Source organism: Halobacteriovorax sp. ZH5_bin.2, assembly GCF_043196375.1.
In the GTDB taxonomy this organism is placed as follows: Bacteria; Bdellovibrionota; Bacteriovoracia; order Bacteriovoracales; family Bacteriovoracaceae; genus Halobacteriovorax_A.
Genome location: NZ_JBEBMJ010000002.1, coordinates 1 through 115,343, shown reverse-complemented (window position 1 = coordinate 115,343; position 115,343 = coordinate 1). Strand labels below are relative to the sequence as shown.

Here is a 115,343-nt window from a genome sequence, read left to right as displayed (position 1 = left end):
AAATGATAAAAAATGTGAATTTTTAGAAGATTATGCAATTGTTGCAAAGCGCACAACAAAAGGTGATTATAAAATCATCGATCGTATGCCTAAAGCACAGCTTTCAGCTTACTTATCACGTAAGAAGAATGTTGAGATTATTGATAAGAGTGGCCAATACGTAATTCCTGGCCTCTATGATACACACTTTCACTGGGTACAAGACGCCGTTTGTGAAATGCCAAAGGCGAATCTACTTCATTGGCTAGAAAATTACACTTGGCCATATGAAGCTAATTTCAAAAAACTTGCTTTTGCACGCAAAAAAGCAAAAGAATTCACGAATAAAATTGCAAATAACGGAACAATTGGGGGAGCTTGCTATGGCTCTATTCACTCTCATTCTGTTTCTGAAGCACTTAAGAATTTTAAAGGTGATTATGTACTTGGTAACGTGCAGATGACGATGAATTCGCCAGAGTATCTTACAATGGGCGTGGAAGAAACAATTGCGCAAACTGAAGCGTTAGCAAAACAGTATAAAGACAAGTATGCAGTAACTCCTCGCTTTGCCATTACAACAGATCCTGTGACAATGGCAGCAGGTGCAAAGACTGCAAAGAAACATCGCTCATTTATTCAAACCCATTTAAGTGAAACTGAGAATGAAATTGATTTCGTACTTAGTATCTATAAGGATATTAAAGGGTTTGAAAAAGTTAAAACATACACAGAGATCTATGACAAAGTTGGACTTTTAACTCCTAAAACAATTATGGGCCATGGGATTTATCTTTCACCAAAAGAATTAAAACTCTTAAGTGAAAAACAAACAATGATTGCTCACTGTCCGACAAGTAATGCTCCGATCAAAGAGCTGGGTCTCGGTTCGGGGCTTTTTGATTATAAAAGGGCCAATCGTTTCAAGGTTCATTGGGCACTAGCTAGTGATATAGGAGGAGGTCCATTCCTTTCTATGCTTGATGTAATTAATTCATTTGTTATGCAAAACCACAAAAGAGGTCATCGCGATACTTCTTATACCCAAGGTTTATATCGAGCTTCGCTTGCTGGTGCGACTTCGATGAAATTAGAACAGGAGAGTGGTAATTTTGAGCTAGGAAAAAAGCTACATTTTGTCAGCCTTGGTAGTAAAAAGATGAGTGCAAGTCTTACGACGGAAGAAAAACTTAAGAAATTAATTAAGAGGCCTAACAAAGACAGGGCCTTATACACAGATTTAATTGAAGCGACGTATTATAACGGTAATGTAATTTCAGGTAGATAGTTAAGCTAAATCGAACATATTGAACAATATCTGCTATCGACAATAAATTTACGCAAATATAGTAAAAAGTTTTCTTACAAATTTGTTAATATGTTTACAAAAATATTTTATTGCTTTAGAATATATTTAGATACGAATCGTAAGTGCTTGAATATAATACTTAGGAGAAATACATGAGAAGTTTTAGTCACATCGCGAAGCTAATTAAAGAAAAGAGAACAGCACATCCAAAAGGATACTCTCAATCAGAATTATCACACCTTCTTGGTTATAAGAATGGTCAGTTCATCTCTAACGTTGAACGTGCTCTTTGTAACATCCCACTAAAGATGCTACGTAGAGTTTGTGAAATCTTAGACATCAATGAAGCAGAATTAAAAGACGCTATCATTAAGGATCACGAAGAGACTTTAGATAATTATCTAAAGGATGGATCAGGTGTTGTTGGTGCAACAACTGGTGCAGAAGCCGCGGCAACAACTTCGAATTTTGTTTACTAATCTGATTACCTTTTCGAAGGTTGTTAGTTAGAAAATATTGATAAAAAGAAAGGGAGCGAAAGCTCCCTTTTGTTATTGATAAACTTTAATTTCTTTATTTAATTAAACCCCTTTATAGGCCTTGTAATCTTCCAGTGAACCAACTGACTCTTCAGTATCTTGCGTATAGTCGGCCTCAATCTGTGTTTGGAGGTAATGAGGGTCTTCGATTTCTTCTTCACTTACTTCTGGTTCAACTTCACCAACTGGTAGTTCATGATTAGTTGAATAAGTTAAATCCATCTTTAATGATTCAAACTTTTCTTCAAAAACTTTTAAGTCTTCTTCTTTTAATCGACTCTTAAAAGCAAGAAATGTTTTCTGAGTTTCAATATAGTTTCGCTCTAGCTTTTCTCTTTGTTTTTCACCAACACGATCAAAGTTATCAAAGTACTTGCGTCTGGCCATGATATGCTGCTCAAGTAAATTGAAGTATTTTACAATGATAAAGTCCTCTCCACTTAAATGTTGTGGGTTTGGACGGCGATTCTTATTTGGTCCACGGCGTCTACGATTGCGATTTGAAGACTTACCTTGAACCTTTTTACTTGGTTTAGATTGATTTGACTGCGGGCCTTTTCCACTAGGTTTATTGCTAGATTGAGTTGCCTGTTGCCCTTGTCCCTTTGGGTTACGACTTGCATTTGCTGGGCGTTTACGACGTCTGCGGTTATTTGAACGACTTCTATTTCCACGGCCTTGTGGTTTGTCTGAAGACGACGATGATGATGAATTAGAGGCGTTCTTGTTGCCTTGCTCCATTTGTAATCCCTTATTGATAATTCATAATTACGTTTAAATTTAATTATAGCCCCTAATATTGCTAAGTAAAGCTACAACTTGTCTAACACCTATGTTAAAATTGGCCAATTTCAATAGAACAACTCTCTAATTTTTTCAAAAGGGGAAATTACATGACTAAAAGAGTTAAGGTTGCAGTTACAGGTGCAGCAGGACAAATTGGTTACGCGATTCTTTTTAGAATTGCTTCAGGTCAAATGTTTGGACCAGATACAGAAGTTGAACTACAACTTCTTGAACTACCTCAGGCACTTGGTGCACTTGAGGGTGTAAAAATGGAATTAGATGACTGTGCTTTTCCATTGTTAAAAAATATTGTTTGCACAGACAAGATGGAAGTAGCATTTAAAGATGCAAACTGGATTCTTGCAATTGGTGCTGTTCCAAGAAAAGATGGAATGGAAAGAGCTGACCTTCTTAAGGTTAACGGTGGAATTTTTGGTCCACTTGGTAAAGCAATGGCCGCTCACTCGGCACCAGATTCAAAACTATTCGTAGTTGGTAACCCATGTAATACAAATTGTTATATCGCAATGGAAGCTTCAGGACTTGATAAGTCACGTTTCTTCGCAATGACAACTCTTGATGAGAAGAGAGCTAAGACTCAACTTGCTCAGAAAGCAGGAGTTGATGTAACTGAAGTTACTAATATGACAATCTGGGGTAACCACTCAGCAACTCAATACCCTGACTTCTACAATGCAAAGATCGGTGGAAAGTCTGCTGCAGAAGTTATCTCTGATGAAGAATACTTACAAGGTGAGTTTATTTCAACTGTTCAAAAAAGAGGTGCAGCAATTATTAAGGCACGTGGTGCTTCTTCTGCTGCTTCAGCTGCAAACGCATGTGTTGCAGGTGTATACGCTCTAACTCATGACACACCGGCCGGTGAGACATTCTCTATGTGTCTTGCTTCAAAAGGTGAGTATGGAGTGGACGAAGGTCTTATCTTCTCATTCCCATGTCGTGTTGAAAACGGTGAGCTAAAGGTTGTTGAAGGTCAAGAGCACAATGCTTTTGGACAAGAGAAGTTTAATACAACTCTTGAAGAACTTCGCACTGAAAGAAATACTGTAAAAGAACTAGGTCTAGTATAGGTGCCATGCTCCTTTGGTTTCGCACGCGCTAAATCAAAGGAGCACACCTTATATTCTAATTCCCAATTTAAGTTTCGTTAAAACTTGAATGATGATAAGCGGTGACAGGGATGCGTAGGCTACAATTTTCCAACTTTCTAGTTCGATAAGCCTTAAGCTGAGAATACTCCTAAGGCCTGGAATATAAATCGTAGCAACTAAGAGTAAAGTACACAGGCATATTGCTCCCCATATATGAATATTCTTAGTGATCTCATTTACAAATATATTTGAATTCTCAAGTCGCATATTAAAAACATGGAAAACTTGGCCAAAGGCAAGGCTTAAGAAAGAAACAGTTAATGCTTCTTGATCATCACTTGTTGTCTTGAGTGTATAGAGGAAGCCAGAAATTACGCAACTTGTAAGAATAATACCGTATAGAGATATCAGCGCCCATTTTCTCTTTGTGATAATTTGTTCGTCACGGGGACGGGGAGATGACTTTAAATAGCTAGGGCCTCCTTCTCCCATTCCTAGTGCTAATGCCGGGAATACGTCTGTGACGAGATTTAAAAATAAAATTTGTAATGGTAAAAGGGGTAGTGGCATGTTCATCAGTGAGGCAATTGAAACAATAAGAATTTCACTAATATTACAAGAAAGAAGATAGACCACGAAGCGCTGAATATTGCTGTAGATAATTCGTCCCTGTTTGATGGCCAAGATAATAGTGTTGAAGCGATCATCTTGTAGCACCATATCTGCTGCTTCTTTTGCAATTTGAGTTCCTCTTAGGCCCATGGCCACACCAATATCTGCATTCTTCAATGCTGGAGCATCGTTGACCCCGTCTCCTGTCATGGCAACGACAGCGTTCTTTGATTGAAAGTGTTTAATTAATTCAAGTTTTTGAACGGGACTTACACGACTAAAGACCTGGGTCTTGTCGATTTTTTCAATGAGCTCTTCACTCCAGTCTTGCTTTGGTCCTAAGTTTTTCCCATTTATAGCGTAGCAATTATCTGATTCAATAAGACCGATGTCTTTGGCGATCTTTAGGGCCGTGCCTTCTTGGTCTCCAGTGACCATAATTGTTTTAATGCCGGCTTCATTTGATTTAATGATTGCTTCTTTCACATCTGATCGAGGAGGATCAAGAAGGGCAACGAGTCCTAAAAAAGTAAGGTTGCTGAAAGGTTCATCATCGACGCGTTTTACTTTTTTCTCGGCCAAGGCGAGGATACGCAGGCCATCACTTGCTAGTGCATGATTTTCTTTTATCCATTCTCTTTTTAACTCTTCATTAAAGACGTTATCTTCAGTTCGATTTCGAATATATGTGCTATGACTTATTATGGCTTCTGGTGCTCCTTTTACAGCTACGAGTATTGTCTCCTCGTTCTTTTCTTTAAGCATATGGTAGGTTGCCATCATTAGGGTTGAGCTATCAAAAGGGACTTCTTTTACTTCAGGTTTTTGTTCAAGAAGCTTCGCTCTGACAAGTCCGAACTCTTCACCAATACTTAGTAAAGCAATTTCCATCGGATCACCAATATTATGACTCTTCTTTTCTTGACTCAGTTCTGAGTTGTTACAAAGAATTCCTATCTCAAGAAGTCTTCTTAGTTCTCCTTCTTCTTTTGCCTCTATATTATTCATGTGAAAAATAGAGTTCAGGCTTTTAAAAAGCTGAACCTTCATTTTGTTTTCAGTGAGGGTTCCTGTCTTATCTGTGAAGATTATTGAGGTTGCTCCAAGAGTTTCAACAGCTGCTAGTTTATTGATGAGCGCATTGTTATCGGCCATGCGCCACATTCCTTTGGCCAGAGCAAGGGTGGCCACAATAGGGAGACCTTCCGGAATAGTTGCAATAGCTAATGCAATGGCCGTCTCTAACATTAGCATAGGTGCTTTGCCGGCCATAATTCCTGAGACTGCTATGAGAGCGGCAATTGCTAAGGAGAACCAAACAATTTGTCCAGCAAGCTTGTTTAGTCGTTCTTCCAGAGGAGTTGTTTCATCCCTACTAGCTGCACCTATTTGCACCTCTTTGGCAATTACACCAACTTCAGTGTCCATGCCTGTTGCAATGACGATTCCTTTTCCTGAACCTCTTGTCATTGATGTTCCTTTAAAAAGAATATTACTTCGTTCTGCTAAGATGGTGTCTTCTTCTAATGCTTCACTGATTTTATCGACTGGAGCTGATTCACCAGTCAAAATTGATTCATTAACGTTTATATTATTGGCCTGAGCAATTCTAAGGTCGGCCCCTAAGATATCTCCGGCTTCAAAGATGACAATATCACCAGGAACCAGCTCTTTTGTATTTAGATGAAATATTTGTCCTTGGCGAATAACTCCACATTTTGTGACACCTATTTTTTTGAGCGCCTCCATGGATCTTACGGCCTTAAGTTCTGTGAAATAGCCTAGGGCAGTATTAACAACTAGTACTGCAATAACTGTAAAGCCTTCAACAATATGGCCAATGGAAAATGAAATGCCGGCCGCTATAAGCAGCAAGACTACAATGATACTCTTTAGTTGCCTTGTAAGAATCGTAATTTTAGATGTTCTTTGCCTTACTGAAAGTTCATTAAGGCCATAGATATTTTGTCTTTTTATGACTTCTTCTTGAGTCAGTCCGCTGTTAAGATCTGTTTCAAGCTTATCAGAGACATCACTTACACTACATTTTGAATAGAATAGGCCGTTGTACTTTTCCATATACTCGCCCTTCTTGAGTTTACTTTATAAGTTCAAGAATCTCTCGTTGTTCGTCAATACTTAAAGGCTTAACAGTGTCGGCCTTCTTTCTTTTGATACCACTTTTTGCGATAACCTTATCGAGGTGGTGAATACGATCAACTACATTCTTTGTCATTTTAAAGAGCCAATCAGGTAACTCTTCTTTTATTGTTACACTATCAATTTCCATTAGTGTTACTTTAGTTTTGGCCATGACATAGGCTGCGCGATGAGTGCCGGCGAAGAAAGCCATTTCACCAATCATCTCACCTGGCCCAACTGTAGCAACAGGGCTGACTTTATTTCCGTCGACAACAAATACAAGAAGTTCTCCCTCTTCAACAAGGTAGATTGTATCAGACTGATCTCCCTGTTTAATGATGATTGCATTTTCGTTATGAACAATTCTCATATGGCCTCTTATTTTAGTTGGGTAATTTGCTTGAGCTTAATAACTAGCTCACTGACAAGTTTAGGATAATAGATAGATTGTGGAACTTTATTAGAAATAAATAAAGGGTTTCTTGTATAATTTTGCTTAAGAACTTCGTTAAAATTTACTATATCAACATTTTGATGAGTAGAGATTTTTTCAAGCTGCTTAACGAAGAGTGGGTGCGAAGACTTAACCTCACATGCAAAGGCCACTTTTTGTAAGGCCTGATCATATGCCTTTGTTATTTCACCCTGTTTTTCAAAAAATTCTTGTTTTAATTGATGAAATTTCGTGTTGGCCAAAATATTCTTTTCAAGAGACTGAACAAGTACATGGGCCTCTTTAGTTTTAGATTCTGAAAGAAGTGTGTCGAGTTTTTTCAGGGCCTCTTCAAACTCTGGGCCGTTGGTATCTTCACAAACTCTAAGATCATTTATCTCCATATTGATTGGTGGAATAACTGTAAGGATATTAACTCCTTGGGCCTTTAGGGTACGAAAGAATTTTTCGAGACGAATCTCATAAAGAAGAAGTTCCTTTTCTAAGATACTTCTAAAACGCTCAGGAGTTAACTTATCGAATTGAATTGGTTCAATTTCTGAAGTTAACTGCTTAAGGTCTTCATTTAAGAAAATTAAACGTGACAGATTTGGATGAAGCTTAATCAAACTTTGGATATAAAGATTTTTAAAGAATTTAAAATTCTGATTATTTAGTTTAATGGCCTCTTTCTTCTTTGGATAAATATCTTCTTGTAGCTCTGAGTAACCAGTGGCCAAAATAAGAATTTTAGGTACTTTCTTTAATGCCGCTACTCTTTGTATAGTGCGATAAAGGGACTCGCCCTTAGAAGAAATATTGTAAATAGAAAGTGGTCTGGCCAATTTCTTTGAGAGTTGAGTTGTGATGTCATTGATAAATGGGCCGATTGAAACACCCATTTCATCACCGACAATTAGAACGTCGGCATTTGAGGCAACTTCATCTGGCCCAAAGGTTTCTGGTGCCATGACATATGGTGCTGGTGTCTCTCGTAAAGGAGCCTCGTGATAATGGTAACTTAGAAGTCCCAAAATTGTGATAATGAACGCACAGGCCAAATAAAATATAGTGTTAAATATTTTTTTCATAAAAACTAATCAAGATTTCCCTATGACTTTATTATATACGTAATTTCTGGTACATAGAAGACCTTATGAAAGATGCAAAAAACACCAGATGGGTACCTGAGCTTTTAGCTCCAGCAGGTAGCCTAGAAAAATTGAAAGTGGCCATTAGTTACGGTGCCAATGCCGTATATCTTGGTGGTCAAAAATATGGACTTCGCCAAGCGGCAGACAATTTCACTATTGATGAAATACGTGAAGGAGTTGAGTTTGCTCATGAGCGAGGTGCTCTCGTCTATGTCGTCTTAAATTCATTCTTTCACGATAAGGATTTTGATGGCCTCTTAGACTTCATTAAAGAGCTTGATGATGTTGGCATTGACGCTGTTATTGTTTCCGATCCAGGTGTGATCAATTATATTGCCGAGAATACAGGTTTAGAAATACATCTCTCAACTCAGGCAAGTTGTCTAAATGTTGAAAGTGCAAAGCTTTGGAAGAAGTTAGGTGTAACTCGTATTGTTCTTGGAAGAGAAGTTGCCATTGCTGATGCTAAGAAAATCAAAGAAGAAGCAGGTGTCGAAATCGAGATGTTTGTTCATGGTTCAATGTGTATGGCCTACTCTGGAAATTGTGTAATTTCCAACTATACGCAAGGACGTGACTCTAATCGCGGTGGGTGTGCTCACAGTTGTCGTTTTGAATATAAAATTGATGACGGCAAGAAGGAGCTAAATAGCTACTTTATGAGCTCTAAGGATCTTGAAGGTATTAGGCTTCTTCAAGACTTTATTGATGCTGGAATTGATTCTTTAAAAGTTGAGGGGCGTATGAAGTCTCCGATGTATGCTGGAACAATTTCAATGGTCTACTCTCAGGCCTTGGCCTATTATAAAGAACATGGAAATTTTCTAAGCGATGATCTCCTTAAGTGGGAAGAAGAGCTTACAAAAGTTACTCACCGTGCTTACACTCAGGCATCTCTTGTTGAGGAAGCCGATGAGACTTCGATATATAATGATCGTGAGCATGAAGATAAGACTTATCGTGCGATTGGAAAGGTCGCGCAAGTTGTGGACAATGAGTTCATCGTTGTCGATGTAAGAAGTGCATTTGAATTAGGAGAGTCTCTTGAGATTATGCCTTTTTCTAATACTCATGTGAATGTGAAGATTGATCATATCTCTAATCTTGCAGGAGAGAGCTTCGAACGCACCCGCCCTGGTGCACTTTTTAAGATTCCTTATGTTGCAGGTGTCGAGGTGAATAATCTTGTGCGTGCAAAGGTTGTAAGTTAATGAAAACGACAACTTACCTAAATAGTCTTAATGATCTTCCTGGTATAATTGCTAATAAATCTTCAGTAAGTGAAGTTATCTTAGCGACACGCTTATTTTCTCAAATTGGAAAATTGTCTGTTGATGATATGGCCCAGGCAATTTCGTCTTTAAAATCGGAAGGGATGGCATTCTCTTTAGAGTGGGATATTCTTATGACAGAGACTCGCTTTGGGATGTATAAGCAGCAATTTTTAAAATATGCTGACTTAGGTTTTAAAAGTATCCGCTTAAGAGATCCTGGTGCAGTTAATTTTTGCCTAAATGAATTCCCAAATCTAAAGATTGATCTTCTTTTAGATACTGGTGGACACCATAATCTTAATTCGATCAAGGTTTGGAAGAAACTTGTAGGTGATCGTCTAAGAAAGATTGTTCTTTCAATTGAACTCTCAAGTAGTGTGATTAGAGATTTTTGCCAAGAGATACACTCATGGGGTGTTGAAACCGAACTGCTTGTCTTTGGACGTATCTTACTTTTCTATACACCAAGAAACCTTGTCTCTCCATTGTACTCAGATGAAAGTTTAGAAGATAATTATCTTGAAGTTAGCGGCTCAAGTGAAGAGTCTCCTCATAAAGGCTTTCCGATTGTTGAAAATCAACACGGAACATTTATGTTTAATACAAAAGATCAATTTCTTTTAGAGTATATCGACGAATTAAAAGAGTGTGGTGTTAATGATTTAAGAGTTGATACTCGTCATCTCGAAAATAACAACCTTCTAAGTGATGTTGTCGCACTAATAAATGCCTTCGACAAAACAAAGGCCAAAGAAGTAAAAGATCAATTTGGTAATTCAACAACACGTGGGTTCTTTCACGTAAATAAATCTGATGTTCTATTTAAGAAGCTTAAGAACAAGCGTACCCAACGCCAAGATGAAGGCTTCTTAGGTGAAGTTGTCGATGTTGTGAAAAAATCTCATATGGCCATTCTTATTAAGGGAATGCGCGCAGAGGAATTTGCTCTTAAAGTAGGAGATGAACTTCGATTAAATACACCAGATGGTAAAGTGAAAACAACGAAAGTTCATAAAATCACACATACTAACGGTAGCGAGACAGACTCTGCAAAGACAGGTGAGTTAGTGCTAATTCCACATGTTAGTGGTGTTAGTGTTAAGACTATGGCCTACAAGAATTAGTTGTAGCTGACTTTTACAAATTGTACCCAGATTCCACCGTTGTTGATTCGCTGTGATCTCTTGACCTTATACTTCTTATCGATGATAAAGGTATCTGGCATCACAGCATATGCACTTTGGGCCCCGAGCTCTTGCGACTTTGCAAAGAAGTCATTTACAAATTCATGAATATTTTTCTGCGTTTTAATTCTTTTTCCATATGGAAGATTACAGGCTATAACTAAGTTATTTGCGGAAGTTTGTACCATTTTAAAAAAGTCACCTTGGGCAACTTCTAGATCATATCCGATAAGGTTTTCTTTGATGGCCCTAATATTGTCTTGATTAATATCATTTGCCAAGGCCTTGCGTTTTCTTTCATCTTTTGTAATATTTAGCTTCTGCGCAGGAAGCTTTCTAAAAAGAGGGAAGTTTTCAAAATTATAATTTCGCTTAGAATTTATTTGATCTTGTAATAGGTACTCACTGACAATCGTTCCCGAGCCGGCCATTGGGTCAAGTAGAGTGTAGTCTTTTTCTTCATTCCTATTAATGAATCGAATAAGAGCTGCTCCAAGTGACTCTCGCATTGGGGCCTTTGCCGTAAAAATCTTATGTCCTCTTTTATCAAGCCTCTCTCCTGAACAATCGATAGAGACCTGACACATATCTTCTTCAAAGCGAATAAAGATAATTGGTGCGTGACTCCATGTTAATTCATTATACTTTGCCTTAAAGGGTTGTGCCTTTTGATAATCGAAAATAGCATCCTTTGCGGCCTTGATGATTTTTCGATCATCAAATAAGCGTGAATTATGAGAGCTTACTTTAAATTCAAAGTCGGCCGTTGGGATATAATCATTCCAATTTATCTTTGATAGCTTTTTGTATAGCTTTGGAAGGTCTCTGGCCTTAAATTCTTCAACTCTTAGAAGTGCCCTTGTTGGGATCTTTAAAAACTTTATCAGTGTCAAAAGTGAGAAAAGGTCTTTAGACTTAAGAAGTAGTCCCTTTTCATTATCAGACTCTATTTCTATTGATGTGAAGAATTCGTAACGAATTAGCTCTTTTAGCTCATCTTTGGCGAACTCCTCGAGGCCTGGAGTTACAGAGAGAAATAATTCATAAATTTTTGAAGTTTTTTGCATATTATTTGTATACACGATCTTGAGTTTATAACCAATTGGTCATATATAAATGATATGGCCAAACAAGGTAAATACGGAACTCTCTATTTAATTGCAACTCCAATTGATGAGCAAAACCCTCTTGATACGACAGCTTTAAATTTATTAAAGTCTGCCATTGAAAAGCGAGAGCAAAGTCTCTTTCTTATTGAAGACTTAAAGCCTTGTCGCAGGCGTTGGATTCGTTTTGGACTTGATCGTGAGATTATTGAGGACTTTATTCTCTTTAATGAACACACTCAAGTTGAGATTGAAAATGAAATCATTACAAAGATTCAAAGTGGAAAGAATGCTTATCTGATGAGTGATGGCGGGCTTCCTGCATTTTGTGATCCTGGCCAAAAACTCGTCAAAAGATGTCATGAGTTGGGGATTCGCGTGACTTGTACTCCCCATAGTAATTCCATTTCACTTGCGGTTGCCCTTTCCGGTATTGATTGTGCTAATTTTACATTTGCTGGCTTTCCACCGCGCAGGCCCGAAGAGCGCAAGGAGTTTCTAAAGAATTTGGCCAAGGTAAATATGCCTAAGGTTCTGATGGATACACCATACCGCTTAACAAGACTTCTTGAGGAGTCTGTTGAGGTTTTTGGTGATCGTCTTGCCTTTGTCGGCATGGAGCTTAATGGAGAAGACGAGGAACTCAAATACGGTAAGTTGTCGAAATTACTTAAAGATGTTTCAGGTTTAAAGAAAGAGTTCATTCTTATTATTAAGTAATTGTTTAAAGGCCTTGCAAATCAGATAGATTTTTCCAAAGCATAAATGGAATGTTGTTGCTTCGAATAAAATCTGCTAAATTGCCTAAATCATTAGGTATGTACATGAAAAGAGACAATTTAGAGGCCCAAGCAACGAGCGATCGTAAGCTTGAGCATATCAAATTAACGGATGCTGCACAAACAGCACAAATCTTAGCTGATAAGCGCTTTTACTATGAACCACTTTTTAGTGGGAATAGAGAAGTGCCCGATCTCAGTCTTAACTTTGCTGGACATCATTTAAAGTTACCAATTTGGGTTTCATCAATGACAGGTGGAACTGGTGTGGCCGCAAAGATAAATGAAAACCTTGCACGAGCATGTGCAGATTTTGGCATTGGGATGGGCCTAGGCTCTTGTCGTAAACTTCTTTCTAATGAAGGTCGCAGTCAATACTTCAGCGACTTTGATATCTCAAAATATACAGGTCGTGCGCCTTTTTATGCCAATCTTGGAGTGGCCCAAATAGAGGAGCTAATTGAAGATGGTGAGCTTGATCGCGCCAAAGAGGTTGTTGATCTACTTGGTGCTAATGGCCTAATCATTCACATAAATCCGGCGCAGGAATGGTTTCAACCAGAAGGTGATATTATCAAACGATCTCCACTAGAGATTATAAAAATCTGTTTAGAAGAGTTTGATTTTCCAATCATCGTCAAAGAAGTTGGACAGGGAATGGGGCCAAAATCTTTGGCCGCTCTTATGCAGTTGGATCTGGCCGCAATAGAATTTGCTGCCTTTGGCGGAACTAATTTTTCTAAACTTGAATATATTAGAAATTCCAATGACTTATCTATTCATGAACCTCTGTGTCATGTTGGCCATACTGCCCTAGAAATGGTAAATATGAGCAATCAAATTATCGATCAATTAGGAGAGCAGGTAAGGTGTAAGAACTTTATCATCTCAGGTGGTATTAAATCATATCTTGATGGTTTCTACCTGTGCAGCCTTTCAAAAGGAAATGCCATCTTTGGTATGGCCAGTGAGTTCCTAAAGACGGCAATGATTGATTATGAAAGTGTGAGTCGACAGGTTACACAAATAAAAGCAGGTCTAGCATTTGCTAATTCATACCTTAGTGTAAGGAGTGAAAATTGAAATTGATTCAAGGTTTTTCAAAACTAACAAAAGAACAGAAAGTAGACTTTATCTCAAAAAATCTTGAGGCCGGTTCAAAAGAACAGATCCTCTCTTTCTGGCATCAGGATCAAAAATTACAAAATACACTTGATGAATTCTCTGAGAATACCATCTCAAATTTCTTCCTACCTTATGGTGTGGTTCCTAATTTTGTTTTAAATCAAAAAGTATATAACGTTCCAATGGTTATTGAAGAAAGCTCTGTTGTTGCGGCCCTATCTAAGGCAGCAAAGTTTTGGAGTTCTCGTGGTGGTTTTAAGGCCGAAATCATTGGCAGTGAGAAAATCGGACAAGTGCACTTTATTTATGAAGGTGACAAGGCCCAACTTAAAGAATTTTTTGAAAATGGAAAAATTGATATTTTAAACTCTCTAACTCCTTTAACTATCAATATGGATAAGAGAGGTGGTGGAATTCGTTCGATTGAGTTAGTTGATCTAACAGATAAAGAAGAAAACTACTATCAAATCAAGATGGCATTTGAAACTTGTGATGCGATGGGGGCCAACTTCATTAACTCTGTTTTAGAAGCTGTTGGGAAGTACTTAGAAGAAAAGTTAGGAGAGCACGTACAAGTTATTATGTGTATCCTTTCTAATTATACGCCGAATTGTAAGGCCCGTGCATGGGTTGAGTGTTCAATTGAAGACTTAAATGAAAATAGTCTTGGAATGGATGCAAAAACATTTGTACAAAAATTTGCTCGTGCAGTTCGCATTGCTCATATTGATCCTCATCGTGCAACAACTCACAATAAAGGTATCTTCAATGGTATCGATGGTGTTGTTATTGCAACAGGTAATGACTTTAGAGCAGTTGAAGCCTGTGGCCATACTTACGCTGCAAGAGATGGACAGTATCGCTCTCTTACTAATTGTAAAGTTGATGGTGATAAGTTCTTATTTGAAATTGAAATTCCACTAGCACTGGGAACTGTTGGTGGTTTAACAAAGCTGCATCCATTAGCGAAGATGTCTCTTGATATTTTAGAGCGTCCAAGTGCAAACGAGCTAATGATGATTACTGCAAGTGTGGGACTTGCTCAAAACTTTGCGGCCTTAAAGAGTTTAGTGACAAGTGGTATTCAAAAAGGTCATATGAAAATGCACTTAATGAATATCTTGGGACAGCTTGAAGCTAATAATGAAGAGAAAGAAAAAATTGCTGAATACTTTGCGGACAAAGTTGTTTCGTTCAGTGCAGTAAGAGAACAACTAGAGAGTTTAAGAAACTAAATTATGAACACAACACACACAAGCAACACGATTTTAAAATATTTGGAAGGAGAGCAATTTCTTGAACTTCCAAAAAATGGCCAACTTTACTTTGGTCATGGAAAATTACTTCTATCTGGAGAGTATTTTGTTCTAGACGGTGCTCAGGCACTAGGCCTACCAACAACTGTTGGGCAATCTCTTCGCGTTCAATATTCAGCATCTTTTGATCCAAAGCTATATTGGAAATCATATGATCCTGCTGGAAAATTATGGTTTGAAGTGATTTTTGAATTCTGGCACTTCAATATCTTAAATGAAAACCCAACGAAAGAGATGATGGTTCTACAACAAATGCTTAGACAAGCTAGAAAGCAGAATAAGCACTTTTTGAGAGATGGAGTTGATGTACACGTTGTTACTCAACTTGGATTTCCTCTAGAGTGGGGCCTAGGTTCATCTTCAACATTAATTCATAATATTGCTGACTGGGCGATGGTTTCACCATTTGAGTTAGCATTTAACACACTTGGCGGCTCTGGTTATGATATCGCTTGTGCTCAAAGTGATGATCCACTTATCTATCAAAAAAGTGGTGATGGACCAAAGTGGTCACCGGTTGAATTTAACCCGTCATTTAAAAATAATCTATACTTCATTTACTTAGGTCATAAGAAAAATTCACGCGATGCTATTGAGTATTATAATCAATTGCGTCCACACTCACCGGAAGTAATCAATACTATCAGTGAATTATCAAATCAGATTGCTTCTGCAAAAACGCAGGAGGAATTTAATTTCTTAATCCGTGCCCATGAAGAAATTATTGGAAAACAACTTAATCTTAAGCCAATTAAGCAAGAGGCCTTTAGTGACTTTGATGGAGAAATTAAGTCTCTTGGCGCATGGGGTGGAGATTTCATTCTTGCTTCAACAATGAATAATAAAAAGTACGTTGCCAACTACTTTGAGGAAAAAGGCCTAAAGGTCATCATTCCTTACCGTGATTTAATTGTCGATAATGAACCAAAAGTTGAAGCTAATAATGTCCACTAATTTCAAGTTAACAAGTTATAAAATAGAAAAAATAAGTGAAGGCCGCTCTTTCAATGTAAAGAGCCCTTCTAATATTGCATTGATTAAGTACTGGGGAAAGTATGGAGAGCAGCTGCCTTCAAATCCTTCCTTAAGTATTACACTTGATAATGCCCATACTTTGACTACTTATAAAGTTTCAAAATCTGATAAATTTGAGTTAGATTTTAAATTTGAATCGAAGACTAATGAGAAGTTTCAGGCCCGTGTCGAAAAGTTTTTTAACCGAGCAGTCGAGTACTTTCCATTTATCAATGAATGTCGAATTGAAATGGATTCAATGAACTCATTTCCTCATTCGTCTGGAATTGCTTCTTCTGCTGCATCGATGTCAAATTTTGCTAGTGCACTTTGTGAGATTGAAAAAATAGTGACTGATGAAGACCACGACCAAGAATACTACCTAAAGAAAGCTTCTTTTATGGCCCGTCTAGGTTCTGGTAGTGCTTCTCGATCTCTTTTTCCTAAAATGTCGATTTGGGGTAAGTCCGTTCAAGGAAGCTCTCAAGAGTATGCTGTCGGGCTTGATAGCTATGATAAGTCTTTTGAAGGAATTTGTGATTCTATTGCGATTGTAAGTGCAAGTGAGAAGGCCGTAAGCTCTACTGCTGGCCATGCTTTGATGAATACTCATCCATTTGCAAAAACACGCTTTTTAAATGCCTGCAATAATTTTAACTCACTTTGTTTTGCTCTAAGTAGTGGTGATTTTGATGGCTTTGCTGATATTGTTGAGGCCGAGGCATTGGAGCTTCATGGCCTAATGATGAATTCAAAACCGTCATTTATTCTGATGGAGCCAAATACATTAGCAATTATCGCTAAGATCAGAAATTTTAGAGTACAAACAGGTGCAAAGGTCTGTTTTACTCTTGATGCCGGGCCAAATGTACATATTCTTTATCTAAAAGAAGATGAAGCTAAAGTTCGCCAATTCATTGATGAGGAAGTTGCTAATCTTTGTCATAATAACGTTGTTATCCATGATCACATGGGCAACGGTGTTGAAGTGGAATTTTTAAATCGAGATTCATAATGGAAAGTGTCGGAAGTTTTAGCGCAAAAATTCTTCTTTTTGGTGAGTATTCTATTATTCGCTCATCAAAAGCGTTAGCGATGCCTTACTCACTTTTCGACGGAAAGTTAAACTTTCCTGAAAAGCAAAACACAGGAGTTGATTCTGAGTTGTCTGCTTTTTCACAATATTTAAAGAAGCAAAATGAGAAGGGAAACCTAAGCTTTAACTTTGATCACCAATCATTTTCTTTTGATATCTCTAGTGGCATTAGATTTAAATCAACTATCCCGCAGGGATATGGTGTTGGAAGTTCAGGGGCACTATGTGCGGCCGTTTTTGATCGTTATGCTCGTATTAGTGATGAACAAAAAAATGATATTGCATTCTTAAAAGATTGCTTCAAAGAAATGGAATCACACTTTCACGGATCTTCATCTGGTGTTGATCCTTTGATTAGTTACTTAAATGTTCCGCTTTTAATTGATAGCAAGAAGCAACTGACAGAGGTTGTCTTAAAAAATGATTCTAAAGGTCCAGGGCTTTTCCTTCTAAATACAGGGCGTGCTAGAAGAACAGAACCACTTGTAAACCTATTTATGGAAAAGTGTTCCTCTAAGGACTTTGCTTATCTTTGTGATCGTGTTTTAACGCCAATATCTGATGAGTGTATAAAATATTATATTAATGATGACCGTGAAAAACTTTGGAAGAAGTTTAAAGAGTTATCTTCGTTTCAATTTGAACATTTTAATCCGATGATTCCTGCTCTTTATCGAGATCTTTGGACAGAAGGTCTTGAATCGAATGACTTCTATTTGAAGTTATGTGGTGCCGGTGGTGGTGGCTTTCTTCTTGGACTCGCACGCGATATCTCAAAGTTACCACCACAGCTTTCTAGTTTTGAAATTAGGCCCGTTTAGATGGCCTCTGCAACAGTGGGAGTTTGTTTTAAAACACGAGCGAAGTCACGTGGATTAATGAAATCCTTCCCATTTGCGTAGTTTTTAAAGTCACCAGTTGCTAATGTTGAGTTGGCAAAAGTGATTTCCTCTAGAAGATCATCTTCCATTGCTTTAATAAGAGCGTTGTTAAATGATCTCTTTGTTTGAATTCTTGCAGTAGGTGACTGCTTAGAGATACGAGTTACAATATCTTCAAGTTCATTCTCACTGTAAAGGATTTTTCCAACGAGGCCTGCACTTATAAGAGCATCGGCGCTTACACTTTGAGAAGATAGTAGGTATTGCATAAGCTTTGCACTATTTGCTTTTTCGTTAGTAAGGGTATTCATTCCTGCCATTGGCGTGATTCCCTTATCTAGTTGATTAAATGTCACACTAAAAGAAGGAGCACAGTAGCGAATATCTCCACCCATTGCTAATTCAAGACTAAATGGGCAGGCTGTTTTTTGAAATGACCAAAGGATCGTCTGTGGTAACAGTAATTGTCCCCAGCTAAGTCTTGCTAGTTGTTGAAGCGTATTACCAAGGTTTACTTCATCGAAAAACCTAAGTTCTTCTTTTTTGAATAATTCGATATCATCACTAGCAAATTTAAAAACTACTGAATGAATTTCAATTTTATTAGTTAACCAGTCAAAGAAGTGTTCAAGTTCATTTAAGTACGTCGAAGTATTGAAAAACTGTTCATCGTTGGCGATGACAACGTTGCATGTACGAGTTTGTCTAGATAGTGAAATATTGAGTGTATTGTACTTAAAGAAATTACTCATTGATACCTTCCCTGGTCTTTTTAAAACTGCTATCCGATGCAGTTTCTAGTTACTAAATGTAAACTCTCAGATCGATCCGTGATCTGTTAATAAAATTATTTCAATTTTGCTTTGGGTCTGTCAAATCTAAGACGCTTTTTTTCTCATTAAATTTTCCACAAAAATACTTTCAGTATTCTTATAAGAAATAGACTTATCACATGAATTTAAGGTGTTAAGGATGTATTCCTGTAGTTGAGTGTTTTGGTTGCTGTTGAGGATTTTTCTTGAATCCCTTGCTTTGAGCTTGAGATGAAGTACTTGTTCGTTTGACTCAGATTTTAAAAGGGCCTTAACGATTATTGAGTGGAGGGTGCTATTATTGAAGTCCCAGTTAGCGGCCTCTAAATCATTTATTGATTCTTGTGAGAGTTTTTTCACACTCATGCCACGTTTAGTGCACTCGTATTTAATATAGTGTTTTGCGATTTCAACAATCTCTGCTCGACGTAGTCGCAGAGGTGGAATATTGAGTTTCACTGTTGTGATGAGATTGTAGAGGTCTGTTAAAATGATGTCGTTCTTCTCTAGCGCCTTTAGATCATTGGTAGCAATTGTTACGATTCTAATTTTTAGGGATCTAATAATATTGTAGAAAGTTGCTTGTTCATCGTAGCTTAGCATCTCAAGATTTTTAACGATTAAATCTTTTATACCCTTATTTGTTAGCTCACTTATTTGTTCGAGCTTTTTATGATTGGTAACTTCATCATCATTAAAATCAATGACAGTTTCTTCATTGTCACCACAAATATAGCGTGCATATGCTCTCTTTCCAAGGCCTGTTTCTCCGTGGATGTAGAGGTTTTCTCTAGTGTTTTTAATAGTGTTGAGTGTGTTAATTATCGATTGTCCTGTTTGTGATTTATCGCTGAAAATGAAGTGATCAGGTAGTTTGTTTTCTACCTTTTCACTGCTAATTGTATGCTTTTTATCTGCATAAAAATATGAGATAAGGCTAGCGATAATCTTTATATTTTCAATCATCGTAAAGTTAAATTTTCCACCTGATACGCTATTGGACATACAAATAATGCCAATACTTTCTCCATTATGGTTAACAATAGGGGACATAAGAATATTTTTTATGTCGAGATCGACACCTGTTGCTTTTTTCTCGTGAAAGCTTTTGTTAATGATAACTTTATTGAAATAGGCTTCTTTTAGAATACTGTTAAAGCTATGGTCTCTTGGTGTAACGTCGCTATTAGTTCTCTCGATTTCAAATTCACCTGTTTTGGCATCAAAGAGAAAGATATGGTAATTTTCACAACGAAAAATACTAGGAAGCTCGTTTAGAATATCGATAATCCTACCGCTATAGGTTTTTTGAATTAAGCTTTGAAAGAGTGAAAATAATTCAACTCCATCATCTCGGTTGATCTTTATCTTATTTTGGCAGATTTGAAAGAGTTTATCTTTAAGCTTGGCCGTACGGTAATGTGATAAAAAATCTTTTAAAAAATATTTTAAAACTGTTGTTTGAGAATTTGGCTCAATTGAAATTCCGTAAATAGTCTTTGTCACATCCTCACAATAGATGAATGATCGGATGATTATCCCCGTTAGTTCAAAGTCCCAGTTATTAAAAAGTCTTTTGGTTGCTATTTTAATTTTAATCTTCTCGCCAATTGAATATTTTTGCGAGCAAATGAAGTTTAGGCCAGAGAGATTTATTGAGTCAATGCGAACATTATTATGTTTTATATTTTCACGCTCCATTGTGATAACTTCAGCACTAACTCTATCTTCCTCGTGAATTGGAAAGCGATATGATTTGAAAAATTTGTAATTTTGAATATTAAATTTCAATTATTCCTCAATGATGGATCTGTTTTCAGATATCTCCTTATCGTCGATTTCTTTAGAATTTTTATATCTCTTAGAGTTAAAGTTAGTAATTTTACTAGACGATAAATATTCATATGAAGAAACTTAGAAATTATCGTATTAAACTAAAAGAGTCGGATAATATAGAGTGTATTCTCTATGAGATGATTGGAGACTCAACTTCAAACTCATTCAATGTGGCCGTCGACAATATATCAACAACAGGTATTGGTGTTCTCATTGGCGAGTATGTTGATAGTCAGATTTTTAAGATAGAAATTAAGTTTAAAAAAATACGATTATTCCAAACTGTTAAGTTAAGACGATATCGTCCTAATTTTAACAATGCCGGAGATAATTATCTTGGCCTTGAGTTTATTGACTACGAGGTTGAAAGCATTATGAACCTCATGACAGAACTCGTTTCTTCAATGGGCAAGAGACGTCTTCGAAACCTTATGTATGATATGGTTTTGAATGAAGCAGTTGCCGGAAATTATGACTCTGATAATACTTTTGATAAAGATATCGATGATAATGTTTCAGTTTCAATGATTCTCGATTTATTTCACATTTTTAAGAATTATCGCAATAAAGTTGAATTGATAAAATTATTCATTATTGAAGTCCAAAGAATTGTTAAGGCACGAGATGCTAGAGCATTTATTGTAGGACATGATGAACACACTTTTAGTGAGTTTGACTTTCACACTAATCAACTCAAAGAGATTGAGTATCCTATTGTTGGAATACTTGAGGAGCTTTATAACAATCCACGTGGTATTAAATCTAAGTTCTCTCAATCTCTATCAAGTGATGAGTTCTTTAATATGTACGAGGTAGTAAATAATACGACCATTTCAACATATATGATGTGTCCGATTTTCGATCATAATGAAAATATCTTTGGAATTTTAAATTTTTCAAATAAAGAGAAAAATGAACTTTTTACTGACAACGATTTAAAACAGGCCATGTTTTTAGCACGAGTTATTGGCCTTCTCTATTTTTATAAGAGTGATGAGATCGATGAGTATGAAGAATATAATAATGGTGACTATGGAGACGAGTTCGATACTGATGTTGCTTTTAATACATCGATGGGAGTTAGTGTTTTTGCTAAAGGTGCACAAGCGTTCTTAGATCAATATAGCGCACCTAATGAAAAAGGCCCTGTTTATATTTATGGCGGCGAGGGAAGTGGTAAGTATTATCTTTGTGAGAAAATTGCACGCCAGTCTAATACGGCCAATACTCATATCGAAGTTGTTAATTGCTATGCAAAGATGACAAAGAAGGATATTGATGAGGTTGTTGATAAGATTAGAGATCGTGTCATTAATGGCCATGTGATCTTTAAGGGCCTCGATAAGCTTTCACCTAGGGTTGCCAATTATATTATCGAGACTGTTGATAGTAGAGAATCGTTCAGAATTCTATTTACTGGTACTGTTTATTTGAATGATTTAACGATTCCAAGCTTTAAAACCATCTCACTTGTTGAGAGAAAAGAAGATATACTCTTCTTTGCAAATTATTTTATCTCACAATATAGCCTTAAAAATCATACCACTAAAAAACGTCTTTCTCATCGTGTTCAGAAAATGCTTCTTGATTATGACTGGCCTGGTAATATCTCAGAACTCAAGGCCTGTATTGCAAGGCTAATGATCTTTAACAAAGGTAGTGGAAATCTAACGATTAGAACAAGTGAGATCACTCCTTTATTTGAAAGGGATATACAACCACAAATTTCGATTGAGGCAAATGATTTAAAAATCAATGCCTTCGATGAACACGACTTAAATGAACAGGAGTGTGCTGACCTTTATCTTTACTTCTTTGTGGCCAAGCAATTAAAAGAAGGAGCTGTTGGGCTTAAGTCTGTGGCAAAGGGCTCTTTAATTGATTACGAGGATATGGTTGGCCGCCTTAAAAATGGTAGTAAGGTTGTAAAGCGTTTGTTTAATGAAACTGTTGAAAGAGTTGAGTTGTATATTTCAGATAATGTGGCCTAGTTTATCCCTAGGCCACGATATGAATTTTAATTATTCGTTTTCTTCTAAGAATCTTTCTGCTCTGATTGCTGCCTGACAACCTGAACCTGCCGCAGAAATCGCCTGACGGTAGTAAGAGTCTTGTACATCGCCACATGCAAAAATACCTGCAACGCTTGTATCTGGGTGTCTACCCTCAGTAATGATAAAGCCATGATCATCAAGATCTACTTTACCTTTTAGGAAGTCTGTATTTGGCTTATGTCCGATACCCATAAATAGGCCATCAGTTTTTCTCTCTGTAACTTCACCCGTTTTTAGGTTTTCTACTTTAATTGAAGTTACACCAGTTGCATCAGCGATGATTTCTGTTACAGCGCTATCCCATACGAATTCGATCTTTTCGTTATTGAAAGCACGCTCTTGCATTGGCTTAGAAGCACGAAGCTCATCTCTTCTGTGGACAACATATACTTTAGAAGCAAATTTTGTTAGGAAAGTTGCTTCCTCCATTGCCGTATCTCCCCCTCCAACTACGTGAACAACACGGTCGCGGTAGAAGAATCCATCACAAGTTGCACAAGCACTAACACCTTTACCAATTAATTCTTTTTCATTTGGTAAACCAAGGTATTTGGCCGAAGCACCTGTTGCAAGGATAACTGCATCTGCAGTGTAAGTTTTATCTTCATCAACTGTAAGAGTAAAAGGTCTCTTTGACGTATCAAGTCCAGTGACAAAACCACTCAAGTATTGCGTTCCAAATCTCTGAGTTTGTTTTTTCATATTGGCCATAAGTTCTGGCCCCATGATCCCTTCTGGGAATCCTGGAAAGTTATCAACATCAGTTGTCGTCGTTAATTGCCCACCTGGCTCATGTCCTTCAATAACAAGAGGTTCAAGGTTTGCACGTGATGCATATAGGGCCGCTGTATAACCAGCAGGACCTGATCCAATAATAATGACTTTGTGGTGTGCCATTCAAAAACTCCGTTTTTTTCTAAATTTTACTCAATTCCTAATTCTTTCTTAATTTCCTCAGGACGATCATCTTCCTCAGGATTCATTTCGTAGTATGCGTTTACACTAACAAGATCATCAGGATTAGTTGCTTTCTTAGTAGTTTTGTAAACTTCGCCAGTCATTTGGCATTCGTATCGAAAAATTTGAATATTCTTCTTTCTTTTGGCCATATCTTCCTCCGTTCACTCATGGTGCACCGTGGCATAATTTTGTAAAAATATACATACCTTACCATATTGTTTCAAATACTTCCATTCGTTATAATTAAATATATGGATAAATATAAACAATTCGTAATGATACTTTTGCTAAATTTATTGATGGCAAATACTTATGCAATGATGCAGGCAAAAATTGTGGCCCTTTCTCAGTCAGGACGCACAATTAAGCTTTCTGTCGGTAAGCTTACAGGACTTAAAACTGGTGATGTGGCAGACGTTTCAATACGTATTGGCGATTATCAAAAACCTAAATATCTCTACCTTGGAAGTATTGAGCTTCTTAAAGTATCAGACCGTGAATCTTACTGGTATTTCAAAGAAATTTCTGGAGATAAGCTAAACCGAGCTAATTTTGCTACAGATAAAACTATTGCGCTACAAATTCGATCACAAACCGCTAGTGGCCGTTATAAGAAAAAACCTGTTTACGAAATTAAGGCCTATGAATCAAAGAAAACAAAATTTAATAATCAACACGCCATTGATGGTGAAGTTCCAACAGACCTAGTTCAAGATAAAGAGACTCCTAGTGATAAGAATTATGATTCAAGTTTCGATGAGTCGACAATTTATAAGGTGACAAAGAAAACTCAGTTAAGAGATGGTGACGAGATTATCGTTAAAGATGGTAGGCTTCGTTATAAGTATGTCGATTCTCAGCTAGGGCCTGTTGATACAACAAAGCTTACGGCCAAAGAATTTGATGTACAAATGGCGCGCCAAAATCAAGAACAATTAAATAAGATCTCTGCTGCCCAAGATGGCTATAAGGAAATGCTCTATAGTGGAAGTCCTGATTTAACTGGCGCAAACTCAAACCTCTCAATACCCAATGTAATGGAAGAGAGTCTTGCAAGAGAAAGAGCTAAGAATCGAGTGACAAAATCGGCAAAAGCAGTTCTCGATAAAGAAGGACCACTGTGGTCTGCTGATATGGATAGTGAGCAGCTTAGCCGCTACTTAAAGTCATCAGGTATTGCTCGCGAAAAATTTAGAAGAGAAAATGTTCTTTCAATTGAAAGTGGTAATGAAGTTCAATTGAGCTTTATTTCAAACCTTATGCCTAATTACACGGAAAGTGATAGTAATCACCAGAACCTTGGTTATGGCCTGGCCGCTTCTTATGAATTTCATCTTATTAGAGCACATGACTCCCTTAGGAAGTGGAGCGTGGACTTTGGTCTCGACGTTTCAAACTTAAATGTTGATCTTGGTGGTATCAATGGCCGCATGACTTATATGAATTTTGGCGCACATGTTAATTACTACTTCTACAATGCCCCATATGTTCGAAATAAACTTCTTGCTTTTGTAGGTCTTGGAATGAAACGTGGTACGGGTGAGACGACTTCAGCCTCTTTTACAAATTACAGTTATGACTATGAGTCAGTCGCGCTACCTTCAATTACTCTTGGAATTAAAACGAGAATCTCTACATTTCGAGACTATGAAAAAGGTAATATGTTTGGCTACGGTATAGGTGCGAAGTTAAACTACGAGCTACTAAGTTTGTCTCCTATAAGTGAAGTTAATGTAGCGGATGCTAATAATTTTGCACTAAACCAAACAGTTAATAATTTAAAATTTATCGCTAGTTTAAGTATATTTTTTTAAGGATATGATATGACAGGACGTTTACTAAAAATTCTAACCTTCTCACTAATTGCTCTATTTAGCTCTAGTACTTTGGCACTGGATATTGATGAGAAGTTAACTTTCAGAATTCTTCAGACTTCAACTTCGAAGAAAACAATTCTTATGAATCGAGGTCTAGAAGATGGCCTTGTTATTGGGGATCATGCAAAGTTCTTTATTACGACAGGTGTTTTTGCAAGAGCAGTATGTATCAAGGCCACACCTTCGCGTTCTGTTTGGAGTATTTATCGAATTGTAAAACCTAATGAAATACAACGTGATAAAGTTGCAAATTTAAAGATTTCCTCTCCTGTGAAACTAACTAATGATCGTTCGAAGTCTCTACAGGCAACATATCCAGGTGGAAAGCAGATAGGGGAGCCTGTTGATATCAATCGTTCTGCCCCACAACAAAGAAGTGCCTATACTCAATCTCAAGCTTCAAGTAGCTATAAAGATAACTACGAAGAACAGAGTGAGCTTGAGGCCATTAAAACAACATCATTTTCAAGCAATCAGACAATGTCTAAGCCTACACCAAGTAAGATTCTAGACAAGAATATGGCCTTAAATGTTTCTGCAGGTTTTAATATGCTTAGCGGAACATATGATAATGTTGGTGTAAGTACTGATACAGAATTAAGCTCGCTTGGTTTTGCTGGAGAGTTTGAGCTATTTTTTCCAAAGTCTCAAAGTTTTTTACAAAAGTTTTCACTTAAAGCAAGTGTTGGTTACTACTCTGGAAGCAATGGGATCTCTGATTCAACTTCATCTTCAATTGATTTTGGCGGTGCCGTTAATTTTCATATTTTCAATCCTCTTGCAACGAACCGCTTTATTCCTTATGTTGAATTTGGATTTGGTTTATCGATGACTTCACTTAATGAAATCCCACAGTCTGCTGGCTCTTCAACAACAGAAAGCCTGTCAGGTTCGGGGACATATATGAATTTTGGTGGTGGTATCAAGTACACACTTGATTCAGGATTTGGTTTTTATGCTAAGGGGGACTACTTTAGTAGCTCTTCAACTTTCAGTATTGAAACTGGTGGATCGACAGTTGAAAACACGATCTCTTTAAGTGGATTTAGAGCAATTGCTGGAGCCTACTTACGCTTCTAGTTTCTCTTAACAGACGCTACATTATTCTCTAGTGGCGTCTGTTAAAATCTTCTTCACAACGTACAAACTCATACTTCCTAACTTCTACTTCCTGCTCAGCAGTGAAGCCTTTCTGCTCAAAGGGATTATAGCGCATCTTAAAGCGAAATTCTGCAAGGGTTTTGTCTTGAATATATGGTTTCTTATGTTTGTGAACTATTGCTCTTGCTACATCCTGGGCCATCGTTCTAAAGGTTGTATATTTCCCTCCAATGAGAACGTGACAGTTTTTCAATGGTTGAAAGTATTTGTGAACTCGCGCAGTCTTTCCTAGTGCGGCAGTGGAGTCATCTTTTACGAGAGGACGAATCCCTGCAAAGCTAGAGATTATGTCACTTTCTGCAATCTTGGCCTTTGGGAAGTATTGATTTAAATTAGCGAGTAAGTAATTGATCTCTTCTTGTGTTGCTTTTAAATCAAAATAATCTTCTTCTACTTTTGCTTCTGTTGTACCGACAAGAATTTTATCGGCCTGTGGAATGACAAAAATAACTCGGCCATCATTTGGTGTTAAAAGAATTGCAGTCTTTATTTTTAAACGTTCCTTTGAGATCCAAATATGACTACCACGTGATGGTAAAAGTTGTGGTTGCCAGTGGATTTGTTTTGATTTTTCGAGGATTTTATCTGTAAAAGGTCCTGTCGCAAAAACCAAATCATTGCAGTAGACTTCCTTTGTTATTCCTTCAATTTCATCATTTAGAACAACTCTGACTGTACCATCTTCTAGAAACTCATAATCTTCTAGGCCCACATGATTAAGAGCATGACAGCTAGGATTAAAGGCGCCATCTCTAAGGACTTCAATTGTTAATCGGCCATCGTGTACAACAGCATCATGATAAACACCGCTTCCTTTTAAGTCGTCCTCTTTTAAATCCGCATTAGTTTCAAGTGTTTCGATTTTACTCTTCATCTCATACGGAGAGTTTTGAAAGCTTGAAAGAAGATCATATAAGAAAAGGCCAATTCTAATCATCCATTTTGGACGAATTGAATCAGAATAGATTGGTAGATAGAATTTTTCTTCAAAGCATAGGTGAGGCGCAAGCTTTAGCCAAAGGTTCTTCTCATGTAAGGCTTCCCATACTAGGGGAAAGTCAAAATTTTCAAGATAGCGGATTCCACCGTGAAGCATTTTTGAGCTTTTAGAGCTCGTTTGGGAAGCAAAGTCCTTCTTATCCACAAGAAGAGTATCGACATCATGTAGGCTTAGGTCTCGGAAAACTCCGGCCCCTACAATGCCTCCTCCAATAATAATGGTGCTATAAAAAACTTTTGTATCGCTTAAATTGCTAATCATAATTGTCTAATCTCTATGCCTTGTTTTCTTCTAAAACGACATAGTCCCCATGGGCCATGATAATAATATCATTCGACGCTGAGTCTTTATTGTGGTGATTTACTGTAAAGTGGATCGAAATAATTGCATTCGCACCTTTTTTAAAAGCGCTTTCTTTAAATTGGTCAGAGAAGTATTCGATTAGGTTAATTGACTTAATATCATTAAACTCGTTACCATCGATGACTTCATTTATCTGCATTGGGCCCAAGCTGTGAGTGATAAGATATCCTGGGACGAAGTGAGAAGAGCTAAGTAGAACATCTTCTTGGTTAAATTCTTTATTATTTCTTACAAAATGCTTTGATTTATTCTGATTGATTGAGCGTGGCCCTGTTAAACCTCTTTGGTCACTGTGGTCATAATTTGGGCTAGCATGTATTTCATGGGCCAGTCCAACTTTGATCACGCGACAATAGCGACGTAATTTTCCTGCTAAGTAAATAGCACTGAACTCACCAATTTGTGCAATAAGGAGCTGTCCACTTTCAAGGCCTGTACGATAAAGGTCTTCATTATCTCCCAAGAGCCCATGTTCATTCAAAACGGCAAGAATACTCTCATCATATTGACCAGGAGTTATCCCTTGCATAAGGATGGAAAAAGCAGGATTACCACCAATTGCAACCTTGCCGTATGTTGAGTTGGCCGCAAAGTCTCTGACTTCACCAAAGTCTTGGGCCACTTTGATTTCAGGTGCTACCGTTTCAGGAGTTGCTGTAAGTTGAGTTTCCACCTGCTCATATGCTTGTATTTCTTGTTCAGTTAGCTCTTCTTGCTGAGGGGCTTCTTGATAGGAGCTGTTGTCTTCTTGAGTTTCTTCTTCAAAAGGTGAAAGTTCAATTTCAGCTTCTTCGCCCTCTTGGTCATCTAGCTGTCCATCTTCTCGCTGATCTTCTTCTAGTATTTCGTCTTCGTCGTTTTCAAAGTTTTCGAAATTATCAAAATTTGTCTCTTCTTGGCCTTCAGTGTTTTGGTCTTCAAAGCTTGCAAAGTCTTCGTTGAAGTCTGTTTGATCGTCTTCCTGAAAGTCGTTCTGAAAATCGACCTGATTGTCTTCTAGATCTTCTTCTAAAGCATCCTCTTGGTCGTTAAGGTCAGATTCATCAAAGGCGTATTCTGCCTCGTCATATGAGTCATCTTCATTGTTGTCATTATCAAATTCTTCTTCTGACTCTAAAGTGTCATCATCAAAATTTTCTTCTGAATTATTTGAATATTCAAATGGCGCTAACTCGATTTCAGCTTCGTCCGCTTCGTTCTCATTGTTTGAGTCCTCATTAGACTCATCGAGGTCAGCAAGAAGCTTGTCGAGCTCATCATCTCCCTGATGAAGAAACTCAGACAAGTCCTCAATGCGTGTTAAATCGTTCTTGTTATCGCCATCTGACATATTCGTTATGATCCGTGACAGTGTTTAAATTTCTTTCCTGAACCACACGGGCAAGCGTCGTTACGTCCAACCTTTACTTGTCCACGTGAGCGAGGAGCTTGTGCTTGCGCAGGCTCATCACGTCCTTCTTCTTCAGCAATTCTTTTTGCTTTTAAGATCTCAAGTTGCTTTTGTAGCTCCTCTTCCTGTTGACGTCTTAGTTCCTCAATCTCTTCTTGAGTATAAAGACGAACAGTAAACATATTGCGAACAACACTTGCTTTTACATCAACACGCATTTGCTCGAATAGGTTGAAAGCTTCTCTCTTATATTCAGTCAGAGGATCTTTTTGTGCGTAGGCCTTAAGGTTGATCCCTTCTTTTAGGTGATCCATATTTCTTAAGTGATCTTTCCAGTGCTGGTCAAAAGTAGAAAGTAGAATTTCTCTTAGAGCAAGTGTTACTTGTCTTTCATCATAACCAGCAAGCTTTGTTTCTAGAATTTCTTTTGCTCTTTCTTCAAAGTACTTACTTACATTACCTTCGAATTTCTCTGAACATTCAACCGCACTTACTTCGTATTCTGTGTTAAAAGTTGCACAGAATCCTGATTTCATGTCTTCCCAAGGAAGGTCCTCAAGAGGAACTTTCTTTTGCGGACGATATGTTTCGTAAAGGTTGTCAGCAACATCTTCAGTCATCTCTTTTACGAACCCTAGGTTGTCTTCATCTGAAAGAATATCACGACGGATACGGTAGATAACTCGACGTTGTTCATTCATGACATTGTCGAAGTCAAGAAGGTGCTTTCTTATTTCAAAGTTGTGCGTTTCTACTTTCTTTTGAGCTTTAGCGATGGCATTTGTGATCATCTTGTGCTCAATTGGCTCATCTTCTTCCATACCAAGAGTGTTCATCACTTTCGCAATACGATCACTACCAAAGATTCTCATAAGATCATCTTCTAGAGATAGGAAGAATTTTGAACGACCTGGGTCTCCCTGACGTCCTGAACGTCCACGAAGCTGGTTGTCAATACGACGAGATTCGTGTCTTTCTGTACAAAGGATATATAAACCACCAAGGGCCTTTACTTCATCATTAATTTTTATGTCGGTACCACGACCGGCCATATTTGTTGCAATTGTTACAGATCCCTTTCGACCAGCATTTTCAATAATACCGGCTTCTTTCCCATGTTGCTTGGCATTTAAAACATTGTGTTCAATTCCTGCCTTTTCTAGCTCTTGTGAAAGTAGGTTAGAAGAGTCAACTGTAATCGTCCCAACTAGAACCGGTTGGCCTTTTTCGTTTAGTTCTCTTAGAAGCTTAATAATTGCTCTATATTTTGCTTGCTTGTTCTTATAGATAACATCCGCTTCATCAACACGTGCAATTGGAAGATTTGTTGGGATAACAATTACGTCAAGATCATAGATCTTTTTAAATTCTTCAGCTTCTGTATCTGCCGTTCCTGTCATACCTGCAAGGTTTGCATACATTTTAAAGTAGTTCTGGAATGTAATTGAAGCAAGAGTTTGGTTTTCTTGCTTGATCTCAACACCTTCTTTTGCTTCGATTGCCTGGTGTAGGCCATCTGACCAACGAGAGCCTGTTTTTAGACGTCCAGTGAATTCATCAACGATAATTACTTCACCGTCTTTAATGATGTAGTTAGCGTCTCTTTTGAATAAGTGGTGAGCACGAAGTGCTTGGTTTAGGTGGTGAAGTAGAGCAGAGTTTTCGATATCATAAAGATTATCAACTTTCATAAGCTCTTGAACTTTTAAAATCCCTTCTTCTGTAAAAACAGCTGACATTGATTTTTCATCAATCGTGAAGTGTTTTTCAACTGTAAGTTGTGGGATAACTTTATTTGCAACTCCATAAAGAGTTGAATCACCTTCACTTGGTCCTGAGATTAGCAGGGGAGTTCTGGCCTCATCAATTAGAATCGAGTCAACCTCATCCACGATACAATAGTGAAAGTCTCTTTGAACATATTCCTCTAAAGAGAATTTCATATTATCTCTTAGGTAGTCGAAAGCAAATTCGTTATTTGTTCCGTATGTGATATCTGAAGCATATGCCTTCTGGCGATCTTCATCTTCCATATCTGCGATAATACAACCAGTCGTTAGACCTAGCCAATTATAAAGAACACCCATTTCCTGAGCATCACGACTAGCTAGGTAGTCGTTTACAGTTACAAGGTGAGCACCTTTTCCTTCGAGAGCTTTTAGGTAAAGAGGCAGAGTTGCAGTAAGAGTCTTACCTTCCCCTGTCTTCATCTCCGCAATAATTCCTTTGAAAAGAACAATTCCACCGATGATTTGAACATCATATGGTCGCATTCCAAGGACACGCTTAGCAGCTTCTCTAACCGTTGCAAATGCTTCTGGTAGAAGTTGGTCTAGAGTCGCTCCTTCACTTAGGCGTTGCTTAAACTTAGTTGTCTGCGCCTTAAGCTCGTCATCACTAAGTTTTTCCATTTGTGCTTCAAGTGAATTAATTTCATTAACGATTGGCATGAGCTTTTTGATATCGCGATCGTGTTTCGTGCCAAAAAAAGACTTAAGCGGATTAAACATTTAAATTTCTCCTAATTAATCCAGTACATAATAAAGTGGATCCACCGGTGTTCCATTAATGCGAATTTCGTAATGCAAATGGGGGCCTGTGGATAAACCGGAGTTACCAACTTTTGCAATTGGCTGCCCCCGTTTGACCCTTTGGCCTTTTACAACGATGTTTTCTGAATTATGTCCGTAAACTGTAGTTATACCGTATCCATGATCTATTTCAACGTGGTTTCCAAAACCGTAATTTTTCTTTGATGTTTTAACGATACCATCCGCAGGTGCAAGAATGACGGTACCAATAGGTGCACCAACATCTAGGCCCTCATGCATTTTTACTCGTTTTGAGTAGTGACTCATACGAGGCCCATAGTAGGAAGTAATCCAACCACGTGCAGGAAGAAGCGTCGGTGTTGATCTTAAAAAAGACTCGCGATCAAGTAAGAATTGATCGAGCTCATTTACACGAATCTCTAAATCACCTGAAATCTTGCGTAGGATTGAATATCGATAATCAAAAAACGCAAAGTTTTCAGCTAACTTAAAACTTTGTTTAATTAAGCTACTCCATTCTTTTGTAAAGCTATAACCAGAAGTTAACCCAAAGTTAGTTGCAATCTTTCTCTCGTAAAGATCATTGATGTCGCTAAATTCCTCGACACTCTTGAGGTCTATTAGCTCCGACTTAACTTTATCCATTAACTCCCGGTCTCGTTGGGGGATGAGAACAGACTGCGGATTACGAGAAGGGTTCGATGGGGCCGAGTGATTATGGCCGTGATCGCCTTCTTGGGCCTCATGCTCATCAGAGTTTTGCATCACAGGTTTTGTCAGATCAAAATCTTTAAAGCCAGAGATAACCCTTAATTTACTTTCAATTTTTTGAATACGTTCAATATCATCTGTTAATGTATTGAGTTTCATATTAAAAAGCTGAATTTGCTCTTTAAGTTGACGGTTCTCAATGCTTAGGTGACGGTTTTCGTAAACTTGTTTAAGAATTTTAATATAGTCAAAAGTAAGAATACCTATAACTGCTACGATGATAACGATGAAAAATAGGACTGAGTTAAAGATCACGCGTGGAATGCGAAATGACTTAACTCCCTTCTCCTTTTCAGGAATTACCATAATTGTGTAAAAACGACTCAAAATTACTTCCTTGAATTTTCAATAATTTCTGATGTTTATTGTAGGTTTCTTGATAACAGTTTGCAAGATATTAATCCATGACACGTTGAGACGTATAATCGGCCTCAATAGGAGAGGGTTAAGATTAATTAACTACCGCTAAAATAACAGATATATTGTCCTGTCCACCGTGTTCATTGGCCTGCCTCACAAGTGTTTGTGCGCAGTCGTGAATGAGCTGATGACTTAGTTCGTCGTTCTTTTTTATCATATCGCTAATGATAAAGAGGATATCTTCGTCACTTAGTTTTCCATGAAGCCCGTCTGAGCAAAGAAGAAAAATATCTCCCTTATTCGGTTTGTAATCATAAAGATCGACTTCAATTCCTGATTCAAACCCGACCGTTCGAGACAGGTAATTCTTATTTGGATCATTAGCAGCTTGTTCACGAGTATAGATTCCAAAATTGATTTTTTCTTGGATGACAGAGTGGTCTTTTGTTAATTGAAAGATTTGTCCTTGAGTGATGACATAGGCACGTGAGTCACCAACATTTGCAATACTTGCTTTATCTTCGCCAAAGAGAATTCCAACAACAGTTGTTCCCATTCCTTTTAAAGATGGCTCTTCATCAGCGTAATTTTTAATTTTTTCGTTAGCAAAGTGAACAGAGTCTTTAAGGACAGAAGAAGTATTGGTACTTGATGCTTTGAGCTCTTTCACTTTCTCTGCAATATATTTGATGGCCATTGTTGAGGCCAGTTCACCGCCAGAGTGTCCACCCATGCCATCTGCCACGACATAGAGTTTACTTGAATTCCCAACGTAAATTGAATCCTGGTTGGTCTCTCTCTTGCGTCCAATATCTGATACGCCGGCACAAATAATTTCCATATTCACCCTTGTAATCCCTCAACAATGCTAAATCTGTAATTCCTATATTTTCAATTGGATACAGATTTTAGTCAAATGCTTTTGTTGGGCATTCATTTTGCCAAATATTTGCCTAGTAATTTTAGTGAGTACCTGATTATTTTACGGTGTCAAAAAGTCACTACATATTTTTTTTATAGTTACCTTTGCTTCTACTTAGTTTTTCACGTTATAATATATTTAGGAATTTAGCTTGCATCGAATGCAACTCATGGATGGAGAAGATATGACTAAAATGAATATGAAAGACTTTATGAGTGAGAACTACAAAGTTGAAGACTTTGCTCACTTACACTGGACGGGGAGTTTTCAGGATTACGTAGATCTTGTAGCTGAAGACCCAAGAATTGGACGTAATTCATTCCAAAGAATTTTCGATATGATTATGACTTTTGGAACGAGTACTTATCTAGAATATAAAAAAGAAATCACTCGCTATCACTTTTTTGATGATCCAATTGGAAATGGTAAAGATGCCGTTTTTGGAATTGATGTACACCTAATGAAATTAGTTAACTTTTTTAAGGCCGCAGCTCTTGGTTACGGAACTGAAAAAAGGGTTCTACTACTTCATGGGCCTGTTGGTTCTGCTAAGTCATCAATTGCAAGAAATCTTAAAAAAGGTTTAGAACACTATTCACGCACAGATGAAGGTGCTCTTTATACTTTTGAATGGTATGACGAAGAAGAATCAGACATTCTTGGTGGACAAAAAGTTTTTCCATCTCCAATGCATGAAGATCCATTAAAGCTAATTCCACACGAAGTAAGAAAAGAGTTCTTAGAAAATATGAATAAGGGTAATAAGGACCACAAGATTAAAATCCGTGGTGAAGTTTGTCCTGCTGACCGTTATATCCTCAATGAATACATGATTAAGTATGATGGTGACTTCATGAAAGTTATGGAAAACCATATCCGTGTAAAGAGACTTATTCTTTCTGAAAAAGATCGTCTAGGTATTGGTACCTTCCAACCTAAAGATGAAAAGAACCAAGATTCAACAGAATTAACAGGTGATATCAACTATAGAAAGATTGCTCAATACGGGTCAGACTCAGATCCTCGTGCATTTAACTTTGATGGTGAATTCAATATCGCTAACCGTGGGATTATCGAATTTATCGAAATGTTAAAGCTTGATGTTGCTTTCTTATATGACCTACTTGGTGCTTCTCAAGAGCAATCAATTAAGCCAAAGAAGTTTGCTCAAACAGATATTGACCTTGTTATTCTAGGCCACACAAATGAGCCAGAATTTAGAAAGCTTCAAAATAATGAGTTTATGGAAGCTCTACGTGACCGTACTGTAAAAATTGATATTCCTTATATTACTCGTCTTGATAATGAGGTAAGAATCTATCAACGTGACTTCAACGCTGAAAAGATTCCTCATGTTCACATCGCCCCACACACTTTAGATATGGCAGCTATGTGGGCCGTTCTAACTAGAATGGAAGAGCCAAAGAAAGCCGATCTAACTCTTGTTCAAAAGCTTAAGCTTTATAACGGTAAGACGCTAACTGGTTATAATGAAGATAACGTAAAAGAACTTCGTAAAGAAGCTGTTAGAGAAGGTCTTGAAGGGATCTCTCCTCGTTATATTCAAGATAAAATTTCAAATGCACTTGTTAAGTATGGACACACTGGTTCTCTAAATCCATTCATGGTTTTCAACGAACTAGAGTCTGGACTTAAGCATTCAATGGCAAATAATCCAGATGCTGTAGAGAAGTATCGTGAGATGCTAGCAATTGTTCGCCAAGAGTATACTGACATCGTTAAAAATGATGTTCAAAAAGCAATCTCTCTTGATGAAACCGCAATTGAAACTCTATGTGCAAATTATATTGATAACGTTAAGGCCTACACTCAAAAAGAGAAGGTTCGCAACAAGTACACTGGTAAGCTTGAAGAAGCTGATGAGCGTTTCATGAGAAGCATCGAAGAGAAAATCGACATTGCTGAATCACGCAAGGATGACTTTAGACGTGAGATCATGAACTACATCGGTGCTCTTGCAATCGAAGGTAAGCAATTTGATTACAAGATGAATGAAAGACTACACCGTGCACTTGAACTTAAGCTTTTTGAAGATCAAAAAGATGCGATTAAGCTTACAACAATCATCTCAAATGTTGTTGATAAAGAAACACAAGAGAAGATTGATGTTATCAAGTCTCGTCTTATTAAGAATTACGGTTACTGTGAAATTTCAGCAACTGATGCTCTTAATTATGTCGCTAGTATTTTTGCAAAAGGAGACAGTGCTAAGTCTTAGGACTTAGCACCTCCACAACTGGAGAGTTAATGGATCACCCGATTAAAAGAGACCACGCACGTTTTCGTAAAATTATTAAAGGAAAGGTGCGTGATAATCTAAGAAAGTATATTGCCGGCGGTGAGATGCCTATTCCAAAAGGTAATGGCCAATTTAAAGTTCCAATGCCTTCTATCAACACTCCACAATTTCGTTTTGGCGACAAAAGCCAAGGTGGAACAGGACAGGGTGATGGCCAACCTGGAGATCCAGTCGATGGACAAGGTGAACCACAAGAAGGTCAAGGAGAGCCAGGAGAAGCTGGTGAAGGGGAAGGTGAGAAGGCCCTTGATGTTGAAATGAGTCTCGATGAGCTTGCTTCAATTCTTGGCAATGAGCTCGCGCTACCTAAGATTGAACCTAAGGGGAAGAAGAATATGCAGTCAACTGTGGATCGCTACACTAGTATCGGTACAGTTGGGCCAGATTCCCTAAAGCATTATAAGAGATCTTTTAAAGAGGCCTTAAAGCGTCAAATCGCAATGGGGACTTATGATCCAAAGAATCCTGTGGTTGTTCCAATTAAAAGTGATATGCGCTACCGCTCAAGTGATTCAAAGATTGAATTTGAAAACTCTGCGGTTGTTATTTATATGATGGACGTCTCAGGTTCAATGGGTGATGAGCAAAAAGAAATTGTTCGCACAGAATCTTTTTGGATTAACCTATGGCTTAAGTCTCAGTATAAAGACATTGAGATTCGCTATATCATCCACGATGCAACGGCAAAAGAAGTTGATGAAGAGACATTCTTTAGAACGCGTGAAAGTGGTGGAACTCTGATTTCGTCGGCACTTAAACTTTGCAAGGATATGATCGCTAGTGATTATAATTCAGATGAATGGAATATTTATCCTTTCCATTTTTCTGATGGTGATAACTGGTCGGCCGAAGACACAAAGGTTTGTCTTGATATTTTAAAGAATTCAATCATTCCAAATTCAAATGCATTCTTCTACGGACAAGTTGAGTCTCGTTATGGTTCAGGTCAATTTTATAAAGACCTTTCCAAAGAGTTCGGTGAAAAACATGAGGATGTCATTTTAAGTAAAATTAAAAATAAAGAAGCAATCTTAGATTCAATAAAAGATTTTCTAGGAAAAGGTAAGTAAGGCGTGACTCCAGTAATAAGTAGTATGGAAAGAACAAAACCACTAAGTGGTGAACTTGCAAGATTAAGAGATGAAGTACACGGCTATGCAGTCGAGTACGGACTTGATTTCTATCCTGTTGTATTCGAAGTTTGTGACTATGATACAGTTTGTATTCTTGCCGCAAATGGCGGATTTCCTTCACGCTATCCTCATTGGAGATTCGGTCTAGAGTATGACCGCCTTGCTAAAGGTAATAAATACGGTTTTCAAAAAATATACGAACTTGTGATTAACACAGACCCTTGTTATGCCTATCTTCTTAGCTCTAATCGTTATGTTGATCAAAAGCTCGTTATGGCCCACGTTTATGGCCATGCTGACTTCTTTAAAAATAACGCTTGGTTTAGAGGAACAGATCGTCGCATGATGGATGTTATGGCCAATCATGGGACAAAAGTACGTCGCTACATGGATAAGTATGGCCAAGATCGTGTGGAAGAATTCATTGATACAGTTCTTTCTTTTGAAAACTTACTGGATGTTAATGTTCTTTTCCAAAGTGAAGAAAAACAAAAAACATCGGCCGACGAGGATTTTGAATTCAAAGATGATCGCTCGCAAGTTCTGCGCTCTTTCATGAACTCTAAAATGGGACGAGTTGGACTTGAAGAAGGTAAGGACGAAGTTAAAAAGACGCCTCTAGAGCTATTAGATGAAGAAATTCGCGGCACACGTGATATCATGAAATTTCTTATCGATCATGCTCCAATTGAAGATTGGCAAGCGGATATCATAGGAATTCTTAGAGAGGAAGCATATTACTTTCTACCTCAAAGAATGACAAAGATTATGAATGAGGGATGGGCCTCTTATTGGCACTCTAAGATTCTAACGAAGAAGGCATTGAATAGTTCTGAGATTATTGATTTTGCAGATATTCACTCTGGTGTTATGGCCATGAGTAAGCAAAATATTAATCCATATAAAATCGGTATTGAGCTGATGCGCGATATTGAGTACCGTTGGGATACTGGAAAATTTGGTAAAGAATACCAAGACTGTACAGATCTACACAAGAAAGAGAATTGGCATATCGAAACGAATAAGGGACGCGAAAAGATTTTTGAAGTAAGACGTACTCATAACGATATTACTTTTATCGATGAGTTCTTCACTGAAGAATTTTGCAACCGTATGCAGCTTTTCACTTATAAGTATAACTCACGCACTGGCCGAAATGAGATCGAAACACGTGACTTCAAAGAAATTAAGGCAAAGCTACTAAATCAACTAACGAACTTTGGTTCTCCAATAATAGAGGTCGAATCTGCTAATCATAAGAACCGTGGAGAGTTACTTCTTCGCCATGTTCACCAGGGTGTCGATCTTGACCTAACTCAGGCCCAAGATACGATGGCAAATATCTATAAGATTTGGAAGAGACCTGTTTCAATCACAACTGTTGTGGAAGATAAGTCTATTGTTTATCAATTTGATGGTGTTGAGTTTAAAGAAGATAAGTAGTCGCTTTATTAATGAGTTGTCTATATTGCTTGTTGACCTAAAAATAGTTTCAAGTAAAATTGAAGTAACTTTCAATATTAGAAATTTTAGAATTTAAGTCAATTTAGGAATATACATGCTTTTAAAAAGTACTTTCTTTGTTTTATCACTTTGTGTTTCAATCCAAACATTAGCTGCAATAAAGCTTAATTCAGGACGTGGTGATATTTCATTGATAAGTAAGAATCAATCACGCCAAATAGATGCAACTAAAATCTCTAGTGATATAAATCTTTCTCAAGACACTCTTATTATTACTGAAGATAATTCTTATGCTCGACTTTCAAATGAACGTGGTGATTTACTTATCATTGGGCCAAATTCAAAGGTAACAATTGAGCTTATCAATGCACCAGAAGGTGACTTTATTTCACTTCACGCCGGGATCATAAGGCTTAAAGTTAAGAAACAAAGAAAGGTTAGGGACTCTCGCTTTGATCGTATTTTTGTAAGAACTAATAGCGCTCTTGTTGGCCTTGAAGACACTGATTCTCTTGTTCTCTACAATATCTATAATAACGTAACTGGAACACTGACTTTTACTGGCAAAGCAAATATGAAGCGAATTAACCGCTCTCATAAATTCAGTGCGGGGGAAAGACTTGTTTTTAGAAGAAGTCTTAATGAACAAAAAATTAAATTTAAATTTCGTACAAATAATGAAATCAGAAATTTTAGCAAAGAGATTAATGATGTTCTCTTTGGTGAAAAATTAAAGGACGTGGCAACAGTTGCACGTGGCCAATATAGTGCTACATTTCACGAGTCAAGGCCTGTTTCCATGCCTGTTAAGTTAAACCCGTTACAACTATCAAGGCTTTATTCGAATAATCGTTTAGATATGACAGTCTATTCAGAAGATACTGATAGTGAGGAAATTAACTTATCTCCGTATCCACTTACAGAAAATCTCTTCAAACCTGCTGAGCAGAGAAGCTCATATCGTGGCCAGTATTCAAGCTCACAAAAAAGGTATGCGCCAAAGGCCGGTGGATTAGTCGATTTGGTTTCTGGTATTTATATTCCACCTGAAAAGAATGCGACTTTCAATGAGAATTATCGTGTCTATGAAGCACGAGAAATTGGACGTATCAACAGCTCCAATGGGAATTTTATTTCCCCAAAGAATCTTACGCTTGATCCAAACCGTGGATTTCTTGTTGTTAATAACACTCATGAGTCAATTCAAAAACAAAGTGAATTAAATGACCTCTTAAAATCAAACTTACTTCTTGCAAGCTATAAGAGTGTTAGTGGCAAGAAAATGACGACGGCCGAAAGGTTCTCTTCAAATATTGTAGGGCTCTCTCTTGTGAATCAGGGCCATACATTCGGCTATGATAGTGGTGATTACGAATTAGGCAAGAGGGGGATTGAGCTTAGCTTGGCCCTTATGGGGAATGGACGCTTTCGTCCATTTGCCAAGTTTAGATTATTGAATGAAAATTTTGCGAGCTCAAGTCTATCAAATAATATTGAACGATTCTATCAAATGAATCTTGGTGTCGATTATCAATTTGGTTCGATCTTCTACGTTAGTGGACAGCTTTCAATTGATGAAGAGCCTATTGTTTTAAATGCTACTTCTAGTATTGTCAGTGCAACTCTTACCAATTTTATCGGAGAGTTTGGTGTTAAGGTTCTTAATTTGAAAAAGCTAGACCTCTTTGCTAAAGCTGGTGCTAAGTATAGCTTGGCCAATGCTGATGATGGCTTTGATATTCAAAGTGGTATGGGCCTTTATTTCGGTGGTAAGCTTGATTATTGGCTTAATCGTTATAGTTTCGTCTTCGCTGAGCTAGAGTATTTAACACACTCTTTCTCTATTTCTGGTGGTGGTAATGACAGCGATGTTGATATGAGTGGCGCGATGATTAACTTTGGCTACCGCTATTCTTTCTAGCTTTACTAGACTTTGAAAATCAGTGCCCTAGGTCTGGGTACTGTGCTAAGTCTAGCTCGTAAATATCTTTTTGATAAATAAGCACTGGCTCATCAAATTTCTTTTGTGCTGGCGCTGTAATCATGGACTCAAGTCGATCCTGTATCGTTTTTGATTCCATCTTTTGATCCTTTCGAATCACTTCTGTTGTAAAATTATCCCATAGTTTCGATTGCATATGCAGCCAGCAACTGATGATGTTCTTGTTAAGGCATGACTTATCACTAAGCTGAATCCAGTTTTGATCATTATTTAATAATTTTAAATATGTACTAAGAATCGCAGCCTCATAAGGTAGACGCTTGTTATAACGAATATCCAGATTATTCATTAGGTAAACGGCCTCTTTAAACTTTCCTTCTTTGATAAGAATATTGATTCTTAAAAGTTCTTTTTCACGAGAAAGTGAGTCTGATAATGGAATTTTTGAAAGTGCGATTCGCGCATTCTTAAAATTTCCACTAAGCCATGCTGTGGTAAGTATGAGTTTATTATTTACGATTGATTCAGGCTTTTGAATTAAGTTTGATATATAGTGAGAATAGGCCGTCTTGATATCTTCTTTATGAATCTCCATGTGGCCTTTAATTTTATTTGTATTTGTATTGTCAATTGATTGAGCAAGTTTTAATGCTTGATCATACTTTCCAGCGTTATAAAGATTAACTGAAACTAGTGTTCTAAGCATTGGGTCAGCATAGAATTCAACTGGTATTGTTCCATAGTGTTTTAAAACTCTTTCGTGTTCTTTAAAAAAGATACCATAACGAAGAACTGTTTTTATGATATCGATATTATTGCTGGCCATTAGGTCTCTGATTCGTGTTGATCTAACATAACCTTTAAGGCGCTTTTCTAAGACAAGGTTAAGCCAAGTATTGTCCTGATAAGGATTCTTGTTGTGGCTTCTGATAATGCAATTATTAAAGATTTCTTCAATTTTCTCATTCATTTCTTTTGGCATTGAAAGGGCACTCACCATTCTCATTGTACAATTTTGATAAAACCAAGAGGCATTATCTTGTAAGGAGGCCAGTGTCTCGCGTGTCTCCTTGGCCCGTGCATCGGAAAAGTATGCAAGTACAAGGAAGCGGTTAATGAGAAGTTGTTTCTTATAACTATTTGTTTTGGCCGAAAGTTTTTCTAGAACAAGGATGGCATCATTGGAATGGCCATCAATTAAAAGGGATTTAGCAACCCTCAATTGATCAAGAAAATCCTTGCGATCATCTAGTTGTAGCCCTTCATTGAAATAAGCGGCCTCAATTTCGTGATAGATATTATAAGGTGGGTCTAGTTCTCGTTTGGCCTGTCTTGAAATAATATGTGCATTAGATTGTGCACGAATGACTTCACTTAATAACGATAAGCTTATGAGTAAGAGAATGGCCTTAAGTGAAATTATTTTCATATTTATTTCTTTTAAATTTCCTATTAAACCTTTCGGGAATAATTCCGATAACTTAAGGGAAAGTTTAAATGGATTTTACATGGATGTTTTTGCAAAATTCTTAAAGTATGTGCGTTTGTTGGCCTGCCCATTGCTGGTAATCATATCGCTACAAGCTCTACCAGCGGATTCCCTTGTTCTTAACAAGCAAGGTGATAAGATATTTGATAATCTTGGTAAATCTATAGAGCAATCACGAGTTAAAAACTCTAAAGAGAATTTTGACCTTTTAAATAATTATCGAAAGTTCTATCTCGAGGACGAAAAGCTTGATTATTTTTGTCGTGAAAATAGTGCGAAACTATATTTCAACAATGGACTAGAAAGAGATGAGTTCTATCGTACAATTATGGCCACTCTTCAATATAAAATGATGAATTACTCGATGCAGGCCATTGCAACCTATGCTAAGAAGCTTCAGTTTGATAGTGAGCAATATGACAACCTCGTTAATTCTCTGGTTTCGAAATGTTCACAAAATATTACTTTGATGGGCCATCGCCTTATTAAATATCTTTTTCAAAACTACTTTAAAGATGAAGGTGAAATCTTTTTACCAATTGATCAAAGAAAGAAACTCTACACAGATAAGTTAAATAAACTACAAAGTGAAAATGAAATTCTAGTTAATGAGTTATATTACACAACAGGTGTTTTCTCATATGCCTGTTCTTGGGGTGGTCAAGTCAATTACCCAAGAAAACTTGCTGATTTCTTATCGTCTTCTGCTGTCATGAGCTACATCATTCGAGAGCTAAGTGGGCTTGATACTTATGCATTTAAGGATAAGCTTTCAGATAAAAAAGGGGGCCTTTGCCGTAATCAAATCTGTCGCCCAAAGAGTGTCTCTAAAATTCAACAAGATATTATTCGTCCCGTTGGTTCTGCTAATCTAAATTTTGATTTCAAGTTGGCCTATTGTGAAAAGTTCCGCTTTTCGTCACCTAAGTACTCGACAGAAGTTGATAGTAATTTCGTTAAAGCGCTTGATGAATTTAAGGATGAAAAACCTCGCCTTATTGGCCAATTCCTGGCCCTTGTAACACGAGTGCCAGACTTTAACGTTTGGACACATGATTCTAAAACGATCAAAGATTATATTTCTTTATCAAATGACGGCCTATGGGATTTTTGGGCCCTTGATTATCTTAAATCAAACGCTAAGAAACTTTCTTATGAAGAAGCGCTCGTCATGCAAGTTGATAAAGAAGTGAATGATTACTTTGTCTACCGTAAAAGCTTTCCCGAAATAAACTTCAATGTTCTTCATGGTGAGTTTGATAAGGCCAGTGATGTGACAAATATGATTAATTTGCACTTCGATATCAATATTCCACGCACTGATATTAAGTGGATTTATGAGCAATATAAAATCGCTCATGTTGGAAATGACGACAAGAAAGTTGAACAGCTAAAAAAGCGCCTAAGTCTCTATATTGAAAATGACTATAAAGGTATTAAAGACACCTTAATGCAGTTTTCTGTGAATGCTGATCTAACACAAGTGATGACGAACGAACTAATTAGACAATTCGATATAATTGACTATATCGAGCTGCCTAAAGGTGATGGTGCAAAACAATTAAAGATTGGTGTTAATATTCGCATTGCTCCGTTTGCCCTTGTTGCGATACGAAATAAGAGGATTGTCACCGATCTATCAACAAGGGACTTAAATGAAATTAAGTCTTTAGAAACCCTAAATAATATCGATTCTATGGCCGTCGAAGCTAAAAAATGATAAATAGCCTTAATGGCAAAAGTTAATAATAACAATAATAGCAAAGATAAATCAAAGTACGATGTTGAGGTGCTCCCATCGGTTGAAGAATCAGGTCTTATCGAATCTCCTCATACAATATCTGATGAGGAAGGTGACTATGTTGATATCGGCCCTAAAAAGCTGACAATTGATGAAGAAGTTCAGCTGATACAAGAGACCTTACCGGCCCTTGCTTCAAACCTGCCAGTTCCTTCAAAGCTCGATAATAAGCTCAATCAATATCTAAAAGAGATCTCTCGCTACGAACTCCTATCGCCTGAACAAGAAAAGTTACTCGTTAAGCAATTTCGTGAATCAGGGGATATTGATCTGGCAAAGAAGCTTGTTGTCTCAAATCTACGCCTTGTTGTTAAGATTGCCATGGAGTATCGCAGTGCTCATGCCAATGTGATGGACCTTATCCAAGAGGGAAATATCGGTCTAATGAAGGCCGTCTCACTCTTTGAGCCAGATAAAGGCGCCAAGCTCTCTTATTACGCTTCTTGGTGGATTAAGTCTTATATCTTGAAGTTCATCCTCGATAATTTTAAGTTAGTTAAGTTAGGTTCAACCAATGAACAGAAGAAGCTTTTTTATAACCTCATGCGTGAAAAAGAGCGCCTCGAGGCCCAAGGGATTAAGCCAGACCATAAGACCATTGCCCAAAACCTCGATGTGAGTGAGAAGGCCGTGGCCCTGATGGATATGCGCCTAGGTGAAGGGGGCTCTGAAGTTAGTATCGACACTCCTGTTGGAGAGTCATCGTCGACAATGGGTGATCTGCTCCCAGATTCTGGTGATTTTGCTGAGGACATCGAATTTCAGCAGTCCTTGAAATTATTACAAGATAACCTGGACCAATTCATTCAAGGCCTAAAGCCGAGAGATCAAGAAATCTTTCGCGAGAGGCTCCTAAATGATGCTCCGCGCTCGCTCCAGTCCATAGCAGACGATTATGGGGTGTCCAGAGAACGAATTCGCCAAATTGAGGCCCGACTTCTTGAGAATTTAAAGGTTTACATGAGTGAAATTATAAGATAATATGCTCAAAATTATAGCGCCCCTCACTTGGCCTGGAAAATAACTTCCTTGCTCGGTTTTGGGTAAGTACGGAGAAAATTATGATTACAAAAGCAGAAACTGCAGCAATCGTTGCTGAATTCGGAAAAGAATTTGGTGCAGGTGAAAAAGACAGCGGAAGTGCAGCGGTTCAAGTTGCTATTCTTACAACAAGAATCAACAACCTAAAAGCTCACTTTGGTTCACACATCCACGATTATTCATCTAACCGTGGTCTTCTTAAGATGATTGGACGTCGTCGTCGTCTTCTTAAGTATGTAGCTACTAACAGCGAAGAAAGCTACAAAGCACTTATTAAGAAACTTGGTCTAAGAAAGTAAGCCAAATAAAAAGAAAGGAAGCTTTATGCTTCCTTTTTTTTATTTATAAAGTTAAAATTAAGTAACGAATTTTTTTGATAAGTAGACAAGGACAGTCTAGGGATTTAAGGGATATTAAAATTTAAGAACTCACAAGTCGAATAAGGTTTTTAAGTTTTCATATTCTTTGGATTTCTCAAGATCATCCTCAATTCTTAAAGAAAAAATTCTTAATACATTCAAAAATATAAAATGGAGTTTTTATGTTAAACAACAAACGTGAGTTTACTTACAACTTCGGTGGTAAAGATATTACTATCGAAACTGGCCGTATGGCCAAGCAAGCAGATGCTTCAGTTATCGTAACTAGTGGTGGTACACAGGTTCTTGTTACTGCAACTTCTGCAACTCAAGTAAAAGATGGGCAAGACTTCTTCCCACTTCTAGTTGAGTACACTGAGAAATTTTATTCAGCAGGGAAATTCCTTGGTGGATTCCTAAAAAGAGAAGGCCGTCCTTCAGTAGGTGAGACTCTAAATGCTCGTCTAATTGATAGACCACTAAGACCACTATTCCCAGAAGGGTATATGTTTGACACTGTTATTTCTTGTACAGTTATCTCTTACTCACCAGAAGGTGACCCAGAGGTTCTTGCAGCAATCGGTGCTTCAGCAGCTCTTACAATTTCAGATATTCCATTTGCAGGACCTATTGGTACTTGTAAAGTTGGTCGTATTGACGGTGAATTCGTTATCAACCCAGATCAAGATAAGTGGGAAGAATCAGATATGGAAATCGTTGTTGCTGCAAGTGACAACGCAATTCTTATGGTTGAAGGGGAAGCGAAAGTTGCTCCTGAACAAGATGTACTTGATGCAATCTTTTACGGTCAAAAAGAGATCGAAGGATTTGTTTCATTCCTTAAAGACGTTCAAAAAGAAGTTGGTAGAGAAAAACGTGAGTTCGTATCTGCTGCTGCAAATAAAACAATGCTTGAAAAAATCAGAGCTGACTTCACTGCAACAGCACGTGAAGCACTTAAGATTACAGACAAGCTTCTTAGACAAAAAGCTGTTAAAGCTATCGAGACTCAGGTTAAAGATGCTATGGCAGCTGATCCAGCAGCTTTTGGTCTTACTGAAGACGATGCTTTTGGAAAAGAAGCATACAAAGGTGTTGATGAACTAATGTATGAAATGCTACGTGGTGATATTCTTAATGAAGACAAGCGTATCGCTGGTCGTGGTCTTGCTGAAGTTCGTACAATCGAAACTGAAACAGATATTCTAAAGGTTCCACACGGATCATCTCTATTTACTCGTGGTGAAACACAAGTTATGGCCGCTGTAACGTTAGGTGGTAGTAAAGGTGCCCAAATGAGTGACCGTATTATCGGTACAAAAGAAGACCAATTCTACCTACACTATAACTTCCCTCCATTCTCTGTAGGTGAGGCCCGTGGTGTACGTGGTGTAGGACGTCGTGAGCAAGGTCACGGTAACCTAGCTGAGCGTGCTCTTAAAGCAGTTATGCCAACTGACTTCCCTTATACAACTCGTCTTGTATGTGAGGTTCTAGAGTCTAATGGTTCTTCTTCAATGGGTTCTGTGTGTTCAGGTTCAATGGCCCTTATGGATGCTGGTGTTCCTTTAACTGCTCCTGTTGCAGGGATCGCTATGGGTCTAGTAACAGATGGTGAAAGATTTAAAATCCTAACAGATATTCTTGGTGATGAAGATCACCTAGGTGATATGGACTTTAAAGTTGCTGGTACGACTGAAGGTATCACTGCAATTCAAATGGATATTAAGATCACAGGTCTTACAAAAGAGATCGTTGAAAGTGCGATGGCACAAGCAAGAGAAGGTCGTCTTCACATCCTAGAAGAGATGGCAAAGACAATCTCTGTAGAGAGAAAGACTCTTAAGGACGGTGTTCCTGTAATGAAGACGATGCAGATCAAGCAAGATCAAATCGGTGGCCTTATTGGTCCTGGTGGAAAAAATATCAAGAAGCTTCAAGAAGATTTCGACCTTACTATTGAAATTGAAGAAGATGGAACAACTAAGTTCATCTCAACTAACCAAGAGATGATTGATGAATGTATGGCACTAGTTGCTCTACAAATGAATGGCCCTGAAGTTGGAAAAGTATATGAAGCGAAAGTTGCTTCTCTTAAAGACTATGGTGCATTCGTTGATATCGCTGCAGGTGTTGGTGGACTTGTTCACATCTCTGAAATCGCTGAAGAAAGAATCACTGATGCAGCTGACTACTTAGATGAAGGTCAAGACATCAAGATCAAGGTTCTTGAAATCGATAAAATGGGACGCGCGAAGCTTTCTATCAAAGCAGTTGAAGCTCTTAAGAGAAAAGACGGTAAGACTGAAGCTGAAGCACAAAAAGATGCTCCTAAGCGCGAACCACGTGAGTCAAGAGACGGTGACAGAGGTGATCGTAGGCCAAGAAGTGACAGAAAACCTCGCGGTGACAGAAAGCCACGTGGTGACAAAAAAGACTAATAGGCAGATTGAGACTTATGATCGATAGAGTAGTTGATTTAAAAGTTAAGAAGCTAGAGCATTACGACTCTAGCTTCGATCTTCCACAATATGAAACAACTGGAGCTGCTGGAGCAGATCTTCGTGCTCACCTTGAGAACAAAGATAGCCTAGTTATCACTCCAGGTGCTCGTGTTCTTGTTCCAACTGGTTTAAGCTTTGAGATCCCACATGGGTATGAAGTTCAAATCAGACCTCGTTCGGGACTTTCATTTAAGACAGACCTTCTTGTTGTTAACTCACCAGGGACAATCGATTGCGATTACCGTGGGGAAGTTAAGATCATTCTTGGAAATTTTGGTAAAGAAGACTTCATTATTAAGCATGGTGAGCGTATCGCTCAGATGGTTATGGCACCAGTTTGGCAGGCCAGAATCTCGGCCGTGGATGAGTTAACTGATACTCAAAGAGGGGCCGGAGGCTTTGGCTCAACAGGAACAAAGTAAAAAAATACAATAAGGATTATTACGATGAGTTTAAAGGTAAACTATAGTCAGGCCTCAAATCAAGAGGAAGCTTATAATCTAGGGAAGCAGGCCGTAACGCCTGAATACGTGGCAAAATTCAACGTAAAAGCTGATGTCACAACAAATGATGGTAATTTTTCCATGCAAGCTAAAGGAAAAGGCTTTGAATTGAAGTTAAAGTTTGAAGATTCTTACTGTCTAGTTGATCTTGACCTATCTTTTATGCTAAAGCCTCTTAAAGGAAAAATTTTAGAAACCATTGAGAATAAGATCAAGAAGACGGTTTAATCGAGTTATTCGTTCTCAATAAATTTAATGAAGGCTTAAAATGTTCAAAGTTAATCTTACTCCATCAAATGAGACAATTTACGTTGATGATGAGGTGTCTCTATTAGAGCATCTGAAAAAGAATGGAGTTTATGTTAACTCTAGCTGTGGAGGACATGGTACATGTACTGATTGTATTGTGAGAATCACTGCTGGAGCAGATAACCTAAATGAGCCGACGGAAGTTGAGCAAAAACTTTTAGGGAATGTATTCCACATCACTAAAGAACGTATGTCATGCCAGACAATCGTTAACGGTGAAGTTACAGTGGATATGTCAGGGCACACGAAAGCAGGTGTTGAGGCCAAGCGTGAAGCTAAGAATAAGAAAGTTGTAAATGAGAAACTTTCAAAGCTTAAGCAATCTGGAAACTTCAAAGTAAGAAAGAAAGACGAAGTTGAAAAGGTTATGACTGAGCGCCAGGCCAAGTGGGAAGAAAAGAACTCTAAAAAAGAGGATTGGAAGAACCACTGGGAGCGTGAAGGACGTGACAGCTCAAAAGAAAAGCGCCTAGGAGGCGGACGTCGCCCTAAAACAATTCGTCAAAATTATAAAGAAGACGACAAAGAATCTAATTAAAATTCCGATAGCAGGGCCTGAATCTTTTTCAGGTCTGCTTTTCTATTTGAACGATCCACAAAAATATACTTCCCATTTTCAAGCTTCGCAAAAAGTTGAAAGTAGCCTTTATTTTCAAATCCACGCATTGTCGGATCTTGCTTCATCTTTGCCACATTTGGAGAGTCCATAAAGTGGTCAATTGAAAAAGCATCCTTTGCTTCTAGCTTATAGACCTTCTTGTATATTGGGATGAAGAAAATTCTGTGCTTTAGAATAAGCTTATCACCTTGCTTTACAATGAATTTTTCATACATATAGAAACAAAGTGTAATAAATGGAATTAGAAATAGTGTGGCCGCTACAGCAATAACGAGTGCCTGGTTGATACTATCACCAGTGTTATATAGCTTAATCATCGGTCCCTTAACGCCAATAAACATGGCAATAACGACTGTTGCAGCTGCTAGAAGGTAGCCCCAAAAAACCATCGGTAGTCCGTAGGTCTTAAGAGTTAATCCCTCTTCGTTGATAGTGATACGATCTTTTTCTTCTTTTGATACTGGAAATATAAACATTAGGCCCATGTGGCGTATTTTAGTCACAGGTCTGCGATTAGTCTACCAGATAATTAGAAGATATTACTCAATATCTTCACAACTTTTGCAAGAGCTGGAGAGTCGCTAAAAAGACAATTGCGCCGATGGTGGAGATAACGATACTTCCTATAAGGCCATAACTTGCAAAGCCTACCAGGTGGAATGTGAAGCTTCCTACGAAGGAGCCCATGATGCCCACTATGATATTGCCCACAAGGCCAAAGGTTTCTCCACGGTAGAGACTTCCTGCTAGCCAGCCAGAGATGGCACCAATAAATAAAATAATGATAAATTGTTCGATGGCCACGAAACACCTCCTAAATGAATTTATTTTAGGAGATGTATCGTATTGATTGTTAGTTAAGATAACTTAAATAAGTAAAACTTTTAAGCTCTAAGTACTGGGCCTATAGCCAAGTACTTAGTGAGAAGTTAATTGCGTACCCGTTCGTTTCGTCCGCATTTCCATCTGTTGATGTATTTGTTTCTTCTCTTAGTTGGCGCTCAACAAGGAAACCACCATTAAGTTGTACTTTTCTTGATAGTTTGTATTGTGCACCGATATCTAGCTTATAGATTGTTGTTCGACTTACGTTACCGTCGTTGTATCTCGACTGGCCAAAACCTGTAGTAGGATCAGCTGAGTAGTCATTCTTATCGTGAGCTTGGTCGTAAACGAATGAGTACTCAGCGTTAACACCAGCTGCCCATTTGTCGTCGATCTTATAAAGGAAACCAACTTGAGCATTATATGTCTCTTGTTTAAGAGTTGCGTAGCGATCATTTGGATGCTTTGAGAAGTAACCAAATAGTCCTTCAGTCCAAAATGCCCAGCTATTATTCTCATATTGGTAGGCAAGTGAGTATCCGTGATCTGCTTCTGGATCAATATCACGCCAGTAAGTGAAAGCACCTACGATGATCTCGTGATTTTGAGTAGGGTTGTAACGTCCCTTATAAGCAAAACCTCTTTGGAAGTTAGTGTTGAAAGTTCTTTCAGTGTCATATGAAAGCTCTGAAGCCGGATCACCACCAAGGTATGGAATAGACTGGTTATCTCTGTCACGTCTTACCTGTTGGTTTGAACCAAAGAAAGTCACATCGTGAGTTTGACCTTGTCTCCAACCACCGTAGCGAAGAGTTAGAAGATACTTTCTTTTGAAGTATCCAGCTCTCATTCCTGAGTATGTTTGAGTTAGGTATCCACCGTCCATTAGGTTTCTTTCAGTGATACCAAAGTGCATTGTATAGAAAGGAACTTTACCCTTACCACCTGTTAGCTTCCATTTATTATTAAAGCGGTAAGTTAGTAGGGCCTCTTCCATCAGGTCAACTGTTGTCCCTGCTTCTTCTGTTGCATCAATATCAAGCTTAAACTTTGCACTCCACTGCTCGTGGTTGAAATAAACTTTAATATCAGCAGTTCCGTAACCCATTTCAGCACGTGTGCTGTTGCCACCGATCTTCTCAAGTGTCATTAGGTCTAAAACCATAAAGGCACGAACGTTGAAGTCGTAGGCTTGGGCCGTAATACTACTAAGTAGTAATAGTGAAATTAGTAGGGATCTTTTAAACATTGTCTACTCTCTCTTATCAAATAGGCTTATAAATTGGCGAATTAATAAGAGAGATGTATCAATTAAGTGACAAAGTGTAAAAACAGAATTGTGTTAAGTATGAATTACTTACAATATAAATTTGTCTTTGTAGTAAATTAGAGCTGATTACAGTCTTCGTAATTCTCGTAATATTGTTCGTAGTCAGGAACAGATGTTTCCTTACAATCTTTTCGCTCAGAAGCGACATCACGAGTTGTGCTTGAAGAGCACGAGGCGCTAAATAAAACTAATGTAGACAGGGTAAGTAGAGAGATAATTTTTTTCATGAAAAACTCCTTTTCCTGCCAATATTATAACTCGAATAGGGATAAAAAAAAGGCCTGCAAAATGTGCAGGCCCTCTATTACATGATCGATAGAATCGATTATTAAGACTTCTTCTTAGCTTTTTTGACCTTGCGATCACATGACTTTCCATCGCATTTCTTAGAGTCTTTGCAGTCTTTCTTCTTTTTAGCGCAACAGCTCTTTTGCGCACGATCACAAGACTTACCAGAGTGGTGTGAATTAAACGATGAGCATGATCCCATAACTAACAGGGCCGTTAGACCAAGTACTTTAAACATAACTTCTCCTTAAAATTTGTTAAAACTCTTCAACACAAAAATTAAAGAGGCCTTGCTATTAGCAAACTCTTTTCAGGTTGAAATTCTTTAAATAATTTTAACCCATTTTGATAGAAATTGAAGGTCGAAAGGCCTGCGGAATTATTTTCTAAAGCTGCTAAATGAATAACAAAGTTAAATAATTGAGGGCACTCAAGTCCGCTAGTGACTATTATCTGCCAATTTCTCTTGTCGCGTCTTAGCTGGAAGAACTCAAATACATTGATATTCACACCAAATTTAAGAATTATATGCTGAACTTCCTCTGGAATATTATTTCTGAATTGAAATTCAAAACTTTCGTCGAGTGCTAGGGCAATGCGATCGCTCCACAGGCTTTGGGCCCAAAGTCCAAGATCACTAAATGGCTCTTCAATATACTCAATAGCATCAATTGTTTGAGGCTCTAGATTATAAAGGATGCTTTCCAAAACTGAACTATCAAGACTACGGTTTCCGTCAAGGCGTAGTTTAACACCTTTTGCTGCCAATGAGTTTAGGTCTGCAATTACATCATGAGTATTGGAGTTTGTTGAAATTTTATATTTTAAAATATCATGAGAATTAAATTTTAAGTCTAGGCCCTTTTGGAAAAGTAAATTTATTCTCACGCTGTTGGCCTGATTAAAATAATCATGATTACCATTTACCTTTCGGTAGTACTTAATGAGAGCATATTCAAAGGCCAAGATAACATTATTTGGAATTTCCTTCTCATTAATTATAGGAGCTTCAAATAAGTCACCTTTGATAAATTCTTCAAGAGGGTAGTCGATCTCATACTCGTGTTCGAGCTCTTGATATTCATAGAAGAAGGCAAATTGGGTGATATAGGAAGTGAAGACTTCCTCCCCAATAGAGACTTCCACTTCAAAATAATCAATTTTCTTATATTCTTTAGCACGCGCCTTAAGAGCTAGGCGCATATTATGAACTTCTTTGTATATAGGTCTAAGAACTAACTTAGCCACATGACCCCACTATAAATAAGAGTTGAAATGAAAAGGTATTTACCTGTTCTGGCAAGGCTTTCATTATAGGCCGGTGATGGCCTATTTTTAATCGGGTAGGTCCATGTTTTTAAAAATACTAAAGTTAAAATGAGAAGGATAAGATTTAGGGCCATGGCCTGGCCACTTCTTAAAATAAGATGAGAATGTCCGCATAAGATAGCAAAAGCAATGGCAACAAATATTAAAGGTAGCCAGCTTGAGGCATTCTTCATAACCATTTTATTAAGTAAAATACCAAGAGTTAGCTTGCCTGCGGCCTTATCACTTTCAATATCACGAGCATTATTAATTGCCATAATGGCCGCACTTAGCAGTCCCGGATAGAAACTAAGAAGTATAATTGAATCATTAATTGTACCTACCTGAAGATAGTACGCACCACAAACTGCAATATTGCCAAAAAAGATAAGAGCAAGGAGCTCTCCAAGTCCATAGTGAGATAGCGGAAAAGGGCCACCTGTGTAGGCATAAGCTCCAAGAATTGAAGTAAGGCCAACAATGACAATTGGAAGTCCCCCAACATTCATAAGAAAGATTCCAAGCAAGAAGGCCATGGCAAGTGTAGCGATGAAGAACTTCTTTACTGTCTGTGGACTTACAAGGCCTGTGCTTGTCACACGCTGTGGGCCTATGCGTTCTTGTGTATCAACACCTGTTTGGGTGTCATAATAGTCATTAATGAGATTAGAAGATATTTGTAAAAGGAGAGTGCATATCAAAGTAATAATAAAAATAATCCAACTAACATCGCCTTGATCAAAATAGGCCGCTGCCGTGGCCATGATAACCGGAGAGGCTCCGGCCGGTAATGTCTTGGGCCTTGCTGCAGTTATAAATCCTTTTACAAGTTGACTCATTATTTTACCTTTTTACTGTTTTTAATTTTTTAAAGAGTGCCAAGTTCGACTCGTTATTAGTGATGGCCTCGATGATATTAACTCCTTTACTACTTAAGGCATCTGCCACAAGCTTATTAAAGTCATTCTTCGTTTCACAGCACTGATAGGTCAGCCCATCAAATGCCTTAATTAGACGATCGAATCGGTCTTGGTGTGGCGTTGTAAGAAGTGGAAGAAATTCTTTTTCTTTTGATATTGGAAGAAGATTAAAAATATCACCTTGGAAATTATTAATAATAATTACTGTTAGGTTCTTTCCGGCATTGGCCGCTTCTTCAAGCATGTAAAGAGAATTTAAGTCGTGTTTAAATGAAATGTCACCAAGAACAAGAAGTTTTGGTTTATCATTCTCATCACTAAGCCCAACAAGAGTTGCAACAAAGCCTTCGATACCACTTACACCGCGGTTACTAAATACATTAACATTTGATCTGTAGTTGCTAGACACAAAGTTATCAAAACTGCGTACAATCGTTGAGTTACCAACTAGTAGGTCGTAATTGTCATCGATATTTTCAATGATATTCTTAGAAATAAAAGGTTGAGTAAGCTCTTCCTCTTCAATGATGGTCCTTTTCTTCTCGACAAAGTCATGCCACATAACAGGTGGGGCCTGATTTAATTCAAGCTTAACAAGCCCATTTAAAAATGACAGTGGGTCACAGATAATTTTATGTGTATTCGAAAAACCAGGGTCATGATCAAAGTCCACATTTGTCACGTGGATTAGCTCACAATTATTTCTTTCTAAGTAATTATAGTAGTGCTTAGAAACTAAGCGGCCACCAATATGAATAATGATATCTGGTGGATTTTGCTCATAAACATCTAAGACTTCTGGATGATCAAAATTAGGTGTTAGGTAGTCTTCTAAGCAGAACTGATACTTAAGTCCACTCGTAAGATCAAGATACTTTGGGACTTTGATTTTCATTAGGGCATCTTGGTAGTGCTCAAGATCTTTTTTCCCATCAAGCTTTCCGATAACAAGAAGAATATTTTTCGCTTCAACAAGTTTTTGTCCTAGTTCAAACTCCATTTGATAAGTTTGATAGGCACTTGAAATAACCTTTGCTCCATTTGCGTTAAAGCTTACTAATGCCTTTTCTAAATATTCTTTAGAAATAGGCATTGGAGTGGAGTCCAGTGGCTCTCTGAGAGGAAGGTTAATATGTACTGGTCTCTTATTGATCTTTGCTCTTCCAATGGCCGTTGAAATTAAAGTTCTAAGTCTTGTGGCACTTAATGCTTCATTTGGTGCCTCTAAACTTAGGTTATAACATGTGTGATCAGCGATAACACTTAGTTGGTCAATGGTTTGATTCGAGTCAGTCTTAACTAACTCACTTGGCCTATCGGCCGTCAGTATGATTAGTGGAAGCCCCGATTTATTCGCTTCAATAATGGCAGGTGCGAAATTGGCCATGGCAGTACCTGAAGTACAAGTCAGTAGGGGAATTGAATCCGAGACCTTTGAGCGCCCTAGGGCCCTATAGCTTAATGCTCTTTCATCAAAGTATGAGAATGTGTCAACTAACTCATGGTAGTGAGCAGCTGCAAGAACAGGGGCATTACGCATACCAGGTGCCGTGTAGAACTGTGTAATTGAGTTCTTTGCTAACTCATCAACAATAATGGATGCCCAAAGTCTTGAAAGATTTTCTGTTATTGGAAATTTGTCCATGATTTGGCCTTGATAACTTCAGTGAAGTTTTTCATTTTATTTGTGGTTTCATTCCATTCTTTTTCAGCTGAAGAGTCTTTGACGATTCCACAACCAGCATAGATATGAAGGTCTGTTTTATCCACAAGAGCACACCTTAGCCCTACAGCAAATTCAGTTCTGTCTTTTGAAAAATACCCAATTGGTGCGGCATAGAGTCCTCTCGAATTTGTCTCGAGTTCACTAATGAGGTCCATTGCTAGAGGCTTTGGAAGTCCCGCTACAGCTGGAGTTGGATGCAGGTGAGTGATCAAGTCACTACGTTTTGCATTATCATTTAAGACGGCCTCATACTTAGTATGAATATGCTGAATATACTTTAGCTTTAAGATTTGCTCTTTCTTTGTGATTTCAATATCACTTGCAAGATTAGCAAGTGTATCTTCAATATAACTAGAAACATGCCTGTGTTCTTCTAGCTCTTTTGTATTTGTTAGAAGTGTTTGTTCAAGAGCATCGTCCTCTTGTTTATTTGCACCTCTTTTTGTCGTCCCTGCAAGACTATCAATAAAGATCTTTCTGCCATCAAGTTTAAATAGAGTCTCTGGTGTGACACTATAGAAACATTGGTGAGGCGAAAATTGAAATAAGAGATTGTAGCTGTTGTGACTATTATTCTCTTTTAGGGTCTTAAATTGTCCATAAGAAGAAATTGGATTCTTAAAAGAAACCTTAAGTTTTCTTGAGAGAACAATCTTTGATATCTGTGAGCGATTTATTTTTGAAACTGCGGCCTTAACAATTTTATTCCACTGGTTCTTACTCGTTTCAGACACGTTCTTCGTAATATGGTTATAATCTGTAAGGGTATGCTTTGGGTTTGGATCTAAAGTGATCGCTAGCTCGTGTAGAGCTTGCTTCTTATTTTGCTCATCTGCAAAGAAAGAATTTGGTAGAATCACATTAATGTCAACGCCTTGAGGAGTTGATTCAATTAAGACCTTTGGCACAAAGTAAGAGCAATCTTCAAGGCCGTGCCACTCAAGTGAGTCTGCTTCAGCTTTAAAACGTTGTGCTCCACAGATTTTTAAGAAGTCATGAGATTCTATTAGGCGCTCAATATCTTCGTAGTGATAAAGAGAACTAAAGTCACGCCAAGAGCCTAATGCTAATAACTCTGTGTCCTTGTCTTTATTTAAAAAGTAAAACTTCTTAAAAGTTTGAAAGTGATCAATAATTGATGAAATATTATTAAAACCAGCTTCAAACTTATAGAGGCTATATTCACTACCTTTGATTAAATCCTCGCTTGAGCAATCAAGCTTAATCAGGGCATTGATAATATCAATTTGAAGGTTGTTAGCAGATAAACGCAATTACTTCTCTCCAATGTAAAGAGTGGCAATTCCAAATGTTAGAGTAATAAATCTAACATTCTTAAACCCTGCCTTTGTCATCTCATCTGCAAATTCTTGTCCATATGGAAAGTCTTCAACAGTTTGATTTAGATAAGTGTAGGCATCCTTGTGCTTTGAAATTAAGTTCCCTACAAACGGTAGTAAATATCTAAAGTAGAAGAAGTAGATGCCACGAAATACGAAGTTCTTTGGAATTGAAAATTCAAGGACAAAGCTTCTTCCACCTGGGCGAATAACTCTGTACATATTTTGTAGAGACTTTTTGAAATCAGGAAAGTTTCTGATACCAAAACTTACACTTGTTACATCAAATGTCTCATCGGCCGCTGGAATCTCAACTCCATCACCAATGTGCATCTTTGCTTTATGATCTAATTTCTTTGCGACAATTTTTTTCTTACCGATCTCAATCATACCTTTCGACAGGTCAATTCCTGTTACACTCTCGACGTTTTTTGCGCGGGCAAGGGCAATTGTTAAATCCCCCGTTCCACATGCAAGATCTAGGCATTGAAGCTTTTCTTTCTTTGGAAGGTTGGCAATAACCACCTTACGCCAGTAAATATCAATACCAAATGAAAGGATATGATTTAGTAAATCGTATGTACCAGCGATCTTATCAAAGATCTCAAATGACTTCGTTTTTCTTGTAGCAAGCTCTTTACCTCTCATATTTAATCAGTCCTTCTGCGGTGCAGTGTTTGTCAATAGTATTTGCGTTATATTAATCATTTACGGCCCCTTTCGACAAGTGGTATTACTATTAAAACGGAAAAAACTATGAACGAATTTTTTGAAAGCATCCCTCCACAAATTTTAGAGAAAGCGGTCAATATTGACCTCGATATTAAGTCTGAAAACTGCCTTAAATCTATTAAGGAAGTTCTTGCTAAAACTGTTTTATCTGGTGGAAAACGCCTGCGCCCAATGTTGACATATTTAATGGCCGATTTTTTTAATGCGCATGAAAAAGAGGATGTGACGATTTGTGCCCGTGCAATTGAAATGGTTCACGCCGCTTCACTTGCGCACGATGACGTTATTGATGGCGCAACGCAAAGGCGAGGAAATCCTTCAATTAATGTTGAAGCATCAAATAAGAAGGCCGTTCTTGCTGGTGACTATTTACTAGCTGACGTCATTTTAAGCCTATCAAAAATTGGTTCAATCAATATTCTACAGAGCATGTCTCAGGTTATTCAAGAGCTTGCTATTGGTGAATGGGTTCAGTCAGATGCGCTTGAGTCCCGTAAATATTCGAAAGAAGTTATTGAAAATATCGCCTTCCATAAAACAGCTTCTGTGATGGGGTGGTGCTGTTGGTCAGGGGCCTATCTTGGTGTAGAGGACGCAGAGTTGGCAGCTAAGGCCGCACGCTTTGGACACTTAATTGGTATCGCTTTCCAGATGATCGATGACACTCTTGATTTTAGTGATGGAGAGAGCTTGAAAGATGCTCATCTTGATCTTGAGCAAAACTTAGTTAACTCAGTTGTCTATGATTATCTGGCGGCCAATCCACTTAAGATGGATGCTTATAAAAAAGGTGGCGAACTAAAGGAAATCGTTAATCTCGATGAGATCTCTGCAAATGTGGCCAATATTAAAAATGAGGCAACAGCGTTAATTGACGAAGCAAGTGATATTCTTCATGAGATTCGTACCGAGTTAATCTCTCGTGGATTCAATGAAGAGCGTTTATCTGAAACGATCAAGCCTCTTGAGCTTATTGGTGGCTTCATTCTAAATCGCCAAGTTTAAGATTCTTAATAGTTTAAATTTAGATCATTATTTTACGAATAAAATATTTTAGGCCAAGCTTAAGCTCGGCCTTTTTTAAAGTCTAAACGTTGCCCAGATAGGGAAGTGATCACTTGCCTTTTTAAGCTCGATAGCATCATCATCAATACAAGTCACACGCTTATCTAATCCTTTAACCATATACTTTGGTAGCTCACTTGGTGGCGTACAAAAAACATTACCTTTATTGACAAGTGTCTCTGGGTTATAGATTCCAGCATCCATGAGCTTTAGGCCCCTGTAAGCAATATAATCTAGTGTTAGTGGATTGCGATTGCCGGCAAAAGTCTGGCGCTCATTTGTAGGCCCTGGGTTTTTAAGCCAAGGACTTAGGTGATTAAATAATCTTCTAAGAACAACAGAACCTGGATTATTCATATAAATTGAAGTGTTGAAGTCACCCATGATGATCACTCGATCTTCTTTATGAATCGGTTTTAAGTGAGCATACTTCTTTGGAAGCTTGACATTAAAGTTAGTTGCCCCTGTTACATACCACTCAAGAAAACGAAGTTGATCGCGGTTTCTTTCATAGTTTGGCGTCTGGCGATTTCCAAAGTGATAGCTTGGAACTGTGTGAAGAAGAATAAGATGTACTTCTTTATCGGCCACTTCAATGACAAGGTGAGTGAAGCTCTTATCAAAAAGTTGCATCTCTTTTGGAAGTTTTTTTCCACTACCATCGCGAAATTTTGAAAAGTCAGCGGCCGGATTAAACTCTTTCCACTGAAGATCCTTTACGATAATTTCTTCTTTAATTGGATGCTTTGAAGCAAACCCTGTTGAATACTGACCTGGGAAAAGCCCATAATTTACTTGGTCGGCATTCTTGCGATCTTTAGTATACTTACCATTAACTTTTTTCGCTTTATTTCCAGTGTTGGCCTGAGTAAAACTAAAGGCAAACTCACTTGTATCTTCTTTTAATTGGCCTAAGAGCTTTTCGAGATTCTTTCCATTAGGAAGGTCGTATTGAATCTCATTTACGCTAATGGCATCAAAATCAAGCTTCTCTAGGATATTTTTAACACTCGTAAGCTGATCATTCTTCTTACTTAGTTTAGTTGTATCAAGTTCCTTAATATTCCAATGGACGAGATGAATTTCATCATCTCGTCTATCATTAGAGGCACAAGAAGCACCGATTAAAATAAAAAGTGTTATTAAAAGAAGATTTGTCGTTTTCATTACAGTAGGAATTCCTTTGCGTCTTTTGCACAAGCTTCTTCAACTTCTTCAACTGTCTTTGGGATCATGTGAGATAGATTCTCGTATCCATCGTCAGTGATAAGAATGTTGTCTTCGATACGAATTCCAATCCCTTTTAACTCTTCTGGAATATTTGTGAATTCATTATTGAAGTAAAGTCCTGGCTCAATTGTAAAGATACAACCTTTTGTGAAAGTCATTGGATCTTTTGTCCCTTCAATTAAGTAAGGGTTTTGATCGTGAACATCAAGCCCTAGCCAGTGACCTGTTCCATGAGGGAAGTATTTTCTATGATTTGCTTGTTCAATATTTGAACTAACAGTCCCTTCAAGAACTTTAAGATCAATTAGACCTTGAGTTAGGATTTCACTTACTTTGTTATGAAGCATTGTTGCGTTGTTACCAGGTTTAGATAATTCAATGGCCGCAAGTTGTGAATCAAGAACGATATTATAAACTTCTTTTTGAATTCCCGTGTACTTTCCACTAACTGGAAAAGTTCTCGTGATATCTGTTGCATAACCATTTAACTCACTTCCTGCATCAATAAGAAGAAGATCACCTTCATTTAGAACTTCATCGTTTTTGATATAGTGTAAGCAGTTTGCATTATTTCCACCTGCGATAATATTGTCATATGCACTTCCTTGAGTTGGTCCTTTCATAAAAAGGTAAGTCATAAGTGCATTCACTTCTTGTTCTGTTGCTCCTGGACGAGCAAGTGCCATTGCCGCACGGTGAGCACGATCTGTTACGATCATCGCTTCTCTCATTGTAGCAATTTCTGTTTCATCTTTAATAAAACGCATCTTCTCAATAAGGTGACCTACGTTTTTAAATGTGTCTGGTGGAAGTTCTTGTTGAGCTCTTTTCTTGTGAAATAAAGAACCAGCGATTCTTCTTGCCTTATCTGCAATATCTGTGCGCTCACTTAGGTGAACATAGAGACTCTTGTGTCCAGGAAGAAGTTCTTCTAATTTCTTATCAAGCTCTTCAATTGAGTAGCCTTCATCTGTTCCAAGAAGCTCACTTGCTTTTTGTGGCCCAAGTCTTTTCCCTGCCCACATTTCTGCAATTTCATCTTTTGGACGAACAAAGATAATCTGTTTTTCAACACCATCTTTCTTTGAAAGGATAAGAGCACTATCGGCTTCATTAAGCCCTGTTAAATATCGAAAATTTGAGTTTTGGCGAAATGGAAATTCAGTATCATTGCTCTTATGAGCATATGTAGCGGAAGCAATTACAGCAATTCCGTCATCCATCATTTCTAGTAGCTTTTTACGGCGGTTTATGTAGACATTATTTGTCATTGAATACCTCACTTTTTATGGGGTTATCCTATCAAAGTATGCCCAAAACGCAAAGAGGGCGCCCTGGAAAAGGCGCCCCCTTCTTACAACCAAAATCTAATGGAGTATTAGATTTATTGAAATATTATTGATTAGTATCTTCTCATACAAGTGTCACGACGGTGGCTATATCTTGCGTCCATCGAACAGTCACTTGTAGCTTTTTGACATGCACGACTTTCTGCTTCATATGCTGTTGGCGCTGTAGCACTTGAAGTGTAAGTTTGAACAACTCGCCCTGAGATTGTTCCATTTGCAATTCTATCCACAGTACAAAATCTTGTCACTGTTGGGTTTGGTCTTGGTGGCCTAGAACCTCCACGAACTTTCTCACAAGAGAATTTCCATGGGTTTTGCTTTGTGTATCTTGCATCAAAACACTTATCATCTGCTTTACGACAAGCATGGTGCTCGTTATTTGCTTGAGCTGTAAATGTATTAACAACTCTGCCATTTTGTGTATTAACTAGATTAAATGAACAAACTTCTTTTCTTTGGTGTGGTGGTGGTACTGGCCTTCTTGAAGTAACTGTACATGTTGCACGAGCGACAACGCGGTCATATGACCTTCTGTCTTGTTCGCGTGTACATTGCCTTAGGGCCTGGCGACAAGCAGCTTCAAAGTTGTAATCATACGATGAGAATTTATCAATTGAGCGTCCATTTCTGGCAACCATATCAACATGACAAGTCTCGGCCATGGCCATTGCAGATGTAACTAATAAAGCAGCAGCAACTAAAAATTTTTTCATAAATAAAACCCCTCTCGTTTCTTTTATTTTGTTAATTTAGTTTTATGAACAAAGAACAAGAGTGACAATTTCAATAATTTAGCGGGCCAGAAATTAGGCCGAATGTAAGAAATTCTAAGAATTTTCACAAAAAATGACATTTTAAACTTGTACATTTTACAAAAATACCCTGATTTTGGGCCCCTAATGTCACTATTTTGCCGATTATGATCAATATTTAAAATTTATTCACACTTACTTTTGGCACCGCCGATCATTTATCTATGGAAATGAGCTTCTTTGATCGAGTTAAAATTCACGCCTTAAGCAATGAGTACGTTAACCTAAGAACAGTAGGACAGCAGGTGTACTGCAATGATCAGTTGATTTGTAGTCCAACGACTTGGGATCGTAAGCTTTTGCGTCACTCTTATGCCCTTTATGGTGTAATCAAAAGGGAAGTGATGCAAATTCGCTTTCACTTGGCCGGTGATGTTATTTTAGAGTCAAAAATTTTTAAGGGGACTTCGCAAAGCGTTTCTGATTATAAGACTATTATGAACGCAATGCTGGAGCTTGAGTCTCAAGCGCGAAAGTGTGGCCTAGAGATAATTAAGGCCGAAATTGGCCATACTCATCTAAGTTCATGTCATATCGATAAGAATAAGTTTAAGCTTTGTTTATTATCTAAGAGTGATCTCGAGGTTGCGAGACGTTTGAAACAATTTAGGGATTATCCGATTGAAATAAAGGCCATCGCAAAGGATGGCCTAGTATTTAAAAAAGTTTTTAAATAACTCTTTAAGTAAGCTTTGATTACTTTAGAAGCTTAATGACACGTTCCTTACCAATTGTGCGGATAAACCCTGCAAGCTTTGGCCCTTTTTCACGTGAAATTAATTTTTGATAAATTGGTGCAAAAATATCTGCAGGCTTAAGTTCTAGCTCGTGCATAATTTCATACATCTTATCATTGAACTCTTTGTCATCTGCAATTGAGTCCCACTCTGATTCACAAAGAGCAACTAGCTTATCAAGGTATGTACGCACACTTTCCTCAAGAGGCATATCAACTGCTTCTTTATTGATAGCAAATTTAAATTCTTCTGGAGCATTTTCTTGTAGCCAGTGAAGAGCACAAGCACTTCTTTCTCTAAAGCGTCTTTCGTCTCTGTCATTTTTAATTTGGTCAGCATAGAAAGCACGAGCGGCCTCAATGTCACCATCATTAATTTGAAGAACGTTACAAAGGTGTCTAAAAGATGGTTGGAATGGACACTCTGCTGGATGCTCTCCAATTTGTGATAATTCAAGAACTCTCTTTGCCATGGCAACTTTCTTTTCGTTACCTTGCTCAAGCCCATAAGCTAGACGTTCTTGACGATCATAATCTTCATAAGTCTTAAGAACATCAAGATCAAATGAGATCGCAAAGTCGACATTTGTCTTATAAGAAGCAAAAATCCAACGAACCATTTCTGGCTCATATACTTTTAGGATATCATTTACAGTAACAAGGTTACCTTTTGAAGAACTCATCTTCCCACCAAGGCCTTTAATCGATACGAAATCGTACTGAAGATAAATTGGCGCTTCCCAGTCAAAGATTTTTACAATGTCTTTTGCTGTTGTAAAAGATCCACCTTGAGAAGAGTGATCCTTTCCACCTGGTTCAAAATCAACTTTTTCAAATGCCCAACGCATTGGCCAGTCAACTCGCCAAGGAAGCTTTACAAGGCTTGTTGTATTAATATCGATTTCACCTTCATAGTCATGCTCATTATGCTTGTAGCGTAACTTGCTTTCTCCATCCCATGAAAGAATTGTCGTCTTATCAGTCTTATACTTTTCACAGTAAACAGATACAGGATAGTAGTCATCACCATATGGTTCTTTTCTGTACTGGTTTAGAATATCGCGAATTTCAAATCTCTTATTAAGAGCAAGTTTAATCTGTTCCTTATAATCACCAGCGCGATATTTCTTTGCTTGATAGATAGGCTCAACGTCAACACCAACTTTTCTAAGTTGTTCTTCAAAGTTGTGCTCGTGGTGAGCAGCATAACTATCATGTTCTCCAAATGGATCTGGAGTATCTACGATTGGTTGAAATAGGTACTGAGCTAATTCGTCTTGTTTAGGAAGGTTTGCTGGAATTTTTCTGAATGTGTCGTAATCATCCCATGAAAAGATGAAGCGAACATTCTTACCGCGAGCGCGTAATCCACGTGCTACAAGGTCAGTTGTGATTACTTCTCTAAAGTTTCCAAAGTGAACAACTCCTGAAGGAGTGATCCCACTGGCAACAACGTAGTCGTCTTTGTCGCCGTGTTGGCGGATGATGCGATCTGCCGTCATATCGGCCCAGTGAACAAGATTTAATTTTTGTGTCATATGATACCTACTGCTTAAACTATATAAATCGAAATTGCTCACACTATAACAAAATAATTTCACGTAGTTAAGATTTTTAATGATATTTTGGCCACTTTTATGCTAGATTTTAAGCATGTTTGCAGCATTAATTAAGGCCGCCATTTTCTATTTTATCTTTATCCAGATAAGAAAGTTTCTTCGAAACTCTGGTGTACTCACAGGTTCTAAGCCTTCGCCCCAAAAATATCAACAATATGATCATTCGGCGCACCGTTCGAATCATCAGTCTCAGCAAGGGTCAAACTCATCAAATGATAAAGATGTGATCGAAGCTGATTATCGTGTTATTGATTAATTAATTGTAAGAAATTAACAGAACCCAATTTGCTTTTTTTGTTAAAATCAGAGTTAAGTATTATATTTTTTATTGGAGTTTCTCATGCTTAACAAAATCGGTTCAGGCTTTCTGTGGCCTATCTTGATTGCTCTTATATTCTCTTCTTGTGACGACTATGGAGAAGCTGGAGATAGTGATCGCGGTGTTATTCGCGCTGGACAGGCCTTAGAAATTACAAATACTCTACTAACTGATATTAGCTTAACTCGTCTAACTAAAATGTGTGAAGCTCTTGAAGAGTATCACGATAATATTTTAAGAAGTCGTTTTTCAGAAGATTTTATCTTTTCTCGTCGTCAAAAAGTTTACGGTGACCCAACTGTTAGAGATATTTCTAATATTGGTGTCTATATTGACGTTCCTAATGATTATCAGACAACTCCTGTCTTTAAAGGGACAAGGGGAGTCGTTAAGAATTTTATTACTCAAATCCCAACTGAGAATAATCTCTATATGGCCTCTTTGTGTGACTATACATTAAATAATGTTGGCCCAGCTCCGAAGGTACAAGAATTAGTTGGATCTCGTTACTATGTTTATAATGTTGTGTCTGACGATCGTTTGAACGTTGGGATTTATACTAAGCATAATGATTCAAAATACTATTTATATCGTTCATACCAGTATCGCTTTGATATCAATAAGGCCTCTCGCTACTACGGAATGGCCATTGAGCAGAGTGAGATTTTCATTAGCGATCACTCTGGTAAGGACTATAAATTAATCTATCAAAAATTTCTTAGAGCTGATTAAATAAAAAGACCGAGTTTAGCTCGGTCTTTTTTGTCTTCTTATTTTATATTCATTGGGGGGAGGGGTTATCTCATCTCGATTAAATCTTGATGGATATATTCAATATCTTCTTCTAACGCTTTTAAGTATTCCGGTGAAATTTCACTAGGGAAGTCATTTAGATGAGTAAGTTCATCTGCCATGTTATGCAATTCATTAGCATAATCTTGGCCAGCAATATCTCTCATCTTTGCATATTCAAAGATTGCTAAATTCAGCTTCTTAGTCATTTCTTTTAATTTTTGGTCCTGCTGTAGCATTTGCGGGATATTATTAATTGATCTCTCATCATCTCCACTTAGTGGGATGGCCGCAAAGGCCTGAGTTGAAATGAATAGTGCAAGAAGTAGTGCTTTCATATTTTCATTTTAGCACTTTCATTAATGACATTCTTTAATTGGTGTAAGGCTTACAAGGGTGTATTAGTGATTGACAGGTTATCAGTTTCGCAGATTCCTGTCAGTGTTTCTCATAACTTAACAGGAAATCTGCACTGATAATAAGCTTATAGTCCTAGACGAGCATTCACTTCTTTTTCGTCTGCTTGGCCAGCTTCAATTGAATTCTTGATGACCATTAGGGCCTGTTGGCTAAGAAATCTCTTATCTGCTGTTGCAACAGAAAGGTCGATATGTTTTTGATTATCAATTGTTGAATACTTCACAAGTGGTTTTACAATTTCAATCGCTTCATCAAGCGTTGGTAACTTACTCACTTTTTACTCCTTTTATATCTTTAATAGAGATAAGAATACACGATTTTAATAGGCCAGAAAATAAAAAAGGTGACAAGTTCAATTAAGTTTCTATAAAATTTACTGTAAGACAATAAAAAACACATACAAATTTTGAGAGAGTAGAACTAAAACAAAGGATTGTTTAATGATTAAAATCGCAATGTCACGAGCGATGATGGGGCTCATTTTCTCTATCATCGGCCTAAGTACTTATGCTCAGGGTTATGGTCAAACGGAAATTGATCTACAAGAGCGAATTAACGAATTCTTTGGCATAATTAATGGAAAATACTTTCCAGTCTTATTCTGGGAAATTCCTTTTATCCAAATGCCACTAATATTATTTGTCATGGTTTTTGGTGGCCTCTTTTTTACGATTCGAATGGGATTTATCAATGTGCGACTGTTTAAACACGCTATTGATGTTATTCGTGGAAAATATGATAACCCAGAAGATGAGGGTGATATCACTCACTTCCAGGCCCTAACCTCTGCACTCTCTGCAACAGTTGGTCTTGGTAATATTGCAGGTGTGGCCTTAGCTATTGGTAAAGGTGGCCCAGGAGTTGTTCTTTGGTTATGGATCATCGCCTTCTTTGGAATGTCGATGAAATTTGCCTCATCAACATTTGGTCAAATGTTTAAACACAAAACTTCTAGTGGTGACATGTTAGGTGGGCCAATGGTTTACCTTACTCAAATGTTTAAGCTTACGAAATTTGCTTGGATTGGAAAGTTTCTTGGTATCTTCTATGCTGTTATGACTATTGGTGCTTCATTTGGTGGAGGAAACCTTTTCCAAGCAAACCAAACTTTTAAAATTATTGCGGATCAACATCCAGATGCTTCACCATGGGTTGTTGGAATTGTTCTAGCTTTCTTGGCCGGTGTTGTTCTAGTAGGTGGTATTAAAAAAATCGGTAATGTAACTTCAAAGCTAGTACCGATTATGTGTGCTTTCTATGTTTTTACATGTCTGGCAATTATTCTATCTAATTATCACAATATTCCACATATGTTCTCTTTGATCTTTAAAGAGGCCATGACTCCTGATGCGGCCTTTGGTGGTGCCTTTGCCGTAATGCTTGTTGGGATTCAAAGAGCGTCATTCTCGAATGAGGCCGGACTTGGTTCTGCTGCCATTGCTCACTCTGCTGCTAAAACTAATGAGCCAGTAAGAGAGGGTGTTGTTGCTATGGTTGGTCCTGTTATTGATACTCATATTGTTTGTACAATTACGGCACTAACACTTCTTGTAACAGGAGCTTATGAGAATCCAGCTGTTGCTGGTAAGGGAGTTGAGATGACTGCTTATGCATTTTCAACTCTTGGGGACTGGGCACCATATTGTTTACTGATGGCAATTTGTGTCTTTGCATACTCAACAGTTATCTCATGGTCTTATTATGGAGAAAGAGCGACGTTATTTCTATTTGAAAAATCGATTGGATTTAAAAGTGTGAAGATGTATCGTCTTTGTTATGTCTTTATTATTATCTTAGGGCCTGTTCTTAAAATTGGTCATGTTCTAGACTTCGCAGACTTAATGCTACTTTCAATTGCTTTCCCTAATATTATTGGGATGGTTTGTTTTTCTAATTTACTTAAAGCAAAAGTGAATGATTATCTATCACGCTTTAATTCAGGACAAATGAAAACTTATAACTAGATATGAAATGGCCCGATTATTTAATTTGAATCGGGCCTTTGTTTTATTTGTAAATTTTAATTGATTCGATTTCTTTTAGGTATTCCGCATGGCCTCTCGTTTCAAATTCTCGTAGCTCACTCATGCTCCCAAGTCGATTGACCCAGTCTTTTACAAATTCCGTTCCGTTAATAAGATCGATGGCAAGCTTGCCAAAAGCGTACTCATAATCCTTTGCATCCCACTCAAATTTGTCACCTAAGGCACGCTTGAACTCGCGACACAGATACTGAGAGACTTGCCAAGAGTTAAACTCTTTTTCATTTGTGACGTGAATATGAACACCACCGCAGGCACTTCCAGCATGCTTATTGAAGGTTGGCATGAAGTTAACTGGACGTAAAATGAAGCTTCCATTATCGATTTCTTTCAGTGTTTCCTTTAATGAGTCGACAAATGAGTAGGCTTCAATTGCTGGGTGACCTATGACTTCAAGGGAGCGAGTTGTTCCTCGGCCTTCACTTAAGTTTGTTCCTTCATAAAGGACGGTACCACAAAACGTTAGTGAGCCCTCTGGTGTCGGAAGGTTTGGTGATGGGTTAACCCAAGAAAGCTGCGTGTCTTTCCAATGCATTGATCTGGTTAGACCTTGAACTTCAATGACTTCAAGCTCAACATCAAATCCTAATTTCTTCTTTGCAAACTTTGCGTATTCACCCATAGAAAGGCCATGTCGCTGAGGAATTTCAAGTGCACCAACAAAAGACTTAAACTCTGTCTCTAGAATATTACCTTCAATCTTTTCTAATCCTACTGGATTTGGTCGATCGAGAATAACGACCTTAATTCCTTCTTTTGCACATTCTTCTAAAAGATAAGTAACCGTTGTGATATATGTATAAACGCGAGTCCCTACATCTTGAAGATCAACAACAAATGTATCGATACCTTCAAGCATTTCTTTAGTAGGCTTTCTAGTTTCACTATAAAGTGAGTAAACAGGCACGCCAAAGAATGGGTGAGTGTAGTGGTTGGTCTCAACCATATTATCTTGTACATCACTGACAAATCCATGTTGTGGCCCAAAGAGTTTCTTGAATCGATCTCCAAAAATTTCCTTGAAAATAATTGGGGCGACCTTAAATTGTGAATCAACGCTAGCACTGTGACACAAAAGTGCGATATTTCCTGTTATTTTATTTTGTAAAGTTGCGTCATCTCTTAGACGCTCTAGTCCAATTTTTATCATAATTAATTCCCTTATTTGTCATATTTTATGGGCCTTTTTGACGAGTTGCAAGCTATTAAAATTGTACTAAATTCTGTATAATTAACTTTAGACAAAACACACCAAAATACACACAAACCTAGGGAGACACACGGATGAGACAATACTTAGATCTAATGAGACACGTGCTTGAAAATGGTCAGAAAAAAGAAGACCGTACAGGAACAGGAACGATTTCTGTTTTTGGTTACCAAGCTCGCTATAATTTAGAAGATGGCTTTCCATTAGTGACAACTAAGAAGTGTCACCTTCGCTCAATCATTCACGAATTACTTTGGTTTCTTAAAGGTGATACAAATATTGCATACCTTAAAGAGAATAAAGTACGTATCTGGGATGAATGGGCCGATGAGAACGGTGATCTCGGTCCTGTTTATGGATATCAATGGCGTCACTGGAAAACTCCAAGTGGAGCAGAGGTTGATCAAGTTGCAAACCTTGTAAAAGGTTTAAAAGAAAATCCATTCTCTCGTCGCCATATTTTAACGGCGTGGAATCCGGCAGATGTTGATAATATGGCCTTACCACCATGTCACTCTTTCATTCAATTCTATGTTTCACCTGATATGAAATTGTCTTGTCAGCTCTATCAAAGATCTGCTGATATCTTCTTAGGTGTTCCATTTAATATTGCTTCATATGCACTTATGACAATGATGCTCGCTCAAGTATGTGATTTAAAGCTAGGCGATTTTGTCCACACAATGGGGGATGCTCACCTTTATTTAAATCATATCGAACAGGCACAGCTTCAGCTGACTCGTGAGCCACATGCACTACCGACAATGAAGATTAATCCTGAAGTTAAGTCGATATTTGATTTTAAATATGAAGATTTTACTTTAGAAAATTATGAGGCCCATCCACATATTAAAGGTGAGGTATCAGTTTGATTCTCTCTTTGATTGTTGGAATAGGAAAGAATCGCGAAATAGGAAAGGGCAATGATCTGCTTTGGCATATTAGCGAAGACCTCAAAAATTTCAAAAAGATAACAAGTGGTAAGCCGATTATCATGGGACGAAAGACCTATGATTCGATCGGCAGGCCACTGCCTAAGAGACGCAATATCGTTATCTCTCGTGATCCTTCGCTTAAAATTGAAGGTTGTGATGTCTTCACTGACCCTGAAATGGTTTTAAATGAACTTAAGGAGTCCAACGTCGAAGAGGCCGTTGTTATTGGTGGCTCTTATATTTATGAGTATTACCTTCCTAAGGCCGATCGTATTTATCTTACTGAAGTTGAATTTGAAGGTGAGGCCGATGTCTTCTTTCCTGAATTTGACCGAAGTGAATTTAGAGTAAGTGATGAGGCATTCTTTGAAGAAACAGAGAATTCCCCAGCTTGGAAATTCTCCGTTTTAAATCGATTATAATCTATTTGATTAATGTACTATCTTTCATAAGTTGAGCAAAGTTCTCATTGAGATTCTTTGCTACTTCTTTACCGTCATGAATAAGTAGGACTGTTGTAAACGATTTATCATCTCCAACTTTTTCACCGACATTATCTGGTGAAATCGTGTAGCGTCCGGCCGCTTTAGCTATTGGCCACTCCATATCATCAAATGTTACGTAAGCAAGTTCCGAGCAAACGATTCTCTCATCTGTTTCAACGTCAAAGTTAAAATCATAGACCTTACCAATTTGTTTAAAGGCATTGATTAGGTAATCTTGTTTTTGTTCGCGAGTAAGTTCTCTTTGGTAGCGAACTGCTGCAAGATCATCAATATCCATAAAGTGGTGAAGGGTGTTGTATTGAACGCCTGGCCTTAAGGCCTCAATGATTCTCTTTCCTTTATTTTCGATCTCATCATGAAATGGCACAACTTCTGGATGGTCCCAAATACCTAACTCTTGTAATTGGGCCTTATTTCCTGTCCAGATCGCTACGTGTCCCCAGTGGCCTGGAATAAATTTATCCGTCAGCCTAAATGGTGTCTTTTCTAATAAAATATCAAGAGGCTCAAGTTGTGATTCTAACTCTTGTACTCTCTCAAGCGATGGATCATAAAGTTTTCCTCGTCTTGTTTGAACAAGCCCTGCTGTGTTGCCAAATCCTTTAGAGACAACGTGAGTAACGTTATTCTTACTTTCTTTGAAGTAGTCACCAATGTAGCGCCAGATCATTGAGAGTTTACGTCCAAAGATACCTCTCTTAAATTCCTTGTTTAACTTCTCAAAACTTTGAGATGATTGAATTAATGAATCGAGATAGTAATTTGCACGATCTGTGACAATTTTATTTTCATCATTGAACTTTAGGAGGTCATGGTACAAGGCAAGTCCTCGTTCAATACGATTGTAATTATCATATTTATTATAACTAAATGTAATTTTTGCGAGTTGGTTTTTTAGTTCTGCATTATCGTAGTTGATGAGGTGGCGAATCTTTTTCATCTCTTGGATTTGGGAAAGTACAATCATGTAATTGTCGTACATAACAAGTGATGTCGCGATGGCCATTTTCATATCATAGATTAATGCCTTCCCAAGTTCATCTGTAGGATTAATGGTAATTTCTTTGTATTTCACCCAACGATAATTTTGCGAATCATTCTTTTTTGGTGGCCCTGGCCTTTTAACTTTTTTCTTTTTCTTTAAAATTTCGGAAGGGCGGTCCGTTACAATATTAATTTCATTATATTTGTCGACAACCCACTTTGTCTCTTCAACTTTTGGCCATACAGAGTCTCTAAAATGCTTATAGGTCTCAGTTCCTTCTTCATGCATTGTAGTGATCTGATTACTTTTAAGAACCTTTTGCTCTTGAATATCGATGATAAAGTCGATGGCCTTGTGTCGCCATACGAGAATTTCTTCAATTCTATTTTGATAATTTTCTAATTCTTCATGATCATAATAGGTTTCAACTTCTGGGCCGTAGAGGCTAACAGAGGAGATCTTCCTATTATTGATATTCGCATAGTCTTTGGTACAGCTTGAAACAAATAAGCTGGTTGCCATTACGACAACTATAGCGCTTTTTCTTATCATGATAACTCCCTCACATTCATAGATATCGATTATTTATCGGCATGATTAGGGGAGTTATTTAGTCTGATACTTGAAAACTCTGTTTTTTCAGTAGTTTATAGTACTTTTATTCCAAATTCTTCCAAAATTTTTGAAAGTGAGATAAGTGGAAGTCCGATAATCGATGAGTGATCTGGACATTCGACTGTATCAAAAAGAGCGATTCCTAGTGTCTCTAACTTATAGGCACCACAACTCCATAGAGGCTCATCGATTTCAATATAGCGCTTGATTTGTTCGTCACTAAGTTCTTTCATTGTCATTTTTGAAACAACGGTTTCAATAACTTGCTTATCCTTTGAGATAACAGCAATACTTGTAATTAGCTCATGGGTTTTACCTTGAAGGCGTTTTAGGTGGTTAAAGGCATTTTCTGGGGTTTCTGGCTTGTTAAAGATTTCACCGTTAAAGTTTAGAACTTGGTCGCCACCAATAATAATTGCATCCTGATTTGTTTTAAGTACTTCTTGGGCCTTTTGAAGAGAAAGTTCACGAGAGACTTCTAGTGGAGTAAGGCCCTGAGTTTTGATGGACTCTTCATCAATATTAGGAGAAATACATGTAAATTCTAGGCCTAGCTGTTTCAGTTGTGCTTGGCGAAATTGAGACGAACTTCCTAAGATTAAATGCATATTTTACTCCGTTAACGATTTAATCTAACTTAGCAAATCTATCACGCTTGGGCCATTCATGTTATACTTACTCAAACTTTATTGAGGTATTCTATGTCTGATAATAATGAAAAAAATAAGATTAAACCAAGTGAATTTCCATATCTGCATGGTTTTGATAAGGCCGAACAGGATCGTCTGCGCGCCCAGGCCCGTTTTGCAGAACAAACTGTTTATAAAGATGTGAATCTTTCAAGAGTAAAAGAATTAGTTGAGATCGGTAGTGGTGTTGGTGCCCAAACAGAAATTCTTCTTAGAAGGTTTCCTGATATGCATATCACTTGTGTTGATCGAAGCGAGCATCAACTTGCCTCGGCGCAAGAGTTCCTTGGAAGTACTTTAAATGGTGCCTTCAAGGATCGATTTGAACTTCATCAAATGGATGCGACAAATCTGACTTTTGACTCTAGGAAGTTTGATGGGGCCTTTCTCTGTTGGATTCTTGAGCACGTACCTGAGCCAGCTAAGGTTTTATCAGAAGCTAGGCGAGTTTTAAGACCTGGTGGACGTATTTATATTACGGAAGTTATGAATTCAAGTTTCTTACTTGATCCATACTCACCTAATACTTGGAAATATTGGCAGGCCTTTAACGACTACCAATATGATATGGGTGGAGATCCTTTCATCGGTGCAAAGCTTGGTAATCTTCTGATGCAACAAGGTTTTAGAAATATTAAGGTTGAGTCGAAAACATGGCACCTTGATAATCGTCGCCCCGATAAGAGAAAGGAATTTATTGATTATTGGTGTGAGCTGCTCTTATCTGCCGCTCCTCAACTTGTAAAAGAAGGCCGTGTGGACCAGCAGACTGTAGACGAAATGAAGGTAGAGCTTAAGAAGGTCTCAAATGACCCTAATGCTGTTTTCTACTATAGTTTTGTTCAGGCCAGTGCCAACGCTAATTAATTCAATGCTTTATGGCCCGTCTATTCTGTAGACGGCCATAACATTCTTTCATTTTTAAACTAGCTACCCTTTATTTACTGTATTCATATTAATATGAAGTTATTATCTAGTGTTAAATTAATCACTGCCTTGATCCTATGCCTGATGGCCAGTAGTGCACTAGCTAATGAATTGAATTTTAGAATTCTAAATAAAGACCAACGATCTCAATTTCTCTCTCTTACCAATTGGAAGAAGTATATTCGTCATCTCCACTATGATGACTCGAGAAGACGTCAGATCGTTTATAAGTCTCAGAAGCTTGAAACAAATTTTAAAAATCCAAGTGAAGAATTCGATCACTATGTTACTCGCTTTTATAACGATGCTAATTTTAGATGTGATGAATTTACAATTTATGAATTCATGGCAGAAGTGGCCGGCTTTAGACCTAGTGCAAATAAATGTGATAATTATTTTTCAACTTTTATCTTCCAAAAAACTGGTTTAGTAGATATTGGCTTTTATAAAAATCGTATCATAAAACTTTCATATTTGATGGCATCTAAAGGTGAAAGTGCCATGAGCCGCTTTGGCCACAGTATGTTCTATGTAGCTGCTTGTAAGGTCGATAAAGAGAAATGTCCTGTAAGGCAACAAGTCGAGTTTGTTCTAGGAGTAGCGGCCGATGTTGATGACTTATCTCCTGGCCTTTTCAAAGGGATCTTTGGCGGTTATGCTGCAAAGATAGATTTCATGAGTCTTTCTCAGGTTAAGCAAAAATATAATTATGAAGAACTTAGAGATCTTTATCAATACGATATAAAAGTAACAGACAATAGTAAGAGGAGATTTATTTCCCATGCTCTTAACTTATATAAGAGCAAAGATATGGGACGTTATAAATTCTTTTCAGCAAACTGTGCAACGGAATCTTATAAGCTCATTAGAGCAGCTTTTGGGCATAAGAGACTACGATCAAATATTTCAACGCCAAAAGGTCTTTTAGAAGAATTGCAAGACAATGGATATATAAGCACTAAAAGGACTCGTACTTTTAAAGAAAAATCAAAGAAGGTTTTAAATAGCCTTGCATTAGTTAAGGTTGAAAGTTTTGAAGATTACCTTTCGCTTGCGCCAAGTACAAGGGCCGCCAACGCCCAGATGTATCATCATCAACATTCTCGACAAGATACAAAGGATACTTCTGTGTTACATGCATTTGTTTTTCTTGAAACAATGGCCTTTTCTACAGAAAATACGAATTTACTTCAGCTTGCTTCAAAAAATGAACATGCAGATATTGCTAATGAATTTGAAGCTCTAGCTAGCGAGTATAAGAATTGGTACCGACAGAGCAATTTACTTTTAAGAGAAGGAAAGAAGCCTAAGGCAAATGATATCACAAATAGAATTGACCAATTCTATCGTGATCACTTTATGGAAAAAATTGAGAAAATTAATGCAGTCGCTATGAATATAAGAACGACGAAAGAACTTATAAGAGATATCAATAAACGAAATCGTTTAGAAAAGGAGAGTTTATGAAAAATATTGCACTAATTGTTTTAACAATTCTAAGTCTTAATGCACATGCAGAAGGTATGTCTGAAGGTGAACTATCTACGATTCTTACAATCTCACCATTTGTGACAACTACTGAGGCCATCACTGATGCTTTCACGACGGATGAGTTTGAAGAAGCAGGTCAAATCATTGCAGATGGAGTCGTGACTGAAGAAGAACGTCAAGAGATGTCGATTGAGCTTAAAGGAAGACTAGAGGAATGTATTGAGTCAGATGGAGCTGAATTTGAATCACCGGAGGCTGACTGCCTAAAACTTCTTGCAAGTTACGATTACTAATTAGCTTTATATCTTGGGCCAGCTTCTTAGTTGGCCCAAATATAGCGTCTAACTTTCTTAATCCCTTCTTCTTGGAATCGATCCATTGCTTTAGAACTTGCTTCATTGATCAACTTAAGTAATGGGTAGTGCTCTTTTGTTTCTTCCTTATTTATTGCATAAGGAGGGCCAAAGTCACGAGGGCCATCATGATCCATTGTAATCAGGAGAGTCTTTGTTTCTTCTTGGATTAATCTCTTAATTGTAGGGTAGTACTTCTCTTCTCTCATGCAAACCGGAAGAGCAACATTTGAGGCCCTGTCGTATAGAAAGTCGATCTTTCCTAAGTCGTTAATTTCGAAAAAGTCTTTATTATGAACTTCGATCTTTCTATCTTTTGACGTATAGACACTATCAACTAAATTAAAATCAATTTCATTCTCTTTAAAGAACTGTTCAACAGGATCTTTTACAACTTCAACGCCAATAACTTTTGCGCCCTTATTTGCAAGATAGATCATATCAAGGGATTTTCCACATAGGGGAATTAGAACAGTTTTACGGTTAAGATCAAGATCATTAAAGTAGTCAATCATGGCCTGGTTATATTCACTTTGATGAAAACCTGTGAAGCCTTTGTCCCATCCTTCTTGCCAAAACTCAGAGTTATTTTCGATTTGATTTATTGTGATATCTTTTTGATCAGGCATGTGTTGTACCTTTGCACAGAGTTGGTCGACTCCGGCTCCTGCCTCTCGTCGACATACCATCCATCCTGGATATAAGAGGGGCCAAATCCCTTGGCCCCTCATTTCTAGCACTTCGATTCAACCGGAGTTGGATCAAATTTAATTTAATTGTAACTTCTAGCTTCCACACATTTGGCAATCTTCTGGATTGTCGATTGAACAAATCATTGCCGCTGCTTCTTGCTCAAGTTGCTCAGGAGTTTTCTTTCCTTCGTTCTTTACTGTGAACTGAACAGCGTTAACTGCAGCACGTGAACGTAGGTAGTACATACCTGTCTTAAGCCCTTTCTTCCATGCATAGAAGTGCATTGAAGAAAGTTTCCCGAAGTTAGGATTTTCTAGGTGGATATTAAGTGACTGACCTTGATCAATATAAGGCCCACGTCCAGCAGACATATCAATTACTGCTTTTTGCTTAACTTCCCATACTGTTTTGTATAGAGCTTTTAAGTCCTCAGGGATTCTTTCAATTGCTTGAATTGAACCATTATTAGCAATGATTTCATTTCTTAAAGTATCATCCCATAGTCCACGATCAATTAGGTCACGTACTAAGAACTTGTTAACAACTGCAAATTCACCTGAAAGAACACGTCTTACGTAGATATTTGAAGTAATTGGCTCAAAACATTCGTTATTACCAAGGATTTGAGAAGTTGATGCTGTTGGCATTGGAGCAACTAGTAGTGAGTTTCTTACACCATGCTTTGCTACCTCTGCTTTTAGTGCATCCCAATCCCAACGTCCCGAGTGAGCTGAGTGTCCCCACATGTCAAATTGGAATTGTCCTTGTGACATTGGAGAACCTTCGTAAGTTGAGTAAGGTCCATCAACCTTTGCTGTATCTTTTGAAGCTGTTACAGCTGCAAAGTAGATTGTTTCAAAGATATCGTTATTAAGCTGAAGTGCTTCTTGTGACTCAAATGGAAGTCTCATCATGAAGAATGTATCTTGAAGACCTTGTACACCTAGACCAATTGGACGGTGTCTCATATTAGAGTTCTTCGCTTCAATAACAGGGTAGTAGTTTACATCAATAACTCTGTTAAGGTTCTTAGTCATACGGTAAACAACTTCATATAAGTGCTTGTGGTCGTATGTTACATTCCCTTCTTTGTCAGTCTTAACGAATTTGTTAAGAGCAACTGAAGCAAGGTTACAAACGGCAACTTCATCAGGTGCAGTATACTCAAGAATTTCAGTACAAAGGTTTGAAGACTTAATTGTACCTAGGTTCTTTTGGTTTGATTTTTCGTTAGCTGCATCTTTGTAAAGCATGTACGGAGAACCAGTTTCTGTTTGTGATTCAAGTACTGCAAACCATAGGTCTTGGGCACGAATTGTTTTCTTAGCTTTACCTTCAGCTTCGTAGCGAGTGTAAAGTGCTTCAAATTCTGCACCATAACAATCAGCTAAACCTGGACACTCGTGTGGGCAAAATAGAGACCACTGTCCATCTTCTTCAACACGCTTCATGAATAAGTCTGGAGTCCAAAGTGCGTAGAAAAGGTCACGCGCTCTTTGTTCGTCTTTACCAGTGTTTTTCTTCATTTCTAAGAATTCGAAGATATCTGCGTGCCATGGCTCTAGGTAAACTGCGAATGAACCTTTACGCTTTCCACCACCTTGATCAACGTAGCGAGCAGTATCATTGAAAACCTTAAGCATTGGAACGATACCGTTTGATGTACCATTCGTTCCTTTGATAAATGAACCTTTTGCACGGATATTGTGAATTGATAGTCCAATACCACCAGCAGACTGTGAAATAAGTGCAGTTTGCTTAAGCGTATCGTAGATACCATCAATTGAATCATCTTTCATTGTAAGTAGGAAACAAGAAGACATTTGTGGCTTATTTGTTCCTGAGTTAAATAGAGTAGGAGTAGCGTGAGTAAAGTACTTCTGACTCATTAGGTTGTAAGTTTCAATTGCTGCTTCCATGTCATTCATGTGCATACCAACAGATACCCTTAGTAGCATCTGACCTGGTCTTTCAACAATTTTACCTTCCATTCTAAGAAGGTAAGACTTTTCTAGAGTCTTAAATCCAAAGTAGTCGTAGTTGAAGTCACGCTTATCTACAATTGTTTTATCTAGTAGTTCAGCGTTGGCCACTACTGTTTCATATAGTTCTTTTGAAACAAGAGGTGCATGCTCACCTGTTGCAACGTTAACGTAGTTGTACATTTCTTTTACGTTCTCAGAGAAACAACCTCTTGTTTCTTTGTGAAGATTCGAAACCGCAATACGTCCAGCAAGAACATTGTAGTCTGGGTGCTTTGTTGCAAGATATGCTGCTGTTTCAGCTGCAAGGCCATCTAGTTCAGTTGTTGTAATACCGTCGTAGATTCCTTCAATTACTTTTTGAGTGATAAGTGTTGGATCAACATTACCTTCTAGCCCAAAAGCAAGTGTATTGATTCTATCTGTAATTTTATCAAATTTAATTGGCTCTCTCTCGCCACTTCTTGTTTGTACGTACATTTCTTAAAACTCCGCGTCTAGTGTGAATGTATTTTCTGACTTCTCAGAAAGGATACCTGGTCTTTGGTATTCAGAAACTCTCTTTTCAAAGAAGTTTGTTTTACCTTCTAGAGAAATTAGCTCCATCCAATCAAATGGATTTACTGAACCGTAGTGTGCTTCAAGACCAAATTGTTGCATCCAAAAGTCAGCAACAAATTCAATATATTGCTTCATAAGATCAGCGTTCATACCAATTAAAGAAACTGGAATTGCATCAGTGATGAATTCTTTTTCAATTTCAACTGCTTCAGTAAGAATCTCTTTGATCTTTTCTTTGCTACATTGTTCTTCTTTATCAAGAAGTGAGTGTAGAAGAACTGCAAATTCACAGTGTAGACCTTCGTCACGAGAAATGAATTCGTTAGAAGTACATAGACCTGGCATTAGGCCTCTTTTCTTAAGCCAGAAAATTGCACAAAATGAACCAGAGAAGAAGATTCCTTCGATGGCCGCAAATGCAACAAGTCTTTCAGCGAATGTATTTTTTGAGTAAAGCCACTTCATTGCCCAGTCAGCTTTCTTCTTAACTGGCTCGAAGTGATCTACTGCGTGGAAAAGACGATCTTTTTCTTTAGCGTCTTTCACATATGTATCAATTAGAAGTGAGTAAGTTTCTGAGTGGATATTTTCCATCGCAATTTGGAATCCGTAGAAACATCTAGCTTCAGGGTTTTGCACGTCATTGTAGAAACGTACTGCTAGGTTTTCATTAACAATCCCATCACTTGCAGCAAAAAATGCAAGAACGTGAGTAATGAAGTGTCTCTCATTGTCATTTAACTTTTCCCAGTCAGTAATATCTTGGGCCAAGTCGATTTCTTCAGCAGTCCAGAAAACTGCCATGTGTCTTTTGTACATTTCCCAAATTGAATTGTACTCGATTGGGAAAAGGACGAATCTATCGTCATTCTGTGCTAGAATTGGTGAAGTCACAAGTTCCTCCTTAACTTTTGCAATAGCGTGTGTGTGCTAAATACATGCAACTTATATTTAGTAAAAAAAATATAAAATCTCTTAAATGTTATTTAATAAGATTGTGTTGTGTTGTTCTTATTCAGTGTATGACCCGTAACTTTTTATTTCAATACACAAGACTCCATAGATTTTTCTTTTTTTTGGAGGGCCGCTAATTTTTATACTTGATCAGGTTGATGTGTCTTTCTAGACCCATTAGACAAGGGGTTTAGGCACTTTTACAAGTATTATTTTTAGAAAAAAATACTGTCTTAAAAATTCTGTCATCTAATTTTTAGTGCTATCAGGAGACTTTGATGCGACGTGTGTATACCATATGTTGTGGCCGTAATTTTTTTGACACTACTATATCTTGATAAAATATACGAACAATGAGGCGCGTTGGTTGAAGCTTGGCCTATTCCCAGTTTAATTTTAGTGTAGGAGACTCTTTAATTTTATTTCTTCTCTTGTCGTATTCACCTGTTGTTTTTACTGAAGCGTGGCCAACTTCGATGGCTATTGTATAAATATCAACACCAATTTCTAGCAGCTCACCAATAAATGTGGCCCTTGCAGAGTGAGGAGTAATTTTAAAACCAATACCAGCTTTTTGAGCGTATTTGTCTAGCAATTCGTTGATCGTTCTTGGGTTTATTGGCTTATTTAAATTTGTTGGATCACTTGGATTTCTTGTTGGTTGAAAGAGCCAATCATTTTCTCCAGTCTCTCTTTCATTTTCATTCATCCACTCAATATATTCGTCAAGTGCTTTGATTGCGATAGGATTTAAGACCTTCTTTCCTAACTTACCACCTTTGGCACGGTATTGAAGGATCTTATTGTTCCCTTGATCTTGATAGTCTTTAAATCGTAGATTTAAGATTTCACTCTTTCTAAGTCCTGTTGTAAAAAACGTCGTAAAGAGGGCCAAATGGAGATACTTACTCCTTTCATTTTGTCCCATATGATAAAGCAGTTCTAAGACTTGTTGCTTATTTAAAGCATTTGTAGGGGACTTTACTTCGCTTCGTGGCCTTCTGACACTTGCAACAGGATTGGCCTTTAAAAGGTTTTTTTCAACAAGGTATTGAAAGAATGCGCTTAAGCTTGCAAGCTTTCGGTTGATCGTTTTTGGTGTCGAAGGGTTTTGATTGTGGCCACCAAATTCTGAGAGATAATTTCTATACTTGATGACATGAATGCGCTCGATAGAATCAAAAGAAGTGAGTTTGTAATAGTCACTAATCCAGCAAAGAAATTGGTTTATATCATTCAGATAAGATTTTCTTGTATGAGATGAAGTGAAGTTTTCAAAAAACTCTTCATCGAGAATAAAATCGTGACCAATATCATCTTGCTTTAAATCGAACATAGAACAATTTTAGCAAGATTTTTATCTGGGGTAAGTTAGGGGAAAAAAAAGGCACATATGAATGTGCCTTTAACAGGTATATAGGCTTCGTTTAGGCCTGAATTCTGGCTTGAATTAACTCAGGACGTGTCCTCTTAAGATTCCACGTTAAGCCTACGAAGTTTAAAGAACGAATTAACCATTTTGTCGGATCAAAGTGGTACCACTTGATGCCATTTCTATAGTCAGTTTGAAATGTATGGTGAAAGTTATGGTATCCCTCGCCATATGTAAATAGGGCCATCACCCAGCTATCACGCGCAGTTTGGCCTTTGTCATAAGGTCGAGTCCCCACAACATGACATAGTGAATTGATAAAGAATGTGCAGTGGTGAACAAAAACAATTCTAGCAACACCGGCAACGAATAGGCCTCCTAGCCAAGAACCTGCCCATAAGTAACCAATTAGCGCAGGCAGTGCAAAGCTAAATAGAGCAACAAAGCCAAGGTAAAATTTATGCTGGAACATTACCATTGGGTCTTTCAAGAGGTCTTTAGAGTATTTATACTCATCTTGATCTTCAAGAAGGAGGATCCAGCCCATGTGAGCATAGAAGAAGCCTTCATTAATATTGTATGGATCTAGTTCAGTATCAACCTTTCCGTGGTGAACTCTATGGTCGTTGCACCACTTTAATGCTGAGTTTTGAACTGCAGCAGCACCAAAGATAAGAAGTAAAAGTCTTACCGGCCAACTCGCTTGATATGATCTGTGAGCAAATAGGCGGTGGTATCCGGCCGTAATTCCAAGTCCCGTTGCAATATAGAAGATTAGGGATAACGCCATGATTCTCCAATCAAAACCATCAAGTTTAAGCCATGCAATTGTACCAGCAATGGCAATCAGTGGTGTGATTAATAGAAAGAGTGTGTTTGTTTTATTTAAGTTTTTTAATGAATAAGTCTTTGTGCACATAGGTGTCTCTCGTGTTTGTGTTTAATTAATCTTAACAATTCACGAGCAATTTCATTGTAAAACAAATGTAAATCTTGACGATAAGTAAGTCATAAAAGGTATAAAACTGACAAATTGTAATTTAATTTGTTTAACACGAATGAGGTGAGTATGGCCTATCTTGGTCGCGGGGTTAGCCCACGTAAACTATTTTGGTGGTTTTTCTTTATTTCAAATGCTGCCACAATATTTGCAGGCGTTTTCTTTAATGAATTTTTCTACTACCAATACTTGATACTTGGGCCAATCTATTTACTTGGTTTTTACGATCTTATGCAAAGTGAGCATACGTTAAAAAGTAACTACCCTGTTGTTGGACGTTTTCGTTATGTGATGGAAGACTTGCGTCCTAAGATCTATCAATACTTCATCGAATCTGATGAAGATGGAACACCAATTCCTCGTACAACTCGAAATGTGATTTATCAAAGAGCGAAGCTGGCCCTAAGTACAAAGCCTTTTGGAACACAAAAGGATGTTTATGAAACGGGTTATGAGTGGATTAACCACTCAATGTATCCAAAAGAATTTCATGAGGTGCAAAAGGACTTAAGAGTTTTAGTTGGAAGTAAGCATTGTGAAAAAAAGTATAACCTCTCAATCTTTAATATTTCTGCAATGAGTTTTGGTGCTCTAAGTTCACGTGCAGTTGAAGCATTAAACTTAGGTGCAAAGTTAAATAACTTCGCTCACAACACAGGAGAAGGTGGGATTAGTGATTATCATATGAAAGGTGGTGGAGACCTCATCTGGCAGATCGGAACAGGCTATTTTGGGGCGCGAACACCTGAGGGACGCTTTTGCGAAAGAACGTTCAAAGTAAAGGCCGGCCATGATCAAGTAAAGATGATTGAACTTAAACTTTCACAAGGGGCAAAACCAGGACACGGAGGAATACTTCCGGCCAGAAAGAATACCGCTGAAATTGCACGTATCCGTGGTGTGAAGCAAGGAACAGAAGTTGATTCTCCACCATCTCATAAAGAATTTCGAGATACGACAGAGATGGTTGCCTTTATTCAGCGCTTAAGAGAGTTAAGTGGAGGCAAGCCCGTGGGCATCAAGTTATGCTTTGGCCGAAGAGACGAATTTGTTGAAATGGTTGAGACTTTTAAAGACCTTGATAACTATCCTGATTATATTGCAGTTGATGGTGCCGAAGGTGGGACAGGTGCTGCTCCTCTAGAGTTTTCCGACTCTATTGGAACACCTTTAATTGAAGGCCTTACAACTGTTGTTAATATTTTAGAGGAGTATGGACTCAAGGATGAAATTAAGGTTATCGCTGCTGGAAAGCTCTTTACTGCATTTGATATCGTAAAGGCGGTTGCTCTTGGAGCTGATGCCTGTTACGGTGCACGTTCTATGATGCTTGCGATTGGTTGTATTCAGGCCCTCACATGTAACTCTAATAAGTGTCCAGTAGGGATTACAACTCAAAATCCAGATCTTGTTAAAGGGCTTAATGTGGATCAAAAAGGAAAGCGAGTGGCCAATTTTCATCACGCAACCGTTGAGGCCGTGCGAGAAATTGTTGCAGCTGCGGGCTATGAAAATGTAAAGGATCTAAAGCGTAAAGATATTTTTAAGCGTGATAGTAATCACGGCGTTCATTCATATGAAGATATTTATCCTTCATATAAAACGCAATAATTTGGGAAATATGAAAGGGAAGTTTGAAGATGAGCTTAGCTGAGAAGATAAATTACGATGAACTCTCTCAACAATTGATTCGCTCCATTCGTGATGACAAAAGTCAAGAATGGGTGAATCAAAAGATTGGTGCAAGTTCTAATATTGTCCATCGTTGGGAAAAAGGACACTCTAAGGCATCATGGGAAGATTTCCTCTTGTTTTGTTCAATCTTTAATATCGATATAGAAGCTATTCTCATGTCTTACTTACGCTTTAATGATGAGGCCATTAAAACTGATAAGCTTCTCGAGCATCTCTTTAGTAATAAGTCCTTGGGTGATATCTCAAATTCTTGTCAAATCTCGACTTCTAAATTAAGGCGCTTAAAAAGTGGCGAAACAGGTCTGTGTTTAAACGATTTTTTACAAATTATTTTTGGACTTGATGAGATGGAGTCAATGGCCCTTGTTTTTGAGCTCACGTCAAATCGTTCAATTGAAATATTAGATCAGTATAATCAAATGCGACTTGCGATTACAAAGCACTATTTTGAAAATCCTAATATTGGCCATGTATTAGTTTGCTTAGATTTACCAGGTTATAAAAAGCTGAGCTTTCATCAGGATTCCTTTATCGCTAAGGCCAGTGGACTTAGTATAAAAGAAGTAAATGAGATTATTGATATATGTGAGAAGAATAATCTTATTGAGAAGGTTAATGGAATCTACCAGGCCGGAACAATTAAATTAAGTGATCGAGGTAGTGCCAAACAGATGACAGATGTGCGTCGCTTTTGGCTAAATAAAGCAATCTCTAATCTCGAGAATAAGTCTGGTCTTGATGCCTATGGTTCAATGGTCTTTAATACGAGTCAAAGTGCAAGACAAGAGATCATTGCGCTTTACTTGAGGTTCTTTGAAGATTTTAAAAAAATTGTTAGTGAGGATAAAGACAAAGAAGAAGATGCTGTGACTTTGGTTCTTAATTTCAATCTCTTTAATCCTGGTGATGACGATATAAATGAATAGAGATATTCACTTGTGTCGATATTTGTTACCAATTGTTCAAAATCGGGGAGAGTTTCTTAAGCTATTGTCGCTTTGAATATATCCTAATCATTTTAATCTCTATACCTTATTCCTAAAGAAATATTAGGGAGGTATCATGAAAAAAATAATTCTTACTCTACTTTTATCATTTGTCTTTATGGGGATGAGTTTAACTACCTATGCGAACTCGACAGCGAGGTTTGGATTAGAAATAGAAATGACTAATGTTATGACAAACGAGGTTGTTATCACGGCCGAATGTGAAGTAACGCAAGTTCTTGAATGGCGAAATGGTATTAACGTTTTTAACTGTATTGCTAATGAGAAAAAATTCTTAATGAAGAATGTTTCAAATGGCCTAGGCTATGATTATACAAAATCTAGTGCTTTCACTCATTACTTTCTAGATAGCTCAAAAGGTATTGCCGCTCAATTATTTTCATATCTCGGTTTTGACTACGAAATAAAAAATGCTGGAACTCTTGAAGTTGTCTATCGCAATGATGGCCCTGAGGTTGTCTCAAATGACACAATTGTCGAAACAAATAGTGATGTTCTTTTATTTTCTGTGACTGAGATCGAATACCTATAATTGAAAAGGGAGCCTGAGCTCCCTTCTTTCATTTGATTATGCTGCTAATTCAAATTGCATTTTTTCTTTTGTAAGGTTTGTTAATTTGTCAAAGTCATAAGTGTATCTTTCTCTTAATAACTTATTTTCTTTAATCGTGTTCACAAGGGCCATTAGATGATGTCCTTTGCGATAGTCGACTTCTTCTTTATTCGACTTTTCACGATTACAAGTTGGACAAAGAACCTGAAGGTTGTCGATCATAAACTCTAAGTGTGGGTGAATCGATTTAGGTTTAATATGATCAATATGCATATTGTCGTGTTCGATTCCACACTTAAGACACTTCGTGCCTTGGATACGAAAGACTTGCTTACGTAAGTACTTCCAGTTTTTTTCATTCCCAAATGCCACTTGGGATTTTCTTGTGTGAATAAATTTGGCAATCTCCATCTGCGTTCTAAACTCAGCTTGCTCGGCCTGCGCTAGACCAAATTTTGGTCTGATAACAAAAACAAATAGCGATAACATCAACGAGAGTGAGCCAATATACCATACTAGTGTCATGGCCAATTCACGATAGAAACCAAACGATAATCCATTCATCGCGATTGCATTCATTGCGTTTTCCTCCGTCAAAATGTCTGTGTAATGTGCGTGTGTTGTGTGTGCCTTATAAAGGACTTTTTCCACCTCCTTAGCTATATAAAAGCAAGGGGCGTGCCAAAAAACATAACAATATTAGATGGTTATTATCTAAAAATTTATAAATTTAAAGATGAACAGGTGACACAAAGTAACCGTCTAAAACGCTCGGGATCAGAGCGGCGCCACAAAAGATTAAAATCTATATTATAAATAATGTTTTAAGTTACAAGTATTCTAATTAATTTGAGCTTACAGGACTAAGTGGTTTTTATTGTAGAGAAAGTTCATTTTTCCGATAGGGAGATATCTAATTTTAAATGGATGGAATGTAATGATGCATAAAAATATACTAGAAATTGCTAGTATTCTACTTTGTAAATTAATACTTGGGACTTTCTTTGTTTTGCCAATAAAAGCAAGTACTGAGGTCTATCAGTGTCGGGTATTTTATGGAATGAAGTCAGATCAGTTTTTAGCATGTAAAGACAAACAAGTGTTAAAGCTTATACAGAAAGGCCCGGCCAAAGATAATATTATCGATTTAAGAAAATTATTAGAAGTTAAGAGAAGTTCAGAAAAGAACCGCTTTAGTGAGGACATATTACAGCGAAGATATAAATCAACCTATTTTGTTATCACGAGACAAAAGAACTCTATAAGCACAAGTACTGTTTATAATATTGATCATGAGCTATCAGCTTTCGCATATGTTCTCTATGCAATAAAAATGAGAAATGCTCCTGCATTGATAGAACTCATTGATCATTATAAATCTAATTATTTAAAATATGTTGCACTTCGCTTTTCGTTTTTAATATCTGAAGAGGTAGAGATTCTTAAATCAATAGGTGAGGATACACTTCTTGAAGCTAGTTTGTATGATGATTACTTCTTTTCAATCATAGAGAATTACCAATACAGTGAAGAAGCCTTAGAGCGTTTTTTAGTGAAGCTTGAAGATTTTGCTTCTCATAAGAAGAATGGTCAAAACTATGGAAGTATTGAGAGTAAGTTATTTGATGATCAATTTGTGTTTGAAAAGCTACAAAAGTTAATTAAGGTTGGCCTGCCTGCAAATAGAGTGATGAAAGTAATGACGAATAGTTATAAGTTCAAAATATCACTAAGCAAAGAAAGATTAAAGTTCTTATATGATCATGGGTATTCCTTGTCTGAAATGTTTGTCTTAGAAAAGAACACTTCAATTTCACCACTGTCATTTTTACTACAAAACTCAAGACAAGGTTATCTTGAGGAATATATTTTCGAATTATCGTCTTATCTTAAAAGTGTCGACAGAGAAACTAGGGATAGTTTCTATAAAGATATTTTAAAAAATGAAAGTATTGAAAATTATAAAAACTTAATGGTTAAAAATAATTATATTTTTAGTGATGGGACCAATATTATAGACTATGCGTGGAAGAATCGTTTGTATTACGCATTTTTTAAACTGCTTGATGAATTTACTTATTCAAAATCAATTAATCAAAGAGAAGTATCTAAGGAGGAAATTCGTCCTCTTATTAAAAGTCTTATCAAAAAAAGTCGATATATCGTAAATGATCCAAGATATTACTCACTGACAATATTAATAAAAAATGAGTTAGATGAGCTCGAAAATGAATATCGTAAAAATTTTAAAAAGGAATTTGAGTATAATAAATTAGAGCTTAGCTACTTGTCTAAAGTTCAAGAAATAGCAGCAAAATATAAGGATATTAGAGGAAATCATTTTCGTGAAACGATTGAGTTTATCTCAAAGAATAAAAAGAAGATCAAAATTAATAATAAATTAAAATTATCTTATAATGTTGAAGCATTAGACATTATTTCATCTCATACTCAAAGATATGAATACATCTTAAATAATGTTCAAAAGGATTCTAAAAGCTCATTTAGTTTGATTTGTATGGATGATCGTCTAAGACCTCTTGATGTGTATGATGCAAATTTAGTGATGGATAAAGAAGGCAAAAATGGAAAAGTATATTACAAATCTTTAGTGAATCACCTTTCTGCTGAAATATGTACTTATTATTATAGGCCATCTGATTTAAATCATATTGAAAGAATTTCGAAAATGAGTTTCTTTGAGAGTGAAAATGATGTTCAACCTAAGAAAGGGAGCTCTGTTTCAATATATGAAAAAGGCAAATATTATATTGGTTTAAAAGATTTTGGTGAGGGAAAAGGTGTGCTTACAACTAAAATAGATAGTGAGTTGTTTAATGCTGTTACAATAAATTGTCATTCTTCCGGTCTAGATCGTAGGCTTCTCAGCTGTGATCACCGTGTTAGTATTGTTAGTTATGGTGATATTAATAATGATGGTGTTAATGATTTCGTTATTAGATTAACGAGTGAAAATTCACGGTTTACTAGTTTTTTTAGTACCGTTGTTTTTATTTCAAATAAACGAGGTCACGACAATATTATGTTACACTAAGGTTTTTTAATGAAAAAAAATATCTACAAAATCATACTCTTTCTTTCTGCAATACTGTTTTGTGGCTTCTTCCTGTTCTTATTTAACCCTCTCACTGGTGGGCTAGGTGCATACGCCTTAATCTCTGAGTTAAGACGTACCCCAGATCTTTTCACTCTTTTAAATGCAGATAAGACAGACTCTCTTTCTGGTGTTGATATGAACTTAGATGGTATAAGAGATGATGTTTATAATTTTTCTATGAGAAATATAAAGAATAATAAAGATCAAAGAGATCTTATGATTACTTATTTACAATATTACGAGCGTATTTTTTATATTGAAAAATATTTTGTATCGCAGCTCAAAAGAGAGATTGAAATTTATAGAAATCTTGATTTTTGTATTGGAGATCATATTAATTTTGATAATTACGACTTCAGAAAAAAAATGTTTTCTCTTTATTTTAATACAGAAAAAAGAAGAGGCTACTATAGAAATATAGTTGTTAAGCATGATGATATATACCCACAGAAGGATTATAGCACTTATGATTTTATTTCCTTTTATGAGCGTTGCACTTACTTTCAAAATATTGATTTGTTTCCAATTCAGTTCAAGCTTTATCGAAAGCACTTCAAAAATGACATTTCTAAGGCAAAGCGTCTTACATTATATTCATACTCTGAGTTGATTGATATGAGAATATCTGCTCAAGAGTTGGAAAGCATCAAGGTCTTTTATAAAGAGCTCGATGCACGCTACAAAGAAGGACAATTTAGTGATATGAAAGGTTGGTAGCTTATCTGAAAACTGTGGTAAGACTCTTCATCACTTCACTAACACTTGGCAGATCATGAATTGCGCCAGAGGCCTGACCTACTTCCAATTCTCCTTCGTCAATATCACCATCAAGCATACCAAGCTTAGCACGTCCTTTTCCTAAGTGCTCAACTAGTTTTTCAACTGGTGCACATTCGAGCTCAAGCTTGAGAGACTCCATAGCAAATTTGTTTTTGAGTAAACGCACTGGAACATATGGTTTCATTTGAAGGCGTGTGTCTCCAGGGCCGGCCTTTAAGATCATTTCTTTATAGTTTTGATGAGCGCTACTTTCTTTAGTCATAAGAAAGCGTGTCCCAAGTTGGACACCACTTGCCCCAAGGCAAAGCCCTGCTGCAATTGTTCTCTCGTCAAAGATTCCACCTGCTGCAATAACTGGGATCTTAACAGTGTCGCAAACTTGTGGGATAAGACACATTGTAGTGATCTCATCACGTCCATTATGGCCTCCGGCCTCAAAACCTTCCGCTACAATGGCATCAACTCCAGCATCTTCACACTTTTTGGCAAGAGCAGGACTTGAAGTGACATGAACGACTGTGCATCCTTGGTCTTTTAAAAACTTTGTATATTTCTTTGGAGAGCCTGCTGAAGTAAAGAAGATTTTAATTCCTTCATCAAGGCAAGTTTGTATTTGTTCTTCGGCCAATCGGTAGAGAAGTGGAACATTAACACCAATTTGTTTTCCCTCTTCTAACAGAGTTTTAGCTTTTCTCAAATGCTCCCTTAAAAGATCCGGCTTCATAGAGCCGGCACCTATGAGGCCCAGGCCTCCAGCATTGCTGACTGCGGCCGCTAATTTTGAGCCAGAGACCCAAACCATACCACCTTGAACGATAGGGTATTTGATATTAAAGAGCTTACAAATCGTATTGTCTTGAGTGTTAAAATTCATTTAAATCCTTATCTGAAAAAGGGGGAGTCTTTGAGCGTGCTAGTTCTCCCTCTAATTTCTCATCTTTGTACTGGCCGTTAGTGAAGGCGCGAGTCGCTGTTCGCTTATTAGCAAATCCTTTCATATTCGTAACATGAAAGCCTGCATCTAATATGGCCTTTCTTATTTTGACGGATGCACTATATGTTGTCATTACTGAATTACTATGGCATAAACTACGCAGATTCCTGAACCATTCTTTAGTCCATAAAGAAGGATTTTTAGTAGGCGAAAATGCATCTTGATAAATACAATCGATCTTAATATCTTCTAGGATAAGATTCTTTATTGTTTCTCTCGCATCACCAATAAGGATTTCTACTTCAAAGTTTTCACTCAAACTAAACGAAATTTTCTCGTCGATTATTTCGCCATCTGAAAATTTATTCTGTCTGCATACCCATTGTGCTAATTCTGGATCAATTTCTGTTGAGATAAACTTGATCTTATGTTGACAGTTTTTTGCTTCATTGAATGTTGCTAAAACTCCTAGGCCTACCCCAAGTCCTATTTCTAAAATTACTATAGGTGAGTTATCGGCTCGGTTAATAGTGTCACAGCCGTAAACATAGTTATGAAGGGTTTCTTCATATGCTCCAGCAGTTGAATGACAGTTCTCATCATAGAGGCTACTGTGAAGTGTTAGATGACCATCAGCGGTTTGCACAGCTTGGTATTCGCCTAATTTTGTTTCGAATTTCATAGGTAAAATTTAACATTTGAGCTATTTCACGGCCATGGAAATTTAAGTTTACTTAACTGTATCCGAGAAGATTAGTGATGAATAAGGTTTTAAAATCAAAATTCTTTCATATTTTAATCGCCATCACCGGCACACTTGTGATGTCATCATGTGGTGAGTACGGTGGCGGCCCTGCACCACTTTCGAGTGCTCAAATTGGAAGTATTGTTGAAGTTCAGCCTTCTCTTGATGAACTTTCTCTCTCGAATGCCCGTTCGGCCTGTTCTCGTTTAAGAGCAATGAGAATGAATCTAGCAAGTACTGACGATATCAACACGATCAAGTTCGAAGTACGCAGTGGCTCTTGTAATGGAAATCCAGATGTTGCGACAACCAGAGCTACAGTAGATGCTGTTTTTAATAATAAAATTACATTATCAGTAACGACTCTGTCTCAATATGATATTCCTGGCAAGTTACTCGAGGAAACTGTTAATACGGATGAAGATGGAATTATGCAACAGTTTTGTCAGGCATTTTTTAATAACGCTGATCCCAATCAAGTTTACTCAAATTTCTTAGCTCTAGGAGTAGTTTACTCTTTTCCTAACTCGAATACTATTGTGAGAAGTATTGTGACTAAGAATACTGTAAACGAAACGATTTTGTCTCAAAAGAAAACTTATTCAATTGAAGCAAACTCTGTTGCTACTAGAAATGCGATGATTGAAAAGATCGAATACGAAACACAATGTTCTAACGGCAATGTGAAATACGACTATCAAAATATTGAAGAATATTCTCTCAAATAAAAAAAAAGCCTCTTTCGAGGCCTTTTAATTATCTAATATCCCAGTCATTATAAATTGCAGTAAGCCTTGGTGTGACAAGTCTCATATAGCGTGAAAAAAGATCATAGCGTTCTTTATCAATAGAAGCATGGTTGGCAAGGACTCTTAGTGTCTCAAGATAAGAGAGACCTTGGCAGATTGTTTCTGCATGAACCATTAACTTATCGACATTTTCCTCATTCATCCATGCTTTTGGATTTGCAAGATCAGAAAGACTATCAGGCTTAAGGCATTTAATAATTAACTTCACTAGACTTTTCTTAAAAGTGTACTGAGTTGAAGTTAGTTCTTTTTGCTCTTTGCTTTCTGCACTTACCCAAGAGAAAGCAGGGTGCTTGATAAAAAGGTTCTTAAAGTACTTATCAGGATTTTTAGCGATATACTTAATCATATCCTTAAGTGCCATAAGCGCCTGAATCTGACTTGTTCCTTCATATAGTAGTGGCCCAAATGAATCACGGTGATAGCGACTCATCGGATACTCTTCCATAAACCCATATCCACCTAGGACTTGAATCGCCTTCGTTGATAGGTATGTATAAGCTTCACAAGAATAGTATTTTACAAGTGGTGTACGCTTTCTTGTCCAGATTGAAGCGTTCTTAAATTGTGCTTCCTCTTCACTAGAAAGTTCACCAGTCATTTTCTTTTTAAGGTCTAATTTTTGAAAAATATCATATGAAGAAATCGTATCAACAAGAAGTGCTCTTAGTGCATCTCTTTCCGTTTCAAAGTCTTCAAGATTTCTCTTCATTAGTGGAAGCTCTGAAATTGGCTTATCAAATTGCATACGCTCATCGGCATACTTTCTAGCATAACCGATACATCCCTCGATTCCACCTAGTGCCTGCATTCCAACAGCAATACGTGCCTCATTCATTAGGTGAAGCATATATTTGAAGCCCTGGCCTTCCTCTCCAATTAGACGAGCAATTGAGTTTTCATAAACGATTTCACAAGTAAATGAGCCGTGCATTCCCATTTTATGTTCGTTCTTTGCAACGATAAAGTTTGGCCCTTCAATACCTTCTTCATCTTGCTCACAAAGGAAAAGTGAAAGTCCTGGAAGACCTTCTGGTGCACCTTTGATACGTGCTAGAACAAAGCCTACACCGCCACCACCATTTGTGATGAAGATTTTTGATCCATTAAGTTTATATGTTCCATCTCCAACTGGGGTTGCTGATGTTTTAATCATTCCAAGATCTGAGCCACATCCTGGTTCAGTTAAGTTCATAGATCCTGAAAGTTCTCCAGCGATAATTTTTGGAACAATTCTCTGTGCAGTTTCATGATCACAAAAACGATGAACCATATCTGCAATCGAACTAAAGAATGCAAGTTGGGTACACTGTGAGTTACAGGCACGAGATAATTGCTCTAGTAAAACCATAAGTGCCACTGCTGGAAGTCCCATACCGCCAAATTCAGTAGGGAGGCTTACTCCAAATGCTCCAAGCTCAGTAGCTTCTTGATAAAATGCTCTTAGCTCTGGCCCTTGGATCGTTCTCCCATCTTTTACTTCGCCAGCTCCATTTTGGTCAATAGCTTCAGCTCTGCTGTAAACAGCATCGGCCGCCCAGCTTCCTGTTTGAGTTAGAAGCTCTTCCATAAAGCCTAGGATTTCTTCTTCATTATTAAAGCCATCTTCAGTAGGGAAGTTTGGATAGTACATTGGAATGATCGTTTTCCAATCAATTGCGTTTCTAAGCATCCACTTCCATTCACTTTCATCACTAAAATAATTCATTTTTTACCTTTCCTTTATTTTAAAATCGAATAAATGCACTAATTATGATAAATCAAACCTATGTCAAAGTCACGTCGAGATACAAGAGATTCCCGTTGTCCAAATTGTCGCATCAATACTCATTGGTGCTTTTGCGACGTTTTAAAACCGTTTGCTAATCAAACTAAAGTGATTATACCGATGCACTATACTGAGCGTTGGCTAACGAGTAATACGGCCTATTTCGCAACAAAAGTACTTAAGAATTGTGAAATTATGGAACGCGGAAATCTGGAAGCGCCTTTTGACGTTGACTCTTTCGATTTTGAAACATTTGATTATATCTACCTTTTTCCAACTGAAGACTCATTGCCTTTGAATGAATATAGGTCGACAGGCAAAACTCCTTGCTTAGTTGTTCCCGATGGTTCGTGGTCGAAGGCGAAGAAATTTCACAAGCGTGAAGAAGTTCTAGCTAAAATGCCAAAGTTTCACTTAATCGATGTAGGTCATAGTATTTATGAATTAAGAAAATCTCCTGGAGAAAATTTTCTTTGTACCTACGAGGCCATTGCCCATGCACTGGCCGTGCTTGATGGAGATCCTGTAAAACATCATATGATTGATATTTTCAAGGTCATTGTTGAGCGCATAAAGAAAAGCCGAAAGGGTGACTTTCGGCTTTAGCTTATATTTTTATTCTAGCATTGCTCTTAATTGCCAATTTTCCTTTTCTAGCCAAGCAACTTTTTCGTCTGCATAAGCTACTGTTGTAGCATCGTTTTCATCACTAGCAGTTGACGAAAGTTCCTTGAATGCCTCTAAGAAGTACTGGTTATCTTTTAAGATAAGCTCAAGTGCTTGAGTACTTGAAAAAGACGACTCGTTCGTTTCTTTAATTCGACTAATTTCAAGTGCACTTGCCATTGTTAGAACTGGTTTTTGTTGAAGTTGTAATTGTCTTTCTGCTAGATCATCAAAAACCACGGCAAATTCATTGTATAGTTTTTCTGTTAAAAGGTGTATTGGTTGAAACATCATCCCTGTTACATTCCAGTGAATATTGTGAAGCTTCATGAAGTATACTTGGGCATCAGCTTGAATTAGTTTTAGTTGATTAATTGTGTTCATACGTTCTCCTTTATTTCTTAGAGTATAACAATAATATTTATACGAATCCAATAAAGAATGTATGTCAGCTCATAGTAAAAATCTATTGAATTTTAGGAAAGATTAAACGTATGCATACACTGCATAAAAGTGGGATGTCGTCCCTAAAAGAACGCAAATGTGCCAAATTGCATGGCCTAGATAGAGGCTTTCACGCAGATAAAATAGGACTCCGCTCATATAGCATGCCCCTCCGATGACAATCCACTTAAGACAGTCAAAGCTAAGGCTTGCAATCATTTCGGTTCTAATGGCAATAACCATCCAACCCATGATGAGGCATAGGACAACAGTAAGGACTTCTGAACGATTAAAGGCAAAGACCTTGATCAAGATTCCAATAAAGGCCAGGGCCCAAATATTGATCATCATCCACATGCCTGTTTCCCCCTTAATGGCAAGCATGAGAAATGGAGTATATGAACCAGCAATTAAAAGATAAATACCGATATGGTCCATTTTACGAAAGATATTCTTAAGTTTTTTGTGGGCCGTCCCATGATAGAGAGTAGACATTGTGTAGAGAAATGTAATGGAAAGTCCAAATACGGTGTAGGCGAATGTATGCAGGCCTGTTTTGGCCTTCATTATCATCATTATTGTTCCTACAACTCCAAGAATGATTCCCAGACTGTGAGTCGTTGAGTTGATGATTTCTTCAAATTTGGAATAGAGTTCGCCATTACGATCGTGCATACTGAAATTATATCAGAAGTTAAAAAATTATATAGATACGGCAAAGTTTCTCTTAACTAATCTTAGGCCAAAAATGTCAATGTACATGTGAAGTAGCTGAATTTGCGAACCAGCATGGTAAACGCTTGTCGAGGTTTTTTATTGAGATCTCGTCACCGTTATATTCTAGGAGTGCCCCATTTTTGATGATATCCATACGGCACTGTAGCGTCGGATAACTATCTAGAGTTTTATCAACAATAGTTGGGTCAGAATTCGTGATTTCTATTTGTTTACTTGGCCCTGAGCTCATGTGTGCAATGGCCTTTGGGAAGTCTTGAGCAACTTGCATCGTTTCGAAACAAAGTTCTTGGTTAAAGCTATCGGCCATGAATTTTTCGCGACATAGTGCGGCCACGTATGGGTCTAATTCAATCGGAGTGTCAAAGTAATTAGGATTATTGATAACAAATTTCTTATAGCAACTTGCCGCTGCAAAGAAGTCTGATTGGCCTTCTGTACTCATTTGAGAAAAGTGCTTATTTTCCATACGAGGAGCTTTGCCTAGAACGTGACCAATTTCGTGACAGGCCGTAAAAGCATAGGCCCTTTTTGTCATATTAGGCATACGCGCAAAACCACCCCAGAAGTTGATATTATAGTGATCTGCATTTTCGTCATATAATGCCCAAGCACTAAAATACGGTGTTTGCCAATCCAGTGTCTTAACTGAAATTCCACGTTTCTGCTTAAGTGCTTCGTCTTGATAAAGCCTAAGTGCTTCCACGACAACGAAGTAGAAGTCTTGTTCTTTAACCTCTGAACCAAGGTCTTCATGTGCCAGAATCTGATATTCATGAGGATTGCGCTCATTAGCAAAAGAAGTTGTTAAGGTTAATAGCAAGGTGAGCAAGATTTTCATATGGCCAATTTATAGTACAAAAGGGGATTTTGAGGTATATTGTTGAAAATAATACAACCATTTCTTAAAGGTAATTTACCGAAATTATTTAATATGAATAAAGAAACTATAATCAGTACATTAATCGAAAACTTAGAAACAGAGTTAACAAAGGCCAAGGCCGCTTTTGAAACAACTCGCATAATGTCTCAAGAGCCCGATATGGCCCAAGAAGGAAAGTATGACACACGTGCAATTGAAGCAGGTTATCTTGCTGGTGCACAAAAAAAGCGTGTTGACGAATTAGAGATCGATATCAATATGATTAAAGAACTCTCTGAAGAGCTTCCAAATAGTGATAAAATTGCTCTCGGCTCTCTTGTTGAATTGAAATTTAATGACCAAATTAGGCACTACTTCATCACGCCAACGGCCGGTGGAACAATGCTAAACCTTGACGGTAATCCACTTCTTGTGATTTCTGTCTTTTCGCCAATTGGAAATGAGGCCTTAGGTATGGAAGTTGGTGATATCTTTGATGTAGAAACAGGTGATATTACTCGCGAATACGAAGTCGTCTCAATTTCTTAATCCCTCATATTTTAGGCCCATTCGTAATCATAGCGCTCTTGATACGGATGGGTAAGAATCTCATAAGCATCTTGTGGCCTTAAGGTCTTTGGATTAAGCCAATCACTTAAATTCTCTTCCTTTAAAAATATTGGGCAGCGATCATGGCCCATGACTTCTATTTCTTTAGGTGGATCAGTTGTTATAATGGCAAAGGACTTAAAACTTATCTGCTTATCATTTGATGTCCACTCATCCCATAGGCAAGGTGCAAGGATGAGCTTGCCATCTTCTGGATGGAATTTGATTAGCGTCTTCTTGCCATCCTTTTCAACCCACTCATAGAAAGCATCAAATGCAACCACACCATGGTTTTTCATAAATAGTGGCGCCCATGTTTGTCGCTTCTCAAGTGAATCAAGTCTAGCGTTAAAGACGTTGAACTTTGTAGGAATCTCTTCTTGCGAGCCTCGTGGACGAATACGGTAACGCATAGGAGAGATGGTTCTTTCTTTGCCTTCTTGAGTAATTATATTGGTGAAGTAATTTGGAAAAATGCGTCCTTCACTATCTGCAGTTTTAAAGACATCGCTACTTGGCTTTCTTTTTAGGCCAAGTATCTTTTTAAGCTCCAGAGGATCGATGGATGCTTCAAACTCTTGTAGCATTCGAAATGATTCATAAGCCTTCGTGTTTAAAGGAGTATTAAGCTTTTGTGAAAGCTCTTTTAAATTTGTTTGCGCTTGTATCGAAAAACACATGCTAATATCTTAACATATAATTAAATAAAAATTGCATCTTCACTTAGTAAGAGCATGCTAGGATGATTTTATGATTAATAGAAGATACCGCGTCGAGGGCGTTGTTCAAGGTGTTTGGTTTCGTCGAAGTACTTATGAGTATGTTCTCAAGCATACACCGACAATTACTGGTTACGTTAAAAACCTTAAGGATGGCAGTGTCGAAGTGTTGGCCAGCGGTGAACTCGACGATATTACAAATCTAGAAGAATTTTTAAAGGTCGGCCCAGAGACGGCCAAGGTCACGAATGTGACAATTATTGAAGAACTACCAGTCTCAAATTTTACAGAGTTTCAGATTGGTTAGTCCTTTCTGATAATTGTACAAAGTTGATCTATTTTTTCATCAATTAGTTTTGTGTCTTGTGACTGAATTGCTTTAGCAACACAACCCCTTAAGTGATTCTCCATGACAGAGCTTTCAAAGCCGCGAAGGGCGCCGCGAATTGTTTTTGAGCGGTGAACGATATTAATACAATACTTACCATCTTCCACTAAATTGATAAGGGACTCAAGCTGTCCTTGAATTCTTTTAAGACGATTTAAATGTGAGCGGTGATCTGCTCCTGGCGTATTGATAAATTTCTCTAGGTCGATTTCATTCATGGCGACATACTAGCTAAGAGGCCAGAATTCGTCTATATAAACCAATGATAAAAATAGCCTACGGGGTATATTGTGAACGCCTAAGTGCTTGAATTCACACTGTCTAAAATATGTCTACGCATGTAATCTATTCATTATTTAGCTCTTCGCTAATCCTTGCATGATAAAACGCTCGCTATGAAATATATCACAACAGCAACAACAATTATTTTATCTCAACTTTCTCTAATGGCCGCACCATGCCCTACAAATAAAGTCGTAACTGACGGAAATTGGCAAACGACGTATCAATGTGAAAATAACAAACTTACGTCTTCGTTAGAAATAAACTTAAAGACGGGGACAAAAACGGGGGCGAGTACATACGATCTTCAAGGACGCATGCTTACAAATGATTCATGGAGCTCTGATGGCATCTATACATATCATGCTGAGTATGAGTATTTTGACAATGATGAGCGCTTAAAAAGTGTATACGTTATTAACGAAAATGGCGTTGTTACAGATAAAATAAAAGCGAAGACACTTGTAAAAGGTGATCTTGATGATCCTACTATTTTAAAAGAATGGGTCATCTCGCAAAGTTCATATAAGCAAATTGGTATTAAACACTATCGATATGATGATATAAATGATGATGACTTCTTTTTTGTAAAACCATATCGCATTGATGTTCTTGGAAAACAGGGGCAAGTCACTAAATACTATGAAGTTATCTACAATATGAAAGCGCCTTTAGCTAACCTCGTTTCAGAGTTTAGGGCATTCTCTCCTGATGGTGAATTAATTGGCCAGTATAATGAATCAGCTCCATTTAGTGTTAGTGAGCAGCTTAAAAAGTTTAATCTTACAGAAGATGAATATAAAAGAAGACTTAGTATTTTTGAAGATAAGACACGTGAGCCGGTCGTTATTATTGATACAGGCTTTGATATTATGCACCCTTCATTAACACATAAGTTATATAACTCACCATTTGATCTCGTTGGAGATGGCGTCGATAATGATGGCAATGGGAGAGTCGATGACTCTTGGGGATGGCAAAGGCAAGATGATGCTGGTTTAAGCCTTTTAAGAGATGATAATAATATTCGTGAGACTCACTCTCTTATTCACACACCATATCCTGTTTCACACGGTACTCACGTTGCGGCCTTAGCACTTAAGGATTTGGACAAGTATGGCCTTGTTGGTTTTGCCGGAGATGTTGCTATTTCTGATCACCTTGAAAAAGCCGCAGAATATATCACAGAGAAGAAAGTTAAATTTGTTAATATGAGTTTTGCAATTGGCTTTCCAGGTGCGCCAATGTCTGCACCTCGTGAATCTTTTTATTACCTTGAAAAAACTTTTGTTGAGAACCCTGAAACGATCTTTGTTGTGGCCGCGGGAAATGCTCGAGGGAATCTCGATCTCGATCTAAAAGGAAATGACAATTACCCGGCAAGCTATGATTATGCCAATATGATAAAGGTTGGGGCGTTAAATACAGCAAATCTTGAAAAAGATAAAATGGATACTTATAGGCCAGCTAGCTTTTCAAAGTTTGGAAATAAGAAAGTTCAAATCTTTGCTCCTGGCCAAGGCGTAGTATCTGCACAATCTGGTGGTGGAACAATTCCTTTAAATGGAACTTCGATGGCCGCTCCATTTGTGACAAATGTATTGTTAAAGGGTCATAAACTTAATCCAGAATTGTCACCTTTAGAACTAAAGGATCTTCTCCTTGCTACGGCCTATATTCCAAAAAATGGAAGGCTTCCTTGTGAGAGTGGTGGGATGGTTGACCCTGAAGCATTTTATAAGGCCGTACAAAGAACTAAGTCTAATTAGCACGGCCCTTTGAAGCTTGAGAGAGCTGGCGTGACAGCTCTCTAATTTCTTCTAAACTTCGATTTGAATAATCAGTCGTCTTAATTGCCTCTTTCAAGGCCTTGGCCTTTGGTTCGATTGATTTAATTAAGCTTCTTCTCTCATTATTCTTTGCCACAACTTCTCTCAACACTGTCTTTAACTCACTGGCAATAGCATTCATATCATTTGCTTGCGCTGCTTGATCTGCATTTCTTATAAAGTTTCTTAGCACATCTTTTGAGCGTTGAGAGGACATTGGTACTGTATGTTCAACATCACCAGCTCTTAGTGAAATTGAATAGTAATTGTTATTGTCTTTGATAACTCTTACAAAGCTATCGCTTCCAATACTTACTCGATAAGATCCTTGTTCTCTAATTGGTTTACTCAATTGAGAAGGAAGAATTTTTGACATCAAATTTAAATTTAGAGAATCATTTTGAACTTTAAAGCCTCTTGAAATATTAATTATCGTGTCGGCCTTTGCTGAAACCTTCGCTAGTGTTAGACCAATTTGAGGGTCCTTTCTTATTTTACGTGTAACACTGTGAATATCCTGTGCATGATTATAAACTTCTTCCATTGAAAAGTAGTTTGTGTAAGTTCTACCGTCATGAAGCTTTCCATCCTGTTTTAAGTGTTGAACTCGTAAGTCATAAGCAGATTCCTTTCCAATTGAGCGGTTATATTCAAACTTAGCGTGTCTAAACTCGTGTGGAACAGTATTAGCATAGCCGCCGTCCACAAGCTCTCTTAAGTTAGAGAAGTTGAATGAGACGGCCCTTGTTGCACGATTAGAAGAGCCTTGTGCAGGCTTTAGATCATCAGGATAGAAAATAATCTTTTGTCTAAAATCGTTATTTCTAAATCGATTTAACCTAAGAACCGCTGGGTTATTTTGATCTGCAGCAAACTTGTTAAATTGTAATGCTTTTTTCTTCACAACTTCATTTGTGTCTTTTTTAACGGCCTTGCTTTCAATAACACGAACAGAAAAACCTTGGTCATTTAATTCTTTTGCAAGCCTTATGACGTTGTCGTCAGAAGAGTCAATCCTTGTTGCTTCAATCGCTGCAGATGCTCTATTTTGAGAAAGCTTACTCTTTTCATCAAAACGTAGTAAATTAGCAAAACCAGTACTTGAGACAAATGTGGCATTATCTGTCGCGATTAGAGTTGTATTTCTTAGATACATTTCTTGCGGAGAAATAACAATTTGGTTTCTTCCACTTTGTTTCATATAAGCAAGTAGCTCCTTGGCTGCATCAGAATTTGAAGCAGCTAAATCGCTTTCTGTTAAAAGAATTCGTTTTGACTTCTTTCCACCAATTTCAATGACATTGATACGATGAGGTAGATCAACTTTTTTAACTACCTGCAATAGCGCATCGACTTGTGCATTTGCAATTTCTGTAATTTGTTCTGGTTTTTCAAATGCTCTCTTTGATAAAGAGAGGTCGAGTCTTGCTAAAAAACTTGATTCCTCTGAGTAAGGACCTTTTGTATTGACCACGTCTTCATCAATATCTTGTTTCTCATGTATATTTGTTTCAAGCTCATTTTTAGCGAAGTCTTCACGAGTATAGCGCTTAACACCTTTGCCTGACTTTAAAAGAAATTTTGCTACCTTTGCTATTACAACAGTTGGTGGAATCACATAAGAGCCTGCAAATTGACAGATTGCTTTTGTTCTGGCCACTGGAGAGAGGCATGCATAGTTGGCCTGTGTCGAATAATATGTATCTTGAAGCATATTAAAAATGATTGTGCCCATCGTTTTTGAAAAATGTTTTGCAGCATTGATATAGTGCAAAGGGCCTAGGCCATCTGTTTCGCTGAGTGAGCGTGACCATTCCATTGCAAGCATATGCTTTGCACTTTGGAGGGTATTTAGAAGTTCATCATTCTTCTCCCCGCGGTACTCATCATCAATAATATAATCAACGACAGAACCTATGAATTTCATGAACTCAACGGCCGAACCCCAAAGCCCTTTTAGACAAGAAATAAAGTCAACGGCAATATTACTTTCTACAACTAGGCTTGGGTCACATCTCCTTTTGTCAACTGCTTCAATATCATCACAGATTGGAGAGTTAACTACAATCTCACAAAGCTTTTGAGAGTTCGATTCATCTAGAATATTTAGGTTTCCAATTTCAAGACACTGAGTATGAGCAACACTTAAGTCCAGTTCATAATTACTCATTGGAACAAATGCATGTACCGACATGCTTAATACCACGATAAAAACTGTACAGAGTCTTCTCATTATCTTTGCTCCGTAACAAATTGAAACTTTGAATTTAAGTCTTTAATATCTGCTTTAGTAAGTTTCTTTTCTGAACTTAACATCGTGATGACAGTGCGATCTTTGTAGAGACGATGGATTTCAGCAAGATAGATTTTTTTAGCTCTAGAGTTTTGATAGCTTCCAAGCTTGTAAAGTTGAATATAATTTTTCTTTTTTGTGAAATCTAAGGAATCAGTTTTGAAATCAGAGAAGTCACTATACTTGAGTACTTTATTTCTTTGGTCTAAGTATTTTCTTATTTTTTCTTTAGTGTATTTTTCGATTTTATTATTTGCTTTCTTATCTTCTACGCTAAGTCTCTTGTGTGACTTTTTCCATACCTGAATATTATCAAAACTGAAGTCGTGAACCCACGTTAAATTCTGATTATCACTAGCATATGCAAGTTGGCCAAAAAGTAAAAAAAATGTCAGTAGAATCGCTCTTCTCATACTGTATCTTATCGGTTGGTTAATTTAGCGCTTTACTTATTTTAATGGCCTTTTCATCAATAGACAGAAATTTGGGCCCGAGTTATGCTAATTGTATGAGAAAAGTATTATCTAAGATCGACCATTCTCTTAGTAGTGTCTACGGAACAATCACACTTCTTGTTATTTTTGTCATATATTTGGTCATAGGTGTAACTGTTGATTACTTCTATGGCCCAAAGATTGCGGATACTCTTGTATTCAATGGGCCATTCTTTGCTTTTCTTTTAGCGGTAATAACTCTTTCTTTAATTCTTGGGCTGTTAAAAAGGTGGCCCTTTCGAAAGAAGTTCTTGGGGATCTATTTTTTTCATCTTGGTTTAATTGTTTTATTAGTAGCAACGATTGTCTCTTCTTTTGTCACTAAGAGAGGCCGTATTAATTTAACAAATGGAGCTGAAACAAATACTGTCGAACTCAATAAGTACCAGGCCCAAATTAGAAATCGACAAACAGGAGAGACTCTCTATGTTGATTTAAATTTTTCTATTAGGCCCCAGGGATTAAACTTGGACTTTGGCCCTGTTTATCTCATTTCATACCTACCATTTAGTCGTAAGTATCATGCAAATTACGATAGTCGTGGTGAAAATAGTGTTAAGATTTTGAGACAATCTCGTTATCTTTCTAATGCAAAAACAGAAGTACTTTATCTTTCGACAAATCAAGAAGATCACAAGAGTACAGTAGTTGATGGTAGTTTAGAAATTATCCTCTTTAATCAACTGATGTTGAAGTGTCTTGATAATCTATCAACAGTTAATCCAGACTGTTCTATTTTTCTTCGTCGTAAATCAATCCCCGAGATCAAGGCCGAACTTTGTGTTAGTAACAAATATTTAGTTAAGGAAGATGGTTTTTATTCTCTTGGTAATAACTGTCGATTAGGTCGCGCTAAACTCGAACTAGTTGGTGATTCTTTTAAGTATCGTTTATTGGATTTTAAAAGGGATACTGCGCTTAAATTGGAGTATCGCTATAGCAGTAATTATAAAAACAATAATTCTGATATCTTAAAATATTATGAGAAGGGAAATACCCAAAAAATTTACCAAATGAGACTTGGAGAAAAGAGAGAGATTATTGATTATGATGGCCGCTTCTATGATCTAAAATTTCAGAAAAAGGCATTGAGGCTCCCATTTGATATACGGCTAGAAGATATTGATGATAGTAGTGTTGCAACTATTCTTATTAACGGTAACAAAGAACGAGTAAAGTTAAATGGTAAGCTTTATCGTGATTCATGGTTAATTAAACTTGAATCGTTCTCAGGTGTAAGTAACCAGAACTCTATCAATTTAACTCTTTATTATGACCCTTTGCGTACCGTGAAGGTTATCGGCTTTGCTATTTTTTGCTTTGCTCTTATTCTTATAGGCCTTGGCTTTCTTTATCGTAAAATTCGCTAAATTACCGAAATCTCCAATGAAATTCTCTAGATAATGTAAAGTTAAGAGATTTTTTATATTTTCACTCTTAACTTTACTTTTCTTAAACTGACCAGTTTGTCTGGATTCGCTATAAGTTTCATCAAGAAAAAAACATTATTTTTTAACAATTGAAAACAGAGGGGAAACCTATGAAACATTTAGTTCTTATTTTATGTGCAGCATTTTCACTATCATCTTTTGCAAAGCTTCAATCAGCTAGTATCGAAATTGATCGCTATGATACAGAGGAACAAGCAAAGAAAGCATGTCTTGATGCAGAAGTTGAATATGATGAAATCAAGGATGTCAAAGTTGAGGGAATTGACTTTGAATTCGTAACAAGAAAGAAAGGAAGCAGCTACCTATGTGAAATCAGAACAACTCTAGATAGCTACGAGCAAGTTCTTTCTAAGAAGCAAATTAAGCAAAAAATCACTAATAACTACGATAAGTCGTACACAGAGTGTATGAAAATGAGAAATAGAATCATCAATACAACTATTGGTTATGTATTTGGTGATGTGGATTTCTATAAGAAAGGTATGTTTGGCGGTGGAAAATACGTCTGTGAATTCAACTTTATTGTTGTCGAATAATCAATAAATCTTAGGGGTTTGCTGATTGTTCTAGCATATATTGGGGGCTTTGTGAGGAGGCCCCCTTTAAATATTTCACAATCATTTAAATTCGATAGATTTTGTTCTATAAAACAAAAATGAAAAAACTAATCATTATCTTTTTTGTCCTAATTTCAAATACTTTTGCTCTTAACTTAAGTGATAAGGTGACTGTCTCGGGTATCTCTTCAGGGGGATTCTTTGCACATCAGTTCCACATTGCAAATAGTAGTCTTGTGGAAGGAGCCGCCATTTTTGCTGCTGGCCCATATTACTGTGCAAAGGGCTCTGTGGCCCTGGCAACTAATACCTGTATGAAGGGAAAGGGAATCTGGGGAAGTGGTTACCAGTCTTATGTATTCGCTAGCGGCCTAGCAATGATGGGACTAATTGATCCGATTGCAAATCTCAAAGACGATAGAGTTTTTATTTTTTCAGGACAAAATGATCAAACTGTTGTTTCAAGTGTGAGTGAAGAACTTAGAGATTTATATGCTTTCTTTGGTGTTAAGAAGCTCGAGTACGAAGGAACATTAGCTGCTGGACATACATATCCTACTGAAAATAAGGGTGTTGAATGTGAAGTTTCAAAAGTACCTTATATTGGAAATTGCAATTATAATGGTGCTCTAAAGTCGTTAACATCACTTTACCCAGATAAGAAACAAAGACGATTTACTTTTAAGGGGAAAACTGAAGAAGTTGATCAAACAAATTATTATTCTGCATTTGATGTTGGAGCATTTTCGCCACTTCTTCAAGACAAAGCCTACTTATATATTCCTTCACGTTGTAAGGGCAATAGAAAGTGTGACCTTCACATTGCTTTTCACGGATGTAAACAAACAATTGATCATATCGATATGAGCTATGTTGAGGATACAGGAATTAAAGAAGCCGCTGATAAGCTTGATCTTGTTGTTCTTTTTCCGCAAGCAAAGAAGTCTGTGATTCCTGGCCGTAATCCACATGGGTGTTGGGATTGGTGGGGACACTCGGGCGCCAACTATCACCTTAAAGATGGCCAACAAATGCGCATCATTAAGGCGATGATCTTAGATATTTTACAAAAATCTTAGTAGTTCATTGAAACACAGGATTTTTGTGGTAAATAAAGACTGTTTTGAGAAATTATACTAAGTTAATATTCATTTTAATATTGAGCACCTCTATATTTGCAGGTGAGGTTGTTGTTGATTTCTTCGAATATTCAACTTTCTCAAATGATCATATTATCGATCATATCTCAGAGGTAAGAGGACAGTTAGCAGCAACGACAAGAGGAAGCTTCTTTAATAAGAAATGTTTCAAAGAATATCATTCTAACTATCCTGACAAACCGTCAACTGTTTCATATCTCTTAAAAGAAAATATTGTCTTTCCAATAATTGGAAAAAAGCGAATCAGTCTTGGTGATCTTAGGAAGACTTATAACGACGCAAAGAGTGAATTATTACTTAGGCTTGCTAAGGAATGTAAGACAAGTGATTATCTTCTTGTTCTTGTCAAAGGTAAGACGAAGAAAGGTCACCCGTTTAAATCAGATTTCTATATTGAATTCGATAAAGATAATCTCACCCTTATATCTGGACTTGAGAAATACGAGCTCAACGATACTTCACCAAATGAATCAAGACTAGCACCTTCAACTCTTCGAAATGGAGATTGGGATAGTGTCTGGCGTGAACTCGAATTCAAAGAAAGTGGCTACGAAACAAATTTCTAACTTGGCCCATACCTTGCAATTTACTACCCTGAATATGTAATTTGTTAAAGAATTTAGCACTTTATAGGCGTCTGAGCGTTCATTTTTTGATCAGCTGGCCTGTAAGTATACGATTCTCAAAGGGTAATACTTATGAATAAATTAATCTCTATTTTCTCTGTTTTCTTAGTTCATTCGATGTCTTTCGCTGCGATCTCTATCGCTGATCAGGCCATGGATAGTGTTGAATACCAAGAAATTCGTCTTCATGAATATGGTGACCGTGCAGACCTAGGCCTTCGCGCACAAGGTAAAGCTAAGGTAGAAGGTAAGTTATTTGCGGAAACAAAGGCCAAGTTCTCGGCAACAAAGAAGGCCAAGGCCAATGCTACTTATAGTATTAAGAGAATTTGTGACAATAACGAGAGAATCGATTTCAGTAATACTGACTGTTATATCGCAGGCGATATGGCCTATTGCTCAGTGGATGCAGATGTTGAATGTATTGGTGTAAACAAGAAGGAACTGATCATTCAAAAGGTTAAGGCCGGCCTTATTGATCCTTCGCCAGCTTGTGTTGATTATCTTAAGGAAGATTATAATATCGATGATAAAGTCGTCGAATACTGTAATAAGATTACTTCTGAAGTGCAATTTACTTGTATGACGTACGCTACAAGTTACTCTTCTTTTAAAGTCGCAAGTATTGCTGCCTGTTCGGCCTATATTTCTCAATCAGAAGAAGAAGCACAGATAGGCTTATCTGTATTAAGAAATTATGTTGGCAAAGGTGAGCTTGATATGAAGTATCCTGCTCCGACTACTTCGGCAGTTCTATTAATGGCCGCTGTTAATACGAAAGAAGAAAAAAATTGTGTTGAGAATTACTTGAAAACAGGCACACTAAAGGTAGATGAAGTTGAAAAGTCATGTATTCAAGATGAGCCTACTGAATTAGATGCGAGAGAGTATGAGGTTTTTGGCTTTGTTATTTCACCTCGTACTGTTGAATATGGATTTAAAAAACCTGTAAGTGATACGGCCCGTGGAATTTTTGATCGCCTTGGCGACATTCTAGGTCTTTAGAAGAAGGTTATATGAGCACTATTCCAAGTTTAAAAACATTACCAATTATCGGCAGCATTGGAGAGTTAAACTTCAAAGATTGCCTTTTTAAACAGCTTAATGAGAAAAGTAATGCGCTTGGTGATTCATATCGATTTAAAATTTTTAATAAAGATATTGTTGTTATTGGAAATTATGATCTCTACAAAGACGTTATTGTAAAAAAAAGAAATACATTCTTAAAGGGAAGTACCCTTAACGAGATAAAGCATATTAATAAAGGTAGGGCCTCAATACTTGATGCCGATGGTAAACAATGGCAAGACTTAAGAGGGGAGTTAGTCCACTTTTTTACTCCCAAAGTACTTGAGAATCTCTATACAATTACAAATCGTAGACTTGAAAAGGATCTTCCACTTCTTGGTAAAAACTCTCTTGTTGATGATGTCGAAGTTTTAATGGGAAAAATAGCTTTAGCGATTACAAGTGAATTCTTTATCGAACACGACTTTAAAATTCAAAAAGAAGAAATTACTAACTCAAAAGCTGAATGTGATAGTTTTTATTACTTCCAAAAATTTCTAATTGCTGAACTAACAAAACGTATGAATTATGGGCCGATGTGGAAGTACCTACCAACTTTGAGCAATTTTCGTTTTTCTAAATTCATCAAAGAAGGGAAACAATTTGTTCGCCAAAAAGTCGAAGAAGGAACTACGAGCTATACTTTAATTACTCACTTAAAGGATCAAGGCCTTGATACTGAAGCAATCATTGGCCAAATTTATGGGCTTGTCGGAGCATCGTTTGAGTCGACTGCTGTTTCTCTTACTTGGGCACTTTACTTTCTTGCCCAAAATGAAGAACTCCAAGATGAATTATATAAAGAATTAAGCTTATTAGATCTTACGAATTCAGATTCTATTATAAAAAATCAACTGCTAGAAAACCATGTCGCGGAGACTTTACGTTTAAGACCGGCCTTCCCTATTTTATTTAGAGAAGCCGTCGAAGATGAAGAGTTAACAAATGGAGATATAAACTTCAAAGTAAAGAAAGGTACCATTGTTTTTTCTCTTCTTGGTAAAATCCTGAATAATCAGCAGATCTGGGGAGACGATCACAACCAATTTAACCCACACCGTTTTAACAACTTATCTAGTGAACAAAGAAAGGCCTATATACCGTATTCAACTGGAACACGAACTTGTCTTGGACGAGAGATGGCCAGCATCGAAGTAAAGCTTATTCTTGCACATATTCTAAGAAGTTATCGCGTAAAAGCGGCTTGTGATTTAAGTAAAGTGAAGCCAAAACAGAAGTTTGTCTTTAGTAGTGATCGTGAGATTTCTTTAGAATTTATCCGTCGGTAAATATTGAAACAAATTTTAATCTGAGTATGACTGATTTCGATGTAAAAGACTCTTTATGTTTTAGGATCGACGATCTATAATTAAAAGATCACCTATGACTTGGGACTAAGCATACTATTGAGCTCAAAAAAATTCATGGCCCTCTTAAAATGAAGAAGATTATTACTAATGTCACAAAATAAAATACTAATTTCATTCTCTGCTATACTCATTATAATTGTTGCTGTGGCCATTGGCTTCGGTAAGTATAAAGACCATATGGATTCGCAATTACTTGATAAGAGCATCATTCATGGCCACGGCGAAAAAGCATTGGCCGAACTTCAAGGGTCTATTTCAAGATTAGATATATCTAATGAAGCAAAAACGATAATGAGTGAATCTCTATTGAAAGTCTTAACAGCTATTAAAAATCTTTACACTAGTGATGATAATGAAAGCAATATCTTTTCAGTAAAGGTTCTACGCTGTTTTTATCGAGAATTAATGTACACTCAAAAGGAATTTCAGTTAGACACTTATAAACTAATGCCTCTCAAGAAGTCTTGGGATGAGATTCAGTATCCAAGAGGAGCTTCAAAAACTTTTCTTCAAAAGAAAATAGGACGTATAGGTGTTGCGGCAAAAATTAGTAACCAGTTTTGCTTTGATCAAGGACTGGCCACTAAGTTACGGCCAGAGCCGAGAACGAATAGCGAGGGCCTTAAGGGCCTATTTAATGGGTTAAATATTCTTAAAAGAGTTCTTTAACCGTTGTTTAAATTGTTCTGTGCCCGATGAGTTCCTTATGATTAAGTATCTCACTCTCCTTATATTTATGATTTCCTTCATCTTAGTTTCGGCCTTCTCATGTTCTAGTAACGAGAAAGGCGAAGTAAAAGATAGAACCCCCAGCTCCGAAGAACTCAGCGATTATGACAGGCTTGATCAAAATTGGCGTGATAGGGGAATTGAGGCCCGCGATAATCTTGGCATGATTGAAAACCGTTTTGGCCAACAAGATATGTGTATCAAGGATTTTGAAAGAGCATTTTATTATTTCGCAGTACCAGAGCATGCGTATGTCCTTAAGGCCAAACAGGCCACAGGTATGGTTTATACCTTCAATATCTTGCACGGCAGTGAGCTTCGCGATGACCCGACATTTCTAAAGATGACGATGGTGAATTTCTATTATGACACTAAGGGAGTTTTGATAAAAGTCGATGTACCTATTCTGGCCCGTGGATGGCGAATGCAAATGTCTTCAAAAACACCTAATGGATTCATGATCGACAATTCAAAATGTTATTACTTTATTAATATTAATGATCCTTTTGAGTCTGGTGTGCTTTCAGTAAAATCAAATGGAAAGGATATTTAATAATATACGTAGTTATAAAATTAAGAATTCTTAAATACTGACAATGCCTCCATTGGGCTAGTCTTTTTGAATGAAAATTAAACTCTTAATATTTCTTGTTAGTTTTAGTACTCTTGCCTTGGAAGTCGATAGCTTCACTCATCGTGATGAGGCCATAAGTAAAGAAGATGCTTTAGCGCAAGTAAATAAGTACGTAAATAATAAGATAAGTTCTGCTGTAGCTGAAGCCAATCATGCAGATAGGATTTTTGGCCAGAGGTGTAGCAACTATACCATTCGTCGAAAGATTAAGAAGAAATTCGTTGCTAGCCTAAAGGGGATCTTTGTCACAGCTCCAATTCAGCGCTATATCGACAAAGGAAAAATTGGTAAGGAGTACTTGGTAAAAACTAGAAAGAAAGAGTCTATTTATCGCTATATTCCACTTATCTATAAACCCATTCTAAACCTAACTCCTTACTCTCCATTACTTAAGGTAAACGATGCTCTTATTGGCAGTGATAAATTTAGTCACATGTTTAACTTAGGCTATCTATACTTTCGAAAAATGGAACATGGCCTAAGTATTAAAGAGATCCTTCGTTATGGAAAAAACTCAGAAAGGATCATGTGGGGTGGTTTCTTTAATGGCATTGTTTCAAATGGTGACCTAGTCGCAAATTTTCAAGGGATGCGTTTTTATCAGCACCTCTTTGGTAAAGGAATTGATCCCCTTACTAATGATGATTTAGAAGGCGATGGTATTATCAAGTGTATTAATGGAAAGTTTCAAGTCGTCGCCGAAATTGACATGGCCGAATTTGTTGATGATGGAATGGATGAAGGTATAAATTGTAATAGCTACACTTCAAACTTTATGCGAAAAAATATCAAGAAGGCCATGGATAAGATTCCGATGTCGTGTCCCGTTGAAGTCGATCAATGTGAGGCCCTTGGAGAGAAGTACTCTCATCTTTCAAAGTATCTCCTATATAGCGAATGTCGTTAGCTCTAACACATTTTGTTTGTTTATATTCTTTTATCAGACTCATTCATATTGCTTCAGCAATCAGGTTGATGTGACTCTTAGATGTCGATCATCGTATGAAACAATACGAAAAGAATTTAGATGATAAATTTAATGTCGCTTAAAAATATTTACCGTGACAGATTTTAGTCGTAAAAACATGACATATTTTAACATGAAAAGTAACATTTGATATATCTAGGCATAATTGGAGTTATGCCTAGATAATCAAAAATGAAAATCGACGTGGGGAAAAATTGAATTATTACCCATGTGAATGATAAAATAGAATGTAACCAAGGAGCGGTTATGAAAGAGCTTAGATCCCTGTCTGGCAGGACTTCAAAGCCTGAAACAACACCATTGATAGAAGCACCCAAATACGATGAATATGACATGCTTATCTTATCTCAAGGAAGTATGCACAGCGAATTCGCACATAAGCATGAAAATGAAGAAGTCATTCATAAGACCCTTATGATAAAGAATAAATATATTTCATGGGCCTATGATCTCGTCGCTTCAAAAGTAACAAGAAAGAGGCCAGGGCTTGGAACTATCCTTAAGACATTAGTTGAGCAATACGATAAGGAACTTGTAAGAAAGAAGAGGCTTCTCACTAAGCTTAGAAATCTGTTTGATCTCATTATTGATGATACAGAACTTCTTATCTCTAATAAGAAGCATGGACGCCATAGTCAGGCCCAGCATTACCAAGCACGTGTTTTGAAAGGTCGCCATATTTTTAAACGCCTACATTTTGAATTCATGTTTGATGAAGACGATCTCTTAGAAGTCTTTACGAAAAAGGAATTGGCACAAATTAACACTTGGGTTATCTCTCCTAAGGAAAATCTTCTAGAAGCACTTGAGTCGTGGTCAAAGAGTTATAAGCATACTGTGGATGAAAGGTCGTTTCAGTAATGGTTGAGATAAGCTACGCTAGATCAAGGGCCATAAGGCCTGCTCGTGCCCAGTCGAAAATTAATGATATCTTTGAGGACTTCTTAACTAAGTCTAATTCAGCTCACACTAGAGATGCTTACAGACGCGACCTTAAGAAGTTTCTAACGTTTCTGAAGGGATTTGAAAGCTTTGGGGGCCTCTCTGATGTATCTCAACGCCATATTTCGGCCTACCGTGACTATCTTCTAAAGAAAGAAGAATTAAAGGATGCAACTGTCGCAAGGCATCTGTCTTCCATAAAGCGCTTCTTTGACTTTTTAGTGGAAAAAGAACTTTGCTATAAGAATCCAGCAACAGGTGTCTTTCGCCCTAAAGTCGTTATGGAAGTTAAGACAAATGACCTTAGTGCTAGTGAGGTTATGGACCTGTTTGAAAGTGTCACACAAACTAATCGCGATGGTAGCGACAATCTAAGCGGCGTTCTTCACTATACTGTTCTAAAAGTTATGTTCTATACCTTACTTAGGAAGTCGGAATTAATTGCACTTAAAGTAGGGGACTTTGCTAGTGATAATATCGGAAACTATCTTCACGTAAGAAGTAAGGGTGGAAAGAAGCAGAAGGTTTATATCTCCGATGAAACCTTTAATGATATCAAACACTATATGGATGTCTTTAGCTCACGTCGTGAATTTCACGAAACTGAACCTTTATTTACTTCTGGACGTAAGTCTAGTGTGCTTAGGCCTCTTAATCGTAATACTATTGACCAGATCTTTCAGAAATATGCCAAGCTTGCGGGGATCAAGCATAGAATCTCGCCGCACTCATCACGTGCTACTGGCATTGGAAATCTCTATGAGAATGGTGCAAGCCTTGAAGATCAGGCCACGTATGCGAGGCACTCAGACCCTCGCATGACCTTTCTCTATAATAAGCGTAGGAAAGAAAAGATTAATGAAATTGCAAATATTGTGAATTACCTAGATAGGCCCGATGAGAATGGCAATGAAGAAGCCTCGAGCTAAAGTCGAGGCCTTTGAATTTATTAATTATTTTTCGTATCCACGAGATTCAATTTCTGCTCTTACGATCTTTTTAAAATCATATGCATCAATTACTCCACCGTAAACAACTGTGAAGTATCTTGGATTTGATTGTAGCTCTCTAAAAGTCACAGGGTCTCTTCTTCCATTTAATGCTGCTTGAAGAAATGTTTTGTATCCTCTCGATTCTAAGTAAGCGATACCTTCGTCAGTTAAAACTGTATTTCTCTTATATCCTTCACAGAGTGATCTGCTGTCATTAAGGTCATTTAATACGTCTAAAAACTCTTCATTCGAAATTTTATAGCGTTTTGCAACTGAGCGTTTGAATTTTTTAAAGTCTTTTTTATGATCTTCACTATTTTCATTCATCGTCGACACGAATCTCTTATAGAATTTGTACGTTCCTTTGTAATGAATCGATTTATAAAGAACAAGAGGTGACATCAATACTGCAGCTAATGGTGACATGATGATTGAATAACCATCTCCACTGGCCCAAAGAAACTGAAACATATCTTTATACTCACTACCCATAACTGCTAAGACGTTTTTAGAAGCTTTCTCACTATGTTGAATTGTTGTATTTTCATAAATTCCTACACAATTTGCTGAAACAGACGCTGAAAGTGTTGATACCAGTGCAAGTGCTAAGATTAATTTTTTCATGTTTTTCTCCTCGTTTGTTTTCTGTGAGGACAAAGTAATCGAATCCTCGATTTCTCTCATTTACATCAGGTGACGTTTTAAAAAAACGTGTAAGCTTTACAATGATTTAAGAATTTTTAAGTACTTATGAAGATTGAATGCGCCGATTATCCATTCATGTCTTATCTTGATCTATGTAGTGAATATAAGAAATCTCGTGAACTCTTCTTTAAGACTCACGACGATGCCGCTGATTTTGCCATAACTTTATTTAAAGGATTTAAGAGTTATTTAAAGATCGCTGAGAATGAGTATGATTTAATCAAGTTAGTACCAACAATCCAATTTAGTGAGGAAGATGAAGGAGAGTATTTCTCTCCAATAGATGAAGATGTGTCCTATACTCCACATGGTGCAGTTAAGCTTGCTGATAATGGCTACTGGGTTTTCTCAATTCTTCTAAGGCTTCATATGGATGGAAATAAAACTCTCCTGCCTGCTGAAAATATCAAATTTGATATAAGTTATAAAAGAGTTCAACAGACAGTCTATTTTAAATATGTGCAAGATAGGCCAGATATGCAAATCAAGTGCGAAGAGCTTGTGAGTTATATGAAAGAAAACGTCTATCCAGAAATGGAGAAGACCGTTGTTGAATTTTATCGCAGCCAAGTAAAATTCTTTCAACACGATAGAAGCCTAGAGCGAAAAATTGGGCTCATTCCTTAGGGGCGCGGGTACCAATGAAGATTTCCAATACTTAGCGCTAGAATTTGATAAAATCTCCCGATTTTCTCCTATAAAAGAGCAAAGACACTGTTAAAAGTTCGACTTTTTTCTACTTATTGGTCATTTCTTGAGAAATAAACAGCGAAATTTATTATAAACGTCAGATAAGTTCTCGATATCTCGATTGGTACCCGGCTGAGGTCAATTTTCCAGTGCAACTCCGGTAATTTGATAAATGAACACCCTTGTTCTAAT

The 115,343-nt window shown here is 37.4% G+C and carries 108 protein-coding genes (1 of these 108 running past the window's edge); 57 read left to right on the top strand and 51 right to left on the bottom strand.

Annotation, left to right across the window (positions count from 1 at the left end; genetic code table 11):
• Positions 1-1,267 carry the 3' portion of an amidohydrolase family protein gene (locus ABMA76_RS05770; RefSeq protein WP_393061111.1) on the top strand. Its footprint begins 56 nt before the window's first position, so 1,267 of the gene's 1,323 nt are visible here — the last part of the coding sequence; the start codon falls outside the window, past its left edge; the stop codon is at positions 1,265-1,267.
• A 173-nt stretch (positions 1,268-1,440) separates the two neighbouring features.
• Positions 1,441-1,767: a helix-turn-helix domain-containing protein gene (locus ABMA76_RS05765; RefSeq protein ID WP_392908158.1), complete on the top strand. Its 327-nt coding sequence runs from the start codon at positions 1,441-1,443 to the stop codon at positions 1,765-1,767.
• A 102-nt stretch (positions 1,768-1,869) separates the two neighbouring features.
• Here ABMA76_RS05765 and ABMA76_RS05760 read toward each other — a convergent pair whose 3' ends face one another.
• Positions 1,870-2,568, bottom strand: a complete 699-nt coding sequence (locus ABMA76_RS05760) for a hypothetical protein (RefSeq protein WP_392908160.1) — start codon at positions 2,566-2,568, stop codon at positions 1,870-1,872.
• A 152-nt stretch (positions 2,569-2,720) separates the two neighbouring features.
• On the opposite strand from ABMA76_RS05760, the gene ABMA76_RS05755 reads away from it, so the two are divergent.
• A complete protein-coding gene (locus ABMA76_RS05755; RefSeq protein ID WP_392908163.1) occupies positions 2,721-3,704 on the top strand; it encodes a malate dehydrogenase in 984 nt (327 codons plus the stop codon).
• Between the two features lie 48 nt (positions 3,705-3,752).
• On the opposite strand, the gene ABMA76_RS05750 is transcribed toward ABMA76_RS05755, so the two are convergent.
• Genes ABMA76_RS05750 through ABMA76_RS05740 form a run of 3 tightly spaced genes read right to left on the bottom strand, consistent with a single transcriptional unit; the run spans position 3,753 to position 8,003 of the window.
• Entirely contained in the window at positions 3,753-6,416 is a 2,664-nt protein-coding gene (locus ABMA76_RS05750; protein WP_393061109.1) for a cation-translocating P-type ATPase, read from the bottom strand.
• Positions 6,417-6,435: 19 nt separating this feature from the next.
• Positions 6,436-6,849 carry a cyclic nucleotide-binding domain-containing protein gene (locus ABMA76_RS05745; RefSeq protein ID WP_392908168.1) on the bottom strand — a complete coding sequence of 138 codons (414 nt, stop codon included), beginning with the start codon at positions 6,847-6,849 and terminating at the stop codon, positions 6,436-6,438.
• 8 nt (positions 6,850-6,857) lie between these two features.
• A complete protein-coding gene (locus tag ABMA76_RS05740; protein ID WP_392908170.1) occupies positions 6,858-8,003 on the bottom strand; it encodes a hypothetical protein in 1,146 nt (381 codons plus the stop codon).
• Positions 8,004-8,068: 65 nt separating this feature from the next.
• On the opposite strand from ABMA76_RS05740, the gene ABMA76_RS05735 reads away from it, so the two are divergent.
• Together ABMA76_RS05735 and ABMA76_RS05730 are read left to right on the top strand one after the other, a co-directional pair.
• Positions 8,069-9,277: a U32 family peptidase gene (locus ABMA76_RS05735; RefSeq protein WP_392908172.1), complete on the top strand. Its 1,209-nt coding sequence runs from the start codon at positions 8,069-8,071 to the stop codon at positions 9,275-9,277.
• Positions 9,277-10,464, top strand: a complete 1,188-nt coding sequence (locus tag ABMA76_RS05730) for a U32 family peptidase (protein WP_393061107.1) — start codon at positions 9,277-9,279, stop codon at positions 10,462-10,464. Before ABMA76_RS05735 ends, ABMA76_RS05730 begins: the two co-directional genes overlap by 1 nt.
• Here the strand turns inward: ABMA76_RS05730 and ABMA76_RS05725 are convergent.
• Positions 10,461-11,591, bottom strand: coding sequence for a THUMP domain-containing protein (locus tag ABMA76_RS05725; RefSeq protein ID WP_393061105.1), 1,131 nt, complete (start codon positions 11,589-11,591; stop codon positions 10,461-10,463). The genes ABMA76_RS05730 and ABMA76_RS05725 overlap by 4 nt on opposite strands.
• A gap of 54 nt (positions 11,592-11,645) precedes the next feature.
• On the opposite strand from ABMA76_RS05725, the gene ABMA76_RS05720 reads away from it, so the two are divergent.
• From ABMA76_RS05720 to ABMA76_RS05695, 6 genes are all read left to right on the top strand, one after another.
• Positions 11,646-12,350 (top strand): SAM-dependent methyltransferase, encoded by a 705-nt coding sequence (locus tag ABMA76_RS05720; RefSeq protein ID WP_393061103.1) that lies wholly within the window; start codon positions 11,646-11,648, stop codon positions 12,348-12,350.
• Positions 12,351-12,454: 104 nt separating this feature from the next.
• Positions 12,455-13,492 carry an isopentenyl-diphosphate delta-isomerase gene (locus ABMA76_RS05715; protein ID WP_392908181.1) on the top strand — a complete coding sequence of 346 codons (1,038 nt, stop codon included), beginning with the start codon at positions 12,455-12,457 and terminating at the stop codon, positions 13,490-13,492.
• Positions 13,489-14,769: a hydroxymethylglutaryl-CoA reductase, degradative gene (locus ABMA76_RS05710; RefSeq protein ID WP_392908183.1), complete on the top strand. Its 1,281-nt coding sequence runs from the start codon at positions 13,489-13,491 to the stop codon at positions 14,767-14,769. Before ABMA76_RS05715 ends, ABMA76_RS05710 begins: the two co-directional genes overlap by 4 nt.
• A 3-nt stretch (positions 14,770-14,772) precedes the next feature.
• Complete coding sequence (locus tag ABMA76_RS05705; protein WP_392908185.1) at positions 14,773-15,804, top strand: GYDIA family GHMP kinase; 1,032 nt, start codon at positions 14,773-14,775, stop codon at positions 15,802-15,804.
• The gene (gene mvaD, locus ABMA76_RS05700) at positions 15,794-16,879 is read left to right on the top strand and encodes a diphosphomevalonate decarboxylase (RefSeq protein ID WP_392908187.1); all 1,086 of its coding nucleotides are present in this window, start codon (positions 15,794-15,796) and stop codon (positions 16,877-16,879) included. The genes ABMA76_RS05705 and mvaD overlap by 11 nt, the downstream gene beginning before the upstream one ends.
• The gene (locus ABMA76_RS05695) at positions 16,879-17,781 is read left to right on the top strand and encodes a mevalonate kinase (protein WP_392908189.1); all 903 of its coding nucleotides are present in this window, start codon (positions 16,879-16,881) and stop codon (positions 17,779-17,781) included. Before mvaD ends, ABMA76_RS05695 begins: the two co-directional genes overlap by 1 nt.
• On the opposite strand, the gene ABMA76_RS05690 is transcribed toward ABMA76_RS05695, so the two are convergent.
• Positions 17,778-18,593, bottom strand: a complete 816-nt coding sequence (locus ABMA76_RS05690) for an enoyl-CoA hydratase-related protein (RefSeq protein WP_392908191.1) — start codon at positions 18,591-18,593, stop codon at positions 17,778-17,780. The genes ABMA76_RS05695 and ABMA76_RS05690 overlap by 4 nt on opposite strands.
• A 126-nt stretch (positions 18,594-18,719) precedes the next feature.
• Positions 18,720-20,444 carry a hypothetical protein gene (locus tag ABMA76_RS05685; RefSeq protein ID WP_393061101.1) on the bottom strand — a complete coding sequence of 575 codons (1,725 nt, stop codon included), beginning with the start codon at positions 20,442-20,444 and terminating at the stop codon, positions 18,720-18,722.
• 113 nt (positions 20,445-20,557) lie between these two features.
• Between ABMA76_RS05685 and ABMA76_RS05680 the strand changes: the two genes are divergently transcribed.
• Positions 20,558-22,480: a hypothetical protein gene (locus ABMA76_RS05680; RefSeq protein ID WP_393061099.1), complete on the top strand. Its 1,923-nt coding sequence runs from the start codon at positions 20,558-20,560 to the stop codon at positions 22,478-22,480.
• A gap of 30 nt (positions 22,481-22,510) precedes the next feature.
• On the opposite strand, the gene trxB is transcribed toward ABMA76_RS05680, so the two are convergent.
• Together trxB and ABMA76_RS05670 are read right to left on the bottom strand one after the other, a co-directional pair.
• Positions 22,511-23,440, bottom strand: a complete 930-nt coding sequence (gene trxB, locus ABMA76_RS05675) for a thioredoxin-disulfide reductase (protein WP_392860840.1) — start codon at positions 23,438-23,440, stop codon at positions 22,511-22,513.
• Between the two features lie 26 nt (positions 23,441-23,466).
• Complete coding sequence (locus ABMA76_RS05670; RefSeq protein WP_392908198.1) at positions 23,467-23,652, bottom strand: hypothetical protein; 186 nt, start codon at positions 23,650-23,652, stop codon at positions 23,467-23,469.
• Between the two features lie 102 nt (positions 23,653-23,754).
• Between ABMA76_RS05670 and ABMA76_RS05665 the strand changes: the two genes are divergently transcribed.
• Both ABMA76_RS05665 and ABMA76_RS05660 read left to right on the top strand, forming a co-directional pair.
• Positions 23,755-25,317, top strand: a complete 1,563-nt coding sequence (locus ABMA76_RS05665) for a hypothetical protein (protein ID WP_392908200.1) — start codon at positions 23,755-23,757, stop codon at positions 25,315-25,317.
• A gap of 9 nt (positions 25,318-25,326) precedes the next feature.
• On the top strand, positions 25,327-26,460 hold the full coding sequence (locus ABMA76_RS05660) for a hypothetical protein (RefSeq protein ID WP_392908203.1): 1,134 nt from the start codon (positions 25,327-25,329) through the stop codon (positions 26,458-26,460).
• A gap of 28 nt (positions 26,461-26,488) precedes the next feature.
• On the opposite strand, the gene ABMA76_RS05655 is transcribed toward ABMA76_RS05660, so the two are convergent.
• The 5 genes from ABMA76_RS05655 to ABMA76_RS05635 all read right to left on the bottom strand — a co-directional run bounded on the left by ABMA76_RS05655 (position 26,489) and on the right by ABMA76_RS05635 (position 33,818).
• Positions 26,489-27,802, bottom strand: a complete 1,314-nt coding sequence (locus tag ABMA76_RS05655) for a glycerol-3-phosphate dehydrogenase/oxidase (RefSeq protein ID WP_392908205.1) — start codon at positions 27,800-27,802, stop codon at positions 26,489-26,491.
• A 13-nt stretch (positions 27,803-27,815) separates the two neighbouring features.
• The gene (locus ABMA76_RS05650; RefSeq protein ID WP_392908207.1) at positions 27,816-29,234 is read right to left on the bottom strand and encodes a hypothetical protein; all 1,419 of its coding nucleotides are present in this window, start codon (positions 29,232-29,234) and stop codon (positions 27,816-27,818) included.
• A 5-nt stretch (positions 29,235-29,239) separates the two neighbouring features.
• Positions 29,240-31,804: a preprotein translocase subunit SecA gene (gene secA / locus ABMA76_RS05645; protein WP_392908209.1), complete on the bottom strand. Its 2,565-nt coding sequence runs from the start codon at positions 31,802-31,804 to the stop codon at positions 29,240-29,242.
• Positions 31,805-31,819: 15 nt separating this feature from the next.
• Complete coding sequence (locus ABMA76_RS05640; RefSeq protein ID WP_392908211.1) at positions 31,820-32,944, bottom strand: M23 family metallopeptidase; 1,125 nt, start codon at positions 32,942-32,944, stop codon at positions 31,820-31,822.
• Between the two features lie 124 nt (positions 32,945-33,068).
• Positions 33,069-33,818, bottom strand: coding sequence for a Stp1/IreP family PP2C-type Ser/Thr phosphatase (locus ABMA76_RS05635; protein ID WP_393061097.1), 750 nt, complete (start codon positions 33,816-33,818; stop codon positions 33,069-33,071).
• Positions 33,819-34,083: 265 nt separating this feature from the next.
• Between ABMA76_RS05635 and ABMA76_RS05630 the strand changes: the two genes are divergently transcribed.
• The 4 genes from ABMA76_RS05630 (at position 34,084) to ABMA76_RS05615 (ending at position 40,737) form a co-directional block, all read left to right on the top strand.
• Entirely contained in the window at positions 34,084-36,138 is a 2,055-nt protein-coding gene (locus ABMA76_RS05630; protein WP_393061095.1) for a PrkA family serine protein kinase, read from the top strand.
• A gap of 29 nt (positions 36,139-36,167) precedes the next feature.
• Positions 36,168-37,289, top strand: coding sequence for a DUF444 family protein (locus tag ABMA76_RS05625; RefSeq protein ID WP_392860825.1), 1,122 nt, complete (start codon positions 36,168-36,170; stop codon positions 37,287-37,289).
• Positions 37,290-37,313: 24 nt separating this feature from the next.
• The gene (locus ABMA76_RS05620; protein WP_393061093.1) at positions 37,314-38,795 is read left to right on the top strand and encodes a SpoVR family protein; all 1,482 of its coding nucleotides are present in this window, start codon (positions 37,314-37,316) and stop codon (positions 38,793-38,795) included.
• A 115-nt stretch (positions 38,796-38,910) separates the two neighbouring features.
• Positions 38,911-40,737 (top strand): hypothetical protein, encoded by a 1,827-nt coding sequence (locus ABMA76_RS05615; protein WP_393061091.1) that lies wholly within the window; start codon positions 38,911-38,913, stop codon positions 40,735-40,737.
• A gap of 19 nt (positions 40,738-40,756) precedes the next feature.
• Here ABMA76_RS05615 and ABMA76_RS05610 read toward each other — a convergent pair whose 3' ends face one another.
• The gene (locus ABMA76_RS05610) at positions 40,757-42,187 is read right to left on the bottom strand and encodes a hypothetical protein (protein WP_393061089.1); all 1,431 of its coding nucleotides are present in this window, start codon (positions 42,185-42,187) and stop codon (positions 40,757-40,759) included.
• 79 nt (positions 42,188-42,266) lie between these two features.
• Here ABMA76_RS05610 and ABMA76_RS05605 point away from each other — a divergent pair, with 79 nt between their 5' ends.
• The 7 genes from ABMA76_RS05605 to ABMA76_RS05575 all read left to right on the top strand — a co-directional run bounded on the left by ABMA76_RS05605 (position 42,267) and on the right by ABMA76_RS05575 (position 49,302).
• Positions 42,267-43,967, top strand: coding sequence for a hypothetical protein (locus ABMA76_RS05605; protein ID WP_392908228.1), 1,701 nt, complete (start codon positions 42,267-42,269; stop codon positions 43,965-43,967).
• Positions 43,968-43,979: 12 nt separating this feature from the next.
• Positions 43,980-45,029: an RNA polymerase factor sigma-32 gene (locus tag ABMA76_RS05600; protein ID WP_392908231.1), complete on the top strand. Its 1,050-nt coding sequence runs from the start codon at positions 43,980-43,982 to the stop codon at positions 45,027-45,029.
• 80 nt (positions 45,030-45,109) lie between these two features.
• Positions 45,110-45,388, top strand: coding sequence for a 30S ribosomal protein S15 (gene rpsO, locus ABMA76_RS05595; protein WP_392908234.1), 279 nt, complete (start codon positions 45,110-45,112; stop codon positions 45,386-45,388).
• Between the two features lie 242 nt (positions 45,389-45,630).
• Positions 45,631-47,889 carry a polyribonucleotide nucleotidyltransferase gene (gene pnp, locus ABMA76_RS05590; protein ID WP_392908237.1) on the top strand — a complete coding sequence of 753 codons (2,259 nt, stop codon included), beginning with the start codon at positions 45,631-45,633 and terminating at the stop codon, positions 47,887-47,889.
• 17 nt (positions 47,890-47,906) lie between these two features.
• On the top strand, positions 47,907-48,374 hold the full coding sequence (gene dut / locus ABMA76_RS05585) for a dUTP diphosphatase (RefSeq protein WP_392908240.1): 468 nt from the start codon (positions 47,907-47,909) through the stop codon (positions 48,372-48,374).
• Positions 48,375-48,398: 24 nt separating this feature from the next.
• Entirely contained in the window at positions 48,399-48,683 is a 285-nt protein-coding gene (locus ABMA76_RS05580) for a hypothetical protein (protein ID WP_392908242.1), read from the top strand.
• Between the two features lie 40 nt (positions 48,684-48,723).
• Positions 48,724-49,302 (top strand): 2Fe-2S iron-sulfur cluster-binding protein, encoded by a 579-nt coding sequence (locus tag ABMA76_RS05575; RefSeq protein ID WP_392908245.1) that lies wholly within the window; start codon positions 48,724-48,726, stop codon positions 49,300-49,302.
• Here the strand turns inward: ABMA76_RS05575 and ABMA76_RS05570 are convergent.
• The 10 genes from ABMA76_RS05570 to ubiE all read right to left on the bottom strand — a co-directional run bounded on the left by ABMA76_RS05570 (position 49,299) and on the right by ubiE (position 57,768).
• A complete protein-coding gene (locus tag ABMA76_RS05570) occupies positions 49,299-49,859 on the bottom strand; it encodes a hypothetical protein (RefSeq protein WP_393061087.1) in 561 nt (186 codons plus the stop codon). The two genes, ABMA76_RS05575 and ABMA76_RS05570, sit on opposite strands and share 4 nt — an antisense overlap.
• Before the next feature lie 76 nt (positions 49,860-49,935).
• Positions 49,936-50,187, bottom strand: coding sequence for a GlsB/YeaQ/YmgE family stress response membrane protein (locus ABMA76_RS05565; RefSeq protein WP_021266560.1), 252 nt, complete (start codon positions 50,185-50,187; stop codon positions 49,936-49,938).
• A 100-nt stretch (positions 50,188-50,287) separates the two neighbouring features.
• Positions 50,288-51,457, bottom strand: a complete 1,170-nt coding sequence (locus ABMA76_RS05560; RefSeq protein ID WP_392908250.1) for a hypothetical protein — start codon at positions 51,455-51,457, stop codon at positions 50,288-50,290.
• A gap of 137 nt (positions 51,458-51,594) precedes the next feature.
• Positions 51,595-51,765 carry a hypothetical protein gene (locus tag ABMA76_RS05555; protein WP_392860807.1) on the bottom strand — a complete coding sequence of 57 codons (171 nt, stop codon included), beginning with the start codon at positions 51,763-51,765 and terminating at the stop codon, positions 51,595-51,597.
• Positions 51,766-51,866: 101 nt separating this feature from the next.
• Positions 51,867-52,064, bottom strand: a complete 198-nt coding sequence (locus tag ABMA76_RS05550) for a hypothetical protein (RefSeq protein ID WP_392908253.1) — start codon at positions 52,062-52,064, stop codon at positions 51,867-51,869.
• A 41-nt stretch (positions 52,065-52,105) separates the two neighbouring features.
• Positions 52,106-53,074, bottom strand: a complete 969-nt coding sequence (locus ABMA76_RS05545; protein WP_392908255.1) for a hypothetical protein — start codon at positions 53,072-53,074, stop codon at positions 52,106-52,108.
• Positions 53,062-53,973: a 1,4-dihydroxy-2-naphthoate octaprenyltransferase gene (gene menA / locus ABMA76_RS05540; RefSeq protein ID WP_392908257.1), complete on the bottom strand. Its 912-nt coding sequence runs from the start codon at positions 53,971-53,973 to the stop codon at positions 53,062-53,064. Before menA ends, ABMA76_RS05545 begins: the two co-directional genes overlap by 13 nt.
• Positions 53,974-53,977: 4 nt before the next feature.
• A complete protein-coding gene (gene menD / locus ABMA76_RS05535) occupies positions 53,978-55,699 on the bottom strand; it encodes a 2-succinyl-5-enolpyruvyl-6-hydroxy-3-cyclohexene-1-carboxylic-acid synthase (RefSeq protein ID WP_392908259.1) in 1,722 nt (573 codons plus the stop codon).
• Positions 55,681-57,054, bottom strand: coding sequence for an isochorismate synthase MenF (locus tag ABMA76_RS05530; protein WP_393061085.1), 1,374 nt, complete (start codon positions 57,052-57,054; stop codon positions 55,681-55,683). Before ABMA76_RS05530 ends, menD begins: the two co-directional genes overlap by 19 nt.
• On the bottom strand, positions 57,055-57,768 hold the full coding sequence (gene ubiE / locus ABMA76_RS05525) for a bifunctional demethylmenaquinone methyltransferase/2-methoxy-6-polyprenyl-1,4-benzoquinol methylase UbiE (protein ID WP_392908263.1): 714 nt from the start codon (positions 57,766-57,768) through the stop codon (positions 57,055-57,057).
• A gap of 108 nt (positions 57,769-57,876) precedes the next feature.
• Here ubiE and ABMA76_RS05520 point away from each other — a divergent pair, with 108 nt between their 5' ends.
• Positions 57,877-58,857 carry a polyprenyl synthetase family protein gene (locus tag ABMA76_RS05520; RefSeq protein ID WP_392908265.1) on the top strand — a complete coding sequence of 327 codons (981 nt, stop codon included), beginning with the start codon at positions 57,877-57,879 and terminating at the stop codon, positions 58,855-58,857.
• A 75-nt stretch (positions 58,858-58,932) separates the two neighbouring features.
• On the opposite strand, the gene ABMA76_RS05515 is transcribed toward ABMA76_RS05520, so the two are convergent.
• The 3 genes from ABMA76_RS05515 to ABMA76_RS05505 form a co-directional block, all read right to left on the bottom strand.
• Complete coding sequence (locus ABMA76_RS05515; RefSeq protein ID WP_392908267.1) at positions 58,933-60,084, bottom strand: hypothetical protein; 1,152 nt, start codon at positions 60,082-60,084, stop codon at positions 58,933-58,935.
• The gene (locus tag ABMA76_RS05510; RefSeq protein ID WP_392908270.1) at positions 60,084-61,418 is read right to left on the bottom strand and encodes an aminopeptidase P N-terminal domain-containing protein; all 1,335 of its coding nucleotides are present in this window, start codon (positions 61,416-61,418) and stop codon (positions 60,084-60,086) included. The genes ABMA76_RS05515 and ABMA76_RS05510 overlap by 1 nt, the downstream gene beginning before the upstream one ends.
• 131 nt (positions 61,419-61,549) lie before the next feature.
• Entirely contained in the window at positions 61,550-62,209 is a 660-nt protein-coding gene (locus ABMA76_RS05505) for a hypothetical protein (protein WP_392908272.1), read from the bottom strand.
• A gap of 263 nt (positions 62,210-62,472) precedes the next feature.
• On the opposite strand from ABMA76_RS05505, the gene ABMA76_RS05500 reads away from it, so the two are divergent.
• Entirely contained in the window at positions 62,473-62,985 is a 513-nt protein-coding gene (locus ABMA76_RS05500; RefSeq protein ID WP_392908275.1) for a hypothetical protein, read from the top strand.
• Between the two features lie 19 nt (positions 62,986-63,004).
• Here the strand turns inward: ABMA76_RS05500 and lysS are convergent, their stop codons facing one another.
• Entirely contained in the window at positions 63,005-64,582 is a 1,578-nt protein-coding gene (gene lysS / locus ABMA76_RS05495) for a lysine--tRNA ligase (RefSeq protein WP_392908277.1), read from the bottom strand.
• Positions 64,583-64,697: 115 nt separating this feature from the next.
• On the opposite strand from lysS, the gene ABMA76_RS05490 reads away from it, so the two are divergent.
• Positions 64,698-64,919 (top strand): hypothetical protein, encoded by a 222-nt coding sequence (locus tag ABMA76_RS05490; protein ID WP_393061083.1) that lies wholly within the window; start codon positions 64,698-64,700, stop codon positions 64,917-64,919.
• A gap of 84 nt (positions 64,920-65,003) precedes the next feature.
• On the top strand, positions 65,004-65,714 hold the full coding sequence (locus ABMA76_RS05485) for a hypothetical protein (protein ID WP_393061081.1): 711 nt from the start codon (positions 65,004-65,006) through the stop codon (positions 65,712-65,714).
• Between the two features lie 65 nt (positions 65,715-65,779).
• Here the strand turns inward: ABMA76_RS05485 and ABMA76_RS05480 are convergent, their stop codons facing one another.
• The gene (locus ABMA76_RS05480) at positions 65,780-66,112 is read right to left on the bottom strand and encodes a hypothetical protein (RefSeq protein WP_392908283.1); all 333 of its coding nucleotides are present in this window, start codon (positions 66,110-66,112) and stop codon (positions 65,780-65,782) included.
• A gap of 146 nt (positions 66,113-66,258) precedes the next feature.
• Entirely contained in the window at positions 66,259-66,468 is a 210-nt protein-coding gene (locus ABMA76_RS05475) for a hypothetical protein (RefSeq protein WP_392908285.1), read from the bottom strand.
• Between the two features lie 166 nt (positions 66,469-66,634).
• On the opposite strand from ABMA76_RS05475, the gene ABMA76_RS05470 reads away from it, so the two are divergent.
• Positions 66,635-68,158, top strand: coding sequence for an alanine/glycine:cation symporter family protein (locus ABMA76_RS05470; protein ID WP_392908286.1), 1,524 nt, complete (start codon positions 66,635-66,637; stop codon positions 68,156-68,158).
• Between the two features lie 43 nt (positions 68,159-68,201).
• On the opposite strand, the gene ABMA76_RS05465 is transcribed toward ABMA76_RS05470, so the two are convergent.
• The gene (locus tag ABMA76_RS05465) at positions 68,202-69,386 is read right to left on the bottom strand and encodes an exo-beta-N-acetylmuramidase NamZ domain-containing protein (protein ID WP_393061079.1); all 1,185 of its coding nucleotides are present in this window, start codon (positions 69,384-69,386) and stop codon (positions 68,202-68,204) included.
• A 134-nt stretch (positions 69,387-69,520) separates the two neighbouring features.
• Here ABMA76_RS05465 and ABMA76_RS05460 point away from each other — a divergent pair, with 134 nt between their 5' ends.
• Positions 69,521-70,318, top strand: coding sequence for a thymidylate synthase (locus ABMA76_RS05460; RefSeq protein ID WP_392908289.1), 798 nt, complete (start codon positions 69,521-69,523; stop codon positions 70,316-70,318).
• Positions 70,319-70,326: 8 nt separating this feature from the next.
• On the top strand, positions 70,327-70,803 hold the full coding sequence (locus ABMA76_RS05455) for a dihydrofolate reductase (RefSeq protein ID WP_392908292.1): 477 nt from the start codon (positions 70,327-70,329) through the stop codon (positions 70,801-70,803).
• Position 70,804: 1 nt separating this feature from the next.
• On the opposite strand, the gene ABMA76_RS05450 is transcribed toward ABMA76_RS05455, so the two are convergent.
• Together ABMA76_RS05450 and ABMA76_RS05445 are read right to left on the bottom strand one after the other, a co-directional pair.
• Positions 70,805-72,424 carry a YiiX/YebB-like N1pC/P60 family cysteine hydrolase gene (locus ABMA76_RS05450; protein WP_392957678.1) on the bottom strand — a complete coding sequence of 540 codons (1,620 nt, stop codon included), beginning with the start codon at positions 72,422-72,424 and terminating at the stop codon, positions 70,805-70,807.
• Positions 72,425-72,519: 95 nt separating this feature from the next.
• Positions 72,520-73,095, bottom strand: coding sequence for a Maf family protein (locus ABMA76_RS05445; protein WP_392908298.1), 576 nt, complete (start codon positions 73,093-73,095; stop codon positions 72,520-72,522).
• Positions 73,096-73,188: 93 nt separating this feature from the next.
• On the opposite strand from ABMA76_RS05445, the gene ABMA76_RS05440 reads away from it, so the two are divergent.
• The 3 genes from ABMA76_RS05440 to ABMA76_RS05430 all read left to right on the top strand — a co-directional run bounded on the left by ABMA76_RS05440 (position 73,189) and on the right by ABMA76_RS05430 (position 75,887).
• Positions 73,189-74,043 carry a methyltransferase domain-containing protein gene (locus tag ABMA76_RS05440; RefSeq protein WP_392908300.1) on the top strand — a complete coding sequence of 285 codons (855 nt, stop codon included), beginning with the start codon at positions 73,189-73,191 and terminating at the stop codon, positions 74,041-74,043.
• Between the two features lie 93 nt (positions 74,044-74,136).
• Positions 74,137-75,570: a DUF4105 domain-containing protein gene (locus ABMA76_RS05435; RefSeq protein ID WP_393061077.1), complete on the top strand. Its 1,434-nt coding sequence runs from the start codon at positions 74,137-74,139 to the stop codon at positions 75,568-75,570.
• Positions 75,567-75,887: a hypothetical protein gene (locus ABMA76_RS05430; RefSeq protein ID WP_392908304.1), complete on the top strand. Its 321-nt coding sequence runs from the start codon at positions 75,567-75,569 to the stop codon at positions 75,885-75,887. The genes ABMA76_RS05435 and ABMA76_RS05430 overlap by 4 nt, the downstream gene beginning before the upstream one ends.
• 26 nt (positions 75,888-75,913) lie before the next feature.
• On the opposite strand, the gene ABMA76_RS05425 is transcribed toward ABMA76_RS05430, so the two are convergent.
• The 5 genes from ABMA76_RS05425 to ABMA76_RS05405 all read right to left on the bottom strand — a co-directional run bounded on the left by ABMA76_RS05425 (position 75,914) and on the right by ABMA76_RS05405 (position 82,428).
• Positions 75,914-76,576, bottom strand: coding sequence for a hypothetical protein (locus ABMA76_RS05425; protein ID WP_392908306.1), 663 nt, complete (start codon positions 76,574-76,576; stop codon positions 75,914-75,916).
• Positions 76,577-76,732: 156 nt separating this feature from the next.
• A complete protein-coding gene (locus ABMA76_RS05420) occupies positions 76,733-79,102 on the bottom strand; it encodes a ribonucleoside-diphosphate reductase subunit alpha (RefSeq protein WP_392908308.1) in 2,370 nt (789 codons plus the stop codon).
• Positions 79,103-79,105: 3 nt separating this feature from the next.
• Positions 79,106-80,077 (bottom strand): ribonucleotide-diphosphate reductase subunit beta, encoded by a 972-nt coding sequence (locus ABMA76_RS05415; protein WP_392860765.1) that lies wholly within the window; start codon positions 80,075-80,077, stop codon positions 79,106-79,108.
• Positions 80,078-80,516: 439 nt separating this feature from the next.
• Positions 80,517-81,473 carry a tyrosine-type recombinase/integrase gene (locus ABMA76_RS05410; RefSeq protein ID WP_393061075.1) on the bottom strand — a complete coding sequence of 319 codons (957 nt, stop codon included), beginning with the start codon at positions 81,471-81,473 and terminating at the stop codon, positions 80,517-80,519.
• Positions 81,474-81,564: 91 nt separating this feature from the next.
• The gene (locus tag ABMA76_RS05405) at positions 81,565-82,428 is read right to left on the bottom strand and encodes an acyl-CoA desaturase (protein WP_392908313.1); all 864 of its coding nucleotides are present in this window, start codon (positions 82,426-82,428) and stop codon (positions 81,565-81,567) included.
• A gap of 150 nt (positions 82,429-82,578) precedes the next feature.
• On the opposite strand from ABMA76_RS05405, the gene ABMA76_RS05400 reads away from it, so the two are divergent.
• The 3 genes from ABMA76_RS05400 to ABMA76_RS05390 all read left to right on the top strand — a co-directional run bounded on the left by ABMA76_RS05400 (position 82,579) and on the right by ABMA76_RS05390 (position 85,743).
• Positions 82,579-84,120 carry an FMN-binding glutamate synthase family protein gene (locus ABMA76_RS05400; protein ID WP_392908315.1) on the top strand — a complete coding sequence of 514 codons (1,542 nt, stop codon included), beginning with the start codon at positions 82,579-82,581 and terminating at the stop codon, positions 84,118-84,120.
• A gap of 29 nt (positions 84,121-84,149) precedes the next feature.
• Positions 84,150-85,130, top strand: coding sequence for a hypothetical protein (locus ABMA76_RS05395; RefSeq protein WP_392908317.1), 981 nt, complete (start codon positions 84,150-84,152; stop codon positions 85,128-85,130).
• A 136-nt stretch (positions 85,131-85,266) separates the two neighbouring features.
• The gene (locus tag ABMA76_RS05390) at positions 85,267-85,743 is read left to right on the top strand and encodes a hypothetical protein (RefSeq protein ID WP_393061074.1); all 477 of its coding nucleotides are present in this window, start codon (positions 85,267-85,269) and stop codon (positions 85,741-85,743) included.
• Positions 85,744-85,779: 36 nt separating this feature from the next.
• On the opposite strand, the gene ABMA76_RS05385 is transcribed toward ABMA76_RS05390, so the two are convergent.
• On the bottom strand, positions 85,780-86,343 hold the full coding sequence (locus ABMA76_RS05385) for an HNH endonuclease (RefSeq protein WP_392908321.1): 564 nt from the start codon (positions 86,341-86,343) through the stop codon (positions 85,780-85,782).
• A gap of 358 nt (positions 86,344-86,701) precedes the next feature.
• Here ABMA76_RS05385 and ABMA76_RS05380 point away from each other — a divergent pair, with 358 nt between their 5' ends.
• Together ABMA76_RS05380 and ABMA76_RS05375 are read left to right on the top strand one after the other, a co-directional pair.
• Positions 86,702-88,819 (top strand): hypothetical protein, encoded by a 2,118-nt coding sequence (locus ABMA76_RS05380; protein WP_393061072.1) that lies wholly within the window; start codon positions 86,702-86,704, stop codon positions 88,817-88,819.
• 9 nt (positions 88,820-88,828) lie between these two features.
• Positions 88,829-89,599 (top strand): hypothetical protein, encoded by a 771-nt coding sequence (locus ABMA76_RS05375; protein WP_393061070.1) that lies wholly within the window; start codon positions 88,829-88,831, stop codon positions 89,597-89,599.
• 1 nt (position 89,600) lies between these two features.
• Here ABMA76_RS05375 and ABMA76_RS05370 read toward each other — a convergent pair whose 3' ends face one another.
• Positions 89,601-90,536 carry an NAD(P)H-dependent flavin oxidoreductase gene (locus tag ABMA76_RS05370; protein WP_393061068.1) on the bottom strand — a complete coding sequence of 312 codons (936 nt, stop codon included), beginning with the start codon at positions 90,534-90,536 and terminating at the stop codon, positions 89,601-89,603.
• The gene (gene mnmD, locus ABMA76_RS05365; protein ID WP_393061066.1) at positions 90,526-91,278 is read right to left on the bottom strand and encodes a tRNA (5-methylaminomethyl-2-thiouridine)(34)-methyltransferase MnmD; all 753 of its coding nucleotides are present in this window, start codon (positions 91,276-91,278) and stop codon (positions 90,526-90,528) included. The genes ABMA76_RS05370 and mnmD overlap by 11 nt, the downstream gene beginning before the upstream one ends.
• Before the next feature lie 77 nt (positions 91,279-91,355).
• Between mnmD and ABMA76_RS05360 the strand changes: the two genes are divergently transcribed.
• Complete coding sequence (locus tag ABMA76_RS05360; RefSeq protein ID WP_393061064.1) at positions 91,356-92,069, top strand: hypothetical protein; 714 nt, start codon at positions 91,356-91,358, stop codon at positions 92,067-92,069.
• 28 nt (positions 92,070-92,097) lie between these two features.
• Here the strand turns inward: ABMA76_RS05360 and ABMA76_RS05355 are convergent, their stop codons facing one another.
• Positions 92,098-93,858 (bottom strand): acyl-CoA dehydrogenase family protein, encoded by a 1,761-nt coding sequence (locus ABMA76_RS05355; protein ID WP_393061062.1) that lies wholly within the window; start codon positions 93,856-93,858, stop codon positions 92,098-92,100.
• Between the two features lie 60 nt (positions 93,859-93,918).
• Between ABMA76_RS05355 and ABMA76_RS05350 the strand changes: the two genes are divergently transcribed.
• Complete coding sequence (locus ABMA76_RS05350; RefSeq protein WP_392908340.1) at positions 93,919-94,524, top strand: tRNA-uridine aminocarboxypropyltransferase; 606 nt, start codon at positions 93,919-93,921, stop codon at positions 94,522-94,524.
• A 9-nt stretch (positions 94,525-94,533) separates the two neighbouring features.
• Here ABMA76_RS05350 and ABMA76_RS05345 read toward each other — a convergent pair whose 3' ends face one another.
• The 3 genes from ABMA76_RS05345 to ABMA76_RS05335 form a co-directional block, all read right to left on the bottom strand.
• Positions 94,534-94,968: a DNA starvation/stationary phase protection protein gene (locus ABMA76_RS05345; protein ID WP_392908343.1), complete on the bottom strand. Its 435-nt coding sequence runs from the start codon at positions 94,966-94,968 to the stop codon at positions 94,534-94,536.
• A gap of 102 nt (positions 94,969-95,070) precedes the next feature.
• Complete coding sequence (locus ABMA76_RS05340) at positions 95,071-95,703, bottom strand: hemolysin III family protein (protein ID WP_392908345.1); 633 nt, start codon at positions 95,701-95,703, stop codon at positions 95,071-95,073.
• A 76-nt stretch (positions 95,704-95,779) separates the two neighbouring features.
• Complete coding sequence (locus ABMA76_RS05335) at positions 95,780-96,604, bottom strand: hypothetical protein (protein ID WP_392908348.1); 825 nt, start codon at positions 96,602-96,604, stop codon at positions 95,780-95,782.
• A 93-nt stretch (positions 96,605-96,697) separates the two neighbouring features.
• On the opposite strand from ABMA76_RS05335, the gene ABMA76_RS05330 reads away from it, so the two are divergent.
• A complete protein-coding gene (locus ABMA76_RS05330) occupies positions 96,698-97,174 on the top strand; it encodes a GreA/GreB family elongation factor (protein WP_392908351.1) in 477 nt (158 codons plus the stop codon).
• 11 nt (positions 97,175-97,185) lie between these two features.
• On the opposite strand, the gene ABMA76_RS05325 is transcribed toward ABMA76_RS05330, so the two are convergent.
• The gene (locus ABMA76_RS05325; protein ID WP_392908353.1) at positions 97,186-97,914 is read right to left on the bottom strand and encodes an SOS response-associated peptidase family protein; all 729 of its coding nucleotides are present in this window, start codon (positions 97,912-97,914) and stop codon (positions 97,186-97,188) included.
• A 70-nt stretch (positions 97,915-97,984) separates the two neighbouring features.
• Between ABMA76_RS05325 and ABMA76_RS05320 the strand changes: the two genes are divergently transcribed.
• Positions 97,985-98,260 carry an acylphosphatase gene (locus ABMA76_RS05320; protein WP_392908355.1) on the top strand — a complete coding sequence of 92 codons (276 nt, stop codon included), beginning with the start codon at positions 97,985-97,987 and terminating at the stop codon, positions 98,258-98,260.
• On the opposite strand, the gene ABMA76_RS05315 is transcribed toward ABMA76_RS05320, so the two are convergent.
• Positions 98,257-98,559 (bottom strand): metal-sensitive transcriptional regulator, encoded by a 303-nt coding sequence (locus tag ABMA76_RS05315; protein WP_392860735.1) that lies wholly within the window; start codon positions 98,557-98,559, stop codon positions 98,257-98,259. The two genes, ABMA76_RS05320 and ABMA76_RS05315, sit on opposite strands and share 4 nt — an antisense overlap.
• A gap of 177 nt (positions 98,560-98,736) precedes the next feature.
• On the opposite strand from ABMA76_RS05315, the gene ABMA76_RS05310 reads away from it, so the two are divergent.
• The gene (locus ABMA76_RS05310; RefSeq protein ID WP_392908357.1) at positions 98,737-100,392 is read left to right on the top strand and encodes a S8 family serine peptidase; all 1,656 of its coding nucleotides are present in this window, start codon (positions 98,737-98,739) and stop codon (positions 100,390-100,392) included.
• Here ABMA76_RS05310 and ABMA76_RS05305 read toward each other — a convergent pair.
• Together ABMA76_RS05305 and ABMA76_RS05300 are read right to left on the bottom strand one after the other, a co-directional pair.
• Positions 100,385-102,685, bottom strand: coding sequence for a hypothetical protein (locus ABMA76_RS05305; protein WP_393061061.1), 2,301 nt, complete (start codon positions 102,683-102,685; stop codon positions 100,385-100,387). The genes ABMA76_RS05310 and ABMA76_RS05305 overlap by 8 nt on opposite strands.
• Positions 102,685-103,158, bottom strand: coding sequence for a hypothetical protein (locus ABMA76_RS05300; protein WP_392908361.1), 474 nt, complete (start codon positions 103,156-103,158; stop codon positions 102,685-102,687). Before ABMA76_RS05300 ends, ABMA76_RS05305 begins: the two co-directional genes overlap by 1 nt.
• 95 nt (positions 103,159-103,253) lie before the next feature.
• Here ABMA76_RS05300 and ABMA76_RS05295 point away from each other — a divergent pair, with 95 nt between their 5' ends.
• The 11 genes from ABMA76_RS05295 to ABMA76_RS05245 all read left to right on the top strand — a co-directional run bounded on the left by ABMA76_RS05295 (position 103,254) and on the right by ABMA76_RS05245 (position 113,693).
• Complete coding sequence (locus tag ABMA76_RS05295) at positions 103,254-104,609, top strand: cytochrome c biogenesis protein ResB (protein ID WP_392908363.1); 1,356 nt, start codon at positions 103,254-103,256, stop codon at positions 104,607-104,609.
• 170 nt (positions 104,610-104,779) lie between these two features.
• Positions 104,780-105,226, top strand: a complete 447-nt coding sequence (locus ABMA76_RS05290) for a hypothetical protein (RefSeq protein WP_392908366.1) — start codon at positions 104,780-104,782, stop codon at positions 105,224-105,226.
• Positions 105,227-105,345: 119 nt separating this feature from the next.
• Positions 105,346-106,326, top strand: a complete 981-nt coding sequence (locus ABMA76_RS05285) for a PHB depolymerase family esterase (RefSeq protein ID WP_392908368.1) — start codon at positions 105,346-105,348, stop codon at positions 106,324-106,326.
• Between the two features lie 80 nt (positions 106,327-106,406).
• A complete protein-coding gene (locus ABMA76_RS05280; RefSeq protein WP_392988979.1) occupies positions 106,407-106,973 on the top strand; it encodes a hypothetical protein in 567 nt (188 codons plus the stop codon).
• 132 nt (positions 106,974-107,105) lie between these two features.
• The gene (locus ABMA76_RS05275) at positions 107,106-108,038 is read left to right on the top strand and encodes a hypothetical protein (protein ID WP_393061059.1); all 933 of its coding nucleotides are present in this window, start codon (positions 107,106-107,108) and stop codon (positions 108,036-108,038) included.
• An 11-nt stretch (positions 108,039-108,049) separates the two neighbouring features.
• On the top strand, positions 108,050-109,390 hold the full coding sequence (locus ABMA76_RS05270; protein WP_393061057.1) for a cytochrome P450: 1,341 nt from the start codon (positions 108,050-108,052) through the stop codon (positions 109,388-109,390).
• Positions 109,391-109,558: 168 nt separating this feature from the next.
• Positions 109,559-110,140 (top strand): hypothetical protein, encoded by a 582-nt coding sequence (locus ABMA76_RS05265; RefSeq protein WP_393061055.1) that lies wholly within the window; start codon positions 109,559-109,561, stop codon positions 110,138-110,140.
• 37 nt (positions 110,141-110,177) lie between these two features.
• Positions 110,178-110,753, top strand: coding sequence for a hypothetical protein (locus ABMA76_RS05260; RefSeq protein WP_392908379.1), 576 nt, complete (start codon positions 110,178-110,180; stop codon positions 110,751-110,753).
• A 70-nt stretch (positions 110,754-110,823) separates the two neighbouring features.
• A complete protein-coding gene (locus ABMA76_RS05255) occupies positions 110,824-111,741 on the top strand; it encodes a hypothetical protein (RefSeq protein WP_393061053.1) in 918 nt (305 codons plus the stop codon).
• A gap of 327 nt (positions 111,742-112,068) precedes the next feature.
• On the top strand, positions 112,069-112,683 hold the full coding sequence (locus ABMA76_RS05250) for a hypothetical protein (protein WP_393061051.1): 615 nt from the start codon (positions 112,069-112,071) through the stop codon (positions 112,681-112,683).
• On the top strand, positions 112,683-113,693 hold the full coding sequence (locus ABMA76_RS05245) for a tyrosine-type recombinase/integrase (RefSeq protein ID WP_392908386.1): 1,011 nt from the start codon (positions 112,683-112,685) through the stop codon (positions 113,691-113,693). The genes ABMA76_RS05250 and ABMA76_RS05245 overlap by 1 nt, the downstream gene beginning before the upstream one ends.
• A gap of 24 nt (positions 113,694-113,717) precedes the next feature.
• Here the strand turns inward: ABMA76_RS05245 and ABMA76_RS05240 are convergent, their stop codons facing one another.
• Positions 113,718-114,380, bottom strand: coding sequence for a hypothetical protein (locus ABMA76_RS05240; RefSeq protein WP_392908388.1), 663 nt, complete (start codon positions 114,378-114,380; stop codon positions 113,718-113,720).
• A gap of 126 nt (positions 114,381-114,506) precedes the next feature.
• Here ABMA76_RS05240 and ABMA76_RS05235 point away from each other — a divergent pair, with 126 nt between their 5' ends.
• Positions 114,507-115,088, top strand: coding sequence for a hypothetical protein (locus ABMA76_RS05235; RefSeq protein WP_392908390.1), 582 nt, complete (start codon positions 114,507-114,509; stop codon positions 115,086-115,088).
• The last annotated feature ends 255 nt before the right edge of the window (positions 115,089-115,343 follow it).

Excerpts from the sequence above, each read along its gene's own strand:
- ABMA76_RS05765 (WP_392908158.1), top strand. The coding sequence starts at position 1,441 with ATGAGAAGTTTTAGTCACATCGCGAAGCTAATTAAAGAAAAGAGAACA.
- ABMA76_RS05760 (WP_392908160.1), bottom strand. The coding sequence starts at position 2,568 with ATGGAGCAAGGCAACAAGAACGCCTCTAATTCATCATCATCGTCGTCT.
- ABMA76_RS05755 (WP_392908163.1), top strand. The coding sequence starts at position 2,721 with ATGACTAAAAGAGTTAAGGTTGCAGTTACAGGTGCAGCAGGACAAATT.
- ABMA76_RS05750 (WP_393061109.1), bottom strand. The coding sequence starts at position 6,416 with ATGGAAAAGTACAACGGCCTATTCTATTCAAAATGTAGTGTAAGTGAT.
- ABMA76_RS05745 (WP_392908168.1), bottom strand. The coding sequence starts at position 6,849 with ATGAGAATTGTTCATAACGAAAATGCAATCATCATTAAACAGGGAGAT.
- ABMA76_RS05740 (WP_392908170.1), bottom strand. The coding sequence starts at position 8,003 with ATGAAAAAAATATTTAACACTATATTTTATTTGGCCTGTGCGTTCATT.
- ABMA76_RS05735 (WP_392908172.1), top strand. The coding sequence starts at position 8,069 with ATGAAAGATGCAAAAAACACCAGATGGGTACCTGAGCTTTTAGCTCCA.
- ABMA76_RS05730 (WP_393061107.1), top strand. The coding sequence starts at position 9,277 with ATGAAAACGACAACTTACCTAAATAGTCTTAATGATCTTCCTGGTATA.
- ABMA76_RS05725 (WP_393061105.1), bottom strand. The coding sequence starts at position 11,591 with ATGCAAAAAACTTCAAAAATTTATGAATTATTTCTCTCTGTAACTCCA.
- ABMA76_RS05720 (WP_393061103.1), top strand. The coding sequence starts at position 11,646 with ATGGCCAAACAAGGTAAATACGGAACTCTCTATTTAATTGCAACTCCA.
- ABMA76_RS05715 (WP_392908181.1), top strand. The coding sequence starts at position 12,455 with ATGAAAAGAGACAATTTAGAGGCCCAAGCAACGAGCGATCGTAAGCTT.
- ABMA76_RS05705 (WP_392908185.1), top strand. The coding sequence starts at position 14,773 with ATGAACACAACACACACAAGCAACACGATTTTAAAATATTTGGAAGGA.
- mvaD (WP_392908187.1), top strand. The coding sequence starts at position 15,794 with ATGTCCACTAATTTCAAGTTAACAAGTTATAAAATAGAAAAAATAAGT.
- ABMA76_RS05695 (WP_392908189.1), top strand. The coding sequence starts at position 16,879 with ATGGAAAGTGTCGGAAGTTTTAGCGCAAAAATTCTTCTTTTTGGTGAG.
- ABMA76_RS05690 (WP_392908191.1), bottom strand. The coding sequence starts at position 18,593 with ATGAGTAATTTCTTTAAGTACAATACACTCAATATTTCACTATCTAGA.
- ABMA76_RS05680 (WP_393061099.1), top strand. The coding sequence starts at position 20,558 with ATGAAGAAACTTAGAAATTATCGTATTAAACTAAAAGAGTCGGATAAT.
- trxB (WP_392860840.1), bottom strand. The coding sequence starts at position 23,440 with ATGGCACACCACAAAGTCATTATTATTGGATCAGGTCCTGCTGGTTAT.
- ABMA76_RS05670 (WP_392908198.1), bottom strand. The coding sequence starts at position 23,652 with ATGGCCAAAAGAAAGAAGAATATTCAAATTTTTCGATACGAATGCCAA.
- ABMA76_RS05665 (WP_392908200.1), top strand. The coding sequence starts at position 23,755 with ATGGATAAATATAAACAATTCGTAATGATACTTTTGCTAAATTTATTG.
- ABMA76_RS05660 (WP_392908203.1), top strand. The coding sequence starts at position 25,327 with ATGACAGGACGTTTACTAAAAATTCTAACCTTCTCACTAATTGCTCTA.
- ABMA76_RS05655 (WP_392908205.1), bottom strand. The coding sequence starts at position 27,802 with ATGATTAGCAATTTAAGCGATACAAAAGTTTTTTATAGCACCATTATT.
- ABMA76_RS05650 (WP_392908207.1), bottom strand. The coding sequence starts at position 29,234 with ATGTCAGATGGCGATAACAAGAACGATTTAACACGCATTGAGGACTTG.
- secA (WP_392908209.1), bottom strand. The coding sequence starts at position 31,804 with ATGTTTAATCCGCTTAAGTCTTTTTTTGGCACGAAACACGATCGCGAT.
- ABMA76_RS05635 (WP_393061097.1), bottom strand. The coding sequence starts at position 33,818 with ATGGAAATTATTTGTGCCGGCGTATCAGATATTGGACGCAAGAGAGAG.
- ABMA76_RS05630 (WP_393061095.1), top strand. The coding sequence starts at position 34,084 with ATGACTAAAATGAATATGAAAGACTTTATGAGTGAGAACTACAAAGTT.
- ABMA76_RS05625 (WP_392860825.1), top strand. The coding sequence starts at position 36,168 with ATGGATCACCCGATTAAAAGAGACCACGCACGTTTTCGTAAAATTATT.
- ABMA76_RS05620 (WP_393061093.1), top strand. The coding sequence starts at position 37,314 with ATGGAAAGAACAAAACCACTAAGTGGTGAACTTGCAAGATTAAGAGAT.
- ABMA76_RS05615 (WP_393061091.1), top strand. The coding sequence starts at position 38,911 with ATGCTTTTAAAAAGTACTTTCTTTGTTTTATCACTTTGTGTTTCAATC.
- ABMA76_RS05610 (WP_393061089.1), bottom strand. The coding sequence starts at position 42,187 with ATGAAAATAATTTCACTTAAGGCCATTCTCTTACTCATAAGCTTATCG.
- ABMA76_RS05605 (WP_392908228.1), top strand. The coding sequence starts at position 42,267 with ATGGATGTTTTTGCAAAATTCTTAAAGTATGTGCGTTTGTTGGCCTGC.
- ABMA76_RS05600 (WP_392908231.1), top strand. The coding sequence starts at position 43,980 with ATGGCAAAAGTTAATAATAACAATAATAGCAAAGATAAATCAAAGTAC.
- rpsO (WP_392908234.1), top strand. The coding sequence starts at position 45,110 with ATGATTACAAAAGCAGAAACTGCAGCAATCGTTGCTGAATTCGGAAAA.
- pnp (WP_392908237.1), top strand. The coding sequence starts at position 45,631 with ATGTTAAACAACAAACGTGAGTTTACTTACAACTTCGGTGGTAAAGAT.
- dut (WP_392908240.1), top strand. The coding sequence starts at position 47,907 with ATGATCGATAGAGTAGTTGATTTAAAAGTTAAGAAGCTAGAGCATTAC.
- ABMA76_RS05580 (WP_392908242.1), top strand. The coding sequence starts at position 48,399 with ATGAGTTTAAAGGTAAACTATAGTCAGGCCTCAAATCAAGAGGAAGCT.
- ABMA76_RS05575 (WP_392908245.1), top strand. The coding sequence starts at position 48,724 with ATGTTCAAAGTTAATCTTACTCCATCAAATGAGACAATTTACGTTGAT.
- ABMA76_RS05570 (WP_393061087.1), bottom strand. The coding sequence starts at position 49,859 with ATGTTTATATTTCCAGTATCAAAAGAAGAAAAAGATCGTATCACTATC.
- ABMA76_RS05560 (WP_392908250.1), bottom strand. The coding sequence starts at position 51,457 with ATGTTTAAAAGATCCCTACTAATTTCACTATTACTACTTAGTAGTATT.
- ABMA76_RS05555 (WP_392860807.1), bottom strand. The coding sequence starts at position 51,765 with ATGAAAAAAATTATCTCTCTACTTACCCTGTCTACATTAGTTTTATTT.
- ABMA76_RS05550 (WP_392908253.1), bottom strand. The coding sequence starts at position 52,064 with ATGTTTAAAGTACTTGGTCTAACGGCCCTGTTAGTTATGGGATCATGC.
- menA (WP_392908257.1), bottom strand. The coding sequence starts at position 53,973 with ATGAGTCAACTTGTAAAAGGATTTATAACTGCAGCAAGGCCCAAGACA.
- menD (WP_392908259.1), bottom strand. The coding sequence starts at position 55,699 with ATGGACAAATTTCCAATAACAGAAAATCTTTCAAGACTTTGGGCATCC.
- ubiE (WP_392908263.1), bottom strand. The coding sequence starts at position 57,768 with ATGAGAGGTAAAGAGCTTGCTACAAGAAAAACGAAGTCATTTGAGATC.
- ABMA76_RS05520 (WP_392908265.1), top strand. The coding sequence starts at position 57,877 with ATGAACGAATTTTTTGAAAGCATCCCTCCACAAATTTTAGAGAAAGCG.
- ABMA76_RS05515 (WP_392908267.1), bottom strand. The coding sequence starts at position 60,084 with ATGAAAACGACAAATCTTCTTTTAATAACACTTTTTATTTTAATCGGT.
- ABMA76_RS05510 (WP_392908270.1), bottom strand. The coding sequence starts at position 61,418 with ATGACAAATAATGTCTACATAAACCGCCGTAAAAAGCTACTAGAAATG.
- ABMA76_RS05505 (WP_392908272.1), bottom strand. The coding sequence starts at position 62,209 with ATGAAAAAATTTTTAGTTGCTGCTGCTTTATTAGTTACATCTGCAATG.
- ABMA76_RS05500 (WP_392908275.1), top strand. The coding sequence starts at position 62,473 with ATGGAAATGAGCTTCTTTGATCGAGTTAAAATTCACGCCTTAAGCAAT.
- lysS (WP_392908277.1), bottom strand. The coding sequence starts at position 64,582 with ATGACACAAAAATTAAATCTTGTTCACTGGGCCGATATGACGGCAGAT.
- ABMA76_RS05490 (WP_393061083.1), top strand. The coding sequence starts at position 64,698 with ATGTTTGCAGCATTAATTAAGGCCGCCATTTTCTATTTTATCTTTATC.
- ABMA76_RS05485 (WP_393061081.1), top strand. The coding sequence starts at position 65,004 with ATGCTTAACAAAATCGGTTCAGGCTTTCTGTGGCCTATCTTGATTGCT.
- ABMA76_RS05480 (WP_392908283.1), bottom strand. The coding sequence starts at position 66,112 with ATGAAAGCACTACTTCTTGCACTATTCATTTCAACTCAGGCCTTTGCG.
- ABMA76_RS05470 (WP_392908286.1), top strand. The coding sequence starts at position 66,635 with ATGATTAAAATCGCAATGTCACGAGCGATGATGGGGCTCATTTTCTCT.
- ABMA76_RS05465 (WP_393061079.1), bottom strand. The coding sequence starts at position 69,386 with ATGATAAAAATTGGACTAGAGCGTCTAAGAGATGACGCAACTTTACAA.
- ABMA76_RS05460 (WP_392908289.1), top strand. The coding sequence starts at position 69,521 with ATGAGACAATACTTAGATCTAATGAGACACGTGCTTGAAAATGGTCAG.
- ABMA76_RS05450 (WP_392957678.1), bottom strand. The coding sequence starts at position 72,424 with ATGATAAGAAAAAGCGCTATAGTTGTCGTAATGGCAACCAGCTTATTT.
- ABMA76_RS05445 (WP_392908298.1), bottom strand. The coding sequence starts at position 73,095 with ATGCATTTAATCTTAGGAAGTTCGTCTCAATTTCGCCAAGCACAACTG.
- ABMA76_RS05440 (WP_392908300.1), top strand. The coding sequence starts at position 73,189 with ATGTCTGATAATAATGAAAAAAATAAGATTAAACCAAGTGAATTTCCA.
- ABMA76_RS05435 (WP_393061077.1), top strand. The coding sequence starts at position 74,137 with ATGAAGTTATTATCTAGTGTTAAATTAATCACTGCCTTGATCCTATGC.
- ABMA76_RS05430 (WP_392908304.1), top strand. The coding sequence starts at position 75,567 with ATGAAAAATATTGCACTAATTGTTTTAACAATTCTAAGTCTTAATGCA.
- ABMA76_RS05425 (WP_392908306.1), bottom strand. The coding sequence starts at position 76,576 with ATGCCTGATCAAAAAGATATCACAATAAATCAAATCGAAAATAACTCT.
- ABMA76_RS05420 (WP_392908308.1), bottom strand. The coding sequence starts at position 79,102 with ATGTACGTACAAACAAGAAGTGGCGAGAGAGAGCCAATTAAATTTGAT.
- ABMA76_RS05410 (WP_393061075.1), bottom strand. The coding sequence starts at position 81,473 with ATGTTCGATTTAAAGCAAGATGATATTGGTCACGATTTTATTCTCGAT.
- ABMA76_RS05405 (WP_392908313.1), bottom strand. The coding sequence starts at position 82,428 with ATGTGCACAAAGACTTATTCATTAAAAAACTTAAATAAAACAAACACA.
- ABMA76_RS05400 (WP_392908315.1), top strand. The coding sequence starts at position 82,579 with ATGGCCTATCTTGGTCGCGGGGTTAGCCCACGTAAACTATTTTGGTGG.
- ABMA76_RS05395 (WP_392908317.1), top strand. The coding sequence starts at position 84,150 with ATGAGCTTAGCTGAGAAGATAAATTACGATGAACTCTCTCAACAATTG.
- ABMA76_RS05390 (WP_393061074.1), top strand. The coding sequence starts at position 85,267 with ATGAAAAAAATAATTCTTACTCTACTTTTATCATTTGTCTTTATGGGG.
- ABMA76_RS05385 (WP_392908321.1), bottom strand. The coding sequence starts at position 86,343 with ATGAATGCAATCGCGATGAATGGATTATCGTTTGGTTTCTATCGTGAA.
- ABMA76_RS05380 (WP_393061072.1), top strand. The coding sequence starts at position 86,702 with ATGATGCATAAAAATATACTAGAAATTGCTAGTATTCTACTTTGTAAA.
- ABMA76_RS05375 (WP_393061070.1), top strand. The coding sequence starts at position 88,829 with ATGAAAAAAAATATCTACAAAATCATACTCTTTCTTTCTGCAATACTG.
- ABMA76_RS05370 (WP_393061068.1), bottom strand. The coding sequence starts at position 90,536 with ATGAATTTTAACACTCAAGACAATACGATTTGTAAGCTCTTTAATATC.
- mnmD (WP_393061066.1), bottom strand. The coding sequence starts at position 91,278 with ATGAAATTCGAAACAAAATTAGGCGAATACCAAGCTGTGCAAACCGCT.
- ABMA76_RS05360 (WP_393061064.1), top strand. The coding sequence starts at position 91,356 with ATGAATAAGGTTTTAAAATCAAAATTCTTTCATATTTTAATCGCCATC.
- ABMA76_RS05355 (WP_393061062.1), bottom strand. The coding sequence starts at position 93,858 with ATGAATTATTTTAGTGATGAAAGTGAATGGAAGTGGATGCTTAGAAAC.
- ABMA76_RS05350 (WP_392908340.1), top strand. The coding sequence starts at position 93,919 with ATGTCAAAGTCACGTCGAGATACAAGAGATTCCCGTTGTCCAAATTGT.
- ABMA76_RS05345 (WP_392908343.1), bottom strand. The coding sequence starts at position 94,968 with ATGAACACAATTAATCAACTAAAACTAATTCAAGCTGATGCCCAAGTA.
- ABMA76_RS05340 (WP_392908345.1), bottom strand. The coding sequence starts at position 95,703 with ATGCACGATCGTAATGGCGAACTCTATTCCAAATTTGAAGAAATCATC.
- ABMA76_RS05335 (WP_392908348.1), bottom strand. The coding sequence starts at position 96,604 with ATGAAAATCTTGCTCACCTTGCTATTAACCTTAACAACTTCTTTTGCT.
- ABMA76_RS05330 (WP_392908351.1), top strand. The coding sequence starts at position 96,698 with ATGAATAAAGAAACTATAATCAGTACATTAATCGAAAACTTAGAAACA.
- ABMA76_RS05325 (WP_392908353.1), bottom strand. The coding sequence starts at position 97,914 with ATGTGTTTTTCGATACAAGCGCAAACAAATTTAAAAGAGCTTTCACAA.
- ABMA76_RS05320 (WP_392908355.1), top strand. The coding sequence starts at position 97,985 with ATGATTAATAGAAGATACCGCGTCGAGGGCGTTGTTCAAGGTGTTTGG.
- ABMA76_RS05315 (WP_392860735.1), bottom strand. The coding sequence starts at position 98,559 with ATGAATGAAATCGACCTAGAGAAATTTATCAATACGCCAGGAGCAGAT.
- ABMA76_RS05310 (WP_392908357.1), top strand. The coding sequence starts at position 98,737 with ATGAAATATATCACAACAGCAACAACAATTATTTTATCTCAACTTTCT.
- ABMA76_RS05305 (WP_393061061.1), bottom strand. The coding sequence starts at position 102,685 with ATGAGAAGACTCTGTACAGTTTTTATCGTGGTATTAAGCATGTCGGTA.
- ABMA76_RS05300 (WP_392908361.1), bottom strand. The coding sequence starts at position 103,158 with ATGAGAAGAGCGATTCTACTGACATTTTTTTTACTTTTTGGCCAACTT.
- ABMA76_RS05295 (WP_392908363.1), top strand. The coding sequence starts at position 103,254 with ATGAGAAAAGTATTATCTAAGATCGACCATTCTCTTAGTAGTGTCTAC.
- ABMA76_RS05290 (WP_392908366.1), top strand. The coding sequence starts at position 104,780 with ATGAAACATTTAGTTCTTATTTTATGTGCAGCATTTTCACTATCATCT.
- ABMA76_RS05285 (WP_392908368.1), top strand. The coding sequence starts at position 105,346 with ATGAAAAAACTAATCATTATCTTTTTTGTCCTAATTTCAAATACTTTT.
- ABMA76_RS05275 (WP_393061059.1), top strand. The coding sequence starts at position 107,106 with ATGAATAAATTAATCTCTATTTTCTCTGTTTTCTTAGTTCATTCGATG.
- ABMA76_RS05270 (WP_393061057.1), top strand. The coding sequence starts at position 108,050 with ATGAGCACTATTCCAAGTTTAAAAACATTACCAATTATCGGCAGCATT.
- ABMA76_RS05265 (WP_393061055.1), top strand. The coding sequence starts at position 109,559 with ATGTCACAAAATAAAATACTAATTTCATTCTCTGCTATACTCATTATA.
- ABMA76_RS05260 (WP_392908379.1), top strand. The coding sequence starts at position 110,178 with ATGATTAAGTATCTCACTCTCCTTATATTTATGATTTCCTTCATCTTA.
- ABMA76_RS05255 (WP_393061053.1), top strand. The coding sequence starts at position 110,824 with ATGAAAATTAAACTCTTAATATTTCTTGTTAGTTTTAGTACTCTTGCC.
- ABMA76_RS05250 (WP_393061051.1), top strand. The coding sequence starts at position 112,069 with ATGAAAGAGCTTAGATCCCTGTCTGGCAGGACTTCAAAGCCTGAAACA.
- ABMA76_RS05245 (WP_392908386.1), top strand. The coding sequence starts at position 112,683 with ATGGTTGAGATAAGCTACGCTAGATCAAGGGCCATAAGGCCTGCTCGT.
- ABMA76_RS05240 (WP_392908388.1), bottom strand. The coding sequence starts at position 114,380 with ATGAAAAAATTAATCTTAGCACTTGCACTGGTATCAACACTTTCAGCG.
- ABMA76_RS05235 (WP_392908390.1), top strand. The coding sequence starts at position 114,507 with ATGAAGATTGAATGCGCCGATTATCCATTCATGTCTTATCTTGATCTA.